This is a genomic window from Mycolicibacterium litorale (assembly GCF_010731695.1).
Classification (GTDB): Bacteria; Actinomycetota; Actinomycetes; order Mycobacteriales; family Mycobacteriaceae; genus Mycobacterium; species Mycobacterium litorale.
In genome coordinates, this window is sequence record NZ_AP022586.1 from 4,611,464 (window position 1) to 4,721,900 (window position 110,437).

At 69.2% G+C, this 110,437-nt stretch carries 116 protein-coding genes and 1 pseudogene (2 of these 117 cut by a window edge); 60 read left to right on the forward strand and 57 right to left on the reverse strand.

Annotation, left to right across the window (positions count from 1 at the left end; all coding sequences use genetic code 11):
* Positions 1–392: the 5' portion of an Rv1352/Rv1906c domain-containing protein gene (locus tag G6N30_RS21965; protein ID WP_134061055.1), read on the reverse strand. Its footprint begins 55 nt before the window's first position; only the first 392 of its 447 coding nucleotides appear in the window; it begins with the start codon at positions 390–392; its stop codon lies beyond the left edge, outside the window.
* 367 nt (positions 393–759) lie between these two features.
* On the opposite strand from G6N30_RS21965, the gene G6N30_RS21970 reads away from it, so the two are divergent.
* On the forward strand, positions 760–1,188 hold the full coding sequence (locus tag G6N30_RS21970) for an MmpS family transport accessory protein (RefSeq protein WP_134061054.1): 429 nt from the start codon (positions 760–762) through the stop codon (positions 1,186–1,188).
* Positions 1,185–4,088, forward strand: a complete 2,904-nt coding sequence (locus G6N30_RS21975; RefSeq protein ID WP_134061053.1) for an MMPL/RND family transporter — start codon at positions 1,185–1,187, stop codon at positions 4,086–4,088. Before G6N30_RS21970 ends, G6N30_RS21975 begins: the two co-directional genes overlap by 4 nt.
* A gap of 22 nt (positions 4,089–4,110) precedes the next feature.
* Here G6N30_RS21975 and G6N30_RS21980 read toward each other — a convergent pair whose 3' ends face one another.
* On the reverse strand, positions 4,111–4,767 hold the full coding sequence (locus tag G6N30_RS21980) for an SGNH/GDSL hydrolase family protein (protein WP_134061052.1): 657 nt from the start codon (positions 4,765–4,767) through the stop codon (positions 4,111–4,113).
* A gap of 85 nt (positions 4,768–4,852) precedes the next feature.
* Between G6N30_RS21980 and G6N30_RS21985 the strand changes: the two genes are divergently transcribed.
* Together G6N30_RS21985 and G6N30_RS21990 are read left to right on the forward strand one after the other, a co-directional pair.
* Complete coding sequence (locus tag G6N30_RS21985; RefSeq protein WP_134061051.1) at positions 4,853–5,689, forward strand: SDR family NAD(P)-dependent oxidoreductase; 837 nt, start codon at positions 4,853–4,855, stop codon at positions 5,687–5,689.
* Entirely contained in the window at positions 5,686–6,153 is a 468-nt protein-coding gene (locus G6N30_RS21990) for an SRPBCC family protein (protein ID WP_134061050.1), read from the forward strand. The genes G6N30_RS21985 and G6N30_RS21990 overlap by 4 nt, the downstream gene beginning before the upstream one ends.
* Position 6,154: 1 nt before the next feature.
* On the opposite strand, the gene G6N30_RS21995 is transcribed toward G6N30_RS21990, so the two are convergent.
* Both G6N30_RS21995 and G6N30_RS22000 read right to left on the reverse strand, forming a co-directional pair.
* Positions 6,155–6,763, reverse strand: coding sequence for a TetR/AcrR family transcriptional regulator (locus G6N30_RS21995; protein WP_134061049.1), 609 nt, complete (start codon positions 6,761–6,763; stop codon positions 6,155–6,157).
* A 114-nt stretch (positions 6,764–6,877) separates the two neighbouring features.
* The gene (locus G6N30_RS22000) at positions 6,878–7,723 is read right to left on the reverse strand and encodes an alpha/beta fold hydrolase (protein ID WP_134061048.1); all 846 of its coding nucleotides are present in this window, start codon (positions 7,721–7,723) and stop codon (positions 6,878–6,880) included.
* Positions 7,724–7,784: 61 nt separating this feature from the next.
* Between G6N30_RS22000 and G6N30_RS22005 the strand changes: the two genes are divergently transcribed.
* Together G6N30_RS22005 and G6N30_RS22010 are read left to right on the forward strand one after the other, a co-directional pair.
* Positions 7,785–8,441, forward strand: coding sequence for a TetR/AcrR family transcriptional regulator (locus G6N30_RS22005; RefSeq protein ID WP_134061047.1), 657 nt, complete (start codon positions 7,785–7,787; stop codon positions 8,439–8,441).
* Between the two features lie 178 nt (positions 8,442–8,619).
* Complete coding sequence (locus G6N30_RS22010) at positions 8,620–9,453, forward strand: hypothetical protein (RefSeq protein WP_234880380.1); 834 nt, start codon at positions 8,620–8,622, stop codon at positions 9,451–9,453.
* Here the strand turns inward: G6N30_RS22010 and G6N30_RS22015 are convergent, their stop codons facing one another.
* Positions 9,454–10,164 carry a dienelactone hydrolase family protein gene (locus G6N30_RS22015; RefSeq protein WP_134061046.1) on the reverse strand — a complete coding sequence of 237 codons (711 nt, stop codon included), beginning with the start codon at positions 10,162–10,164 and terminating at the stop codon, positions 9,454–9,456.
* A 112-nt stretch (positions 10,165–10,276) separates the two neighbouring features.
* On the opposite strand from G6N30_RS22015, the gene G6N30_RS22020 reads away from it, so the two are divergent.
* From G6N30_RS22020 to G6N30_RS22065, 10 genes are all read left to right on the forward strand, one after another.
* Complete coding sequence (locus tag G6N30_RS22020) at positions 10,277–11,278, forward strand: AAA family ATPase (protein ID WP_134061045.1); 1,002 nt, start codon at positions 10,277–10,279, stop codon at positions 11,276–11,278.
* A 4-nt stretch (positions 11,279–11,282) separates the two neighbouring features.
* Complete coding sequence (locus G6N30_RS22025) at positions 11,283–12,152, forward strand: DUF58 domain-containing protein (RefSeq protein ID WP_134061044.1); 870 nt, start codon at positions 11,283–11,285, stop codon at positions 12,150–12,152.
* Positions 12,142–12,615, forward strand: a complete 474-nt coding sequence (locus tag G6N30_RS22030; protein WP_134061043.1) for a hypothetical protein — start codon at positions 12,142–12,144, stop codon at positions 12,613–12,615. Before G6N30_RS22025 ends, G6N30_RS22030 begins: the two co-directional genes overlap by 11 nt.
* Positions 12,606–13,592 carry a vWA domain-containing protein gene (locus G6N30_RS22035; protein ID WP_134061042.1) on the forward strand — a complete coding sequence of 329 codons (987 nt, stop codon included), beginning with the start codon at positions 12,606–12,608 and terminating at the stop codon, positions 13,590–13,592. The genes G6N30_RS22030 and G6N30_RS22035 overlap by 10 nt, the downstream gene beginning before the upstream one ends.
* On the forward strand, positions 13,589–14,482 hold the full coding sequence (locus G6N30_RS22040) for a hypothetical protein (protein WP_134061041.1): 894 nt from the start codon (positions 13,589–13,591) through the stop codon (positions 14,480–14,482). Before G6N30_RS22035 ends, G6N30_RS22040 begins: the two co-directional genes overlap by 4 nt.
* Positions 14,482–15,216 carry a hypothetical protein gene (locus G6N30_RS22045; protein ID WP_163687956.1) on the forward strand — a complete coding sequence of 245 codons (735 nt, stop codon included), beginning with the start codon at positions 14,482–14,484 and terminating at the stop codon, positions 15,214–15,216. The genes G6N30_RS22040 and G6N30_RS22045 overlap by 1 nt, the downstream gene beginning before the upstream one ends.
* Before the next feature lie 43 nt (positions 15,217–15,259).
* On the forward strand, positions 15,260–17,476 hold the full coding sequence (locus tag G6N30_RS22050) for an MMPL family transporter (protein ID WP_134061038.1): 2,217 nt from the start codon (positions 15,260–15,262) through the stop codon (positions 17,474–17,476).
* Positions 17,477–17,646: 170 nt separating this feature from the next.
* Positions 17,647–17,994, forward strand: coding sequence for an STAS domain-containing protein (locus G6N30_RS22055; protein WP_134061135.1), 348 nt, complete (start codon positions 17,647–17,649; stop codon positions 17,992–17,994).
* Between the two features lie 32 nt (positions 17,995–18,026).
* Entirely contained in the window at positions 18,027–18,524 is a 498-nt protein-coding gene (locus G6N30_RS22060) for an ATP-binding protein (protein WP_134061037.1), read from the forward strand.
* Between the two features lie 53 nt (positions 18,525–18,577).
* The gene (locus G6N30_RS22065) at positions 18,578–18,985 is read left to right on the forward strand and encodes an STAS domain-containing protein (protein ID WP_234880379.1); all 408 of its coding nucleotides are present in this window, start codon (positions 18,578–18,580) and stop codon (positions 18,983–18,985) included.
* On the opposite strand, the gene G6N30_RS22070 is transcribed toward G6N30_RS22065, so the two are convergent.
* Positions 18,986–19,501, reverse strand: a complete 516-nt coding sequence (locus tag G6N30_RS22070; RefSeq protein WP_234880384.1) for a TetR/AcrR family transcriptional regulator — start codon at positions 19,499–19,501, stop codon at positions 18,986–18,988.
* 135 nt (positions 19,502–19,636) lie between these two features.
* On the opposite strand from G6N30_RS22070, the gene G6N30_RS22075 reads away from it, so the two are divergent.
* The 4 genes from G6N30_RS22075 to G6N30_RS22090 are packed head-to-tail and all read left to right on the forward strand — an operon-like array spanning position 19,637 to position 23,898.
* Positions 19,637–20,848: a cytochrome P450 gene (locus G6N30_RS22075; RefSeq protein WP_134061035.1), complete on the forward strand. Its 1,212-nt coding sequence runs from the start codon at positions 19,637–19,639 to the stop codon at positions 20,846–20,848.
* The gene (locus G6N30_RS22080; RefSeq protein WP_134061034.1) at positions 20,845–21,255 is read left to right on the forward strand and encodes a nuclear transport factor 2 family protein; all 411 of its coding nucleotides are present in this window, start codon (positions 20,845–20,847) and stop codon (positions 21,253–21,255) included. Before G6N30_RS22075 ends, G6N30_RS22080 begins: the two co-directional genes overlap by 4 nt.
* Positions 21,256–21,280: 25 nt before the next feature.
* On the forward strand, positions 21,281–22,990 hold the full coding sequence (locus G6N30_RS22085; protein WP_134061033.1) for an amidase: 1,710 nt from the start codon (positions 21,281–21,283) through the stop codon (positions 22,988–22,990).
* A gap of 35 nt (positions 22,991–23,025) precedes the next feature.
* A complete protein-coding gene (locus G6N30_RS22090; RefSeq protein WP_134061032.1) occupies positions 23,026–23,898 on the forward strand; it encodes a rhomboid family intramembrane serine protease in 873 nt (290 codons plus the stop codon).
* 4 nt (positions 23,899–23,902) lie between these two features.
* Here the strand turns inward: G6N30_RS22090 and G6N30_RS22095 are convergent, their stop codons facing one another.
* Genes G6N30_RS22095 through G6N30_RS22105 form a run of 3 tightly spaced genes read right to left on the reverse strand, consistent with a single transcriptional unit; the run spans position 23,903 to position 25,415 of the window.
* Positions 23,903–24,859: a TIGR03557 family F420-dependent LLM class oxidoreductase gene (locus G6N30_RS22095; RefSeq protein ID WP_134061031.1), complete on the reverse strand. Its 957-nt coding sequence runs from the start codon at positions 24,857–24,859 to the stop codon at positions 23,903–23,905.
* Between the two features lie 40 nt (positions 24,860–24,899).
* Positions 24,900–25,148 (reverse strand): hypothetical protein, encoded by a 249-nt coding sequence (locus G6N30_RS22100; protein WP_134061030.1) that lies wholly within the window; start codon positions 25,146–25,148, stop codon positions 24,900–24,902.
* 42 nt (positions 25,149–25,190) lie between these two features.
* Positions 25,191–25,415, reverse strand: a complete 225-nt coding sequence (locus G6N30_RS22105) for a hypothetical protein (RefSeq protein WP_134061029.1) — start codon at positions 25,413–25,415, stop codon at positions 25,191–25,193.
* Positions 25,416–25,556: 141 nt separating this feature from the next.
* Here G6N30_RS22105 and G6N30_RS22110 point away from each other — a divergent pair, with 141 nt between their 5' ends.
* The 6 genes from G6N30_RS22110 to G6N30_RS22135 all read left to right on the forward strand — a co-directional run bounded on the left by G6N30_RS22110 (position 25,557) and on the right by G6N30_RS22135 (position 31,153).
* Positions 25,557–26,468 (forward strand): oxygenase MpaB family protein, encoded by a 912-nt coding sequence (locus G6N30_RS22110; protein ID WP_134061028.1) that lies wholly within the window; start codon positions 25,557–25,559, stop codon positions 26,466–26,468.
* Positions 26,465–26,725, forward strand: coding sequence for a hypothetical protein (locus tag G6N30_RS22115; RefSeq protein WP_234880378.1), 261 nt, complete (start codon positions 26,465–26,467; stop codon positions 26,723–26,725). Before G6N30_RS22110 ends, G6N30_RS22115 begins: the two co-directional genes overlap by 4 nt.
* Before the next feature lie 18 nt (positions 26,726–26,743).
* Entirely contained in the window at positions 26,744–27,595 is an 852-nt protein-coding gene (locus tag G6N30_RS22120; protein ID WP_134061027.1) for a hypothetical protein, read from the forward strand.
* A 141-nt stretch (positions 27,596–27,736) separates the two neighbouring features.
* Positions 27,737–30,064 (forward strand): MMPL family transporter, encoded by a 2,328-nt coding sequence (locus G6N30_RS22125; RefSeq protein WP_134061026.1) that lies wholly within the window; start codon positions 27,737–27,739, stop codon positions 30,062–30,064.
* 25 nt (positions 30,065–30,089) lie between these two features.
* Entirely contained in the window at positions 30,090–30,779 is a 690-nt protein-coding gene (locus G6N30_RS22130; protein WP_134061025.1) for a histidine phosphatase family protein, read from the forward strand.
* 113 nt (positions 30,780–30,892) lie between these two features.
* Positions 30,893–31,153, forward strand: coding sequence for a hypothetical protein (locus G6N30_RS22135; protein ID WP_134061024.1), 261 nt, complete (start codon positions 30,893–30,895; stop codon positions 31,151–31,153).
* Here G6N30_RS22135 and G6N30_RS22140 read toward each other — a convergent pair.
* The gene (locus G6N30_RS22140; protein ID WP_134061023.1) at positions 31,150–31,872 is read right to left on the reverse strand and encodes an NAD-dependent epimerase/dehydratase family protein; all 723 of its coding nucleotides are present in this window, start codon (positions 31,870–31,872) and stop codon (positions 31,150–31,152) included. The genes G6N30_RS22135 and G6N30_RS22140 overlap by 4 nt on opposite strands.
* 118 nt (positions 31,873–31,990) lie before the next feature.
* Here G6N30_RS22140 and G6N30_RS22145 point away from each other — a divergent pair, with 118 nt between their 5' ends.
* The gene (locus G6N30_RS22145; protein WP_134061133.1) at positions 31,991–32,884 is read left to right on the forward strand and encodes a DMT family transporter; all 894 of its coding nucleotides are present in this window, start codon (positions 31,991–31,993) and stop codon (positions 32,882–32,884) included.
* Here G6N30_RS22145 and G6N30_RS22150 read toward each other — a convergent pair.
* Both G6N30_RS22150 and G6N30_RS22155 read right to left on the reverse strand, forming a co-directional pair.
* Positions 32,881–33,447 carry a sigma-70 family RNA polymerase sigma factor gene (locus G6N30_RS22150; RefSeq protein ID WP_134061022.1) on the reverse strand — a complete coding sequence of 189 codons (567 nt, stop codon included), beginning with the start codon at positions 33,445–33,447 and terminating at the stop codon, positions 32,881–32,883. The genes G6N30_RS22145 and G6N30_RS22150 overlap by 4 nt on opposite strands.
* 102 nt (positions 33,448–33,549) lie before the next feature.
* Positions 33,550–34,752, reverse strand: a complete 1,203-nt coding sequence (locus G6N30_RS22155) for an MCE family protein (protein WP_134061132.1) — start codon at positions 34,750–34,752, stop codon at positions 33,550–33,552.
* Between the two features lie 261 nt (positions 34,753–35,013).
* Between G6N30_RS22155 and G6N30_RS22160 the strand changes: the two genes are divergently transcribed.
* Positions 35,014–35,568: a carboxymuconolactone decarboxylase family protein gene (locus tag G6N30_RS22160; RefSeq protein ID WP_276026802.1), complete on the forward strand. Its 555-nt coding sequence runs from the start codon at positions 35,014–35,016 to the stop codon at positions 35,566–35,568.
* Between the two features lie 9 nt (positions 35,569–35,577).
* Here G6N30_RS22160 and G6N30_RS22165 read toward each other — a convergent pair whose 3' ends face one another.
* Positions 35,578–37,683 (reverse strand): elongation factor G-like protein EF-G2, encoded by a 2,106-nt coding sequence (locus G6N30_RS22165; RefSeq protein WP_134061021.1) that lies wholly within the window; start codon positions 37,681–37,683, stop codon positions 35,578–35,580.
* Between the two features lie 76 nt (positions 37,684–37,759).
* Here G6N30_RS22165 and G6N30_RS22170 point away from each other — a divergent pair, with 76 nt between their 5' ends.
* Complete coding sequence (locus G6N30_RS22170) at positions 37,760–39,391, forward strand: dihydroxyacetone kinase family protein (RefSeq protein ID WP_134061020.1); 1,632 nt, start codon at positions 37,760–37,762, stop codon at positions 39,389–39,391.
* An 11-nt stretch (positions 39,392–39,402) separates the two neighbouring features.
* Here G6N30_RS22170 and G6N30_RS22175 read toward each other — a convergent pair whose 3' ends face one another.
* The gene (locus G6N30_RS22175) at positions 39,403–39,906 is read right to left on the reverse strand and encodes a sugar O-acetyltransferase (RefSeq protein WP_134061019.1); all 504 of its coding nucleotides are present in this window, start codon (positions 39,904–39,906) and stop codon (positions 39,403–39,405) included.
* 126 nt (positions 39,907–40,032) lie between these two features.
* On the opposite strand from G6N30_RS22175, the pseudogene G6N30_RS22180 reads away from it, so the two are divergent.
* Positions 40,033–41,605: pseudogene (locus G6N30_RS22180) on the forward strand (DUF222 domain-containing protein).
* A 14-nt stretch (positions 41,606–41,619) separates the two neighbouring features.
* Here the strand turns inward: G6N30_RS22180 and G6N30_RS22185 are convergent.
* Genes G6N30_RS22185 through G6N30_RS22195 form a run of 3 tightly spaced genes read right to left on the reverse strand, consistent with a single transcriptional unit; the run spans position 41,620 to position 43,369 of the window.
* Positions 41,620–42,294 (reverse strand): cytochrome b/b6 domain-containing protein, encoded by a 675-nt coding sequence (locus G6N30_RS22185; protein ID WP_134057423.1) that lies wholly within the window; start codon positions 42,292–42,294, stop codon positions 41,620–41,622.
* A complete protein-coding gene (locus tag G6N30_RS22190; protein ID WP_134057421.1) occupies positions 42,273–42,680 on the reverse strand; it encodes a TIGR03668 family PPOX class F420-dependent oxidoreductase in 408 nt (135 codons plus the stop codon). The genes G6N30_RS22185 and G6N30_RS22190 overlap by 22 nt, the downstream gene beginning before the upstream one ends.
* 35 nt (positions 42,681–42,715) lie before the next feature.
* On the reverse strand, positions 42,716–43,369 hold the full coding sequence (locus G6N30_RS22195; RefSeq protein ID WP_134057419.1) for a hypothetical protein: 654 nt from the start codon (positions 43,367–43,369) through the stop codon (positions 42,716–42,718).
* Positions 43,370–43,564: 195 nt separating this feature from the next.
* Between G6N30_RS22195 and G6N30_RS22200 the strand changes: the two genes are divergently transcribed.
* From G6N30_RS22200 to G6N30_RS22215, 4 genes are read left to right on the forward strand one after another with little or no spacing between them, the layout of a single operon-like run.
* On the forward strand, positions 43,565–44,692 hold the full coding sequence (locus G6N30_RS22200) for an ABC transporter substrate-binding protein (protein ID WP_134057417.1): 1,128 nt from the start codon (positions 43,565–43,567) through the stop codon (positions 44,690–44,692).
* Positions 44,693–44,700: 8 nt separating this feature from the next.
* Positions 44,701–45,543: an ABC transporter permease gene (locus tag G6N30_RS22205; RefSeq protein WP_407664669.1), complete on the forward strand. Its 843-nt coding sequence runs from the start codon at positions 44,701–44,703 to the stop codon at positions 45,541–45,543.
* Positions 45,540–46,313 carry an ABC transporter permease gene (locus tag G6N30_RS22210; protein ID WP_134057413.1) on the forward strand — a complete coding sequence of 258 codons (774 nt, stop codon included), beginning with the start codon at positions 45,540–45,542 and terminating at the stop codon, positions 46,311–46,313. The genes G6N30_RS22205 and G6N30_RS22210 overlap by 4 nt, the downstream gene beginning before the upstream one ends.
* Positions 46,310–47,350 carry an ABC transporter ATP-binding protein gene (locus G6N30_RS22215; RefSeq protein ID WP_134057411.1) on the forward strand — a complete coding sequence of 347 codons (1,041 nt, stop codon included), beginning with the start codon at positions 46,310–46,312 and terminating at the stop codon, positions 47,348–47,350. The genes G6N30_RS22210 and G6N30_RS22215 overlap by 4 nt, the downstream gene beginning before the upstream one ends.
* Here G6N30_RS22215 and G6N30_RS22220 read toward each other — a convergent pair.
* Together G6N30_RS22220 and G6N30_RS22225 are read right to left on the reverse strand one after the other, a co-directional pair.
* Positions 47,337–47,915, reverse strand: a complete 579-nt coding sequence (locus tag G6N30_RS22220; protein ID WP_134057409.1) for an orotate phosphoribosyltransferase — start codon at positions 47,913–47,915, stop codon at positions 47,337–47,339. The two genes, G6N30_RS22215 and G6N30_RS22220, sit on opposite strands and share 14 nt — an antisense overlap.
* A gap of 12 nt (positions 47,916–47,927) precedes the next feature.
* On the reverse strand, positions 47,928–48,734 hold the full coding sequence (locus tag G6N30_RS22225; protein WP_134057407.1) for a HugZ family pyridoxamine 5'-phosphate oxidase: 807 nt from the start codon (positions 48,732–48,734) through the stop codon (positions 47,928–47,930).
* An 88-nt stretch (positions 48,735–48,822) separates the two neighbouring features.
* Here G6N30_RS22225 and treS point away from each other — a divergent pair, with 88 nt between their 5' ends.
* A complete protein-coding gene (gene treS / locus G6N30_RS22230; RefSeq protein WP_134057405.1) occupies positions 48,823–50,655 on the forward strand; it encodes a maltose alpha-D-glucosyltransferase in 1,833 nt (610 codons plus the stop codon).
* Entirely contained in the window at positions 50,652–51,989 is a 1,338-nt protein-coding gene (locus G6N30_RS22235; protein WP_134057403.1) for a maltokinase N-terminal cap-like domain-containing protein, read from the forward strand. Before treS ends, G6N30_RS22235 begins: the two co-directional genes overlap by 4 nt.
* A 1-nt stretch (position 51,990) precedes the next feature.
* Here G6N30_RS22235 and G6N30_RS22240 read toward each other — a convergent pair whose 3' ends face one another.
* The 3 genes from G6N30_RS22240 to G6N30_RS22250 all read right to left on the reverse strand — a co-directional run bounded on the left by G6N30_RS22240 (position 51,991) and on the right by G6N30_RS22250 (position 54,922).
* Positions 51,991–53,097 carry an acyl-CoA dehydrogenase family protein gene (locus G6N30_RS22240; protein ID WP_134057401.1) on the reverse strand — a complete coding sequence of 369 codons (1,107 nt, stop codon included), beginning with the start codon at positions 53,095–53,097 and terminating at the stop codon, positions 51,991–51,993.
* Between the two features lie 8 nt (positions 53,098–53,105).
* Complete coding sequence (locus G6N30_RS22245; RefSeq protein ID WP_134057399.1) at positions 53,106–54,266, reverse strand: acyl-CoA dehydrogenase family protein; 1,161 nt, start codon at positions 54,264–54,266, stop codon at positions 53,106–53,108.
* A 104-nt stretch (positions 54,267–54,370) separates the two neighbouring features.
* Complete coding sequence (locus G6N30_RS22250) at positions 54,371–54,922, reverse strand: TetR/AcrR family transcriptional regulator (RefSeq protein ID WP_234880242.1); 552 nt, start codon at positions 54,920–54,922, stop codon at positions 54,371–54,373.
* Between the two features lie 142 nt (positions 54,923–55,064).
* Here G6N30_RS22250 and G6N30_RS22255 point away from each other — a divergent pair, with 142 nt between their 5' ends.
* Entirely contained in the window at positions 55,065–55,463 is a 399-nt protein-coding gene (locus G6N30_RS22255) for a hypothetical protein (protein ID WP_134057397.1), read from the forward strand.
* A gap of 9 nt (positions 55,464–55,472) precedes the next feature.
* Here G6N30_RS22255 and glgX read toward each other — a convergent pair whose 3' ends face one another.
* The 11 genes from glgX to G6N30_RS22305 all read right to left on the reverse strand — a co-directional run bounded on the left by glgX (position 55,473) and on the right by G6N30_RS22305 (position 66,823).
* A complete protein-coding gene (gene glgX, locus G6N30_RS22260; protein ID WP_134057395.1) occupies positions 55,473–57,617 on the reverse strand; it encodes a glycogen debranching protein GlgX in 2,145 nt (714 codons plus the stop codon).
* A gap of 160 nt (positions 57,618–57,777) precedes the next feature.
* Positions 57,778–58,329: a pyrazinamidase PncA gene (pncA, locus tag G6N30_RS22265; RefSeq protein WP_134057393.1), complete on the reverse strand. Its 552-nt coding sequence runs from the start codon at positions 58,327–58,329 to the stop codon at positions 57,778–57,780.
* A gap of 27 nt (positions 58,330–58,356) precedes the next feature.
* Entirely contained in the window at positions 58,357–59,028 is a 672-nt protein-coding gene (locus tag G6N30_RS22270) for an ANTAR domain-containing protein (RefSeq protein ID WP_134057391.1), read from the reverse strand.
* Between the two features lie 29 nt (positions 59,029–59,057).
* A complete protein-coding gene (locus tag G6N30_RS22275; RefSeq protein WP_134057389.1) occupies positions 59,058–60,395 on the reverse strand; it encodes a hypothetical protein in 1,338 nt (445 codons plus the stop codon).
* Positions 60,392–60,823: a hypothetical protein gene (locus tag G6N30_RS22280; RefSeq protein WP_134057387.1), complete on the reverse strand. Its 432-nt coding sequence runs from the start codon at positions 60,821–60,823 to the stop codon at positions 60,392–60,394. Before G6N30_RS22280 ends, G6N30_RS22275 begins: the two co-directional genes overlap by 4 nt.
* A complete protein-coding gene (locus G6N30_RS26950; RefSeq protein ID WP_166674608.1) occupies positions 60,820–60,981 on the reverse strand; it encodes a hypothetical protein in 162 nt (53 codons plus the stop codon). The genes G6N30_RS22280 and G6N30_RS26950 overlap by 4 nt, the downstream gene beginning before the upstream one ends.
* Positions 60,978–62,822, reverse strand: a complete 1,845-nt coding sequence (locus G6N30_RS22285; protein ID WP_134057598.1) for a hypothetical protein — start codon at positions 62,820–62,822, stop codon at positions 60,978–60,980. Before G6N30_RS22285 ends, G6N30_RS26950 begins: the two co-directional genes overlap by 4 nt.
* Before the next feature lie 179 nt (positions 62,823–63,001).
* Complete coding sequence (locus G6N30_RS22290; protein ID WP_134057385.1) at positions 63,002–64,180, reverse strand: zinc-dependent alcohol dehydrogenase; 1,179 nt, start codon at positions 64,178–64,180, stop codon at positions 63,002–63,004.
* Positions 64,181–64,246: 66 nt separating this feature from the next.
* A complete protein-coding gene (locus G6N30_RS22295; RefSeq protein WP_134057383.1) occupies positions 64,247–65,074 on the reverse strand; it encodes a DUF427 domain-containing protein in 828 nt (275 codons plus the stop codon).
* A 12-nt stretch (positions 65,075–65,086) separates the two neighbouring features.
* Entirely contained in the window at positions 65,087–66,469 is a 1,383-nt protein-coding gene (locus G6N30_RS22300) for an acyl-CoA dehydrogenase family protein (RefSeq protein ID WP_134057381.1), read from the reverse strand.
* A gap of 105 nt (positions 66,470–66,574) precedes the next feature.
* Positions 66,575–66,823, reverse strand: coding sequence for a hypothetical protein (locus G6N30_RS22305; RefSeq protein ID WP_134057379.1), 249 nt, complete (start codon positions 66,821–66,823; stop codon positions 66,575–66,577).
* 284 nt (positions 66,824–67,107) lie between these two features.
* Between G6N30_RS22305 and G6N30_RS22310 the strand changes: the two genes are divergently transcribed.
* Positions 67,108–67,422, forward strand: a complete 315-nt coding sequence (locus G6N30_RS22310; RefSeq protein ID WP_134057377.1) for a hypothetical protein — start codon at positions 67,108–67,110, stop codon at positions 67,420–67,422.
* Here G6N30_RS22310 and G6N30_RS22315 read toward each other — a convergent pair.
* The gene (locus G6N30_RS22315) at positions 67,397–67,711 is read right to left on the reverse strand and encodes a DUF222 domain-containing protein (RefSeq protein ID WP_134057375.1); all 315 of its coding nucleotides are present in this window, start codon (positions 67,709–67,711) and stop codon (positions 67,397–67,399) included. The two genes, G6N30_RS22310 and G6N30_RS22315, sit on opposite strands and share 26 nt — an antisense overlap.
* A 53-nt stretch (positions 67,712–67,764) precedes the next feature.
* On the opposite strand from G6N30_RS22315, the gene G6N30_RS22320 reads away from it, so the two are divergent.
* The 4 genes from G6N30_RS22320 (at position 67,765) to G6N30_RS22335 (ending at position 71,409) form a co-directional block, all read left to right on the forward strand.
* Positions 67,765–68,265, forward strand: a complete 501-nt coding sequence (locus G6N30_RS22320) for a PPOX class F420-dependent oxidoreductase (RefSeq protein WP_134057373.1) — start codon at positions 67,765–67,767, stop codon at positions 68,263–68,265.
* A gap of 141 nt (positions 68,266–68,406) precedes the next feature.
* Entirely contained in the window at positions 68,407–69,633 is a 1,227-nt protein-coding gene (locus G6N30_RS22325) for an MMP alpha-(1->4)-mannosyltransferase (RefSeq protein WP_134057371.1), read from the forward strand.
* The gene (locus tag G6N30_RS22330) at positions 69,627–70,352 is read left to right on the forward strand and encodes a class I SAM-dependent methyltransferase (RefSeq protein WP_134057369.1); all 726 of its coding nucleotides are present in this window, start codon (positions 69,627–69,629) and stop codon (positions 70,350–70,352) included. Before G6N30_RS22325 ends, G6N30_RS22330 begins: the two co-directional genes overlap by 7 nt.
* A complete protein-coding gene (locus G6N30_RS22335) occupies positions 70,339–71,409 on the forward strand; it encodes an MMP endo-(1,4)-3-O-methyl-alpha-D-mannosidase (protein ID WP_163687739.1) in 1,071 nt (356 codons plus the stop codon). The genes G6N30_RS22330 and G6N30_RS22335 overlap by 14 nt, the downstream gene beginning before the upstream one ends.
* A 7-nt stretch (positions 71,410–71,416) precedes the next feature.
* On the opposite strand, the gene G6N30_RS22340 is transcribed toward G6N30_RS22335, so the two are convergent.
* The gene (locus tag G6N30_RS22340) at positions 71,417–72,088 is read right to left on the reverse strand and encodes a class I SAM-dependent methyltransferase (RefSeq protein ID WP_134057367.1); all 672 of its coding nucleotides are present in this window, start codon (positions 72,086–72,088) and stop codon (positions 71,417–71,419) included.
* A 55-nt stretch (positions 72,089–72,143) separates the two neighbouring features.
* Here G6N30_RS22340 and G6N30_RS22345 point away from each other — a divergent pair, with 55 nt between their 5' ends.
* Positions 72,144–72,713, forward strand: a complete 570-nt coding sequence (locus G6N30_RS22345) for a TetR/AcrR family transcriptional regulator (protein WP_134057365.1) — start codon at positions 72,144–72,146, stop codon at positions 72,711–72,713.
* On the opposite strand, the gene G6N30_RS22350 is transcribed toward G6N30_RS22345, so the two are convergent.
* On the reverse strand, positions 72,710–73,291 hold the full coding sequence (locus G6N30_RS22350) for a TetR/AcrR family transcriptional regulator (RefSeq protein WP_134057363.1): 582 nt from the start codon (positions 73,289–73,291) through the stop codon (positions 72,710–72,712). The genes G6N30_RS22345 and G6N30_RS22350 overlap by 4 nt on opposite strands.
* Before the next feature lie 96 nt (positions 73,292–73,387).
* Between G6N30_RS22350 and G6N30_RS22355 the strand changes: the two genes are divergently transcribed.
* Positions 73,388–74,737: a cytochrome P450 gene (locus G6N30_RS22355; RefSeq protein WP_134057361.1), complete on the forward strand. Its 1,350-nt coding sequence runs from the start codon at positions 73,388–73,390 to the stop codon at positions 74,735–74,737.
* Between the two features lie 2 nt (positions 74,738–74,739).
* Here the strand turns inward: G6N30_RS22355 and msrA are convergent, their stop codons facing one another.
* Both msrA and msrB read right to left on the reverse strand, forming a co-directional pair.
* Positions 74,740–75,267, reverse strand: a complete 528-nt coding sequence (gene msrA, locus G6N30_RS22360) for a peptide-methionine (S)-S-oxide reductase MsrA (RefSeq protein ID WP_134057359.1) — start codon at positions 75,265–75,267, stop codon at positions 74,740–74,742.
* A complete protein-coding gene (gene msrB / locus G6N30_RS22365; protein WP_134057357.1) occupies positions 75,264–75,746 on the reverse strand; it encodes a peptide-methionine (R)-S-oxide reductase MsrB in 483 nt (160 codons plus the stop codon). Before msrB ends, msrA begins: the two co-directional genes overlap by 4 nt.
* Positions 75,747–75,856: 110 nt before the next feature.
* Here msrB and G6N30_RS22370 point away from each other — a divergent pair, with 110 nt between their 5' ends.
* From G6N30_RS22370 to G6N30_RS22380, 4 genes are all read left to right on the forward strand, one after another.
* On the forward strand, positions 75,857–76,372 hold the full coding sequence (locus G6N30_RS22370; RefSeq protein WP_234880241.1) for a nuclear transport factor 2 family protein: 516 nt from the start codon (positions 75,857–75,859) through the stop codon (positions 76,370–76,372).
* Entirely contained in the window at positions 76,369–77,391 is a 1,023-nt protein-coding gene (locus G6N30_RS22375) for an NAD-dependent epimerase/dehydratase family protein (protein WP_134057355.1), read from the forward strand. Before G6N30_RS22370 ends, G6N30_RS22375 begins: the two co-directional genes overlap by 4 nt.
* A 13-nt stretch (positions 77,392–77,404) precedes the next feature.
* Positions 77,405–77,527, forward strand: a complete 123-nt coding sequence (locus G6N30_RS27370) for a hypothetical protein (RefSeq protein ID WP_264007064.1) — start codon at positions 77,405–77,407, stop codon at positions 77,525–77,527.
* Between the two features lie 213 nt (positions 77,528–77,740).
* The gene (locus tag G6N30_RS22380) at positions 77,741–77,989 is read left to right on the forward strand and encodes a hypothetical protein (protein ID WP_134057353.1); all 249 of its coding nucleotides are present in this window, start codon (positions 77,741–77,743) and stop codon (positions 77,987–77,989) included.
* A 54-nt stretch (positions 77,990–78,043) separates the two neighbouring features.
* On the opposite strand, the gene G6N30_RS22385 is transcribed toward G6N30_RS22380, so the two are convergent.
* A complete protein-coding gene (locus G6N30_RS22385; protein ID WP_179965657.1) occupies positions 78,044–78,547 on the reverse strand; it encodes a DUF4262 domain-containing protein in 504 nt (167 codons plus the stop codon).
* 205 nt (positions 78,548–78,752) lie between these two features.
* Between G6N30_RS22385 and G6N30_RS22390 the strand changes: the two genes are divergently transcribed.
* Positions 78,753–79,001 carry a hypothetical protein gene (locus G6N30_RS22390; RefSeq protein WP_134057351.1) on the forward strand — a complete coding sequence of 83 codons (249 nt, stop codon included), beginning with the start codon at positions 78,753–78,755 and terminating at the stop codon, positions 78,999–79,001.
* Between the two features lie 89 nt (positions 79,002–79,090).
* Here the strand turns inward: G6N30_RS22390 and G6N30_RS22395 are convergent, their stop codons facing one another.
* The gene (locus tag G6N30_RS22395; protein ID WP_134057349.1) at positions 79,091–79,558 is read right to left on the reverse strand and encodes an SRPBCC family protein; all 468 of its coding nucleotides are present in this window, start codon (positions 79,556–79,558) and stop codon (positions 79,091–79,093) included.
* Positions 79,559–79,641: 83 nt separating this feature from the next.
* On the opposite strand from G6N30_RS22395, the gene G6N30_RS22400 reads away from it, so the two are divergent.
* The 3 genes from G6N30_RS22400 (at position 79,642) to G6N30_RS22410 (ending at position 82,418) form a co-directional block, all read left to right on the forward strand.
* Positions 79,642–80,013: a DUF427 domain-containing protein gene (locus G6N30_RS22400; protein ID WP_134057347.1), complete on the forward strand. Its 372-nt coding sequence runs from the start codon at positions 79,642–79,644 to the stop codon at positions 80,011–80,013.
* A gap of 91 nt (positions 80,014–80,104) precedes the next feature.
* Positions 80,105–81,010, forward strand: coding sequence for an alpha/beta fold hydrolase (locus G6N30_RS22405; protein ID WP_134057346.1), 906 nt, complete (start codon positions 80,105–80,107; stop codon positions 81,008–81,010).
* Positions 81,011–81,023: 13 nt separating this feature from the next.
* On the forward strand, positions 81,024–82,418 hold the full coding sequence (locus G6N30_RS22410) for a WS/DGAT/MGAT family O-acyltransferase (RefSeq protein ID WP_134057344.1): 1,395 nt from the start codon (positions 81,024–81,026) through the stop codon (positions 82,416–82,418).
* Here the strand turns inward: G6N30_RS22410 and G6N30_RS22415 are convergent.
* From G6N30_RS22415 to G6N30_RS22450, 8 genes are read right to left on the reverse strand one after another with little or no spacing between them, the layout of a single operon-like run.
* Positions 82,397–83,401 (reverse strand): Rieske (2Fe-2S) protein, encoded by a 1,005-nt coding sequence (locus G6N30_RS22415; RefSeq protein WP_134057342.1) that lies wholly within the window; start codon positions 83,399–83,401, stop codon positions 82,397–82,399. The genes G6N30_RS22410 and G6N30_RS22415 overlap by 22 nt on opposite strands.
* A complete protein-coding gene (locus tag G6N30_RS22420) occupies positions 83,398–84,918 on the reverse strand; it encodes an FAD-dependent oxidoreductase (protein WP_134057340.1) in 1,521 nt (506 codons plus the stop codon). The genes G6N30_RS22415 and G6N30_RS22420 overlap by 4 nt, the downstream gene beginning before the upstream one ends.
* 28 nt (positions 84,919–84,946) lie before the next feature.
* Positions 84,947–85,663 carry a class I SAM-dependent methyltransferase gene (locus tag G6N30_RS22425; RefSeq protein WP_134057338.1) on the reverse strand — a complete coding sequence of 239 codons (717 nt, stop codon included), beginning with the start codon at positions 85,661–85,663 and terminating at the stop codon, positions 84,947–84,949.
* A complete protein-coding gene (locus tag G6N30_RS22430) occupies positions 85,660–86,001 on the reverse strand; it encodes a lycopene cyclase domain-containing protein (RefSeq protein WP_134057336.1) in 342 nt (113 codons plus the stop codon). The genes G6N30_RS22425 and G6N30_RS22430 overlap by 4 nt, the downstream gene beginning before the upstream one ends.
* A complete protein-coding gene (locus G6N30_RS22435) occupies positions 85,998–86,342 on the reverse strand; it encodes a lycopene cyclase domain-containing protein (protein WP_134057334.1) in 345 nt (114 codons plus the stop codon). The genes G6N30_RS22430 and G6N30_RS22435 overlap by 4 nt, the downstream gene beginning before the upstream one ends.
* 2 nt (positions 86,343–86,344) lie before the next feature.
* Complete coding sequence (locus G6N30_RS22440; protein ID WP_134057332.1) at positions 86,345–87,304, reverse strand: phytoene/squalene synthase family protein; 960 nt, start codon at positions 87,302–87,304, stop codon at positions 86,345–86,347.
* On the reverse strand, positions 87,301–88,827 hold the full coding sequence (gene crtI / locus G6N30_RS22445; protein ID WP_134057330.1) for a phytoene desaturase family protein: 1,527 nt from the start codon (positions 88,825–88,827) through the stop codon (positions 87,301–87,303). The genes G6N30_RS22440 and crtI overlap by 4 nt, the downstream gene beginning before the upstream one ends.
* A 28-nt stretch (positions 88,828–88,855) precedes the next feature.
* On the reverse strand, positions 88,856–89,983 hold the full coding sequence (locus G6N30_RS22450) for a polyprenyl synthetase family protein (protein WP_134057328.1): 1,128 nt from the start codon (positions 89,981–89,983) through the stop codon (positions 88,856–88,858).
* A gap of 136 nt (positions 89,984–90,119) precedes the next feature.
* Here G6N30_RS22450 and G6N30_RS22455 point away from each other — a divergent pair, with 136 nt between their 5' ends.
* Both G6N30_RS22455 and dps read left to right on the forward strand, forming a co-directional pair.
* Entirely contained in the window at positions 90,120–91,043 is a 924-nt protein-coding gene (locus tag G6N30_RS22455) for a DNA-3-methyladenine glycosylase family protein (RefSeq protein ID WP_234880240.1), read from the forward strand.
* An 88-nt stretch (positions 91,044–91,131) separates the two neighbouring features.
* Positions 91,132–91,671, forward strand: a complete 540-nt coding sequence (dps, locus tag G6N30_RS22460) for a DNA starvation/stationary phase protection protein Dps (RefSeq protein WP_234880239.1) — start codon at positions 91,132–91,134, stop codon at positions 91,669–91,671.
* 60 nt (positions 91,672–91,731) lie between these two features.
* Here dps and G6N30_RS22465 read toward each other — a convergent pair whose 3' ends face one another.
* The 6 genes from G6N30_RS22465 to G6N30_RS22490 form a co-directional block, all read right to left on the reverse strand.
* Complete coding sequence (locus tag G6N30_RS22465) at positions 91,732–92,010, reverse strand: hypothetical protein (protein WP_234880238.1); 279 nt, start codon at positions 92,008–92,010, stop codon at positions 91,732–91,734.
* A 14-nt stretch (positions 92,011–92,024) separates the two neighbouring features.
* Positions 92,025–92,498, reverse strand: a complete 474-nt coding sequence (locus G6N30_RS22470; RefSeq protein WP_134057324.1) for a DUF5078 domain-containing protein — start codon at positions 92,496–92,498, stop codon at positions 92,025–92,027.
* 38 nt (positions 92,499–92,536) lie between these two features.
* Positions 92,537–92,872, reverse strand: a complete 336-nt coding sequence (locus G6N30_RS22475; RefSeq protein ID WP_179965514.1) for a DUF732 domain-containing protein — start codon at positions 92,870–92,872, stop codon at positions 92,537–92,539.
* A gap of 78 nt (positions 92,873–92,950) precedes the next feature.
* Complete coding sequence (gene aqpZ / locus G6N30_RS22480; protein WP_134057320.1) at positions 92,951–93,778, reverse strand: aquaporin Z; 828 nt, start codon at positions 93,776–93,778, stop codon at positions 92,951–92,953.
* 74 nt (positions 93,779–93,852) lie between these two features.
* A complete protein-coding gene (locus G6N30_RS22485) occupies positions 93,853–95,256 on the reverse strand; it encodes a chloride channel protein (protein ID WP_134057318.1) in 1,404 nt (467 codons plus the stop codon).
* 26 nt (positions 95,257–95,282) lie between these two features.
* The gene (locus tag G6N30_RS22490) at positions 95,283–96,068 is read right to left on the reverse strand and encodes a PaaI family thioesterase (RefSeq protein WP_134057316.1); all 786 of its coding nucleotides are present in this window, start codon (positions 96,066–96,068) and stop codon (positions 95,283–95,285) included.
* A 642-nt stretch (positions 96,069–96,710) separates the two neighbouring features.
* Between G6N30_RS22490 and gltB the strand changes: the two genes are divergently transcribed.
* Both gltB and G6N30_RS22500 read left to right on the forward strand, forming a co-directional pair.
* Entirely contained in the window at positions 96,711–101,324 is a 4,614-nt protein-coding gene (gene gltB / locus G6N30_RS22495; RefSeq protein ID WP_134057314.1) for a glutamate synthase large subunit, read from the forward strand.
* Positions 101,317–102,783, forward strand: coding sequence for a glutamate synthase subunit beta (locus G6N30_RS22500; protein WP_134057312.1), 1,467 nt, complete (start codon positions 101,317–101,319; stop codon positions 102,781–102,783). The genes gltB and G6N30_RS22500 overlap by 8 nt, the downstream gene beginning before the upstream one ends.
* Positions 102,784–103,255: 472 nt before the next feature.
* On the opposite strand, the gene G6N30_RS22505 is transcribed toward G6N30_RS22500, so the two are convergent.
* Entirely contained in the window at positions 103,256–104,104 is an 849-nt protein-coding gene (locus tag G6N30_RS22505) for an LLM class F420-dependent oxidoreductase (protein WP_134057310.1), read from the reverse strand.
* Between the two features lie 72 nt (positions 104,105–104,176).
* Between G6N30_RS22505 and G6N30_RS22510 the strand changes: the two genes are divergently transcribed.
* From G6N30_RS22510 to G6N30_RS22520, 3 genes are all read left to right on the forward strand, one after another.
* A complete protein-coding gene (locus G6N30_RS22510) occupies positions 104,177–104,743 on the forward strand; it encodes a TIGR03086 family metal-binding protein (protein ID WP_134057587.1) in 567 nt (188 codons plus the stop codon).
* 15 nt (positions 104,744–104,758) lie between these two features.
* Entirely contained in the window at positions 104,759–105,763 is a 1,005-nt protein-coding gene (locus tag G6N30_RS22515) for a PHP domain-containing protein (protein WP_134057308.1), read from the forward strand.
* A gap of 113 nt (positions 105,764–105,876) precedes the next feature.
* The gene (locus G6N30_RS22520; RefSeq protein WP_134057306.1) at positions 105,877–108,111 is read left to right on the forward strand and encodes a catalase; all 2,235 of its coding nucleotides are present in this window, start codon (positions 105,877–105,879) and stop codon (positions 108,109–108,111) included.
* A gap of 3 nt (positions 108,112–108,114) precedes the next feature.
* On the opposite strand, the gene dinB is transcribed toward G6N30_RS22520, so the two are convergent.
* Together dinB and G6N30_RS22530 are read right to left on the reverse strand one after the other, a co-directional pair.
* Positions 108,115–109,350, reverse strand: coding sequence for a DNA polymerase IV (gene dinB / locus G6N30_RS22525; protein ID WP_134057304.1), 1,236 nt, complete (start codon positions 109,348–109,350; stop codon positions 108,115–108,117).
* Positions 109,351–109,374: 24 nt separating this feature from the next.
* Positions 109,375–110,004 carry a TetR/AcrR family transcriptional regulator gene (locus G6N30_RS22530; protein ID WP_134057303.1) on the reverse strand — a complete coding sequence of 210 codons (630 nt, stop codon included), beginning with the start codon at positions 110,002–110,004 and terminating at the stop codon, positions 109,375–109,377.
* A gap of 76 nt (positions 110,005–110,080) precedes the next feature.
* Between G6N30_RS22530 and G6N30_RS22535 the strand changes: the two genes are divergently transcribed.
* A protein-coding gene (locus tag G6N30_RS22535) for a flavin-containing monooxygenase (protein WP_134057301.1) crosses the window boundary here: on the forward strand, positions 110,081–110,437 show its start. Its footprint extends 1,113 nt past the window's final position; 357 of the gene's 1,470 nt are visible here — the first part of the coding sequence; it begins with the start codon at positions 110,081–110,083; its stop codon lies off the right edge, out of view.

The window sequence follows — 110,437 nt, forward strand, 5'->3', positions numbered from 1 at the left end:
TCCAGTGGACCGGGCGGCGGGGGCGGCGGCGGGCAGGCGGTGCCGCACGCACTCAACTGCCACGTCTGGCAGTCGTTGGTGGTGAAGCTCGCGTCGGTCGGTTCGATCCGCACCGACGCCGGCTTCTTGGTCAGCGCGTTGTCGAGCAGCTTGCCGTCCGCGCCGACCCGTTTCCAGTAGCACGCCGTCTCGGCGGGCGCCGCCGCCGTGTACGTGCCGGGCATGATGTCGACGCCCACCTTGTACGTGCCGTCCTTGTCGATCGTCGACGCGGGGGCGGGCGGCGCCGGGGGCGGCGGCGCCGGTTCCGGGTCCGCGAGGGCTGGGGCCGCCACGGCCACTGCCACCGCGGCGGAGGCCAGAGCGCCCGCAGCGAACCGGAGTGACTTCATGCCGGGCATCGTACCTCTAGCCAAGCTAAGCGTCGGCCTGCCGTGTGATTCAGATCACGATCGAGCCGCCGTGGTGATCGCCGTCTCGGCTCGCGGAGAGGCCGCTGCTATCAGCGTTTAAATCCCCTAAGGTTCCTGTTTATACTGGCTAAGTTTTTAGCGGAGCGGAGAAGGAGCGAGGTGCCCACAGTGGCCATGAGCTGCAGTGACGGGGTCGCAATCACGTCATGGCGGGTGCCCTCGACGGGTCGCGGTTTCGCACCCGGCACGCCTTTGAGAGAAGATGCGGCCATCAGGTGTGGCACGGCCGTGCTCCGCGTGGCCGGTTGACCGAGACGACGAGCCAGCGACTGTCGGGGAAATAGAAATGTTGAGTGTCGCCAAAAAGGCGTGGATACCCATCGTTGTACTGGTCGTGGTGCTGATCGCGGGCTTCACCGTGCACCGCATCCGCGGCTTCTTCGGATCCGACGGCATCACCGTCACCCCACGAGTCTTCGCCGACGATCCGGAGCCGTTCGACCCCAAGGTCGTCCGCTACGAGATCTCGGGATCCGGCAGCTACGCCAACATCAACTACCTCGATCTCGATGCGAAACCGCAGCGGCTCGACAACACAGCAATCCCCTGGGGGATCACGCTGGAGACCACTGAGGCCTCCGCTGCCCCCAACATCGTCGCCCAAGGCGACGGCGATTCGATCACGTGCCGAATCACCGTCGACGGCGAAGTGAAAGACGAGAGGACCGCGACCGGCGTGAACGCCCTGACCTACTGCTTCGTGAAGTCCGCATGAGCGCGCCCACGACCGACGCGCCCACCGACGCGTTCCCGCCGCAGAAGCCCCAGCGCCGTCCATTCATCCCCAGGACGATCCGCGCGCTCGCCGTGCCGATCATCCTCATCTGGATCGCGATCATCGCGGTCCTCAACGTGATCGTGCCGCAGCTCGAAGACGTCGGTCAGATGCGTGCGGTCTCGATGAGCCCGCACGACGCCCCGGCGATGATCTCCATGCAGCGCGTCGGTGAGGTCTTCGAAGAGGGCGACTCCGACAGCAACGTCATGATCGTGCTCGAGGGCGAAGAGCCGCTCGGCGACGCCGCGCACGCGTTCTACGACCAGATGATCGACAAGCTCGAAGCCGACCCGAAGCACGTGCAGTCGGTGCAGGACTTCTGGAGCGATCCGATGACCGCGTCGGGATCCCAGAGCAACGACGGCAAGGCCGCCTACGTTCAGGTGAAGCTGGCCGGTAACCAGGGCGAGTCGCTGGCCAACGAGTCGGTGGAAGCCGTCCAGACCATCGTTGGAAGCCTCGAGCCGCCGCCGGGCGTCAAGGCTTTCGTGACCGGTCCGGCCGCGCTGGCCGCCGACCAGCACATCGCAGGCGACCGCAGCATGCGGCTGATCGAGATGGTCACGTTCACGGTCATCATCGTGATGCTGCTGCTCGTCTACCGGTCGATCGTCACCGTGCTGCTGATGCTCGTCTCCGTCGTCCTGTCGCTGGCGGCGGCCCGCGGTGTGGTGTCGTTCCTCGGCTATCACGAGATCATCGGGCTCTCGACCTTCGCGACGAACCTCCTGGTCACCCTGGCGATCGCGGCCGCGACCGACTACGCGATCTTCCTGATCGGCCGATATCAGGAAGCGCGGGGTCTCGGCGAGGACAAAGAGACCGCGTTCTACACGATGTTCCACGGCACCGCGCACGTCGTGGTCGGTTCCGGTCTCACCATCGCCGGCGCCACGTTCTGCCTCAGCTTCACCCGGCTGCCGTACTTCCAGACCCTCGGTGTTCCGCTGGCGATCGGCATGGTCGTCGTGGTGCTCACCTCGCTGACGCTCGGTGCCGCGATCATCACCGTCGCCAGCAAGTTCGGCCTGCTCGAGCCCAAGCGTGCGATGCGGGTCCGCGGCTGGCGCAAGATCGGCGCCGCGACCGTGCGCTGGCCCGGGCCGATCCTGATCGCCACCATCGCGCTGTCGCTGGTCGGTCTGCTCACGCTGCCCGGGTACCGGACCAACTACAACGACCGCAACTACCTGCCCGCGGATCTGCCGGCCAACGAAGGCTACGCGGCGGCGGATCGCCACTTCTCCAATGCCCGGATGAATCCCGAGCTGCTGATGATCGAGACCGACCACGATCTGCGCAACTCGGCGGACTTCCTGGTCATCAACAAGATCTCGAAGGCGATCTTCGGGGTCGAGGGCATCTCCAGGGTGCAGTCCATCACCCGCCCGGACGGCAAGCCCATCTCGAATACGTCGATCCCGTTCCTGATCGGTATGCAGGGCACCCAGCAGAAGCTCACCGAGAAGTACAACGAGGGCCTCACGGCTCAGATGCTCAAACAGGCCGACGACATGCAGACGACCATCGACAACATGGAGACGATGCAGGGCATCACCGTCCAGATGGCCGCCACCACGCACAGCATGGTCACCAAGATGAAGGACATGACCGTCGACGTCGAGGAATTGCGCGACCACATCGCGAATTTCGACGACTTCTTCCGGCCGATCCGCAACTACTTCTACTGGGAACCCCACTGCTACAACATCCCGGTCTGCTTCGCGATCCGGTCGGTGTTCGACACCCTCGACGGCATCAACGTGATGACCGACGACATCAAGGCGATCATCCCGGACATGGAACGCCTCGACACGCTCATGCCGCAGATGGTTGCGCTGATGCCGAAGATGATCGAGACGATGAAGACCATGAAGGTCATGATGCTGAACATGTATTCCACCCAGAAGGGGATGCAGGATCAGGCGACCGCGATGCAGGGCGACACGACCGTCATGGGTGAGGCGTTCGACGCGTCGATGAACGACGACTCGTTCTATCTGCCGCCCGAGGTGTTCGACAACGCGGACTTCAAACGCGGTATGGAGCAGTTCATCTCGCCCGACGGCAAGTCCGTGCGCTTCATCATCAGCCATGACGGTGATCCGCTGACCCCCGAGGGCATCGCCAAGATCGACAAGATCGAGACCGCGGCCAAGGAGGCCATCAAGGGCACCCCACTGGAAGGGTCGACGATCTACCTCGGCGGTAGCGCCGCGATGTTCAAGGACATGAACGACGGCAACACCTACGACCTGCTGATCGCCGCAATCGCTTCGCTCGCACTGATTTTCATCATCATGCTGCTCATCACCCGAAGCGTGGTCGCCTCGGCGGTGATCGTCGGCACGGTGGTGTTGTCGCTGGGCGCCTCGTTCGGCTTGTCAGTCCTCATCTGGCAGCACATCATCGGCATCGAACTGCACTGGATGGTGATGGCGATGTCGGTCATCATCCTGCTGGCGGTCGGCGCGGACTACAACCTGCTCCTCGTCTCCCGACTCAAAGAGGAGATACACGCAGGCCTGCGGACCGGCATCATCCGGGCCATGGGTGGCAGCGGTTCGGTGGTGACCGCGGCGGGTCTGGTGTTCGCGTTCACGATGATCTCGATGGCGGTCAGTGAGCTGACGGTGATCGCCCAGGTGGGTACCACGATCGGCCTGGGTCTGCTGTTCGACACCCTGGTCATCCGCGCCTTCATGACGCCGTCGATCGCGGCGCTGCTGGGCAAGTGGTTCTGGTGGCCGCAGCGGGTGCGCAACCAGCCGGTGCCGTCGCCATGGCCGTCGGTGCCGCCGCCGCCGCGGGCGCCGGAACCGGTACCGGCACCCTGATGAGCTGACGGAGGTCGGCGCGCTACGACAGCAGCGCGCCGACCTTCTCTGCTATCGCGGCCCCGAGATCCCGGTTGTTCTGCTCGGTGAAGTGGATGCCGTCGACGCCGTCGGTGCTGACGACCGAACCGGCGTCGAAGAAGTCGACCTTCATGAACGACGCCAGCGCGGAGTACGCCTCCGGCAGTGCGGCGGTCTTGTCCCGGGCGCCGGCGAAGATCAGCGAGAACCACGGGTGGGGCATCGAAGCGAGCGGTGGCGGCGCGACGACGAGCACCCGCGGCGCGGGATAGATGGTGCCGACACCGCCCGCGCTCGTGAGCACCTGGGTCACCAGGACGCCCATGCCCATCGCGATGTCCAGCGGTTCGCGGTGGAAGTACGCCTTGGTGTCGTTGGTGCCGAGCATGATCACCACCAGGTCGAGCGGCAGGTGGCTGGCCAGGCAGGACGGAAGGTAGGCCGAAGCGTTCAGGCGCGGATCGCCGGGGTCGTCGGCGGTGGTGGTGCGGGCGCTGAGGCCCTCCTCGATGATCTCGTAGTCCGAACCGAGCTCGTCGGCGAGGATTCCGGTCCACCGCACGTCGCGCGGATAGCGCTCGGTGGGCACCCCGTCCTCGACCGGAACCCATCCCCAGGTCAGCGAGTCACCGAAGCACAGAACACGTTTGACGGCCATGCGACGACCGTAGCGCCGAGGCGGTGCACCGGACGGGATTATCGATGCGGGTTACCCTCGTGGAGTCGACGAGAGGGGCAGACCTGTGGCCGGGAGAACGATCGTCATCACCGGCGCCAGTGACGGTGTCGGCGCCGCGGCGGCCAAGCGGTTGACCCGCAGCGGTGAGAACGTCGTGGTGGTGGGGCGCTCACCGCAGAAGACCGCGGCCGTCGCGCAACCGTTGGGCGCGGATTCCTTCGTCGCCGATTTCGCCGATCTGGCGCAGGTGCGTGAGCTGGCACGGCGACTGCTCGAGACCTATCCGCGGATCGACGTACTGGCCAACAACGCCGGCGGGATGATGAACACCCGCGAGACCACGGTGGACGGATTCGAGAAGACCTTCCAGGTCAACCATCTGGCGCCGATGCTGCTGACGACGCTGCTGCTCGACCGGCTCGTGGAGTCCGGTGCGTCGGTGCTCAACACCTCGAGCATGGCCAACAAGTTCGCGCGGGTGGGCTTCGACGATCTCGACGCGGTGCAGAACCAGAACGGATCGCTGGCCTACGGCACGTCGAAGCTGGCGAACATCCTGTTCACCAAGGAACTGCACCGCCGCTATCACGGGGCCGGGATCTCCACGGCCGCATTCCATCCCGGGCCGGTGGCCTCGAACTTCAGCGCGGAGGTCGACAACCCGCTGTTCGGGGTGCTCTACCGCAGCCCGCTGCGCCACGTCGCGCTGATCGGGACCGAGCAGGGCAGCGACGAACTGGTGTGGCTGGCCTCGGCCGAGCCGGGCGTGGACTGGCAGTCGGGGGAGTACTACTACAAGCACAAAGTGGCCCGGGCGAACAAGATCGCCGACGATGCCCGCGCCGCCGAGCGGCTGTGGGACGGCAGCCTCGAACTGCTGGGTGCGAAGGCGATGTCATGACGGTTTCGGTGGTGGACAACGGACCCGGTCAGGTGAGCCGGGCTGTCGAGGTCGACGCGCCGGTGGGCGAGGTGTTCGCGCTCGTCGCCGACCCGCGGCGCCACCACGAGTTCGACGGGTCCGGCACGGTGGGCGCGAACATCGATGCACCGACGAATCTGGTTGCCGGGTCCCGATTCTCGACGAAGATGCGAATGTTCGGGGTTCCGTACCGGATCACGAGCACGGTCACCGCGCTCAATCCGGATCGGCTCGTCGAGTGGCGGCATCCCTTCGGGCACCACTGGCGGTTCGAGTTCGAGGAGATCTCGCCGACGCGGACACGGGTCACCGAGACCTTCGACTACCGGGACACCAGGGCGGTCAAGGACGCGCTGCACTACTACGAGCGGACCGGCTTCGCCAAGCGCAATGCCGACGGTATCGAGGAGACGCTGCGGCGGCTGCACGACCGGTTCGCCTGAGTCAGCGGGCGGACTGTTCTCTGCGGGTGCGGGGCGCTGGTTCTGGAAGAGGTTCGGTGGCAGCGGGATTCAGCGCGTCGAACATCAGGCTGAGGTAGCGGCGGCGCATCGCCCGGGGCTGGTTCATCGCGACCGAGGCGGTGGTGACCATCGCCACGAAGGTCGCGACGTCGTCGGAGGTGAGGTCGGGGCGGAGTTCGCCGGTCGCCTGCGCCTGCATGATCATGTCGTCGAACTGATCGCGGTCCCGGGTGAACAGTTGGGCGGTGAGTTCGGCGAGGTCGCCGATGGAGGCCAGTAGCGGACGCTGCCGGAACATCACCTCCTCGAGGTGGGCGAGCGCATCGATGAACGCGGCGCGCGGTGCGTCCCGGCCCAGCGCGAGGATGGCGGGTTTGATGTCGGTGACGACGATGTCCTCGTAGACGGCGGCGGCCAGGGCGCGGCGGTTCGGAAAATGCCGGTAGAGCGTGGCATTCGCGACACCGGCGGCCTCGGCCACCTGACTGAGGGTCGCGTTGTCGCCGTCGCGGCCGAACACCTCGCGCGCTGCGGCGACGATACGGTGGACGTTGGCGAATGCGTCCGAGCGCCGGGTGCGCGAAGTCACGCAAGAAATGATAGCGCGCTCCCAGATAGTTACCGTGTCGATGTGGGCGCGCGTTCGCGTAACGCCGGGGCGGAGATCCGGCCCGACAATCGCCGCAGCGTCACGTAAATCCGGCTATTGAGCGCCTGCGGTCTGGGCCGACACCGCCTCGACCGCATCGGCCACGGCGTCCGGGGCGTCGAGTGCCACGAAGGTGCTCGCGTGCGGCACCTCGACCATCGTCGCGTCCGGGAACGCCGCTGCCAGCCGGCGGCCGAGCGCCGGCGTGAAGCACCGATCCCGCATCCCCCACACCACCCGCACCGGTCCGGTGAACCCCGGCAGCTGACGTCCCACCTCCATGAGATCGGTTGTGGCGATGTGGCGTAGCAGCGAGGCGAGGTTCGCCCGGATGCGCGGATCGGTCTGGCACGGCCGCACCCACGACGCGGTCAACTCCGGTCGCGGCCGGCAGAGCAACCCGTATCCGAACGGGGAGTGCCGCAACGCGCGCACCCGCATCGACTCCATCAGCAGCTTGATCGACCACTGACCGCGCAGCATCGCGAACACCACGTTGAACGGGAACGGCGGGAACTTGTCGAACGCGTCGCAGTTGGTGAGCACCAAGCGGTCGACGAGCCCGGGATAGGCCGTCACCGCCAGCTGGCAGATGGCACCGCCCGTGTCGTTTCCGACGAGCGTGACCTCACGCAGATCGAGCGCGGTGATGACATCACGGACCATCTCCGCCACGGCCGCCGGCGACAGCTCGGCGTCGACCGGAATGCGGTGCGACCCGAGCGGCCAGTCGGGCAGGATGCAGCGAAAGCCTCTCGCCGCCAACATCGCTGCGGCGGGATCCCAGAGCCGGTGGTCGACCAGCGCGCCGTGGACGAACAACACGGGCGGCTGCGCGGAAGTCTCGGGCCCGACGGCGCGGTACGTCAAGGCCGCGGTCGGCAAGGTCAGCGTCGGCATGTCGGATACCCTTCGTCGGGAAACTTACGAACACCTCGTACGAAAGTTACGTGCAGACTGTATGAAAGTCAACGATCGGTCGGCGACGCAGCGCCCGGCCCGGCGCACGCAGGCCCAGCGCACCGCCGAGACCAGGTCCCGGCTCATGGCGGCCGGGCGCCGGTTGTTCGCGCAGCTGCCCTTCGCGGAGGTGTCCACCCAGGCGATCGTCGACGCGGCCGGCGTCACCCGAGGCGCGCTGTACCACCAATTCGCCGACAAGGCGGCGTTGTTCGAGGCCGTGTACGAGGAGGTCGAACAGCAACTGGTGGCCGAGCTGGCCGCCGACATCGCCGCGCAGGCGCCCTCGGATCCGTTGGCGGCGATGCGGGCGGGCGCCCGGTTGTTCCTGCAGCGGTGCGCGGCTCCCGACATCCACCGCATCGCACTGCTCAACGCGCCCGCGGTGCTCGGATGGCAACGCTGGCGCGAGATCGGTGTCGAGTACGGCCTCGGTGTCATCGAGGCGCTGCTGACTCAGGCCATCGACGAACAGGCGATCCCTCCGCAGCCGGTGCGGCCGACCGCGCACATGGTGTTGGGCGCACTCGACGAGGCCGCGCTGTACATCTCTCGCGCAGAAGACGCCGACCGGGCGCGCGAGGAGATGTACGCGGTGTGTGACCGACTGATCGACGGGATCGCCGGCCGGTTCACCGGTGGCGGATCACCGCAGTGACACTCGTTCGCATCGGTTCGGTAACTGCTCAGAATCCACGTTTGAGGAGCGGCGGGCGTTCATTAGGTTCCTCGTACAAGATCATTTCCCAGAGGTCGGAGATCCCTTCGTGCGGAACGAAAGTCGTTTTGCCACAACGGTGGTGGCGGCAGCCGCACTGATGTCGGTGGGTGGCCAGGTGACCGCGGGGCCCGTGGCGGCGCAGCCCAGCCCGGGCGTGCCGTGCCTGGCCATGGTGCAGGAGTTCGCGGCGTCCCCGCCCGACCTCGAGCAGTCGCTGAACAGTGCGGCCGCGGTGCTGGCGGAGCAGGCCGCACCGCCGTCAGAGAGCGTGCCCGCCGCTCCGGTCGAGGCGATGTCCGTGCCGGTCGAGGCACCGCCGGCGGCGCCCGCACCGGTTCCGGCGGCCGAGGCGCCCGCGGCGGTCCTCGTCGAGTCCGCAGGCGCCGCAGCGCCCGTCCCGCCGGTGCCCGCACCCGTCGCGCCCGCGGTGCCGCTCGCCGCAGGCCTACCGCCGATCGCGCCGCCGCCGGTCCCGGCGGTGGCGATCCCCGCACCGCCGGCCGCGCCGGTCGCGCCGTTGTCGGCGCCCGCCCCTCCGCCGGTGCCCGAGGCTCCGATTCCCGTTCCACCCCCGGCGCCCGAAGCGATCGCCCCGCCCGCCGCACCCGCCGCGCCGATCGCACAGCAGGCCGAGGAAGCGCCGACCCCGCCACCGATTGCGGACGCGCCGCCGCCACCGGAAACGCCGGCTCCGCCGCCACCGGCAGCAGAACCTCCGCCCGCACCGGTCGAGGCGCCGGTCGCAGCCCCCGTCGAGCAGGCGTCTGCGCCCTTGCCCCCGCCGGTCGACGCCGCACAGGCGGCCGGCGCGGCGGCTTCCGCCCTCACCGCACCGCCCGCCACCGCGCCGCCGGCGATCACGTTGCCGACGGTGCCCGGTCTTCCCGTGCAGCTACCCAGCGAGCTGTCGATGCCCCGCGACCTCGTCTGCGAAGGCACCGCCTTCTAGTCAGAACGTCTGGTCAAGGAAGTCGCCCAACGCTCGCCAGGCCCGTTCCGCCACCACCGGGTGGTACTGGATGCCGCGCTCGGGCTGATCGGCGAACGGCGCCATGAACGCATGCTTCGCGCCGCCGTACGCATGCAACTGCCAATCGGCTCCCCGTGCGGTGAGCTCCTGTCCGAGTGCCACCACGTCCTCCGGCGGCGCGAGCGGATCGTCCCACCCGTGATGCACCGCCACCCGCGCCGGGACCGGCCCGTCGGCGGCCCACTCCGGCGCGGTCAGCAAGCCGTGGAAACTCACCACCGCTCGCAGCGGATGACCCGCCCGCGCCACGTCGAGCACGCACAGGCCGCCGAAGCAGAACCCGATCGCCGCGACCGCGTCCCGGTCCACGTCGGGCACTGCGGTCAGTGCGGCGAGCACCGCCGACAGCCGTTCGGCCAATGCGGCGCGGTCGCCGAGGAACGCCGTCATCTCCTCGGCGCACCGCTGCGCACCACCGGCGCTGACCGCCTCACCGAACAGGTCGACGGCAATCGCCTGATAGCCCCACTGCGTGAGCCGCTCGGCGATCGCGAGCTGGGCGTCGCTGCGGCCCTCCATCCCGTGGAACACCAACACCGTTGCCGGCGACGGTTCCCGCTCCTCCGGCTGGATCAGCACGTGGTCGAAGGTGAGGTCGCCGATCGAGCGGCGCAGCGAAACCGTCGTCATGCCGCCGACGCTGCCAGATCGGCCGTGATCACGGCGGTTGTTCGCCTTCGGCGTAGCCGCCGCGGACCGGTGCAGGTGTGAGAAGCCGCGCTCGGGGTAATCCACGCCGGATATGACTGCCGCACGCACCCGACCTGATCAGCAATCCCTCGTCGAAACGCAGCGCGTCGTGCGCGCGGTCGGCGACGCCTTCGCCGCCAAGGTGGTCGGTCAGCTCAACCTGCGCGAATCGTTGCTGATCGGCCTCCTGACCGGTGGTCACGTGCTGATCGAAAGTGTGCCGGGCCTGGCGAAGACCACGGCCGCGCGGGTCATCGCCGCCGCGATCGACGGCGAGTTCCAGCGCATCCAGTGCACGCCGGACCTGTTGCCCAGCGACATCATCGGCACGCAGATCTACGAGTCCGCCACCAACCGGTTCGTCACCCAACTCGGGCCGGTGCACGCCAACATCGTGCTGCTCGACGAGATCAACAGGTCCAGCGCCAAGACCCAGAGCGCCATGCTCGAGGCGATGGAGGAACGCCAGACGACCATCGCCGGTCAGGTCTACCCGCTGCCCGAACCGTTTTTGGTCATCGCCACCCAGAACCCTGTCGACCAAGAGGGCACCTACCCGCTCTCCGAGGCGCAGACCGACCGCTTCATGATCAAGGACCTGCTGGAGTACCCGTCGGTGGACGAGGAAGTCGAGGTGATGGCGCGCATCGACGCCGGCATCTACGACGCCGACCATCACAGCGCCCCGGTCGTCGGTCTCGCGGACGTGCGGCGCGCGCAGCAGGTGGTGCGGCACGTCCACCTGGACCGCGTGCTCGTGCAGTACGCGAGTCGCCTGGTCGAGGTGACCCGTCGCCCCGACAAGTTCTTGCCGCAGCAGATCGCGCGGTTCGTCTCCTACGGCGCGAGCCCGCGTGCCACGATTGCGCTCTGCCAGGCCGCCCGCGCCCGTGCGGTGCTGGCCGGCCGCGGGCACGTGCTGCCCGAGGACGTCGCCGCGGTCACCCACCGGGTGCTGCGCCACCGGTTGATCCTCGGCTTCGAAGCCGCCAGCGCCGACGTCACCGCCGACCGTGTCGTCGATGCGGTACTGCAGGCTGTGCGGGTGCCCTGAGCCCGTGGGCACGCATCTCAACCGGGCCAGAGCCCACTTCGGCAAGGACACCCGAGGTCTGCTCGACGGCGGACGTTATGCGCTGTTGCACACGCGCAGTTTGGAATTCGACGATCTGCGCCCGTACGTTCCCGGCGACGACGTCCGCGACATCGACTGGAAAGCCTCCGCCCGCTCGGGCAGCGTGCTGATCAAACGGTTCGTCTCCGAGAAGCACCACAAGATCCTGCTGGTCGCCGACGCCGGCCGGAACATGTCCGCGCTGGCGGCGAGCGGTGAGTGCAAACGCGATGTCGCCGCCTATGCGATGGGCGCGATCGGCCTGATCACCATGAACCGCTCCGACGAGGTCGGCATGGTCCTCGGCGATGCGCGCGGGTGCGCGAACGTCCCCGCCCGCCGCGGGGAGAACCACATCGAGAGCCTGCTGCACCGGTGGTACACGCACAGCCTCGCCGATCCGGGCCCCAGTGACATCACTTCCCAACTCGAATACGTGGCAACGCATTACGGCCACAGCCGGCTGATCGTCGTGGTGTCCGACCAACCCGACACGACCCCGCGCCTCGACGAGATGCTGGGCCGGCTGGCCGCCCGCCACGACATCATGTGGCTCATGGTGTCAGACCTCTCGCCGATCGGCGGGCCCGAAGACGCCGACGGCTACGACGTCTCGACCGGCAAGGTCGTCCTCAACGGCGCCACGCTCGGCAGGCGCGTCGTCGCCGCGTATCGCCGCGCTGAGAAGGCCCGACTGCGCCGGCTCGACGCGCTGCTGACCCGGCACGCCGTTCCGTACGCGACCCTGTCCGGTAGCAGTGACATCCGCCGTGAACTGGTCGCGCTCACCGAGGTGCTCGCCCGTGCGGGATGAGCTGCTTCGGCATGTGATCGGTCCGACCCCGTACTCCGGCTGGTGGCTGTGGGTGGCGATCCTGCTGATCCTCCTCGTGATCGTCTGGTACGCCGTGGTTTTCGTGGCGACGCTGCCCTCCGACAAGCTTCGGGGGCGTCCGGTCGTGGGCACCCTGCACGCCCGGCTGCTGCAGCGTCGCTACGCCCGCCGGATCGCCGACATCACCGCCGACCACGAGGCGGGACGGTTGACCGCCGCCGAAGCCTGCGCGGGCATCAGCCGCACCCTGCGCAGCTTCCTGCACCAGTCGACCGGGGTGCGCGCGCAGTACATGCAGATCGATGCCCTGGCGGAGAGCAGGGTGGGTGCCGCCGTCCCCGTGCTGGCCGAGCTGGGTGACGTGCAGTTCAGCGACGCAACAGCCGGTGACGTCGGACGGCTGGGCGCGCGCGCACAGGAGCTGGTCCGCACATGGACCTGAGATGGTGGCCGATCGCGGTGATCGGATTGCTGGCGCTGCTGGGGTGTTTCGCCATGGCGGTTCTCCTGCCGCTGGCACCGGACCGGCGCAGGCTGCGGCCGCTGGCCAACATCGCCAGGCTGATCCGGCTCCCGGAATACGCCCGCGCCGCCCGGCTTCGGTCGGTGTCCACCGTCGCCACGCTGGTGCTGCTGGTCGTGCTGTTCGGTGCGGCCGCGGCCGCCGCCGCCCGGCCGACCGGTGCCGACGACGCGTTCGAACGCATCCATCCCGAAGACCTGATGCTGTGCGTCGCATCGCCGGTGACCGATCCCGCCACCGGCGCGCTGTTACGGCACTACGCCCAGCAGGCCGCGACCTATCAGACCCAGCGCATCGGGCTGACGTCGGTGAACTCCCGCGTCGTCCCGCTCACCCGCGACTACCAGTACGCCGCCGGACGGTTCGGCGACTTCGCCCGGGCGTCCGAGGTGGCCGACCCCGATCCCGGCCTGCTCGGCCAGTTCGCCGCACCGATCACCTACACCGACTACGCGGCCGGCGTCGACGACGTCTTGTCCCTCTGCCTCACCGGGTTCCCGGGCTTCGACCAGAAGAGTGCCCACCGGCGTTCGATGGTCTATCTCGGGCCGCCGGTGCTGCGCGCCGCGGACGAACAGCGCCCCGCCCTCTTCGACGCCCAGCAGGTCGCCGACCTCGCCGACGCCGCGGGCGCCCAGATCAACGTCGTCACCTCCGGTGAGGATGCGGCGCTGCGCACGCTGGCCGACCGGACCGGCGGGGAATTCACCATCGCCACAACCGAATCCGCGGTGCGGGACGCGCTGGCGGAGATCGACAGCCGACCCGTCCCTCTCGTGCTCGACGACGGGACCCGGGTGACCGGTCAGACACAGGACGCGCCCGTGCCGCTGCTGGCCGTCGTGCTGGTCGCGACCGCGCTGCTGAGTGTGACGCTGGTGGTGCTGCGACGATGACGTTCGAACCGATCATCCCGTTCGCGATCTTCGCCGTCGTCGCGGTCGCTCTGGTCGCCGCCCGGCTGGTGACGCTGCGGCAGGCCCTCGCGGCGACGGGCGCTCACCGTAGACGCGCGTTGGCCCGCTGGGCGGCAATGACACTCGTGGTCACGCTGCTGCTGCTGGCCTGCACCCGGCCGGCGTTCACCGCGACGGATGACGACACGGGCGACCGCGGCAGCGGTGCGAACACCAACGTGTTCGTGCTGCTCGACCGGACCGTCGATGCGCGCTCCGACATCGACGCGCTGCTCGAACGATATCCCCAGGCGCGCTTCGCGGTGATCACGTTCGCACCGGGGCCGGCGCTGACCTGGCCGCTCTCCCAGGACGTGTGGAGTCTGGCACCCGCGATCGACGCCATGGTCCCCCTGCCCCCCGGCGACCCGGACCGCTCGGACGCCGCCGCCCCCGGAAACATCCTGCGGTACCAGCTGATCCAGGCCACCCAGCAGTACCCCGGCTCCCAGAATCTGGTGGTGTACGCCGGCGCCGGAGCCCCGGGGGCACCGGACACCCGCTCGAGCATCGACGTGCCCGCCGATTCGGTCAGCGGGGGAGCGGTGCTCGGCCATCCCGCCGACGGTGCGATCGACGAGGCCACCCTGCGTCGCATCGCCGACGATCTCGGCGTGCCCTATCTCGACCGACGGGCCGGCGGTGACCTACCCGCCCTCGAGACGAGCCCGGACGCCGCCGAGGCCACCGAACCCGTCGCCGCCGGCGCGCGGACCGAACTGTACTGGCTGCTCTGCCTGATCGCCGCGATCCTGCTCCTCGGCGAGATCTGGCTCAGCGTGCGGGAATTGCGCCAGAGCCGGGTGGCCCGACGGGATGTGCTGTCGTGATGCGCCGCCGAAGCGGACCGGTGCCGTCGAGACTACGGATGCGGCGGCGCCTGCTGATCTGGAGCGCACCCCTGGCCCTGGTGGTCGGCCTGGTCGCGGTCAAACTGCTGTCGGTGGTGTTCGCCGGCGGCGCCGCGGTGCGCGACTACGCCGACGGGGATGCCGACGCGCTCGCGACCGATGCGGCCGTCCTCGGCATCGCCAACATCGTCGAACCTGCGAAAGCGTCGTTCATACAAGGCCTCTCGGCCGTGCTCGAACGCCGGCTCGACGACGCCGACGCGCTGTTCGCCGAATCGCTGGCCCGCACCCCGGACGATCTGTCCTGCCCCGTGCGGGTCAACCTCGCGCTGGTCCGGGAACGCCGCGCCGACGACGCGGCGTTCATCGGCAGGAATGCCGACGCCCGCGACCTCTACACCCAGGCACTGGACATCGTCGCGCGGGCACCGGCGAACTGCTTCGTGGGGAACACCGACCCCGATGAGCAACGCCGCGCCGTGCGGGCCGACACCGCGCCGCGGCTACAGGCGAAGATCGACGGGTTGCGGAACGCGCCGCCCATCGCGCCGCCGCCACCCCCGCCGCCGCCACCACCCCCGCCGCCGCCACCCCCGCCCGCCGGTGCGCCCGGTGACGCCGACGCCGAACCCGACGCCCCCCGCCAGCTCAATCCGCGCGGGGCCGACCCGCTCGACCGGTTACGGCAGATCCTGCGGGATTCCGCCGGCTGAGCGCAGTGTGTGAAGTCGCCCGAAGCGGGTAGTTAGCTCAGCTATGGCGACGTTCTTGTTCCGCATCGGGCAGTTCGCGTATCGGCGCAAGCTGTTGGTGATCGCACTGTGGCTGCTCGTCCTGCTGGCGGCACTGGCAGGCACCACCATGGCCAAACCGTTCCAGAACGACTTCTCGCTACCCGGGTCGCCGTCGCAGCGCGCCAGCGACCTGATGGCCGAGAAGTTCCCCGAGCAGGGCGACATGGACGAAATCGCCCAGGCCAAGGTGGTGGTCGAGGCGCCCCGCGGCACCACACTCGACCAGCCCGAGAACGTCGCGCGGATCGACGCCCTCGCCGACGGGCTGCGGCGGCTGCCGCACGTCCAGGCGCAGGCGGTGATCAATCCGCTGACCACGCCGGCGGCCGCGATGCAGGTCAGCAAGGACCGTACGATCGCCTACCTCGACGTCGTCTACGACCAGAAGTTCGTCGACATCACCAAAGACCAGGTCACCGAATTCGAGAAAGCGCTGCAGACCGGCCGCGACGGCGGGCTGGCCGCGGAGGCCACCGGCACGCTGTTCAACGCGCAGCAACCGGCGAGCGGGATGAGCGAGGCCATCGGCTTCGGAGTCGCGCTGGTGGTGATGGTCATCGCGTTCGCCTCGGTGGTCGCCGCCACGCTGCCGATCATCACCGCGCTGTTCGGTGTCGGCATCTCGGTCGCCCTCATCACCGGGGCCACCAGGTTCGTCGACATGGACAGCTCCGCGCTGCTGCTCGCCTCGATGATCGGTATCGCGGTGGCGATCGACTATTCGCTGTTCATCGTCTCCCGCTACCGCAACGAACTACGCGTCACCGACGACCGGTCCCTGGCGACGGGCCGCGCGGTCGGCACGGCAGGGTCCTCCGTGGTGTTCGCCGGGCTCACCGTGGTCATTGCGCTGGTCGGCCTCACCGTCGTGCGGATCCCGATGATCTCGATCATGGGCCTGACGGCCGCGGTGTCGGTGGTGTTCGCCGTGCTGGCCGCCGTCACCCTGCTGCCGGCCTTCCTCGGCCTGTTCGGGCGGCGCACCTTCGCGCTGCCGATCCGGCGGCTCCGTCAGGGCGACGAACCCGACACGGCGCCGACCAACGGTCTGCGCTGGGCGAAACTCGTTGCTGCTCATCCTGTTCCGGCGATTCTCGCGGTCATCGTCGGGCTCGGCGCCATCGCATGGCCGGTCACCGAACTCGAACTCGGCATGGACATGGCCACCGGGGACCAGAAGAAGGCGGTGGCTCTGCTGGACCGCGGATTCGGCGAAGGGCTGACCGGTCCGCTGATGGTCATCGCCGACGCCTCCTCCAACACCCCAGACACCCAGGACCCCCGGGCCGGATTCACTGCCACCGCCGACGCGCTGCGCGGGCTCGACGACGTGCAGATGGTGACGCCGCCGCAGCCCAACGCCGACGGCAGCGCCGCACTGATCACGGTCATCCCGGCCAGCGGGCCGAGCAGCCCGCAGACCCAGGCGCTCGTCGACTCGATCCGCGACCTACAGCCGGAACTGGCCGAGCGGGCCGGCGTCGACGTCGGCGTGACGGGGCAGACCGCGATCCTGTCGGATCTGTCCGAATCGCTGACCAAGGCGCTGGTGCCCTACCTGGCGCTCGTGGTGGGGCTGGCGTTCCTGGTGCTGATGCTGGTGTTCCGCTCGGTGCTGGTGCCGCTGACCGCCACCCTCGGCTTCGTGCTCTCCATCGGCGCGACGTTCGGGGCGACGGTCGCGATCTTTCAGCTCGGCTGGTTCGGCCTGGTGTCCGATCCGGGGCCGATCATCAGCTTCCTGCCGATCTTCCTGATCGGCATCGTGTTCGGGCTGGCGATGGACTACCAGGTGTTCCTGGTGACGCGGATGCGTGAGAAGTACGTCAAGCGCGACGACGGGGACCTCACCGCCCGCGCCGCGGTCATCACCGGCTTCCAGCGCAGCGCGCGGGTGGTGACCTCCGCGGCGGTGATCATGATCTCGGTGTTCGCGGCGTTCATCCTGTCCCCGGACAGCGTCGCCAAGTCGATGGGGTTCGCCCTCGCCGCGGCCGTCGTGTTCGACGCGTTCGTGGTGCGGATGGTGTTCATCCCGGCCGTGATGTCCCTGCTGGGGCAGCGGGCCTGGTACCTGCCGGATTGGCTGGACCGAATCCTGCCCAACGTCGATGTCGAGGGCGAGACGATGCGCGACAACGTCGACTCCGGCAGCGCTCCGGCGAAGGCGGCGGTCTAGCGGCGCCGACCGGAGTGGCCTTTGGCTGGACGGTCATCGCTGGCGGACGTGGGTTAGCCTGGGTGCCGTCGTGCTCCGATTTCGAGGACGTGGCGGGTTGAGACTGCAGCCTTCACAGTCGTGACTCGTTGCTCATCGGAGGTGGGTGCGAAGAATCACGAGGGTGAGTGTTGGACGGTCAGAACATCGATGCCGAGCAGTGGCACGGCCAGGTAGCCGTGGTTCGCGCCACCGGTGCGGTCGACATGCTGACGGCGCCGCGTCTGCAGGCAGCGATCCGCGCCGCTCACCGCAAACAGCCCACCGGCCTGATCGTGGACCTGAGCGATGCGCAGTTCCTGTCGTCGGCCGGGATGCACGTGTTGATCACCACTCACGACGAGGTCACACCGGCGACCCGGTTCGCCGTGGTGGCGGAGGGACCCGGCACCAGCCGACCGCTCAAGATCACCGGATTGACCGACTTCATCGAGCTGTTCTCGACCCTCGACACAGCGCTGAACACGTTCGCTGAATGACTTTGGCACGAATGGGGTAGCCATACCTCACTATGAGTTCGTCGAGTTACCAGTCAGACGGGGCCGACCTGCGTTTCCTGCGCATGGGCGCCGCGGACGCACACGCGGTCGCACGTCTGCGGGAAGAGTTCACCAAGTGGCTCTGTGACCACTTCGAGCTGGACGACGTCCGGTCGAGCGACATCGTGCTGGTGGTCAACGAAGCGCTGTCCAACGCCGCGGAGTTCGCCTATCCCGATCGCGAGATGGGCGACAACATCACCCTGCAGACCACCTACCTGGACAACGGCACGCTGGCCATCACGATTGCCGACCGCGGCCGGTGGCGTCAGAGCGACACATCGAACCAGAAGCGCTCCCGGGGCCGCGGCATCCCGCTGATGCGGGCGTTGTCCGACCGTCTCGACATCGACAGGACCCCGCAGGGGACGCAGGTCCACCTGTATTTCGACCGCTGCCAGCGCCGCGCGCCCGTCCGCTCCGGGGCGTCCGCTCAGGCGAGTGGTTTGGATCACGCGGCCACCGGGTAAGGGGACAGGGCTGGGCGGCCGAGGCCGCACCCGACGGCCATCGGAGCGCCACCGTGACCATCACCCCGCTGCACGGTCACTCCCGCCCGCACGCCCGCGCCACCCACTCCGACCGGCTCTCCGTCTCGACCCGGTCGTGGGGACCCCGTTCCGCCAGGCACATCTGCATCGCCGTGCGCGGTGAGGTGGACACCGTCAACGCCAAGGACTTCGCGGTCGCGGTGTGCGAGGCCGCCGACGGGCACGCGGTCGTCGAGGTCGACCTGCAGGCGCTGGGTTTCCTGGCGGTCGACGGCATCGCGGCCTTGCATGCGATCAACGCCCAGCTCCTGCGCCATGACGTCGCGTGGAGTGTGACCCCCAGCCGGGCGGTGTCGCGGCTGCTCACGCTGTGCGATCCGGAGGGCGTGATCCCGCGCGCGGACGCCCCGGCGGAACCGTCGGCGGCCGAACCCGCCTGATCAGTCCCGATCCGGCGCAGGTTCGAAGCGGGTCAGGTACCGCTCGACGAACTGCTCGACCTCGATGTGGCCCCTGCTGATCCCGAGTCCCTGCTCCAGCGCGACGATGCGGGCCAGGCTGGCCACGATCATCGACATCACCACCGGCGGGAATTCCGCGGTGTCCACCCCGTGCGCGCGCAGCGCATCGGCCATGGCGGCCTCTTCCAGCGCCCGGAACCGGTCCGCGTATGCGGCGATCTCGACGCGCAGCGCCTCGCGGTGGTTGGCGAGCGCCATGAACTCCATCCACAGCTGCGCGCCCGTCGCGGAGTTCAGCCGCCACATCTCGTGCAGCGGTCCGGACCCGCCCAGCGCCTCCTGCTGACGGGCCAGGTTCTGTTCGGCGCCGGCGCGCAGCACGGCCACGTACAGCTCGTCCATGCTCGGGAAGTAGTAGTGCACCAGCGCGGGTTTGACCCCGGCCCGCGCCGCCACCCGCCGCGACGTCGCCGCGGCGTAACCCTCCTCGAGCATGATCTGCGCGGTCGCCTGCAGCAGCGCCCGGCGGGCCCCCGAATCCGCCCTTGACCCACCGTCTCGGCGGCTGCTAGACATGGCCTCAGCTTAGGTGTTGGGCGATCGCCCAGGAACCGTGAGCGAGGGAGCCCGATGACCACCGCCACCGGCGTGTACTACGACCCTTACGACATCGGCATCGTCACCGATCCGTACCCCACCTACGCGCGGCTGCGGGAAGAGGCACCGCTCTACTACAACGAGCGCTACGACTTCTGGGCGTTGTCCCGCCACGCCGACGTCGAGAAGGCGCTGCTCGACTGGCAGACCTTCTCCAACCGCCGCAGCGACATCCTCGAACTCGTGCAGTCCGATTTCGACATGCCCGAGGGCGTGATGATGTTCGAGGACCCGCCGGTGCACACCATGCTGCGCGGGCTGATGTCGCGGGTGTTCACCCCGCGCCGGATGGCCGCGATCGAAGACCAGATCCGGCGGTACTGCATCGCCTGCCTCGACCCGCACGTCGGTTCCGGTGGCTTCGACATCATCGCCGAGCTCGCCGCGATGATGCCAATGCGTGTCATCGGCATGCTGCTGGGAATCCCTGAGTCCGAACAGGTTTCGGTCCGCGACGCCAACGACGCCAACCTGCGCACCAAACCCGGTGCGCCGATGAGAGTGGCCGACCCTGACCGGATCGCCGACGGCCGAATCTACGCCGACTACGTCCAGTGGCGGGCGAAGAACCCGTCCGACGATCTGATGACCGCGCTGCTCAACGTCGAGTTCACCGACTCCGAGGGTGTGACGCGCACACTGACCCGCAAGGAAGTTCTGCACTACACCCAGGTGGTGGCCGGTGCGGGCAACGAGACCACCGGACGGCTGATCGGCTGGCTCGCCAAGGTCCTCGCCGAGCACCCCGACCAGCGCAGGCAGGTGCGCGAGGACCGCAGCCTGCTGGGCCGGGTGGTCGACGAGACGTTGCGCTTCGAACCGACCGGGCCACACGTCGCGCGTTGGCTCACAACGGATTTCAAAGCGTACGGCACGACGGTGCCGGCGGGCAGCGCCGTGCTTCTACTGTTCGGCGCCGCCAACCGCGACCACCGCCGCTACCCCGACCCGGACACCTACGACATCCACCGCGACAACATCAGCCACGTCACGTTCGGCAAGGGCCTGCACTACTGCCTCGGCGCCAATCTCGCGCGGCTGGAGGGCCGCGTCGCGCTCGACGAACTGCTGAACCGCTTCCCCGAGTGGGACATCGACTACGACACCGCGCGCCTCGCACCGACGTCCACGGTGCGCGGCTGGGAGGAGCTCCGCCTCATCGTGCCGAACGGGAACCCCAGATGACCGACGCCTTCATCGAACTCACCCAGGCCAAGGCCAGGTACTGCTACACCCTCGACACCCGCGACTGGGACGGCTTCGGCGCCCTGATGACCGAGGACATCGAACTCGACGTGAGCGAGGGCACCGGTGTGCCGGTGGTGCACGGCCGCGACGCCGCGGTCGACATGATCCGGTCCTCGCTGACCAACGCGCGTTCGGCACACCAGGTGCACACCCCGCTGATCGACGTCGATGGCGACGAGGCGCGCGTGGTGTGGGCGATGCAGGACCGGGTGGTGTGGGAGAACGGGCCGTCGCTCACCGGCTACGGGCACTACCACGAGCGCTGGGTACGCCGCGACGACGGATGGAGGCTGGCGGCCCTGCGGCTGACCCGGCTGATCATGGAGTTCGAGTCCACCGGCTGAACCGCGCGCCAGTACGCTCGCGGCCGTGTTCGCCGATGTTGACGTAGTGGAAGCTCCGATCGCCGACCTGCGATCCGCACTCGCCGCCGGACGCGTCTCGGCGGTCGGGCTGCTCGAGGCGTACCTGGCCCGCATCGCGGGCTACGACCACGACGGCATCCGGCTCAACTCGGTGGTGGTGCTCGACCCGCAGGCACACGCCGCGGCGGCGGCGGCCGACGCCAGGCGCGCCCGCGGCGAAACGCTCGGACCGCTCGACGGGATCCCGTACACCGCCAAGGACAGCTACCTCGCCCGCGGGCTGACCGCGGCCGCGGGCAGCCCCGCCTTCGCCGACCTGGTCGCCCAGCGCGACGCGTTCGCGATCGAACGGCTGCGCGCCGCGGGTGCGGTGCTCATCGGCCTGACCAACATGCCACCGATGGCCAACGGGGGTATGCAGCGCGGACTCTACGGCCGGGCCGAAAGTCCTTACAACGCTGACTATCTCACCGCGGCATTCGGATCGGGTTCGTCGAACGGATCGGGCACCGCGACGGCGGCGTCGTTCTGCGCGTTCGGCCTCGCCGAGGAGACCTGGTCCTCGGGGCGAGCGCCCGCGTCGAACAACGCACTGTGCGCCTACACCCCGTCGCGGGGCGTGATCTCGGTCCGTGGAAACTGGCCGCTGGTGCCGACGATGGACGTGGTCGTGCCGCACACCCGCACCATGGCCGATCTGCTGGAGGTGCTCGACGTCGTCGTCGCCGACGACCCGGAGACGCGCGGCGACTTCTGGCGGACGCAGCCGTGGGTGCCGGTACCGAGGGTCCGCGATGTCCGGCCGCCGTCCTATCGCGCCCTGGCCGACGTTCCGAAGACGTTGCAGGGCAGGCGCTTCGGTGTCCCGCGCATGTACATCAACGCCGATCCCGACGCCGGGACCGCGGCCTCACCCGGCATCGGCGGGCCGACCGGGCGGCGGATCGACACCCGGCCCTCGGTGCTGGCTCTGTTCGACGCCGCGCGCCGCGATCTCGAGGCGGCAGGCGCGCACGTCGTCGAGGTCGACTTCCCCGCGGTCACCAACTACGAGGGCGACCGGCCCGGCGCGCCGACGATCTTCACCCGTGGCCTGGTCAGCCCGTCCTACCTGCGCCGCGAACTGCTCGACCTGTCGGCGTGGGCGTGGGAGGACTTCCTGGCCGCCAACGGCGATCCAGCGCTGCGCACGTTGCGCGACGTCGACGGCACGCAGATCTTCCCGCCGCCGCCGGGTGCGCTGCCCGACCGCTACGACGGATTCGAGGACGACATCGCCGCCTACCCGCAGTGGGTGCGCGACCATCCCGTCGCGTCGATGCTCGACATCCCCGAACTCGCCGACGGGTTGCGCGGGCTGGAGGAGACCCGGCGCATCGACCTCGAACAGTGGATGGACGACCACGGCCTGGACGCGGTGATCTTCCCGGCCGCCGCCGACGTCGGACCCGCCGACATGGACGTCAACCCCACGTCGGCCGAATCGGGTTGGCGCAACGGGGTCTGGGTGTCGAACGGCAACCTGGTGCCGCGCCACCTCGGCATTCCCACCGTCACCGTCCCGATGGGCACGATGGCCGACATCGGCATGCCGGTCGGCCTCACCTTCGCCGGCCGCGCCTACAGCGACACCGCGCTGCTGCGGTGGGCGTGTGCTTTCGAATCCACCGGGGCCCGACGCACGGTGCCTGCGCGTACGCCGCCGTTGGCATGATGGTCGCGAAGAGTTGACCGAGCGGAAGCGGTGCCATGAGTTATCCCCAGTACCCGCAGTCTCCGGCGCAGGCGCCGAGCTGCTACCGGCACCCTGACCGTCAGACCTACGTGCAGTGCACCCGGTGCGGGCGTTTCATCTGCCCGGAGTGCATGCGCTCGGCCGCCGTCGGGCATCAGTGCCCGGACTGTGTGGGCGAGGCCAACCGGGCGACGCCGCAGGCCCGCGCACCGTTCGGCGGCCGGCTGTCGGACTCCCACAAGCCGGTGGTCACCTACGCGCTGATCGCGGTCAACGTGGTGATGTTCCTGCTGCAGCTGGCCGCACCCGGGCTCGAACCCGAGCTCGTGCTGTGGTCGCCAGGGGTGGCCGACGGCGAGTGGTACCGCCTCGTCACCTCGGCCTTCCTGCACTACGGCGCGATGCACCTGCTGTTCAACATGTGGGCGCTCTACGTGGTGGGTCCGCCGCTCGAGATGTGGCTGGGCCGACTGCGTTTCGGCGCGCTCTACGCGCTCAGCGCGCTGGGCGGCTCGGTGCTGGTGTACCTGCTCTCACCCCTCAACGCCGGAACGGCCGGGGCGTCGGGGGCGGTGTTCGGCCTGTTCGGCGCCATGTTCGTGGTGGCCCGCCGGCTGAACCTCGACATCCGCGGGATCGCCGCGATCATCATCCTGAACCTGGTCTTCACGTTCGTCTTCCCCCTGATCAGCTCGCAGGGCATCAGCTGGCAGGGGCACGTCGGCGGCCTGGTGACCGGTGCGGCGATCGCCGGGGTGTACGCGTACGCGCCTGCCGCGCGCCGCAATCTTGTGCAGGGCGGTGTGACGGCGGCGGTGCTGGTGCTGTTCGTCGCACTCGTCCTGTGGCGGACCCAGGAGATCCTGACGCTGTTCGGCGTGCGCTGAGCCGCTAGGACCGCAGTTGCGGCAACACGTCGCGCTGCCAGGAGGCGAAGAAGCCCTCCACGTCGGGGCCGATCTGCTGGACGTACACCTCGTCGACGCCGGCGTCGAAGAATTCGCGCACCTGGGCGGCGTGCTTGTCGGGGTCCGGGCCGCACGTCACCGCGTCGGCGATCGCGTCCCTCGACACCAGCGTGCCGACGTCGGCGAAGTCACCCGGCCGGGGCAGCGTCTGCGCCAGCTGGCCGGGCAGCACCTCGTTGGGCCACAGCCGGTGTGCCGCGTCGAGCGCCTTGTCGGGGTCGCGGTCCCAGCTGACCTTGGTGCCGGCCTGCACGGGTTTGTCACCGCCGCCGGCGTCGCGGAACGCCTTGATGATGTCCGCGTCCGGCATCGTCGTGGCCAGGCCGTCACCGATGCGGCCGGCCAACTCGGCGGCCTGCGGTCCGAACGCCGAGACGTAGATCGGCACCGGCTGCTCGGGCAGCGTGTAGATCCGCGCCTCCTGCACCTCGTAGTGGGTGCCGTGGTGGCTGATCTGACTGCCCCTGTGCAGCAGGCGGATCACGTCGACGGCCTCCTCGAGCATCTCCAGCCGCACGCCCACCGACGGCCAGGGGTCGCCCAGGACGTGTTCGTTGAGCGCCTCGCCGCTGCCCACCCCGAGCACGAAGCGCCCCTCGAGTTGAACCGCGGCGGTGGCGGCCGCCTGGGCGATGATCGCCGGGTGGATGCGCATCGTCGGGCACGTGACGCCGGTGGTGACCGGCAGTGACGTCACCTGCGACAGCGCGCCGATGACACCCCACACGAACGCGCTCTGACCCTGCTCGTCGTTCCACGGGTGGAAGTGGTCGGAGATCCACAGCGACTCGAAGCCTGCGGCTTCGGCGCGTTTGGCCTGGTCGACGAGTTCCGCGGGGGTGTACTGCTCACACGATAGGAAGTATCCGAGCTTGGGCATGACGCGCGGGGTACCCGCCCGCCGCCGGGTCAACCGGCCGTCAGGTGTGCGGGGTCGGGCTCTGCGAGGACTCCCACTTCGACTCCAACGCACGCGTCACCGTGGTGCCCGCTGCGAACTCCTGCTCGAAGGTCTCCCCGTTGACGCCCTCGAGCGTCAGTAGGAAGGAACCCTCACCGTCGTTCTTGTGCACCACCTTGTAGGGCTGCGGTCCCGATCCTCGGTCCACGGCGATGCTGTCGCCCGGGGCGACGACGTCGATCGACTCGTCGGCGAACTCATTGCTCATGGCGAGCGGCGTACCCCGCCCAGCCGACCGGCCAAACGCGAGTCAGGTCATGCACACATCGCTGAACAGCAGCACCGGCCACGACGCGATCGACCCGAGGAACGAGATCGCGAGGTCGACACCGTGCATGTCGCTGAGGTGGTCGGTGTGCGTACTGGACCAGATGACGCCGACGATCAGGTACGGCGTGCCGAGGAGCAGCGCGATCCCGATCAGCTCGGCAATGGTCAGCTTGTAGCTGAGGAACCGGCGAAGCTTCGTCTCCATGCGTTGACCCTCCCGCTCGAATGTTAACGATCATTCGGGACGGTGGGAGTGCGAATCGTCCGTTTGGTGACCGCCACGTACCGCCTATGTTCATCGCCGATCGTCTCCCTTGCCCGCAGTCGATGTGCCATGCTCGCACGCATGGCACTGCCTGAGCGCAGCGGACGGGTCTCGGCGGCCGGACGCACCCTCACCCTCGCCGACACCCGCATCACCGTCGGCCGGCGGACCGCGCGGTGGTCGGACGATCCGGTGACCGCCACCGAGGCGATGGACTTCTGGTCGTTCGCCGCCGGCGCGGCCAACGTGATCATGCAGCTGTCGTGGCCCGAGGTCGGCTATGGCGTGGTCGAGAGCAAGGTCGATTCGGGCAACCTGCTCAAACACCCGTGGAAGCGGGCCAGGACAACGTTCTCCTACCTCGCTGTCGCCCTGCTCGGCACCGACGCCGACCGCGCCGCCTACCGCGCGGCGGTCGACGGCGCGCACCGCCACGTGAAGTCGACCGAGACCAGCCCGGTGCGCTACAACGCCTTCGACCGCGACCAGCAGATGTGGGTCGCGGCCTGCCTGTTCGTCGGGCTCGAGGACGCCTATCAGATGCTGCGCGGCGAGATGACGCCCGAACAGGCCGAGCAGTTCTACCGGTCGGCGTGGCCGCTGGGCACCACCCTGCAGGTCACCGAGGACCAGTGGCCACCCACCCGCGCCGACTTCGACACCTACTGGAACACCGCGTGCGGACGGGTGTCGGTCGACGACACCGTGCGGGCCTACCTCAGCGACCTGATCGACCTGCGGATGATCCCCGCGCCGCTGCGCTTGTCGTCGCGGCACCTGCTGCAGTTCCTGACCGCCGGGTTCCTCGCCCCGATCTTCCGCGAGGCGCTCGGGCTGAGGTGGAGCGAGCGCGAACAGCGGTGGTTCGAACGGCTCTTCCTGTTCGTCGCGTTCGTCAACCGCTTCCTACCGGCGTTCATCCGGCAGGGCGGCAGCCACCTGCTGCTCGCCGACGTGCGCCGGCGGGTGCGACGAGGGCGGCGCCTGGTGTGAACGGCGTGCTCAGCAGGCTGCGCCGCGTCCTGTCCACCGAGGTGAGCGTCGCGGACCTGCTCGAAGCGGCGATGTGGCTGGCCATCCCGTACCTGGTGGTCGGCATGGTCTTCACCTTCGCCCATCCGGAGTACCCGGCGTTCTTCGAGGGCCGGCTGGCGACGCGGCTCCCCGCCGGCGCCGACCTCGCGGGGTTCGGGCAGACGATGCTGCTGTGGCCGGTCCTGCTGATCGCCGACCACATCTGCGTCGCCTGACAACGGATCCGCGCCATCATGGGCGGTATGGCCGACGACCCGCTGGACCAGCTGTACGCGGTGGCACCCGAGGAATTCACCGCACTGCGCACCCGGCTGGCGTCGGAGGCCAAGAAGCGCGGGGACACGGCCGAGGCGAAACGCATCTCCGCCGCGCGCAAGCCCACGGTGTCCGCGGCGGTGGTGAACCGGCTCGTCCACCACGAGCCCGATGTCCGCGAGCGGCTGGCCGAACTCGGCGAGGAGTTGCGGGCGGCGCACACGTCGATGGACGGGGAGCGCATCCGGGAGCTGTCCTCGCGGCAGCGCAAACTGATCGAGCAGCTGACCAAGGCGGCGCTGGAGACCTCCGAGGTGGCGGCGCCGACGGCCGCCCTGCGCGACGACGTGACCGGCACGCTGCAGGCGGCGATCGCCGACCCGGAGGTGACCGCCCGCCTCGGCCGGTTGGCCAAGCCCGAGCAGTGGTCGGGGTTCGGTGGCTTCGGCGATGACGAGATCGTGTTCGCCGAACCGGCCCCCAAGAAGACACCCGAGAAAAAATCTGAGAAGAAGCCACCGGAGAAGAAGCCACCGGAGAAGAAGCCGTCGGACGCCGAGGACCGGGAGCGCCGGCGCAAACGCGAACAGGCCCGCGCCGTACTGGCCGCCGCCGAACGCGCGAAGACCGAGGCCGACGACACCATGGCGGACCGGCAGAGCGATCTGGCGACCGCCCGGCTGCGTCACGACGACGCCAGGGAACGCCTCGCCAAGGCCGAGAAAGCGCTGGCCGAGGCCGAGGACGCCTACCAGGACGCCAAACGCGCCAGCCGGGAGGCGGGAGAAGTCGTCAAGGCGGCGAAGACCGCCCTGCGCGACGGCGGCTGACTGGATATCCTCTGGCGGCCTGCGCCAAACGAGATTTGCCGGATTGTTCCCAAAAGTGGCGAGCATCATGCACTTTGGGTTGAGGTGGCGTTCACTACAAGTGATAGCCGACTCTCGTACTGCGAGCCTACTCTCAGTTTCATGGCGACCTTTCTGCACCGCATCGGCCGGTTCGCGTTCCACCGGCCCTGGCACGTCATCGCAGCGTGGTTCGCGCTCGTCGCCGTTGTGGCGGGCATCCTCGCCCTGAACCCGCCGAAGATCTCCAACGAGATGCGGATCAACGGCACCCCGGCGCAGGAGGTCATCGACCACCTCGCACAGACGATGCCGCAGTCGTCCGGCGGGCAGGGCAGCATCGCGTTCGCCGCCCCTGACGGCCAGCGCATCGACGACGGCGCCAACCGCGATGCGGTGATGGCCGCGGTCGATGCGGTCTCGCGCACCGACCACGTGCTCGACCCGCGCCGGTTGGCGCAAGAGGAACTCGCCAAGGGCCCCGCCAGCCCGACGCTGGCGGCGTCCGCGGCGGTGGCCCGCGCCCAGGTCAACGCTGCGCCGTCACCCGAAGCCCCGCGGCCGCTCACGGTCAACGGCCAGCCCGTGCCCGGCGTGACGGTCTCCGCCGACGGCGCCGCCGCGCTCTACCAGTTCCAGTTCGACAAGCAGACCGCCGAACTGCCCACCGGTGCCGTCGAGAACACCATCGACGCCGCCCGCGAGGCCGTCACGGACCGCGGCATCGAGGTGCTGCCGTCGGCGAGCATGGCGCAGATGCCCGAGATCGCCGGAGCGGCTGAGGTCATCGGCCTCATGGTCGCGGCCGTCGTGCTGATCGTCACCCTCGGCTCGCTGGTCGCTGCGGGTCTGCCGCTGGTCACCGCGCTGATCTCGGTCGCCGTCGGCGTCGGCGGCACCTTCCTGTTCTCCCACCTGTTCGACATCCAGTCGATGACGGTGGTGCTCGCGCTGATGCTCGGCCTCGCGGTCGGCATCGACTACGCAATGTTCATCGTCAACCGGCAGCGCCGGCTCATCCTCGACCGCGGGCTGAGCGCCGCCGACGCCGCCGCCCGGGCGGTCGGCACCGCGGGCAGCGCGGTGGTCTTCGCCGGCACGACGGTGGTGATCGCGCTCGTCGCGCTCACGGTCGTCGGCATCTCGCTGCTCACCCCGATGGCGCTCTCGGCTGCCGCGACCGTCGTCGTCGCGGTCGTCGCCGCCATCACCCTGCTGCCCGCACTGCTCGGGCTGGTCGGTGAGCGGATCGCCTCGCCCGAGGGCAGGCACAGTGCCGCGACCGAGGAGAGCAACCACCGTTTCGCCTCGGCGTGGGTGGGTGCCGTGCTGCGCAACCGGGTGCCCGCCGCACTGGCCGGCGTCGCCGTCACCGCGGTGATCGCGCTGCCCGCGCTGTCGATGACGCTCGGCATGCCCGACGGCGCCAGCTACAACGAGGGCACCCCGCAGCGCGAGAGCTACGACGTGATCGCCGAGCACTACGGCAACGGGTACAACGGGCCGCTGGTCGTGGTCGCCGAACCCAGCCAAGATGCACCGGGTGGGCAGCTCACCACCGCCGACATCGCCGGCACCTACAACGACCTGCGCCGCGTGCCGGGTGTGGCCGAGGTGACCCTCGGCGGCGTCAACGACGCATCGGACACCGCGGTGTTCTCCGTCGTGCCCGAGAACGGCCCGACCGAAGAGGCCACCGCCCAGCTCGTGCGCGACATCCGCGCACAGAGCGGCCCGCTCGCCGGCCTGCACAACGTGAAGCTCGGCGTCACCGGCATCACCGCGATGGGCATCGACATGTCCGACCGGCTCGGTGCGGCGATCCCGGTGTACGTGGGCATCGTGATGGGTTTGTCGATCCTGGTGCTCATGGTGGTCTTCCGCTCGGTCGCGGTGCCGCTCAAGGCGACCGCCGGCTTCCTGCTCACCGTGTTCGCGACGTTCGGCGCCACCACCGCGCTGTTCCAGTGGGGCTGGTTCCAGCAGCTGATCGGACTCTCGGCGACCGGGCCGATCCTGTCCATGCTGCCGATCATGGTGATCGGTGTGCTGTACGGCCTGGCGATGGACTACGAGGTGTTCCTCGTGTCGTCGATGAAGGAGGCCCACGTCCACGGCCACCGCGGCGACGCGGCGGTGGCGCACGGCTTCACCCAGGCCAGCCGTGTCGTGGTGGCCGCCGCGCTGATCATGATGGCGGTGTTCGCGGGCTTCGTGTTCAACGCCGACCCGATGATCAAGCAGATGGGCTTCGCGCTGGCGTTCGGTGTGCTCATCGACGCGTTCCTGGTCCGGATGACCGTCGTGCCCGCGGTGATGTCCATGCTCGGCGACCGGGCGTGGTGGCTGCCGCGGCGGCTGGCGCGGTTCCTGCCCGACCTCGACATCGAAGGCGAGAAGCTCAACCGCCGGCTCGAGCGCGAGGAGGCCGGGCAGTCCGTCCCGGCGTGACCGGTGGCTCTGCGACGATGACCCGGTGATCAGGATGCGACGGCTGCTGGCCGCACTGTTGATCGGCACCGCCGTGATCGCCGCGCCGCCGGCGGGCGCGGGCGGTCCCACGCAGATCACGCTGACGTTCGTGCGCCACGCGCAGTCCGAGGGCAACGCCTCGGGGCTGATCGACACCTCGACACCCGGACCGTCGATCACCGAGCTGGGCCGCCGCCAGGCCGCCGACAGCGCCGCCGTCCTGGCGGGCAACGACTACGACGGCGTCTACGCCTCGACGATGGTGCGCACGCAGCAGACCGCGGCACCGATGGCCGCCGCGCTGGCCGAGCCGGTCGTGGTGCTGCCCGGGCTGCGCGAGATCGAGGCGGGACAGTCCGAGGGGCGCCCGGAGGCGTCGGCCGCCGACTATTTCGCGGCGCCGACGCAATGGCTGAGCGGTGACCGTGCCGCGCGCATCCCCGGTTCGATCGACGGCAACGAATTCGACGCCCGGTTCGACGCCGCGGTCCAGCAGATCTACGACAGCGGTGACGTCAACCCGGTCGCCTACTCACACGCCGCCGCGATCATGCTCTGGGTGACCATGAACGTCGACAATCCCCATCCGGAGCTGCTGCGGGCGCACCCGCTGCCCAACACCGGCCGCGTCGTGATCACCGGAAACCCCGTCGAGGGCTGGACGCTGGCACAGTGGGACGGCGAACCCGTGTGAGGCACATCACATCCTGACGTGATCTGCGACACAGCTCAACTTCCCGGCCGGCGGCTTCGCCGTTAGTGTTGGTCAAGCGCTGGCGCGAGATTCAGCGGGTGGGGAGCAGGCCTATGAGGTACCGACTGATGCCGTACGTCACTCTCGAGGTCGACGACCGCCTACGGCGCCGCGTCCGGTCCGTCGGCGAACACCTGCGGGTCACCGTGCGCGCCTATCTGCTGAGCGCGGCCGACGACGTCGACTCGGCGGGCGACCGGGTCCGCGGCATGTGCGACAAGGCCGTGCACCGCGTCGACACCGTGGTGGCGTCGGTGAACGACAAGATCGCGCCGTCGACTCCCGAACCGCAGTCCAGCCGCGAGGCCAGCTAGCCCCGGGACCGCGGTGTCCAGCCATACGCGTTGGACACGTCGTGGAACCGGCGCGGATTGTCCGAGACCGCGTACACCGCGTCGAAACCCGGTGCGCTGCGCGTCCGGACGACCGCCGATACCAGCTCGCCCAGATCGTCGTGGGCGAGCCACACCCGCCGTTCGTGATCCAGCACGGCCGGACCGTCGCCCGTGGACAGCGGCGCGTCGTCCGGTGTGACTCCGCCGAACCGCATGCTCACCGCCCCGCGCCCGAACCGGTGTCCGACGGCCTGCAGCCGCGCCTCCTGTGCGCGTTTCGACCGGCCGTAGCCGCTGGGCGTCTCGGTCGCGAACACCCCGGGGCGCGCGGTCAACAGGGGTGCGTCGCCACGCTGCGCCCAGGCCATCGTGTCCTCGACGTGAATGCTGCTGGCGTGCAGGAACAATCCCACCCCCGCGGTCAGCGCCGCCCCGAGCACCGCATCGAAGAGCGCCGTGTTGGCCGGATTGCGGGTCGGCCGCCGCCAGTGCTCGGTCGGCGCGCCGTCGCCGCCCGGGTCGAACGCCAGGTGCACCACCACCTCGCAGTCCCGCAGAATGGCGGGCAGTCCTTCGGGCCGGGCGAGGATGTCGAATTCCGGGCGGTCGATGCCCACCACGGTGTGGTGTGTACGCAGCCGGGGCGTCAACGCCCGGCCGATCGTGCCCCCGGCGCCGGTGACTGCCACGGTGACCATGCGCGCCGAGTACCTCCGTTGACCGGCCGATAAGGCCGAATTCGCGCACTGCCTCTACGGTGGTGGGTGCTGTCTGCCGACAGCGTCGTTCCCGGTGTGCAGAAGGGGTGTGTCCGGCTTGGTCGGCCATGGGCTTGCGGTGTTCTTCGCCTTACTTGCGGCGATCTTCATGGCGATCGGCATCGTGGTCCGGCAGCGCGCCACCCTCGACGTCCCGCCCGAGAAGGGCGTGAGCACCGTGATGATCCGTACGCTGCTGCGCCGCCCGGTGTGGTGGGCGGGCACCGGCGCCGCCGTGGCGGGCTTCCTGTTCCAGGCGCTGGCACTGGGCTACGGGTCGCTGCTGCTGGTACAGCCCGTACTGGTGTCCGCGCTGCTGTTCGCGCTCCCGTTGAGCGCACGGATGGCCGGGCGCCGCGTCACCCGCGGCGAGTGGGTCTGGGCGCTGTTGCTGACCGCGGCGCTGACGGTGTTCGTCGCGCTGGCCAAGGCCAGCGCCGGTGACTACGACATCCCGGTCGCGCTGACGGTGGTCGTCGTGGCCGTGTGCGTGGGCGTGGTGCTGGCGTGCGTGCTGATCGCGGTGCGCGCCACCAACTGGCGGCGGGCGGTGCTGCTCGCGGTGGCGGTCGGCGTGCTGTTCGGGCTGGTCGCCGTGCTGACCAAGATCGTCATGCACATGCTCACCGCGGGGCGCGTGCAGACCGCGTTCACCACGCCTGCCCTCTATCTCGTGGTCGCGCTCGGCGTCGGCGCGACGCTGCTGCAGCAGTCGGCGTTCCACGCCGGCTCACTGCAGACCTCGGTGCCGACGATGCTGGTGCTCGAACCCGTCATCGCCGTCGTCCTCGGCGCCATCGTGCTCAACGAGCACATGTCGATCAGCGGTCTGGAACCCATCGCGCTGGCCGCCGCCGCGGCCGCCATGGTCGCGGCGACCGTCGCGCTCGGCCGCGACGAGGGCGCCTACGAGGAGAGGCTGGAAGCCTCGCTGGCCGAGCGGGTGTCCTAGGCGGCTCGGAGTTCGTCGGACCGGTTGGCCTCGGTCATCATCAGGCTGCGCAGCTTCGCGCGCCCCCGGTGCAGCCGCGACATGACGGTGCCCAGCGGCACCCCGGTCAGCTCGGCGATCTCCTTGAACGCGTATCCGGCGACGTCGGCGTAGTAGACCGCGGTGCGGAACTGTTCGGGCAGCGCCTGGAACGCCGCGCGCAGTTCACCGTCCGGCAACCGGTCCAGCGCGTCGTCCTCGGCCGACCGCCAGCCCGGCCCTCCGCGCTGCCCGGCCGCGGTCACTTCGTTGTCCGGGAAGTCGGGCGTGAGCTGTTGTGCGGGCCGGCGGCGGTCCTTGCGGTATTCGCTGATGAACGTGTTCAGCTCGATCCGGTACAGCCAGGCGCGCAGGTTCGTGCCCGCGGTGTAGCCGCGATAGCCCCGGAACGCGTTGACCATGGTCTCCTGCACCAGGTCCTCGGCGTCGTGGTGGTTGCGGGTGAGCCGCAGCGCGCGCTGATGCAGTTCGGGCAGCAGCGGTGCGGTGGCCTGGGCGAAGTCCTGGTTCGTTGCGGTCGGCATGGCGAGTTCCCTTCGTGACGTTGCACAAAAGACTCCTCGCCACGCGGACCGATGTCGTCCACGCGAGCGCCCAAAACCGATACCGGCTAGCCGGTAGACGCGTCAGGGGTTGATGGTGTTCTCGCCGATCTGGCGGCCCCACACGTACTCGATGGCCAGCGGCTGGCCCAGTTCGAGGTGGTTGTAGGGGGCGATGGAGGCGCCGGTGTCCAGCACCAGATACGGCGCCGGCCACAGGTCGCGGGTGACCTTCTGCCAGCACCCGGGTCGGCCCTCGGGCCCGCCCGTGGCGTTCACGCGCGGCAGGTTGTCGGGGTACACCCACGGGTTCGACGCGCCCTGCACCGTGTTGTGCAAGTTCACCGAATAACCGTTGCCGCCGTTGAACTTGGTGAACGCGGGTTCGGCGTCGTGCCAGTTGCGGATCATGCAGAACAGCGACGGGCTGTTGCGGTCCAGCGTCTCGGAGACGGTGACGAGGTCGTTGGTGCCGCGCACGAAGTAGGGTCCGCCGCGTTCGAGGACGTCGGCGCCGGTGTTGCCGAAGCCGACCGCAGACATCAGCGCCTGGTCGAGGTTGCCGCGTTGCTCGTTGAGAGTGCGTGCCGTGGTGACAGCGTTGCTCAGCCCGTCGAACAGGTCCGGGGCGGCGTCGCCGTAGACGTCGGCGAGGTCGGCGAGCAGCTGGGTGTCGCGCCGGATCTGCGGCATCTGCGGGTTCAGGTCGGCCAGGATCGCGTTGCCGTTGACGACGGACTCGCCGAACCGGTCGCCGAGTCCGTCCAGGGCTTCGGCGGTGGCGGTCAGCGTCTGGTTGAGCTTGATCGGGTCGACCTGCTGGGCCACCGACACCACGGTCTCGAACAGCGTGTTGAACTCCGTGGACACCGATTCGACACGGATCACGTCTTTGCTCGTGATGCGTTGAGGCACAGGATTTTCCGGGGCGGAGAACGATACATACTTGTTGCCGAACACGGTGGTGGCGCGGATCGCCACCTCGACGTTGGCCGGGATCAGGTCGACATACTCCGGGTGGACGGCGAGCGCGAGTTCAGCGGCGGGTGTCCCGTTGTCGTCGACCGCGGAGACGGTGTCGACGCGGCCGATCTGCACGCCGTTGTAGGTGACCTTGGCGCCCGGGTCCATCGAGAGACCGGACCGCGCGGCGATCATCGTCAGCTTCACCTCGGGGGTGAACGCGCCGCGGAACTGCAGCCAGACCAGCGTCAGCACCAGTGCGATCACCAGGACGGTGACCAGGAAGGCCACCTTCAGCGGCGGATCGAACCGCCACCGAGTCATCCGACGTTGCCACGCCGACCCCGACCCCGACGAAGCCACCGCGAACCACCTTTCCCCGACCGCGGTCGCCCGTGGCCTACGCCGGCCGGCGAGGTACTTCCCCGGCCAAAAAGTAAAAGTCGTCTAACTTTTTCAACTGGCGCCACCCGACGCAAGGCCGGGCCCATCAGCTGCGGCGAAGATCACCTTGCCAGCAAAGTGGCGAATATGTCATGTATTGCCGTGCGCGTTGACCTTGATTTGCTGGTGAGAGGATCTGTGATGCTGGGGCCGCTGCCCGCCGAGGAATGGGACGACCGGGCGCGCGCGGCGCTCGAAAGTGCGGTGCCGCCGGAACGGCGCGATCCCGCATCGGTGGGAAACGCGCTGGCCACCCTGGCCCGCCACCCCGAACTGGCCGGGAAGTTCCTGCCGTTCAGTACCTATCTGATGACCCAGTCGACCCTGCCGGCCCGGTTGCGGGAGTTGGTGATCCTGCGCGTCTCGCATCATCACGGCTGCGCCTACGAGTGGGTGCACCACGGCGCGCTGGGGAGGGCGGTCGGCCTGTCGGAGGCCGACATCGAGGCCGCGCGGACCGGTGCGGCCGCCGACCCGGTCGACCGGCTGGTGCTCACCGCCGTCGACGAGTTGCACCAGGGATCGCAGATCAGCTCGCAGACGTGGAGGGCGCTCGGTGAGTGGCTCGACGAGCGGGCGCGAATGGACCTCATCTTCACCGCCGGCGGGTACGGGGTGCTGGCGACCGCGCTCAACACGTTCGGGGTCGAACCCGAGCCGTGGGCGGGCCGGCCGGAGTTCTATCACGCCGACTGAGCCGAGCCGTCAGCTGGCGGCGCGCACTTTCGCGGCGGCGTTCTCCGGCATCGGTTCGTAGCGGGCGAAGGAACGGCGGAAGACGCCGGCGCCGTGGGCCAGCGAGCGCAGATCCACGGCGTAGCGGGTCAGTTCGACCTGTGGGACCTCGGCGTTGACGACGGTGCGGTCGGCGCCGGCCCGCTCGGTGCCGAGGACCCGGCCCCGCCGGCTGGACAGGTCGCCCATCACCGCGCCCACCAGATCGTCGGGCACGGTGATCGCGACGGTGTCGACGGGCTCGAGCAGGTCGATGGTGGTGGCCGCGGCGGCCTCCCGCAGCGCCAGCGCGCCGGCCATCTGGAACGCGAAGTCCGACGAGTCCACGCTGTGCGCCTTGCCGTCCACCAGCGTCACCCGGATGTCGACCACCGGATAGCCCGGGCCGACACCCTTCTCCATCTGCGCGCGCACACCCTTCTCGACACTCGGGATGAACTGACGCGGAACCGCTCCGCCGACGACCTTGTCCACGAACTCGAAGCCGCCGCCTTCTGCGAGCGGTTCGACCTCGATGTCGCACACCGCGTACTGGCCGTGCCCGCCGGACTGTTTGACGTGCCGGCCGTGGCCTTTCGCACTGCCGCCGAACGTCTCTCGCAGGGGGATGCGGAGATCGATTACGTCGACGGTCACGCCGTAGCGTCGCGACAGCGCGTCGAGGACGACGGCGCTGTGCGCCTCGCCCATGCACCACAGCACGATCTGGTGGGTCTGCGGGTTCTGTTCGATGCGCAACGTCGGATCCTCGGCGGCCAGCCGGGTCAACCCGACCGACAGCTTGTCCTCGTCGGTCTTGGCGCGCGGCGCCACCGCGACCGGCAGCAGCGGTTCGGGCATGGTCCACGGTTTCAGGACGAATGGATCGCCCTTGTCGGACAACGTGTCTCCGGTCTCGGCGCGGGTCAGCCTGCCGATCGCGCAGATGTCCCCGGCCACCACCGACGGCGCAGGCCGCTGCTGCCTGCCCAGCGGGAAGGACAGGGTGCCGATGCGTTCGTCCTCGTCGTGGTCGGGATGGCCCGAGCCCGTCACCGAATCCCCGGACGCACCGAAGAACGACGAGAAATGGCCCGACACGTGCACGGTCATGTCGGGCCTGATCGTCCCCGAGAACACCCGGGTGAGGCTCACTCTGCCGACGTAGGGATCCGACGTCGTCTTGACCACTTCGGCCAGCAGCGGCCCGGCCGGATCGCAGCCGGGGCTCGGCCGAGGGGCGCCCTGCGGGGTGAACACCTCCGGCAGAGGATGTTCCAGCGGCGACGGGAAGCCGCGGGTGGCCACCTCGAGGAGTTCGCGGGTGCCGACTCCGCTGCTGCTGCACACCGGGATCACCGGGAAGAACGACCCGCGCGCCACCGCCTTCTCCAGGTCGGCGATCAGCAAGCCCTGGTCGAGGTCTTCCCCGCCGAGGTAACGCTCCATCAGCGATTCGTCCTCGGACTCCTCGATGATCCCCTCGATCAGGGTGCCGCGCAGTTCGGTGTACTCGTCGAGGTGCGGGTCGCCGGGAGGCTCGCCCGTCAGCAGGCCGATCAGGTGCCCGCCGGTCGGGAAGTAGAGCGGAATCACCTTGTCGCCGAACGCGTCCCGCGCAGCAGCGAGCGCACCGCTGTAGTCGGCCCGGGCATGGTCGAGTTTGGTGATGACCACCGCGCGCGGCATCGCGACCTCGTCGCATTCCTGCCACAGCAGCTTCGTGGGCTCGTCAACGCCCTCGTTGGCGGCGATCACGAACAGTGCGCAGTCGGCGGCACGCAGACCGGCGCGCAACTCTCCGACGAAGTCGGCGTATCCCGGGGTGTCGATCAGGTTGATCTTGACGTCGCCGTGGCGGAGCGGAGCGAGCGCGAGACCGACCGACCGCTGCTGGGCGACCTCGACCTCGTCGCAGTCGCAGACCGTATTGCCCTCGGTGACGGCGCCCGCGCGGGTGAGGACGCCTGCGGCGACGAGCAGGGCTTCGACCAGGGTGGTCTTCCCTCCGCCCGACGGACCGACGAGCGCGATGTTGCGGATGGCGTCGGGGCGGTCCGCGGTGGGCACTGGTTGCGACGTCGTCTTGTCCGCCATGGCATCCCTCCTGACCTCTCCACCCTGCTCCGATGTGACGCACAGCACAAGGGCCGGTGCGCCCTACAGTCGGGGCATGGCGCACCGGTACTTCTTCGACTCGGTCGAGTCCTTCCTGCCCGACGCGTTGCGCGGATTCGTCGCGGCGAACCCGGAGATCACCTGGCACCGCGATCCCGGTTTCCTCGCACGCCGCACCCAGACGCCGTCGGGGCGGGTAGCGGTGTTGTCCGGCGGCGGGTCGGGGCATGAACCGATGCATTCCGGGCTGATCGGGGCCGGACTTCTGGACGCGGTGTGTCCTGGCCCGATCTTCACCTCGCCGAATGCGCTGCAGATCGCGGGCGCCACGCGCCATGTGCACTCCGACGCCGGGGTGCTGCACGTCGTGAAGAACTACACCGGCGACATGATGAACTTCCGCATCGCGCGGGACATCGTGCGCGACGAGGGGATCGAGACCGACGTGGTGGTGGTCGCCGACGACGTGGCCACCGAATCAGACGGCGACGGTCCGGGCCGACGCGGCACCGGCGCCACGATCGTGGTCGAGAAGGTCTGCGGTGCCGCCGCGGCCGCCGGTGCGACGCTGGCCGAGGTGACGGCGCTCGGGCGCCGCGTCGCGGAGAATGCGCGCAGCATGTCGGTGGCGCTCGACCCGTGCACCGTGCCCGGATCCGATCAGCCCTCCTTCGATCTCGGACCGGACGAGATGGAGATGGGCATCGGTATCCACGGCGAGTCGGGTACCGAACGCACACAGTGGCGTCCGGCCGGGCAGATCGTCCAGGCCTTGCTGGAGCGGATCCTCGGCTCGCTCGGCGTGGCGGCGGGGGAGCAGGTGATCGTGGTGGTCAACGGTCTCGGCAGCACGCACCCGTTGGAGCTGAGCCTGGTGTTCGGCCAGGTTCTCGAGCAGTTGCGGGCCGCGCAGGTGCGGGTGGTCCGCAGCCTCGTGGGCACGATGATCACGGCGCTCGACATGCGCGGAGCGTCGGTGACGGTGGTGCGGGCGGACGACGAGATCGTCGGGCTGTGGGATGCGCCGACTGATGCGCCGGCATGGCCTCGGCTGGCGGCGACCGAGCCGGGTGAGCTGATGGACACCACGGTGGCCGAGCCCGACGACGCCGCGGATTCGGGGCCGGAATGTGGTTGGCTGACCGCGTTCGTGTCGCGGGTGCAGGGTGCGATCGACGAGTTGACCGCGCTGGACCGGCAGGTCGGGGACGGTGACTTCGGCGTGAACATGGCTGCCGCACTTGGTCATTTCGAGCTTCCGCTGCGAGGTTCGGACGCCGCGGTGCTCGACGCGGTCTCGCGCTCGTACTTCGTCAGGTCAGGCGGCACGTCGGGTGCGGTGTTCGGCACGTTGTTCCGGGAGCTGTCGAAGGCGTTCACCGAGAGTGACGATTTCCGGACGGCCTTGGCGGCGGGTACGCGTGCGGGTCTGCAGTCAGTGGTCGAACTCGGGGGCGCGCGCGTGGGGGACAACACCGTCGTCGATGCGTTGGACCCCGCGAATCAGACGCTGCAGCAGAATGATTCGCTCGCCGCGGTGGCGCACGCGGCCGCCGAGGGTGCGGAATCAACGCGGGACCGGGTGGCGCGCAAGGGCCGCGCGAGCTACGTCGGGGAGGCGTCGCGCGGTGCGGTCGACCCCGGCGCGCTGGTGATCTCGTGGTTGTTCGAGGCGGCGGCGGGCTAGAACGCGACTGGCTAGTCGATCATCTTCAGCACCGTGGCCGGCACTCCGCCAACCAGCGTTCGTGCGGGTACGTCACGGCTGACGACCGCGCCGGCGGCGACGATGGCGTCCGCGCCCACGGTCACGCCCTGCAAGATCAGCGCGGAGGCTCCAATCCAGGCGTTTCGCTCGATGCGGATCGGCGCTGACGTGATGCCGCTCCGTCGCTGTGCCGGATCGACGGGGTGGCCCGAGGTGATCAAGCTGACCCCCGGACCGATCATCACATCGTCGCCGATCTCGATCCCGCCGATGTCGTTGAAGCGGCACCCTTGGTTTACGAAGACATTGCGGCCGATCCGAATGTTGATCCCGTGGTCGGAGTAGACCGGTGGGATGAGATGGAACGTCTCATCGACGGTCCGACCCGTGAGTTCACTCCATCCCGCCCGGATCGCCTCCTGCTCGCCATACCGCAGAGTGTTCAACTCCTCCGTCAGGCGAATCGCGCGCCGAACCCTCTCCGTGAATTCCATTGATTCCTCTCGTAGATCAGTCATCGGGTGAGTGGGACGAGCAAACCAACGGTCAGCACCACGTGACAAACGAGCACGTGGTTGCGCGGACCCGACGTGTCGGTGGGTGCGATTACACTCGCACGTATGTTCGAACAGTCCGCAACCGGCGAGTTGACGGCGATGATCGCCGACACCTACCGCCAGGAATCTGCGCTGATCGGGCGGCGGATGGCCGCGGTAGCGGAGTTGTTGGGGCGGCGCACCTGGGAGGCCGAGGCCGGAGGACCCGGATTGCGGGTACATGATCGTGACCGGGTTGCAGCGCACCAGCGCCGAGGTGGCGTCGGCGATGAACCTGCCGCCGGGCGCCGCGAGCACGCTGGTCGCCCATGCGCACGCGTTGGACAGCCGGTTCCCGAAGGTCATGGCCGTGCTGTGCGCGGGGGACACTGATTGGCGCACCGTGCAGATCATCCTCACCCGCACCGGGTTGGTCGGTGATCTGTCGATCTTGGCCGCCCTGGACACCCGGTTGTCGGCGCAGGTGGCGCGGTGGCCGTCGTGGTCCCGTAAACGGGTCATCAACGCCGTGGACGCCGCGGTACGCACCCTGGATCCCGATGCCATCCGCGAACGCGAAACCGCCGAGGACAAGCGGCATTTCGATGTCATCCCGGCCGGAGACGGCACCGCGAAGGTCGACGGGGTCCTCGACGCCGAAGCTGCGGTCATCGTGGACGAGAAGATCGCCGCGCTGGCCGACGGGGTGTGCTCGCAGGATCCGCGCACACTCGATCAGCGCCGCGCCGATGCGGTGGCGGCCATGGCCCAGGGCACGGTGCTGGCCTGCCGGTGCCCGGCCTGCACCAGCGCCGGCGCACCCACGCCGGCGGTGGACGAGGGACGTGGCGTCCAGGGGGTGATCAACGTGATCGCCGAGCGGTCCACCGTGCTCGGTGTCGGCGACAAACCCGGTTATCTGGCCGGGTTCGGCGTCGTCGACGCCGAGGTGGTGCGGCGGATGGCTGAGCGGGCCACGCTGCGGGTGCTGACCCCACCAAGCGTCACGCCCGAACAGATGAAGCGCTATCAGCCGACGGCGGCGGTGGAACGGTTTGTGCGGATGCGGGATCTGACCTGCCGCTTCCCTGGATGTGACCGGCCCGCGCAGCGCTGCGATCTCGACCATACGATCCCGTTCAACCACCTCGACCCGTCGGCGGGTGGGTACACCACAGCGAGTAATCTGAAATGTCTGTGCCGGCAACATCATCGGCTCAAAACTTTCCACGACGGCTGGCGGGATCTGCAACTTCCTGACGGCACCATCGTGTGGACCTCACCCACGGGGCGGGTGTATTGCACCGCGCCTGGTGGGGTGGAGTTGTTCCCGCGCCTGGGGTCACCGGCGTGTGTGGAGCCCACACCGCGGCGGCGCAACCCGGCTCGGGAACGTGACCGCCGGATCGCGCGCCGACGGGAGAACAACCGCACGCTGCGCCCGGTCAACGCCGCGCGCCGCCGGCTCCACGCCGCCCGCACCCATGAGATCGCCACCCGCCAAGACCGCAACCGCCGACGCCGCACCGCACTGCTGATGGCCCGACACCGCAGAACCACCAACCCCTACACGCGCTGGCTCAACGAACCCCACCAACCCGAAACCCTCCCACCCCACTGGCGACCACCCCACCAACCCGACACCCCACCCTTCTGAAGTGCGCTGTGCGGCTACAACATCCGCGCCAGATGGCGGTTTCGCCGGACCGCCGTGTGCTTGAGGACCAAGCCGACGTGGACAGCAATGACCGCGAGGAAGACCACCTGCGCGGCGATGTGCAGCGGCAGCCAGCGCTCACCGGCGGCAATCAGAATCAGGCCGGTCGCCGGAACGACGAACAGCATCGTCAACAGCGCTTTCTCCAGCCTCGCTTCGAGCCGCCGCTCGCCGGCGCCGAGGTGCTCGGCCCAGGGCGGCAGCCCGCCGACCCGACGCCAGACCACCCGCGCCAGGGCCAGCGCGACGAGCGAAAGGCCCAGCAGCACATGCACTTCGGCGCGCGACAGGCCGTCGGTGAAACCGTCGCCGCTGATTAGGCCCGATGCCGCGTCCGCCACGTAGTTGTCCTCGCGGGCGTCCAACTCGTCCTCGAGCCGGTCGATGTGAGCCTCGAAGCGGTCCTCGGCGGCCTCGCCCTGCTGCTCGGCGCGGTCCTCACCGACGTCCTCCAGCGCGTCGATGCGGTCGTCCTCGCGATCGAACGCCGCGTCGTCCGCCTCCATCGACCACCCGACCGCGAACTGCGCCACGATGACGATCACGGTCAGCCAGTGCAGCACCTTCGTGGCGACACCGTAGCCGTGCGCACCGTTCCGCAGCGGCGTCACGCCTGCCACGACGACCATCGCCGCACCGCAACGGTGACGACGGGCCCATCGAGCGCGATGCGCTGATACTGCGTGTACTTCTGCCGCAGCAGCGCGTACCCGACGGCCATCTCGTCCCCGCTGTGGTGCACGGCGGCCTCCCCGTCGGCCCGCACCCACCACAGTTGGCTCCAGTCGTCGGCGTAGTGGTCGACGATCAGGCAGACGCGCGGATCGGCCTCGATGTTGGCCAGCCGACGCAACCGCTGCGTCGACTTCCGTTTGGCGTCCACCGCCGTGTACACGGTCTCGCGGTGCACGGCGAACACCACCGGCACGAGATGCGGTGTGCCGTCAGGGTTGATCGTGGCCAGCGCCGCCGCCGGGGCGGTGGAGAACCTGTCGACCGCGTCGAAGTCGGTCATCCCGTCAGCCTATTCCGCGGCGCCCGGCTCGTGGGTCAATCCGGTTCGCGCGGATTGTTCGGTTTCCGGATGGCGGGGTTCTTCGTCACGCCGATCTCGGGCTTCTTCGTCTGGCTCGGCCGCTGCGTGGGCCGGTACACCGGCCCGCTGTTCGCCGGCGCCTGCGACTCCGGCGGCGGTGGTGGCGGCGGGGGCGGAGGAGGCGGCGGTGGGGGAGGCTGGCTGGTGCGCGTCGGCGTCGGCATCACCGACGACGACGGCGTCGGCGCGACCGTCGACTCATCGGTGCCTTCGCCACTCGACCCACCGCCGAAGAGCAGCAGCACCGCGGACACCACCAGCGCCACGGCGGCCAGCGCGACGACCACGAACGCCGCGATCGCCTGCCGGGTGCGGTACCACGGCGGTGGCGGCGGCCGGAACGTCCACGTGTTCGCGTTGAACGCATCGAAGTGGTCGTCGTGCACGGGCAGCGGCGCCACCGGCTCGTCCCACCTGTCGGGCCCGGCGTACTCGGGCCCCGCGTACTCCGGTTCGGCGTAATCGGGTTCCGCGTACTGCGACTGGTCGTACTCCGCGACCGTCGGCTGGTGCACCTCGTCGTAACCCTGCTCGGCGCGCGCACCACCGCGATGGGGCGGTTCGTCCCAGCGGTAGTCGAACTCCCCCGGGGCTTCGCGTTCGGCCACGCCCCGATGCTATCCCCGCGACCAGCACAAATGCGCGGCCACCGGGGGTACCGACCGTGTCTTTGCCAACGTCCTGCCCGAATCAACCGGTCACGGTAGTGTTCTCACGCCTCGTTCGGATCCATTCACTGCGGTGACCGCACGTCGTAACCACCGCGTCACCGCGACGCTTCCTCACCATCGGAAGGTTCGGCAATGACCACTTCACGGCTGCTGGCAGCCTGCACATCCGCGCTTCTCATCTCCGGTCTGGTGGCCTGCGCCCCGCCGGAGAAGGACTCGGGCGGCGGCCAGACCGACTCTGGGGTCAACGTCGCCGAGGCCACCTCCGCGGCCGACTTCGGCGGTATGGACAAGCTCGTCGAGGCGGCCAAAGGCGAAGGTGAACTCAACGTCATCGCGCTGCCGCCGGACTGGGCCAACTACGGCGCGATCATCGACACGTTCTCCAAGAAGTACGGCATCAAGGTGAACTCGGCCCAGCCCGACGCGGCCAGCCAGGACGAGATCAACGCCGCCAACCAGCAGCGCGGGAAGTCCACCGCCCCCGACGTGTTCGACCTCGGCCAGTCCGTGGCCCTGGCCAACACCGGCATGTTCGCGCCCTACAAGGTCGAGACGTTCGACGACATCCCGGCCGAATTCAAGGATCCCGACGGCACCTGGGTCAACGACTACGGCGGCTACATGTCCATCGGCTACGACTCCGCCAAGGTGCCGCCGATCGCGAGCGTCGACGATCTGCTCAAGCCGGAGTACCGCGGCAAGGTCGCGCTCAACGGCGACCCCACGCAGGCCGGCGCGGCCTTCTCCGGCGTGATGATGGTGGCGCTCAGCCAGGGCGGCTCCGCCGACGACATCGCCCCCGGCGTCGAGTTCTTCCGCAAGCTGAAAGAGGCGGGCAACTTCCTTCCCGTCGACCCCACCCCGGCCACCATCGAGTCCGGCCAGACCCCGGTGGTCATCGACTGGGACTACCTCAACGCCGCCGAGACGAAGAAGCTGCCGTCCTGGAAGGTCGTCGTGCCGCCCGGGCCTGCCGTCGCCGGCTACTACTACCAGGCCGTCAACAAGGAAGCGCCGCATCCCGCCGCCGCCCGGCTCTGGCAGGAGTTCTTGTACAGCGACGAGGGCCAGAACCTGTACCTCGGCGGCGGCGCCCGACCGGTGCGCGCCGAACCCATGCAGAAGGCGGGGACGCTCGACAAGGCGGCGTGGGACGCGCTGCCGCCCGTCGAGGGTGAGCCGGTGATCGTGTCGGTGGACCAGAACAAGAAGGCCACCGAGTATCTCGCCGGCAACTGGGCCAGCGCGATCGGCTGACGGCCACCGTGAGACGCCTGCGCGACGGGGTGCCGCTGCTGCCGTTCTTCGCCGTTCTGACGATCTTCCTGATCATCCCGACGGTCACGGTCGTGGTGAGCGCGTTCTTCGCCGACGGCTCCTTCTCGCTCGACCGGATCGAGGCGCTGTTCTCGGCGACCGCGCTGTCCGCACTGTGGAAGAGCGTGCTGCTCTCCGGCAGCACCGCGCTCATCGGCGCGGTCCTCGGCGCGCTGCTGTCGTGGCTGATCGTCAGCAGCCCGCCGGAGTCGATGGTGCGCCGCGGCGTGCTCGCGCTGTGCAGCGTGCTCGCCCAATTCGGCGGCGTCGCATTGGCGTTCGCGTTCCTGGCCACCGTCGGTCTCAACGGTGTGCTGACGCTGTGGGTGCAGCAGGCCGTGGGTTGGAACCTCGCCGGATCGGGCTGGCTCTACAGCCTGCCCGGCCTGATCCTCGTCTACACCTACTTCCAGATCCCGCTCATGGTCATCGTCTTCGTCCCCGCGCTGGAAGGGCTGCGCGAACAGTGGCGGGAAGCGGCGGTCAACCTCGGCGCTTCGACCTGGCAGTACTGGCGCGAGGTCGGCTTCCCGCTGCTGACACCGGCGTTCCTCGGATCGCTGCTGCTGTTGTTCGCCAACGCCTTCGCCGCGTACGCGACGGCCGCCGCACTGGTCAGCCAGGGCAGCCCGATCGTGCCGCTGCTGATCCGCTCCGCGCTGACCAGTGAGGTGGTGCTCGGCCAGTCCGGGTTCGCCTACGCGCTCGCCCTGGAGATGATCGTCGTCGTCGCGGTCGTCATGGTCGCCTACAACGCGCTGGTGCGTCGCACCGCGAGGTGGTTGCAGTGAAACGGGCTGTGCGCGCCGCTCTTTGGGTGCTGTTCGGGTTGTTCTTCCTGTTCCCGCTCTACGCGATGGCCGACTTCTCGACACGCGACCTGATCAACGGCGGCCGCACGCTGCAGGCGTGGCAGAACCTCGTCGCCGACGAGGCGCTCTACCAGGCGATCATCGTGTCGCTGCTGCTGGCGGTGCTCACCGTGGTCGCGATGCTGCTCGTGCTGGTGCCGACCATGATCTGGGTTCGGCTGCGGGCGCCATGGGCGCGGCGGCCCGTCGAATTCCTGTGCCTGCTGCCGCTGACCATTCCCGCACTGGTCATCGTCGTCGGGTTGAAGAACGTCTACCTGTGGGTGACCTACTTCCTCGGGGAGTCCGCTCTCACACTGACATTCGTGTACGTCGTGCTGGTGCTGCCGTTCGCGTACCGGTCGATCGACGCCGCGCTGTCGGCCATCGACCTGCAGACGCTGTCGGAGGCGGCCCGCTCCCTGGGCGCGGGATGGACCGCAACGATCCTGCGGGTGGTGGTGCCCAACATCTGGTCGGGCATCCTGTCGGCGGCGTTCATCTCGATCGCCGTCGTGCTCGGTGAATACACCATCGCCTCGCTGAGCGGATACCAGACACTGCAGGTGCAGATCGTGGCCCTCGGCAAGACCGACGGGCCTACCTCGGTCGCGGCGTCGCTGGCCGTGCTGCTGCTCGGCTTCGCTCTGCTGCTTGCCCTTTCGCTCGTCACCCGCGGGCGCCGGACCACCCCGCTAGGAGCTGCATGACCGCCGGAGTCGCCGTTGAACTCAACGACCTGACGCGGGTGTACGGGTCCGTGCACGCCCTCGACGGGCTGACCCTGCACATGCGGCCCGGTGAACTGGTCGCGCTGCTCGGCCCGTCGGGTTGCGGTAAGACCACCGCGCTGCGCATCCTCGCCGGCCTCGACGAGGCGACATCCGGCTCGGTGTCGGTCGACGGTCGCGACGTCAGCCGGGTGCCCGCCAACAAACGTGATATGGGCATGGTCTTCCAGGCCTACAGCCTGTTCCCGCACCTGACCGTGCTCGACAACGTGGCGTTCGGCCTCAAGATGCGAGGAAAGGCCAAGGCCGAGCGGCTGACTCGCGCCGCAGACATGCTCGACCTGGTCGGGCTGTCCGCGCACAAGGCCAAGTACGCCAGCGAGCTTTCGGGCGGTCAGCAACAGCGCGTCGCGTTGGCGCGCGCCCTGGCCATCCAGCCGCGGGTGCTGCTGCTCGACGAACCGCTGTCCGCGCTCGACGCGAAGGTCCGCGCCCAGCTGCGCGACGAGATCCGCCGCGTGCAACTCGACGTCGGCACCACCACGCTGTTCGTCACCCACGACCAGGAGGAGGCCCTGGCCGTGGCCGACCGGGTCGGCGTGATGAGCCAGGGCCGCCTCGAACAACTCGCGCCGCCCGCCGAGCTGTACGCGCATCCGGCGACACCGTTCGTCGCCGAATTCGTCGGGCTCAACAACAAAGTCGCCGCGACGGTGTCGTCGGGGCGTGCCCAGGTGCTCGGCGCCGAGGTGCCCGCGCTGGACGGATCGATCACAGGCGGTGACGGCATCGCGCTGGTGCGACCGGAATCGGTCACCGTCGCCGCGCACGGGACCCCGAATGCGACCGTCAGCTCGGTGGCGTTCCTCGGTTCGATCTCCCGGGTGTACTGCACGCTGGCCGACGGGACCGTCCTATCCGCTCAGCTGCCCAGCGCGGCGGCCGCGCCGTTCTCCGCCGGGGACGCCGTCACCGTCGGCGTCGAACCCAACCCGGTGCTCGTCACACCGCCTTGATCGGTTCGATCCCCAGATCCCGGTAGGTGACCAGCGCGGCGAACGGCACACCGCGCTCGGCGAAAAGCGTCGCCGCGACGTCGCCGCGGTCGACCATGGGGATCACCCCGGTCACCACCGCCCCCGCCGCGACGACCCGGTCGAACGCCAACGCCGTCGACCCGCCGGTGCTGATCACGTCGTCGACCAGCAGCACCCGCATGCCGGGTTCGATCCGGGTGCCCTCGATCCACTGTTCACGGCCGCGCTGCTTCTGCTCCTTGCGCACCGAGAACCAGGCCGCGCCGGTCACCATCGCCACGCCGTGCGCCAACGGGTCCGCGCCCATGGTCAGCCCGCCGACGGCGTCGAACTCGATGCCGGTGCGGGCGGCCAGGTCGGCGACCGCGCGGCTCACGATCGTCAGCCGCTCACCGTTGTCGACGGCGTACTTGCCGTCGATGTAGTCGTGGCTGAGCTGACCGCTGGCCAGGCGGAAGGGCTCCGCGCGGTGTTCGTAGCCGCGGGTGCGGATCAACTCGAACGCCGCGTGCCAGGATTCCGGACGTTCGGTCGCAGCAGACATACGGCGATCGTATTAGACGTCCGTGCGCCGGGCCCGCCGCGTCAACTCCACGGCCGCAGAGCGCAGTTCACCGGGGCCGCTGATGGGCGCGGCGTAGCTCACGCGGGTGTAGGCGATCCCGCGTTCGGTGTCGAGCCGGAGGTCCAGCCCGTAGCGGTCGGCCACCGTGCACGTGGCGGCGGTGGCGTCCGGGTAGCCCCCGAGCACCCGCGCCATCGCCAGCAGCGAATCGGCGTGGTCGGCGTTGAGGTGCGCGATCGCCCCGGCGGCGTGCGGCGCCACCGGATCCGGTTCGGCCGCGGCGTAGTCGGTACCGCTGCACGAGTCCATCCGCCCGTACCCGCCGACCCACCGCACCCGGTGCACCCGCAGCACCCACAGTGTGAAGTCGTTGTAGTCGATGTAGTACTTCGCCGCCGAGACGGCCGCCAGATGCGCCTCCCGCGCGGCCTGCGCCTCGTCACCGGTGGGCCGCTCGGCGACACCGGCCAGCGTCACCCGGCCGCTGGCCAGCGGATCGGATTCCGACGCCGGCGCCACGATCGCGATGCTCGCCCGCGGATAACCGGCCAGGTTGCGACCGTGTTCGGCGAGGTTCGACACGCACAGCACCGGGGCGCCGCCCAGCAGGCCGTAGGTGACGAACGACGCCCACGGGTCGCCGCCGGCGGTCAGGGTCGCCAGGGTGGCGGTGTTGGTCGAGGCGGCGATGGTGCGGGCTTCTTCGGCGGCCGACGGCCGGACGGCGCCGGCGGCCGGACGCAGCGGCGGAGGAACCGACGGCGCGTCGCCGGGGTCGCCGTGATCGCGGTTGGCCACCCCGGCACCTTACCGCTGCGCTGGGGTCGCGCGGCGGTCCGCACTGGGCCACGATTCAGGGACCGCCACGATGGGTAGGACAGGATCGATGGACCACAGCAGCGGCTCCCCGGCCCACGCCGAGCACAATCCGGCAGAGGGCAGCCACGTCGAACACGGCGTGGTCGAGCACCCGACCGCCGACGACTTCGGCCACGCGCGAATGGTGCCCGAGGACCGGACGTGGTTCAAGCGCGCGGTGTTCTACGAGGTGCTGGTGCGGGCGTTCCACGATTCGGACGCCGACGGTTCCGGTGACCTGCGCGGGCTGACCGAACGGCTGGACTACCTGCAGTGGCTCGGCGTCGACTGCCTGTGGCTGCCGCCGTTCTACGACTCCCCGCTGCGCGACGGCGGCTACGACATCCGCGACTTCTACAAGGTCCTCCCCGAATTCGGCACCGTCGAGGACTTCGTCGCACTGCTGGATGCCGCCCACCGCCGCGGGATCCGCGTCATCACCGACCTGGTGATGAATCACACCTCCGATTCGCACCCCTGGTTCCAGGAGTCCCGCCGCGACCCCGACGGCCCCTACGGCGACTTCTACGTCTGGAGCGACACCAGCGACAAGTACGCCGACGCGCGGATCATCTTCGTCGACACCGAGGAGTCGAACTGGACGTTCGACCCGGTGCGTCGCCAGTTCTACTGGCACCGCTTCTTCTCCCACCAGCCGGATCTGAACTACGACAACCCGGCCGTGCAGGAAGCGATGCTCGACGTGCTGCGCTTCTGGCTCGACATCGGCATCGACGGATTCCGGCTCGACGCCGTCCCGTACCTGTTCGAACGCGAAGGCACCAACTGCGAGAACCTGCCCGAGACCCACGCGTTCCTCAAGCACTGCCGCAAGGTGATCGACGACGAGTATCCGGGCCGGGTGCTGCTCGCCGAGGCCAACCAATGGCCCGCCGACGTGGTCGAGTACTTCGGCGACCCCGCCACCGGTGGGGACGAATGTCATATGGCGTTCCACTTCCCTTTGATGCCACGCATTTTCATGGCGGTCCGCCGCGAGTCGCGGTTCCCGATCTCCGAGATCCTCGCGCAGACACCGCAGATCCCGGATATGGCGCAGTGGGGCATCTTCCTGCGCAACCACGACGAGCTGACACTCGAGATGGTCACCGACGAAGAGCGTGACTACATGTACGCCGAATACGCCAAAGACCCTCGGATGAAAGCGAATGTCGGCATCCGGCGCCGCCTGGCCCCGCTGCTGGAGAACGACCGCAACCAGATCGAGTTGTTCACCGCGCTGCTGCTGTCCCTGCCGGGGTCGCCGGTGCTCTACTACGGTGACGAGATCGGTATGGGCGACATCATCTGGCTGGGCGACCGTGACGGCGTCCGCACCCCGATGCAGTGGACACCCGACCGCAACGCCGGCTTCTCGAAGGCCACCCCGGGCCGCCTGTATCTGCCGCCCAACCAGGACGCGATCTACGGGTATCAGGCCGTCAACGTCGAAGCCCAGCGGGACAGTTCGAATTCGCTGCTGAACTGGACGAGGACCATGCTCGCCGTCCGCAGACGCCACGACGCGTTCGCGATCGGCGACTTCCGCGAACTCGGCGGGTCCAATCCGTCGGTGCTCGCGTTCGTGCGGGAGATGAGCGGTGCGGGCGCAAAACCCCACGGCGACAACGTCACCGGAACTGGCGACGTCGTGCTGTGTGTCAACAATCTGTCCCGTTTCCCGCAGCCGATCGAGCTGAACCTGCAGCAGTGGAACGGCTACACTCCGGTCGAGATGACGGGGTACGTCGACTTCCCGAGTATCGGCGCGTTGCCCTACCTGCTGACCCTGCCGGGCCACGGGTTCTACTGGTTCCAGCTTCGCGCCCCCGACCCCGAACCGGCAGGAGTGCAGCCATGAATCTCCCCTTCGACGACTGGCTACCGCACCAGAGGTGGTACGGCGGCCGCAGTCGTGAATTGAGTGCCGCCACAGCCGATGTGGTGGCGCCCCTGCGGGACGATCTCGACCTGGTACTGCTCACCGTCACCTACACCGACGGCAAATCGGAGCGCTATCAGATCCTGGTGCGCTGGGATTCCGCCCCGATCGACGAGTACAGCGCCGTGGCGAAGATCGGCACCGACACCGCAGCCGGCGGGGACCGCACCGGCTACGACGCGCTCTACGAACCGGCGGCGGCGGCCTTCCTGATGACGCTGATCGACTCGTCGGCGCAGATCGGCGACATCCACTTCGTCAAGGAGCCGGAGGCGACGCTGCCGCTGCAGGCCACGCCGCGCGTGTCGAGCGCCGAGCAGAGCAACACCAGCGTGATCTTCGACCAGGACGCCATCCTCAAGGTGTTCCGGCGCATCACCCCCGGGATCAACCCCGACATCGAATTGAACCGGGTGCTCGCCCGTGCGGGCAACCCGCACGTGGCGCGGCTGCTCGGCTCGTTCGAGACCACGCTCGACGGTGAGCCGTACGCGCTGGGCATGGTCACCGAGTTCGCGGCCAACTCGGCCGAGGGCTGGGACATGGCGCTCACCAGCACCCGCGACCTGTTCGCCGAAGGCGACCTGTACGCCGACGAGGTGGGCGGTGACTTCGCGGGAGAGTCGCACCGGCTCGGCGAGGCCGTCGCCTCGGTACACGCGACGCTGGCCGCCGAGCTGGGCACCTCGACCGTCCCGTTCCCGCTCGAGACGGTGCTGGAGCGGTTGCGGTCGATCGCCGACGCCGTCCCCGAACTGCAGCCGCACGTGCCGCTGATCGAGGAGCGCTACCACAAACTCGCCGGCCAGGACATCATCGTGCACCGCGTGCACGGCGACCTCCACCTCGGCCAGGTGCTGCGCACCACCGAGGGGTGGCTGCTGATCGACTTCGAAGGCGAACCAGGCCAGCCCCTCGAGGAACGGCGCCGTCCGGACTCCCCGATGCGCGACGTCGCGGGGGTGCTGCGGTCCTACGAGTACGCGGCGTACCAGCGGTTGATCGAACGCGGCGGCGACGCCGCCCATGACAAACAGCTCGCCGCCCGCGCCCGGGAGTGGGTCGACCGCAACGTCAGCTCGTTCTGCGACGGCTACGCCGCCGCGTCGGGCACCGATCCGCGCGACCACGCCGAACTGCTGGCCGCCTATGAACTCGACAAGGCGGTCTACGAGGTCGGCTACGAGGCGCGCTACCGGCCCAGCTGGCTGCCGATCCCGATGAAGTCGATTCTCCGGCTCGTCGGGGCGTGACCTAGACGGTGACGACCTCGTAGTCGCCCAGCCCGTCGATCAGCACGTGCAGCTGGTCGAGCGCCGAACCCAGCGTGTTGTCGATCGCGGTCAGCCGGGCGGCGTAATGCCCGACCGGATACTCGGCGGTGACACCGATACCGCCGTGCAGCTGGATGGCCTCCTGCGCGATGTGCCTGCCGGAGCGGCCGATCTGCAGCTTCGCCCGCGCCGCGATGGCCGGGTCGAAGTTGCCGTCGGCCACCGACATCGCCGCGTAGTACGTCATGCTGCGCGCCAGCTCCAGCGACACGTACATGTCCGCCGCACGCTGCGTCAGCGTCTGGAACTTGCTCAGCGTGACACCGAACTGCTTGCGGCTGGTGAGGTACTCCGTCGTCAGCCGCAGCGCCTCCTCCATCGCGCCGAGCGCCTCGGCGCACAGCGCCGACTGCAGGCGCACCAGCGTCCGCGAGATCGCGTCGGTGGCGTCGCCCCCGGCGCCGAGCGGCTGGGCGGCCACACCGTCGAGGTCGAGTTGCGCACCGCGCTGACCGTCGAACGTGCGGTACGGCGTACGGGTGACGGCCGAGCCCTCGACCAGGAACAGACCTGTGCCGCCGTCGGGCAGAGCCGCGCTGACCACGATCAGGTCGGCGCTGTCACCGGCGATGACGGGGTTCTTGCGGCCGGTCAGCGACCACGAATCTCCTTGCTGCGCAGCTGTTGTCGACACAGCGGACCCCGCGGAGCGCATCCCGGGTTCGGTGTGGGCGAAGGCCAGTAGCCGTTCACCGGAGGCGACCTCGTCGAGTACCTGCTTCTGCTCGTCGCTGCCGACCTCGGCGATCAGCGCGCCGGGACCCAGGGCCGCGGAGATCACCGGTTCGGGCGCCAGCCGGCGGCCGATCTCGGTGGCGACCACCATGATCTCGAGCTGACCACCGGCGTCCTCCTCGAACCCGAGGCCGAGGATGCCGATCTCGGCGAGCTGGTTCCACACGTCGCGGCTCCAGCCGAGCTCGGAGTCGACGACCTTCAGACGGGTCTCGATGTCGTAGGTGCGGGTGAGCACCTCGCGGCTGGTGTCGCGGAGCAGCACCTGCTCATCGCTGAGCTGAAAATCCATCTCCTACCTCACAATCCGAGAATGGTCGACGCGATGATGGTGCGCTGGACCTCGTTGCTGCCGCCGTAGATCGATGTCTTGCGGTAGTTGAGGTACGTCGGTGCGCTGCGCTGCGCCCACGCGGGGGAGGCGAGCTCGTCCCCGGCGTCGTAGGGCAGCGCGTCGGGGCCGGCCACCTCGACCAGCAGTTCGGTGGCGACCTGCTGCAGCTGGCTGCCGCGCAGCTTGAGCACCGAGGACGCGGGATTGGGCTTGCCGCCCACCGACGTCGACGCCACCCGCATCTGGGTCAGTTCGAGCGCGAGCACGTCGTTCTCCGCCTCGGCGAGGCGCGCGGCGAACAGCGGATCGTCGAGCAGACCGGACTCCTTGGCGCGGGCCTTGACGTCGGCCAGCTTGACCTTGGTGCGGCCGACCTGGGCGATGCCGGTGCGCTCGTTGCCGAGCAGGAACTTCGCGTAGGTCCAGCCCTGGTTCTCCTCGCCGACGAGCTGGTCGGCGGGCACCCGGACGTCCTCGAAGAAGACCTCGTTGACCTCGAAGCTGCCGTCGACCAACTTGATCGGGCGCAGCGTGATGCCCGGGGTGTTCATGTCGATGAGCAGGAACGAGATACCGGCCTGCTTCTTCGGGGCGTTGGGATCGGTGCGCACCAGGCAGAAGATCCAGTCGGCGTACTGGCCGAGCGTCGTCCACGTCTTCTGGCCGTTGACCACGTAGGTGTCGCCGTCGCGGATCGCGGTGGTGCGCAGCGATGCCAGGTCGGATCCCGCCTCGGGTTCGGAGAAGCCCTGGCACCACCAGATGTCCAGCGCCGCCGTCGGCGGCAGGAACCGCTGCTTGATCTCCTGGGATCCGAACTCCGCGATCACCGGGCCGACCATCTTGGCGTTGAACGTCAGCGGTTCGGGGACACACGCCAGCTGCATTTCGTCGAGCCAGATCTGGTGCTGGGTGGGCGTCCAGTCCTTCCCGCCCCACTCGACCGGCCAGTTCGGCACGGCCAGTCCGTGGTCGTTGAGGATCTTGTGGGTGGTGATGATGTCCTCACTGGACACCTCACCGCCGTGCCGGGACCGTTCGCGGATGTCGGCCGGAATCTCGGTCCGGTAGAAGGTACGAAGCTCGTCGCGGAAGGCGGCTTCCTCTTCGGTCAGCGCCAGCTGCATATGGGACTCCCTGATCGGTGACTGAGGGCCTGCCTGCACACTAACTCACCGGTTGGTCGGGATGGCTACCGGTCAGTAGTTATCGCGTCCACGGCGCCCGCGAGCTACCGCAGCATGAAGTCGAGAAACAGTTCGCGCACCTCGGGCGGCGCGGTCTGACCGGGGTCGGAGGCGTGCAGCAGGCCGATGCCTGCGGCGAACATGACCGTCGAGCGCAACGCCGCCTCGGCCGAGGAGAACCCGTCGTCGACGAACGCCTCCCGCAGAGCGGACAGGACCCGGCGGTCACTCTGGCGCACCTTGTCCGCCACCTGCTCGTCGGCGATCGCCCAGGTCCGCATCACCCGTTCGACCGCCCAGTGCGACGGGTTCACGAGGGCTTCCATCATCACCCTCATCCGCTGGCGGGGGGCCACATCCTGCATGCGGGTGAACCGCTGCCGCTCGCGATCGCGGATATCACCCCATGCCTCGACCAGCGCCGCGCGGTAGGCCTGGATGTCGGTGAAATGCCAGTAGAAACTGCCCTTGGTGACGTGCAGGCGGTCGCAGAGATTGCCGATGCGCAGCGCATTGGTGCCGCCTTCGGCCAGCAGCGCGAACCCGGCCTCGATCCAGTCGTCGAGTGAAGTCGGGCGGTCACGCTCCGGCGCCATGAACCGCAGCCTACGGTGGCCGGCGACGCGACGGAGGCGCTTCCAGCAAACGTACCGTACCTGCTGGTACGGGCCGTGCGGCACGATGTAGCGGCCGTCGCATCAGGTTTAGTGCCCAGGCCCGCGGGGCAACCGCCGGGACATGAGCGACAACACCGACTTCGAGTCCGCCAACGACGCCGAGGGCCCCGGCGACACCCTGAGCCCGATGGAGGCACTCGACTCCGACGAGATCCGCAACGACGACGGCGACAACGTCGTCGACCCGCCCGATCACTGGAGCGAGGCGAACCGGACCGACCAGTTGCCGCGCGGTGAGGTCGGCGGCGGCGAATCGCTCGACGAGAAGCTGGCCGCCGAGGTGCCCGACGCGGCCGCAGGCGCCGGTGACCCCGCCGCCGACGACGCACCGGCCGGCGACATCGACCCGCGGCCCGAGGACGAGATCGACAACCTCGACCCCGCCCACCACGGCACCGACGCCGGTCAGATCAGCGGCACACCCGAGGACGGTGACTCGTTGTTCACCGTCGTCGAGTGAGCCTCGCCGCTACGGCTCGTTGACCGCCTGCAACACCAGCACCGACCGGTCCGCGACCTCGACCTTGGCGCCCGCAGTCACCGACTCGCGGGCGTCATCGTCGTTCGCGGTGTTGATCACCGGCAGCCACGCCCGCCCGAATTCCGCTGCCGGCGTGACGAATTCGAGCGGCTCATGGTGGGCGTTGAAGCACAGCAGGAACGAGTCGTCGGTGACCCGCTGTCCGCGCACGTCCAGGTCGGGGATGCCCTGGCCGTTGAGGTAGACCGCGATCGACTTCGCGAAGCCGCTCTCCCAGTCCTCGTCGGTCATCTCGGAGCCGTCCGGGGCGAACCAGGCGATGTCGGGCAGCCCGGGCGCACCGCGCTGGCGCACCGGACGGCCGGAGAAGAACCGGCGGCGACGGAACACCGGGTGCGCGGCGCGCAGTGCGGAGACCTTCTGGGTGAACGCCATCAGCTCGGTGTCGGCGGCCGACCAGTCGATCCAGGTGATCTCGTTGTCCTGGCAGTACCCGTTGTTGTTGCCGCCCTGCGAGCGGCCCAGCTCGTCGCCGTGACAGATCATCGGCACGCCCTGCGACAGCATCAGGGTGGTCAGGAAGTTGCGCTGCTGACGGGCCCGCAACGCATTGATCCCGGGGTCGTCGGTCGGGCCCTCCACCCCGCAGTTCCACGACCGGTTGTGGCTCTCGCCGTCGTTGTTGTCCTCGCCGTTGGCCTCATTGTGTTTCTCGTTGTAGGACACCAGATCCCGCAACGTGAACCCGTCATGGGCGATGACGAAGTTGATCGAGGCGACCGGCCGGCGCGAGGTGTGCTCGTAGAGATCGGACGACCCGGTCAGCCGGGACGCGAACTCGTCGAGGGTGGCCGACTCACCGCGCCAGTAGTCCCGCACGGTGTCGCGGTACTTGCCGTTCCACTCCGTCCACTGCGGCGGGAAATTGCCCACCTGATAGCCGCCGGGGCCGACGTCCCATGGTTCGGCGATCAGCTTGACCTGGCTGACCGTCGGATCCTGCTGCACGAGTTCGAAGAACGTCGCGAGCCGGTCGACGTCGTAGAACTCACGGGCCAGGGTCGAGGCGAGGTCGAACCGGAAGCCGTCGACGTGCATCTCGGTCACCCAGTAGCGGAGTGAATCCATGATCAGCTGGAGAGCGTGCGGGTGGCCGACATTGAGGCTGTTCCCGGTGCCGGTGTAGTCCATGTAGTACCGCTTGTCGTCCTCGACGAGCCGGTAGTAGGCGGCGTTGTCGATTCCGCGGAAGGACAGCGTCGGGCCCATGTGGTTGCCCTCGGCGGTGTGGTTGTAGACCACGTCGAGGATCACCTCGATACCCGCCTCGTGCAGGGCGCGCACCATCGCCTTGAACTCCTGCACCTGCCCGCCGGGCGTGGCGCTCGAGCTGTACTTCGGGTCAGGGGCGAAGAAGCCGATCGTGTTGTAGCCCCAGTAGTTGCTCAAACCCTTCTCGACCAGCGTGGAGTCGTTGGCGAAGTGGTGCACCGGCATCAGCTCGACGGCGTTGACGCCGAGGGACTTGAGGTGGTCGATGACCACCGGGTGGCCCATCGCGGAGTACGTGCCGCGGATCTGCTCGGGAATGTCGGGGTGGGTCTGCGTCAGCCCCTTGATGTGGGCCTCGTAGATCACCGTGTCGGCGTACTCGTGGTTCGGCGGGCGGTCCATCCCCCAGTCGAAGAACGGGCTGATCACCACCGACTTGGGCATGTTGGCCGCCGAGTCTTCGTCGTTGCGGCTGTCGGGGTCACCGAAGTTGTAGCTGAACAGCGGCTGACCCCACTCGAAGGTGCCGTCGATGGCCTTCGCGTACGGATCGAGCAGCAGCTTGTTGGGGTTGCACCGCTGGCCGTTGGCCGGATCATAGGGGCCGTGCACGCGGTAGCCGTAGCGCTGTCCGGGCTCGATGTTCGGGATGAATCCGTGCCACACGAACCCGTCGACCTCGGGCAGCACATAGCGGGTCTCGTTCCCTTCGGCGTCGAACAGGCACAGTTCGACCCGCTCGGCGGCCTCGCTGAACAATGCGAAGTTGGTGCCGAAGCCGTCATACGTCGCCCCGAGCGGATAGGCCTTTCCGGGCCAGACCTCGTAGACGGTGTCGTTCGGGCGGGCGGGTGCGGCCAAAGTGCACACTCCTGAGCTTTCGAGTTACGGACGGGGGCGACAATACGTGCGGACCGGTGTGCGGGCAGCACGGCCCGGTCCGCCCGCACCGGCGTCCACGAGCTATACCCACTTGGCGGCGTCTCACGACGTGCCGGGCCACTTTGGCCGAAATCGGTCCTCAGACGACAGCGACGCCCGCGGTGCGCAGCGCGGTGACCGCCTCCGCGGTCGAGTCCTCCGCGACGCCCGCGGTGAAGTCGAGCAACACGCGGGTGGTGAACCCGGCCGCGGCCGCGTCGGCGGCGGTGGCGCGCACGCAGTAGTCGGTGGCGATCCCCACCACGTCGACCTCGTCGACGCCGCGCTGCCGCAGCCAGTCACCCAGCGGTGTCCCGGACGCATCGCTGCCCTCGAACCCGCTGTACGCCGCCGAGTACTCGCCCTTGGTGAACACCGCCTCGACCGGCGTCGGGTCGAGGTCTGGGTGGAATTCGGCGCCATCGGTCCCCGCGACACAGTGGCGCGGCCACGACAGCCGGTAGTCAGGGGTGTCGGAGAAGTGGTCGCCGGGGTCGATGTGGAAATCCTTGGTCGCCACGATGTGGGCGTAGCCGGTGCCTTCGCGCAGCAGTGCGCTGATCCGCCGCGCGACGGCGGCGCCGCCGGTCACAGCCAGCGAGCCGCCTTCGCAGAAGTCGTTCTGGACGTCGACGACGATGAGCGCGCGCATGACGTCACCGTAGCGCCGCGCCGCCGGTCACACACCTGCCGCGCGGACCCGGTGGTGCACGGTCAGCAGCAGGTGGTCGAACGCGGACCGGGGCGGCAGCGTGTCCTCGTAGTACAGCGCGGTGAAGTCGGCGAGGAGCCGTTCGGCGAAGGTGCGCAGCTTCACCCCCGCTTCGGCGGCGCGCCACTTGAGCAGCTCGAACGCCGCGACCGCGTCGACGCGGTAGACCAGCATCAGCATGCCCTTGGCACGTTCGATCGAGGCGCGGTGCTCCACCATGGCCGCCGCGGTGGCGGCCGCCATCTCGCGGGTCGACTCCTCGATGCGGCTCGGCGTCACGTCGACGTAGAAGCCCTGGGTGCCGACGATGTCGCCGGTCTCGTCGACCATGCGGTCGGCGATCACGACGACGTCGTGGATGCGTTTGTGGACGTCGATGATCCGGTGCCGGGTGCTGAAGGTGCGCCGGGTGCGCCGGATGTCGTCGAGCGTCGCGGCGACCGAGACGTAGTCGTCCGGGTGCTTGTGTGCGAGCACCAGTTCGGTGGTGGGAGTGACGGTTCCCGGCTGGTACCCGTGCATCAGGTGCACCTGGTCGGACCACTCCCAGCGGCCATCGGCGAAGTGGTAGCTGAACCATCCGACGTTTTGGGGCGACCCACCGGCCAATGCCCGCTCCAGTGACTCTTCGGGGGGCACCTTGCCACAGTAACCCCGACAGTGTGACCTCAGCCACCGAATAGCAGATACAGCCCCATGAACGTGTAGCCGACCATCACCAGCATCATCGCGAGCTGCCCGGTGATCTGGTGCGCCGACGGCAGCAACCGCAGCGCGCGGTCGTGCGCGGCAACCACCCCGGCCATGTGACCGGCGACCACGAACGCCACCTTGAGGGTGGCGAGCACGGACGGATGTAGCGACAGCAGATAGCTCACCTCCGCGTCGCCCAGACCGAACAGGTTCCAGCCCCGCTGCAGTGGATCGGCCAGCAGAATCACCGTCTGCTGACCACGTTCGATCAGGTACGACAGGTAGTGGGCGAAGACGTAGCCGATCACGATCGGGATCAGCGAGTGCGCCATCAACCCGGGCAGCTCGCGCCGGCGCTGCCGGTCCACGCCGCCGGTGGCCCTCGCGGCCGCGGTGAACGTGGCGGCCACGATCAGCGCGAACGTGGCCAGGCCCGCCGTCTTCAGCAGCGTCGCGGTCAACGCCGAGCCGGCGGTTGAGTCGACGAAGTTGCGCCACGCCGGCATCGCCGAGAAGCTGTCGAACGCCGTGGACCCGAGCAGTATCGAGAGCACCGCGACGGTGCCCGGCCGCACCGGCAGGGTCGGGAGGTGGTCGAACGGGTTGCCGATCGCGATCCGGCCGGTATCGCGCTGCCGCCGGAACATCGACAGCCGCGAGGCGACGACGCCGTACACCTGGAACGGGTCGGCCCGCGCGCACCACCGCTCGCCGAACCACAGCGCACCGGCGAACGTCACCGCGAGATAGACGAGCAGCCAGGTGCGGATCGCGGCGACCGACCCCGGGTCGGGGCTCGCCAGTTCCAGCCACACGAACGCGAACAACCCGAACGCCGCGGGCCAGTACCCGAGGCGGGCCGGATACGGCGGACGCTGCCGACGGCGGTGCAGCTGCAGCAGCCGGTAGAGACCGCGCACCGGGGAGATCGCCCGCCACACCGGCCCGATCGCCCACGACACCGCGACCAGCCCGACCCAGATGAGCACGTAGAACACGCCGGGCAGCGGGTTCTCCGCGTTCTGCGGGCCGAAGAACGCGGCCATCGCCACCCACAGCGTGAACACCAGCCCGGCCAGCGCGAGGACCCAACGGGTCACGGGCGCATCGACGACGGTCGTGACCCAGGGCGGCAGCGCGCGGCCGGGGCGCTCCTCGTCGAACCGGGGTTTGCGCCACGCGAGCGCCACCACGGCGAACGTCGCCGTCAGCGCCCAGGCCGCGCCGAGCAGTGCGTAGGTGTAGGGAATCGGCAGATCGGTAGAACCGCCGAGACCGTGGGCCAGCACCGTCACGTGCGCCCCGGGGGTCACGGCTGGACTTGCACGCTGGCGATCACGCGGTGGAGGTCGTGTAACTCGATCTCGACGTTGCCCGGCACGTCCACGGTGAACTGGAACTGCTGGCCGGGCTTGGGCTCGACGGTGAAGGTGTGGTCCGGCACGGAGTGCACGTGCAGCTCGTCGGCGGCGTCACTGTTGACCCGCAGCACGATCGGCTGGCCGACCTTGCCCTCGAGCCGCGCGTTGGTCGGCGTGACGTTGCCGCCCTCGATGCTGACGTCGATCGTCAGCCGGTCGGTCGGCCGCTGCTGGTCGGTCATCTGCGACGGGCTGACGGTCGACGCGGACGGGCTCGGACTCGCCTGCCCGCTGTCCTGCGAGCCGCCACACGCAGCGGCCACCAACGCCGCCGCGGTCACGATCAGGATCGATCCGGAGCGTCGTGCGGTGCGTGTCACGGGTTCCCTTCTCCGTCGGGGCTGCCGCCGTCCTTACGGCGGTTCTTCGCGGCAATGTAGACGACGACCCCGGCGACCACGAACGCAGGCGCGAACGCCGGGACCGCGATCCAGATCGGGTGGTCGGCCAGATACGAGACGTCAGGCGGCACCGTCATGACTGGGCGGACGGCTGCAGCTCCGCTTCGCTGCCGCTGGGCTCGCTGTTGTTGATGCGACCGCCACCCCAGGTGATCCCGGCGACCATCGCCAGCGTGCAGCCCAGCACCACCAGGCACCCGATCAGCCACAGCGATTGCGGGATGTCGGGGCTGCGCTCCCGCTGCAGGATGGTGATCTCGGAAACGAACGGACGGGTGAACTGGGGTTCGGCGGGCACCTCCTGGGCGCCGATTCCGGGATCGCCGGCCAGGAAGATCGGCACGGCCGTGAAAGTGTCGCCGTCATGCACCCGCAGCAGCGTCTTCCACGTACCGGACACCGGCATCGGTTGGGTGGAGACGTAGTGCCCCGGACCGACCTTCTCGAGGTGGTCGACGAACTGGCCGCGTTCGTTGGCCAGACCGCCCTGCCAGCCCAGCACGGACACCCAGTTCGGATCGTCGCTCACCACGTCCGGCGGGTTGAAGCGGACGTCTGCGGTCACGAAGCGCTGACCGTCGACGGAGGGGGCTTCGGTCAACGTGAAAGCGGCCGTGGCCGTCTCGGGCACGTTGTACCGCAGCCCGTTGGCCGCGGCACCGCCGATCGCCAGCACGGTCAGCGCCACGAGTCCCACGCTGATCGCGCGCCGCGGCAGGCGCTGCCCGGTCAGCACCATGCCGACCATCGCGCCGCAGGCACCGGTCAGGACGGCCACCGGCACCGACATCGCCAGGGCCTCGGGCCAGATGCTCGTCGGCCACGGGTAGTGGTAGACCGCGTTGATCCACAGCGACTCCAGCCACAGGCCGACCGTGCCGATGGCCAGCCCGGCGACGAGGCCGAACAGGACCGGTCGCTTGATCAGCGGGGTCAGTGCGAGGAGTTCGACGAGGACCGCCGCCCCGAGGTAGAGGGCGAACCAGTTGATCGGTGCCGCGAGCACGGGCCCGACAATCAGCGCCACCAGACCGCGCAACCCGATCGCCAGCAGCGCGGCGATGACCGCACCGCCGCGGCCCATGAACATGCGGGCGCCCACGAGGGCGAGCGCGGCAGCCGCCCCGATCAGCATGGGCTGGAACACCTGCCGGAACTGCGGGACGCCGAAGTCGAACTCGATCTGGTAGACCGACGCGCCGATCAGCACACCCGCGAACGCGAGGTACTGCACGAACTTCAGCCCGATACCGTCCGGCGCCGCGTCGGCGGGCCGGTCCTTGCGGCCTTCGTGCTCCAGGTACAGCGCCGCCAGCGTGGAGAAGCCGGCGCCGCCGATCATCATCAGGTGGGTGGGGCCCCACAGGGTGACGTCCTGGCCGAAGATGCGGTGCCAGATGTCGTCGAGCGGGAAGCCCATCAGTGCGTAGAGGCCGCAGCCGGCCATCACGAGGCCCCCGACCGGCGCATGCCAGTGGTCGGTGATCCGAACCGCCGCCGGTCCCGGCTTGTCGAAGGGCAGCACGACCGCCGTGCAGCCCGCGACGAAGATGCCGAAGAGGCCGATGAGGATGAAGTAGTGGGCGGGGTTCGCCAGCGCGCCGTCGTCACGTCCGTTACCGATGTGCAGGCTGACGTCCCAGATGAACCCGAAGAGCGCGCAGATGATCGAGGCGATGAACATCGCGATCGGCAGCGCCACCCAGGGCGGCCGTTTGAACCGGCGACCGGACCAGTCGGCGAGCTTCGTCAGCCAGCTGATCTTGTGGTTCCGGTGCAGGTAGCCGATCCACAGCAGGATCGCCGTGATGACGGCGGCGGCTGCGGAGAGCCCGATGATCTCGTTGAGCGCGGCGCCACCGCCCTCGCTGCCCTGCGCGAGAAGCGATACGCCGGAAACCTCGCCGAAGAACTCCACTGTCACTCCCGGGTTTGGACGGACCGAAAACTTACCGCTCAGTAATGTTGCCAGACTACCCAAGGTGAAACCAGGGGTACCGGGTACTTTTCTCCAACGGTTCGATCACCGGTCGGGCGGCACGACAAGATCACGCGGGTGAGGTACCCCACCGCGCCGTCGCTCAACCCTGGGCGCCGCTACGGCGTCAGCACCACCTTGACCATGCCGTCCTGCTTCTTCTGGAAGGTCTCGTACGCGCCCGGCGCATCGGCCAGGGGCAGCCGGTGGGTGGCGAAGTTTTCCACACCGAGCGGGTCCTCGGCGGTCAGCAGGGGCATGATGTCGGGCACCCAGCGCTTGACGTTGGCCTGGCCCATCCGCAGCGTGACCTGCTTGTCGAACAGCGTCATCATGTTGATCGGATCCGCGGCGCCGCCGTACACCCCGGACAGCGAGATGGTCCCGCCGCGGCGGACCAGCGAGATCGCGGAGTTCAGCGCGGCCAGCCGGTCGATGCCGGCGTTCTTCATCACGACGCGCCCGATGGCCGAGGGCAGGAAACCCGCCGCGGTGTGCGCGGCCTCGGCGACCGGTGACCCGTGCGCCTCCATCCCGACGGCGTCGATCACCGAATCGGCGCCGCGGCCCTGGGTGAGATCGGCGACGACGGCGTCGACGTCCTGGTTGCGCAGGTCGATGACCTCGGCGCAGTAGGGGCGGGCGCGGTCGAGGCGTTCGTCGACCAGGTCCACACCGACGACCCGGCACTTGTTGTGGTGAGCGGCGATCCGGCAGGCCATCGACCCGATCGGTCCCAGGCCGAGCACCACGAGCGTGCCGCCGTCGGGGATCCCGGCATACTCGACGGCCTGCCAGGCGGTGGGCAGTACGTCGGAGAGGTAGACGTAGCGCTCGTCGGGCCCGTCGTCGGGAACCTTGATGTGGGTGTACTGAGCCTGCGGCACCCGCAGGTACTCGGCCTGCCCGCCGGCCACCTCGCCGTAGAGCGTCGAGTAGCCGAACAGCGCGGCGCCCGTGCCCTGATCGCGGTTCTGGGTGGTCTCGCACTGGCTCTGCAGCCCGTGGTCGCACATGAAGCAGCTGCCGCAGGAGATGTTGAACGGGATCACCACCCGGTCGCCGACCTTCAGGTCACCGGTCTGCGCGCCGACGTCCTCCACCACCCCCATCGCCTCGTGGCCGATGATGTCGCCGGGGTTCATGAATGCGGTCAGCACTTCGTACAGGTGCAGGTCCGACCCGCAGATGTTGGTGCTGGTGACCCGGACGATCGCATCCGTCGGCTCCTTGATCACCGGGTCGGGCACGGTGTCCACGGAGACCTTCCGACGTCCCTGCCAGGTGACTGCGCGCATGCGTGCTCCTTCGACTCGGTGTCCGATCAGCGTGCCCGCACAGATGGGGGTCAAACCCGGTGTCGGTCAGACGCCGCGTTCGCTCCACTGGGTGACGGGCCGCTCGCGCTTGGCTCCGTCGACGATCACGTCGACGCGTTCGTCGAAGAAGCAGACGTGGTCACGCACCGGTTCGCCGTCGTGCAGGGGTGCGCGGTAGGTCCACGCGATGTCGCGCGGACCGCCGGGTACCGAGAAATACGAGGCACGGCCCTTGTACGCGCAGTACGTCACGGTGTCGCTGGGCTCGAGGTCCGCGACGTCGGCGGCCGGCAGATAGCAGCGCATCGGCAGGTTCGTCTCGAACAACAGCAGCGGCCGTGACGATTCCGCGAGCAGCCTGCCCTCGTGCTCGACCCGCACGTGGCGGTCGCTGCGCAGCACGTCGATGCGGTGGAACGGATCACGGGGGTGGCTGACCACCGGTTCGTTCTCCTCGTGCCACCCGAACGCCGCGAAGTCCAGCACCGCGTAGTCGGCGAGGTCGGGATCGGCCGGCCGGAACGCCGCGGCGGCGCCGGTCTCCTCGCCGGCCACCACGTCGAACTCGGTCCCGTCGCAGGAGTGGGTGGTGAACGGCACGGTGGGATCGAGGGTGCGCCGGGTGCCGTCGGGCGGCGGCGGGGCGTTCTCCTCGGAGCCGGACTCCGCGCCGGCCGGGACGAGCTGGCCGGTGAGCGCATCGAGCGGCACGGCGTAGGTCGGCACGATGCGTCGCGGCTCCCAGACCAGCAGGGCGCGGTCGGTCTCGGCGACCGGTTCGCCCGCGAGCGTGACGCGGATCCGTTTGGCCGTCGGCTCGTACCGCAACGCGTCGAAGTGGGCGGCCAGGACGCCGCTCATCTGCTGGGCCATCCGGCCTCCCAGTCACTTACGCGGTGGCTGAAGCACTTTCATGGCCAACCGCATGACGGATTCGGGCACCCGGTCCTTGGCCGACAGCGCCCTGTCGGCGGCACGGCCGCGCAGCGGGGTGCCGCGCCCGAAGTACCGGTTGAGCGGCCCGCCGGAGGGTTCGAGGTCGACGTGCAGTGGCGGGGCGCCGTCGGCGGCCCCCAGTGCGCGGGAGATGACCATGCGCTGGATCTCGCTGGTGCCCTCGAAGATCGTGTACAGCTTGGCGTCGCGGTACCACTTCTCGACCGGGTGGTCCTTGATGTAGCCCCATCCACCCATGGTCTGGATGGCCCGTTCGGTCGCCTTGACCGCGACCTCGCTGGCCGCCAGTTTCGACATCGATCCCTCGCCCCGGTCGAACGGCACTCCGGTGGCCGCCATCCACGAGGCCCGCCACGTCAGCAGGCGCGCGGCGTCGATCTGGGTGGCCAGGTCGGCGATGGGGAACGAGATGCCCTGGTTGTCGATGATCGGTGCGCCGAACGCCTCGCGGCGGTTGGCGTACTCGGTCATGTACTCCAGCGCGGCGCGGGCGATCCCGAGCGCCTGGGCCGCGACCATGGGCCGGGTCTGCTCGAAGGTGCCCAGCGCGGCCGACCCCGAGCGACGGGCGCCCTCGACCGCTTCGCGCGCCTTGGCGAGTTTGTGTTCGAGCTTCTCCTCGCCGCCGAGCAGGTGGTCGCCGGGGACGCGGACGCCGTCGAACTTCAGCTCGGCGGTGTGTGACGCGCGGCAGCCCATCTTGTCGAGTTTGCGCACGAGCTCCAGACCCGGCGTGCCGCCGGGAACGATGAACAGCGCCTGCCCTTTGTGGCCGAGTTCCTGGTCGACGACGGCGTTGACGACGTGGACGTGGGCGATACCGCCGTTGCCGATCCACATCTTGTGGCCGTCGATCACCCAGTCGTCGCCGTCGCGGCGGGCCGTGGTGCGCAGATTGCGCACATCGCTGCCGCCCTCGGGTTCGGAGATCGCCAGTGCGGCGAGTTTGAGGTCACCCGGGGTGCCGAAGCACTCGGGCGCCCACTGCAGCATCTGTTCGGGGGAGGCGGCCTGTCCGATCGCCGACAGGGCGAGTGCGGGCATGACGATCGCCAGGCCGATGCCGGCGCACCCCCAGAACAACTCCTCCATGAACATCGGCAGCGACAGCCCGGTGGGGTCACCGATCAGGTCGCGGTAGAACAGCGGACTGTAGAAACCCCGGCTAGCCGCTTCTTCGAGGATCGGCCACGGGAACTCCTGGCGCTGGTCGTACTCCAGCGCCACCGGGCGGATGCACTGCTCGGCGAACTCGTGGGTGCGACGCGCCAGATCGTGCTGGGCGATGGTGGGGGTGAGGTCGAAGCTCACGAGCGGTCGGATAACCGGTCGTGCCCGAGGTGAAACCACCGGTTTGCCGGAAATACGAAACGAGGGGCACCCGGTGTGTGGGTGCCCCTCGCTCGTGGCCTGGTGTCAGCGGACGGTGACGTAGACGACGCGGTCGTCGTTGTCGTAGCGGACCGAGACGATGCTGGACTGGTCGAGCGGCTTCACCATGCCCTGGTGCTGGACCCGCACGGCGTACCCGCGGTCGTCCAGGGAGCTGATGGCGTCCTGGGCGTTGCCGGGTCCGGCCGGGGCTGCCTGCGCGGGGGTGGCCAGTCCGAGGAAGGCGGTGGCCAGTCCGCCGGCGACGATGGTGGCGAATCCGAACTTGTTCATATCCCTGCTTCTTTCTATCCCTCTGTGGTGTGTACGAGCCGTGGCCGTCGTCGCGGTTCGAACGTTTTCTTCGACTGGACCGGAGGATGTCCGTTCCTGTCTGAACTGGTAAACCTGCTGGTCATCGTTTTAATTCCACTGGCAGTAATTGCTTGACAGTTGGCAGGATCTGGCGGTTGCACCGGATAACGCAGCTTCGTCTGGCGGACATTTCGTGATCTGCACGGGCAAACTTCGGCCAGCCGGGCATTCGCGGCCACTGCGTTCGAACGTATGATCGAACAGTGGGCGACATGCAGTCGATCGGCTACAACGGGCAGCCGGTGCCGCCGGCGTTCCGTCGGGTCGATCCGCCGGTGGCGGTGCTCGTCGACCTCGCGGCGCTGTTCCCGCGTGAGCCGCACCGGAACGGGGGATACAACCCGGCCGGACTGCAGATGCATTCCGTCGTCGAGGGCCGGCTGACGTGCTGGGGGATGTGCGAACAGGGCTACTGGTGGGGCCTGGTCACCTACGACATCGTCTACGGCGCGCAACGCAGAGCGGTCACCCACTGGGTGCCCGCCTGGTTGCTCAAGCGGCAGACGGATCCCCGCTGACCGCCTCGGCGATGCGGCGTTGCGCTTCGCCGGGCGAGATGCGCAGCCGCTGAGACAGCACCTCCGCCCACGTCCGCGCCCCGAACTGGGACGGGGTGCCCGAGGCGACGAGCCGCCCGGTCAACCGCCGTTCCACGTCCTGAACCTGCCCGCGCAGCCGGCTCAACCGGGTCAGCGCGGCCTGCGCGTCTGCGCGGCTCATCCCGGCCACCGGCAGTGCCGCGAGTCGCGCGGACAGGGCGTCGGCGGCATCCATCGCATCCATGATCTGCTCACGTGTCGAACTCATGTTCGACAAGTTAGCGCGGGGGTACGACAAGTCGGCGCCGCTAGGGTGGCCCCATGTCTCCGAGATACGCGACCGCGGACGACGTCGGGCTCGCGGAGTTGCTCGACTTCGTGCGGCCGCGGCACAAGATGGTGCTGACCACCTTCCGCGCCGACGGCTCGCTGCAGAGCTCGCCGGTGACCGGAGGGCTGGACGACCGGGGCCGCATCGTCATCGCCAGCTATCCGCAGCGCGCCAAGTCCGCGAACATCCGCAGGGCAGGCCGGGCCAGCGTCACCGTGCTCTCCGACGAATTCAACGGCCCGTACGTGCAGGTGGACGGCGACGCCGAGGTCGTGGACCTGCCCGATGCCGTCGAGGCGCTGGTCGACTACTACCGGGCGATCGCCGGGGAGCACCCCGACTGGGCCGAGTACCGGCAGGCGATGGTCGATCAGGGCAAGTGCCTGATCCGGCTGGTCCCGACCCGCTGGGGTCCGGTGGCGACCGGCGGTTTCCCGCCGCCGAAGGACCACGGGCGGTCCGGTGGGCAGGACACGGCCGCACCGCTGTGATAGTCAGGCACGTGCGGACGCGTTGCGTCTCCTAGCACGTCAAACTATAGTCTGGACACATGTCCAGAAGGTTCGGAGTCTCTGCGTGACACGATTCGACCAGGCCAGCGCGACGCAGCCCAGCCTCGGATTCATCTGAGTATGCGCATCGCTTTGTTGTCATACCGCAGCAAAACGCACTGCGGAGGTCAGGGCGTCTACGTCCGGCACCTCAGCCGCGGGCTGGCCGACCTCGGCCACGACGTCGAGGTGTTCTCCGGCCAGCCGTATCCGGAGGGGCTCGACCCACGGGTCCGCCTGACCAAGGTGCCGAGTCTGGACCTGTACCGCGAACCCGATCCGTTCCGCGTGCCCCGGCCGAGCGAGATCCGCGACCGCATCGACCTGCAGGAGCTGCTGACGACGTGGACCGCCGGGTTCCCCGAACCCAAGACGTTCACGCTGCGCGTCGCCCGCATCCTGGCCGAACGCCGCGATGACTTCGACGTCGTCCACGACAACCAGAGCCTCGGCACCGGCCTGCTGAAGATCGCGGCGGCGGGGCTGCCGGTGGTGGCCACCGTCCACCACCCGATCACGCGGGACAAGGTGGTGGACGTGGCGGCCGCCCGGTGGTGGCGTAAACCGCTGGTGCGGCGCTGGTACGGCTTCGCCGAGATGCAGAAGCAGGTCGCGCGCCAGATCCCCGAACTGCTGACCGTCTCGACCTCGTCGGCCACCGACATCGCCGACGACTTCGGGGTGTCCCCCGACCAGCTGCACGTGGTGCCGCTCGGCGTGGACACCGAGCTGTTCCGGCCGGCCGAGCACCGGGTCGGCGGCCGCATCATCGCGATCGCCAGCGCCGACGTCCCGCTCAAGGGCATCAGCCATCTGCTGCACGCGGTCGCCCGGTTGCGGGTGGAACGCAACCTGGACGTCCAGCTGGTCAGCAAGCTGGAACCCAACGGACCGACGGAGAAGCTCATCGCCGAACTCGGGATCTCCGACATCGTGCACAGTTCCAGCGGTCTGTCCGACGAGGAACTCGCCGCGCTGCTCGCCTCGGCGGAGGTCGCCTGCATCCCGTCGCTGTACGAGGGGTTCTCGCTGCCTGCGGTGGAGGCGATGGCCAGCGGAACGCCGATCGTGGCCAGCCGCGCCGGCGCCCTGCCCGAGGTGGTGGGCGCCGACGGCGAATGTGCCCGCCTGGTCGCACCGGGCGACGTCGACGACCTGACCAGGGCGCTGGGCGAACTGCTCGACTCGCCGGCGCAGCGACACCGCCTCGGTGCGGCGGGCCGTCGTCGCGCACTCGACGTGTTCAGCTGGGAATCGGTTGCGGCACAGACTGTCTCGGTCTACGAGCGGGCGATGGCGACATGCTGACCGTCGACTTCGACCGGCTGGGGATCGGGCCGGGCTCCAAGGTGATCGACGTCGGCTGCGGTGCCGGCCGGCACACCTTCGAGGCGTACCGGCGCGGTGCCGACGTGATCGGCTTCGACCAGAACGCACAGGACCTCAACGACGTCGACGAGATCCTGCAGGCGATGAAGGCGCAGGGCGAAGTGCCTGCGTCGGCGAAAGGCGAAGCGGTCAAAGGCGATGCGCTCGACCTTCCGTACGCCGACGGCACCTTCGACTGCGTGATCGCCTCGGAGATCCTCGAGCACGTCCCGCAGGACGAACAGGCCATCGCCGAACTCGTTCGGGTCCTCAAACCCGGTGGCTCACTGGCGATCACCGTGCCGCGCTGGCTGCCCGAGCGGATCTGCTGGCTGCTGTCCGACGAGTACCACGCCAACGAGGGCGGCCACATCCGCATCTACAAGGCCGACGAACTGCGCGACAAGGTCACCGCACACGGACTGCGGCTCACCCACACCCACCACGCCCACGCGCTGCACTCGCCGTTCTGGTGGCTCAAGTGCGCGGTGGGCACGTCGAAGAACGACCATCCCGCGGTCGCGGCGTACCACAAGTTGCTGGTGTGGGACATGATGTCGGCGCCCTGGCTGACCCGACGCGGTGAGGAACTGCTCAACCCGCTGATCGGCAAGAGTGTCGCGCTGTACTTCGAGAAGCCGGCGGATGTTCGCCGCTGAGCTCCCTGGGATCCCGGGCGTCTTCACCCCGGCCCAGTGCCGCCAGACCGCGGAATCCATTGCAGCCGAACAGGAATCCTCCGGTGCGATTCCGTGGTTCAGCGGCGGGCACACCGATCCGTGGGACCACGTCGAATCGGCGATGGCGCTGACGGTCGCGGGGTTGATCGAACCGGCACGGGCGGCCTACGAGTGGAGTCGCGCCACGCAGCGTCCCGACGGTTCGTGGCCGATCCAGTTCCGCAACGGCGTGATCGAGGATGCCAACAGCGACAGCAACTTCTGCGCCTACATCGCGACGGGCGTGTGGCACCACCTGCTGATCACGGGGGACCGCGCGTTCGCCGAGACGATGTGGCCGGTGGTCGCCAAGGCGATCGACTTCGTGCTGGACCTGCAGCGGCCCAACGGTGAGATCTCCTGGGCGCAGAGCGAAGCCGGGCCCATCCCGGAGGCGCTGCTGACCGGCTGCGCGAGCATCCACCACAGCATCCGGTGCGCGCTCGCGCTCGCCGACTACTTCGACGACCCGCAGCCCGAGTGGGAGGTGGCCGTCGGCCGGTTGGGCCATGCGATCGTCGCGCATCCGGGGTCGTTCGTGCCCAAGGACCGGCACGCGATGGAGTGGTACTACCCGGTGCTGTGCGGTGCGCTGCGCGGACCGGAGGCCCATACCCGGATCGACGACCGCTGGGACGATTTCGTGGTGCCGGGTCTGGGCATTCGATGCGTCGACGATCGGCCCTGGGTGACCGGCGCCGAGACGTGCGAGCTGGTGATGGCGCTCGACGCGATCGGCGACTCGGCCCGCGCACACCAGCAGTTCGCCGCCATGCACCATCTGCGTGAGGCCGACGGATCCTATTGGACCGGACTGGTTTTCGCTGACGGGAAGCGCTGGCCCGAGGAGCGGACCACGTGGACCGGCGCGGCCGTCATCCTGGCCGCCGACGCGCTGACCGGCACCACCGCGGGCAGCGGGATCTTCCGCGCCGAGGACCTGCCGCGCGGCCTCGAGGACGAGTTCGACTGCGCCTGCGCCGTCAGCGACCGCTAGAACCCCGTCACCCCAGCGAACCGGGCTGTCCCGCAGTGCGTTCCAGTACGCGCATCGAGCCTTTGACGCCCATCTCGCGGAACGCGCCGGTGTCCAGCGCCCTGCGGTAGATGTGGAACGGTGCCTGGCCGCCGTCGGCGGGATCCGGGAACACGTCGTGAATGATCAGCGCGCCACCGGGCTCGACCCACTTCGCCCAGCCGTCGAAGTCGCGCTGGGCGGCCTCCTCGGTGTGCCCCCCGTCGATGAACAACAGCCGCAACGGGGTTCGCCAGCCGCGCGCCACCACCGGGGAGCGCCCGACCACCGCGACCACATGGTCGTCGAGGTCGGCGGCGTCGAGGGTGTGCCGCATGGTCGGCAGGGTGTCGAACCGCCCCGTGACGGGGTCGACCATGGTGGTGTCGTGGTACTCCCAGCCCGGCTGGTGCTCCTCGGAGCCGTGGTGGTGGTCGACGGTGAACACCACGCCGCCGGTCTCCTGGGCCGCGGCGCCCAGCATCAGCGTGGACTTGCCGCAGTAGGTACCGATTTCGACGCCGACGCCGTCGCCGAGGTAGCGCAGGGCGGTGTCGTAGAGCGTGCGGCCCTCGTCGGCGGGCATGAAGCCGACGGCCTCGTCGGCGAGCGCGAACAACCGCGCTGCGCGGGGCGGGAGATCAGTGTCGATGGGGCTCATGGCTATCCAACCTAGCCGTTGCTGGCCCTGCAGCGTTGTAGTAGCGTCCGGACATGTGTCCGATCCGACTCTGGAGTCGACTCGGCGCCGTCTGACCGCCAAGCAAGCCGACACCGTCGACCGGCTGGGGCGCGCCGCGGTCGAGATCCTCAACCGCGACGGCTTCGCCGTTCTGACCGTTCGGCGCGTCGCCGCCGAAGCCGGCGTCGGGGCGGCGACCGCCTACACCTACTTCTCCTCCAAGGAGCACCTCGTCGCGGAGGTGTTCTGGCGCAGGCTGTCCGCCGCGCCGCCGGCCGCGCACGAGTCCGCCGACCCCGCCACCCGGGTCGTCGAGGTGCTGCGCGACATCGCGCTGCTGGTGGCCGACGAGCCCGAGTTCGCCGGTGCGGTGACCAATGCGCTGCTGGGCAAGGACCCCGACGTCGAGGTGCTGCGCCAGCGCATCGGTCGCGACGTGCGCGACCGGCTGGTCGAGGCGCTCGGGTCCCCGGTCGACTTCGACGTCATCGAGGCACTCGAACTCCTCTACGTCGGTGCGCTGGTGTGGGCGGGGATGGGTTACTCGTCGTATGACGACATGACGCAGCGGTTGGAGCGTTCGGCGCGCCTGCTGCTGGGCTAACCGCCGAGCAGTGCCGTCGACGCGACGACCGCTGGTTCGAGGATTCCGCGCACGTCGCTGCCGTCCTCGAAGAACAGTGCGGTCAGCTCCCGCAACCCGCCGAGGAGTAGGACGGCAAGCGGCCGGGTCAACGGCTTCTTGCCCGCGCGCCGGAACCCGGGGCTGGACGTGAGGTCGATCAGCATGTCGGTGAGGCGGTCGATCGCCCAGCGGTGCAGCGGATTCGCCTGCGCGCCGAGGCCGGGCAGTTCACGGATCCAGCTCAGCGTGATCGCCGGCCGCGCCGCGATGTGGTCGACGTAGGCCCCGACGGCCTGTCGGATCTGCTCGTCCCATTCGGCGTCCGGATCGACTGCTGCGTGGATGCGGGCGATCAGCGCGTCGTTGTTGGTGCGCAGCAGTTCGACGAAACAGTCTTCTTTGGTGTCGAACCGGCCGTAGAAGGTGCGCTTCGAGGTGTGCGCGTGGCGGACGATGTCGGCGACGGTGGTGTCGCGGTATCCGCGCTCGGCGATCGACGACGCCAGCCCGTCCAGCAACCGGGTGCGGAACAGGTCTTCGTGCACCGCCGTCGTCATGGCACCTCCCCGGCACCCTTGCATCACGTGGTACCAGGCGGTACCGTACCCCACAAATCCGCGGTACAGCGCAGTACCACAACCGGCTGGAGTGCCATGAGCGAAGCAACCGTTGCCGAAGTTCCCGCCCCGAGCCCCCGCGCGGTGCGTCTGCCGCCCGCATTGCCCGCTCCGATGGCGCTGCAGGGCATTCCCTTCGCCTTCGCCCGCCGCCAACTCGTCGCGTGGCTGTCCCGGCGGTATGGCACCGCCTTCACCCTGAACGTTCCGATGTTCGGACGCACCGTGATCGTCGCCGACCCGCAACTGGCCAAACAGCTCTTCATGGCCCCCACCGAGGACGTCGGGAACATCCAGCCCAACCTGAGCCGGATCCTGGGCTCGGGCTCGGTGTTCGCGCTCGACGGCACCGAGCACCGTCGTCGCCGCAAGTTGCTCACCCCGCCCTTCCACGGCAAGAGCATCAAGAACTACGAGAAGGTCTTCGAGGAGGAGACGCTGCGCGAATCGGCCACCTGGCCCGAGGGGCGACCGTTCGAGACGCTCGAACCGATGATGCGCATCACGCTCAACGCGATCCTGCGGGCGGTGTTCGGCGCCGAGGGCGAGAAACTCGACGAGCTGCGCCGCATCATCCCGCCGTGGGTGACGCTGGGCTCGCGGTTGGCGACCATTCCCAGTCCGCCGCGCACCTTCGGCCGGTGGACGCCGTGGGGCCGGATCGCCGAGTACCGCAGGCGATACGACGAAGTGATCGACCGGCTGATCGACGAGGTGAGGGCCGACCCGCGCTTCGACGAACGCGACGACGTGCTGGCTCTGCTGCTGCGCAGTGCCTACGAAGACGGCACCGAGATGACGCGTCAGGAGATCGCCGACGAACTGCTGACCCTGCTTGCCGCCGGGCACGAGACGACCGCGTCGACCATGGGCTGGGTGTTCGAGCGCATCAGCCGCCACCCCCAGGTGCTGGCCAGGCTCGTCGACGAGGCCGCCACCGACGACAACACCTACCGGCAGGCGACGATCCTCGAAGTGCAGCGCCACCGCACCGTCATCGACTTCGCGGGCCGCCACGTCTACGCGCCGACGTTCCAACTCGGCGAATGGGTGATCCCGCGCGGCTACTCGATCGTGGTCGCGATCGCGCGCATCCACGAGACGTCCGACGACTTCGTGGATCCGCAGCGGTTCGACCCGGAACGGTTCGTCGGCACCCGGCCGCCGACGTTCTCACACCTGCCCTTCGGCGGAGGCACCCGCCGTTGTGTCGGGGCGGTGTTCGCCAACGTGGAGATGGACATCGTCCTGCGAACGGTGTTGCGGCACTTCGACATCGAGACGACCACGGCGCCCGCGGAGAAGGTGCACTCCCGAGGGGTCGCGTTCACGCCGAAGGCCGGCGGGCAGGTCACCCTGCGCCGCCGGCCCCAACCGCTGGCCTGAGTTCAGGCTCTGGCGTCCGCTTTCGTCTCCGAGCGCTTGGGCAGCTTCCAGTCCGGCCGCGGGAAGTGGCAGGTGTACCCCCACGGCATCCGCTCCAGGTAATCCTGGTGCTCCGGTTCGGCCTCCCAGAACTCACTGGCCGGCGTCACCTCGGTGACCACCTTGCCCGGCCACAGGCCGGAGGCGTCCACGTCGGCGATGGTGTCGAGCGCGACCCGCTTCTGCTCGTCGTCGGTGTAGAAGATCGCCGAGCGGTAGCTGGTGCCGACATCGTTGCCCTGCCGGTTCTTCGTCGTCGGATCGTGGATCTGGAAGAAGAACTCGAGCAGCGCCCGGTAGTCGGTCTGCGCCGGGTCGTAGGTGATCTCGATCGACTCGGCGTGGCCCGGGTGGTTGCGGTAGGTGGGGTGGTCGTTCTGCCCGCCGGTGTAGCCGACCCGCGTCGACACCACACCCGGCTGCTTACGGATCAGATCCTGCATACCCCAGAAGCAGCCGCCCGCCAGGATGGCCTTCTTGTATTCGGTCATCGCGCTTCCTCCTTGTCGGCCGCTTCGAACAGCGTCCGGTATTCGCCATATCCTTGCGCCTCGAGCTCGTCGAGGTGGACGAACCGCAGCGCCGCCGAGTTGATGCAGTACCGCAGCCCGCCCTGCGCGCGGGGCCCGTCGGTGAAGACGTGGCCGAGGTGGCTGTCCCCGTGCGCCGAACGCACCTCCGTGCGGATCATCAGGTGGCTGAAGTCCCGCTTCTCCGCCACGTTCGCCGCTTCCAACGGCCGGGTGAAGCTCGGCCAGCCGCTTCCGCTCTCGAACTTGTCGACCGAGGCGAACAACGGCTCACCCGAGACCACGTCGACGTAGATGCCCGGCTCGTGGTTGTCCCAGTACTCACCGGTGAACGGCCGCTCGGTGCCGCCCTCCTGCGTGACGTGGTATTGCTCGGGGGACAGCGCGTCCACCGCGGCGGGATTCCTGTTGTAGCGATCGTTGTCATGACCCTGTGCCACATGACCTCCTCGTGTGCACCCTCTACAACCGTATGCCGGGCCACGATCATCCCTGTTCGGCGGCGCCGCACCCTCGACAAAAGCGCGTAGAACGTGTTCTAGTTCTGGATGTGACGAGCACGGATTCCGCCCGGTTCACCCGCTCGGAGCTGATCTCGGCGTTCGCGACGTTCGAGGAGACGGTCGCCCACGCCGCAGAGACCCGCGACTGGGATCCCTGGGTCGAGCAGTACAGCCCCGACGTCCTCTACATCGAGCACGCGGCGGGCACCATGCGTGGCCGTGAAGCGGTCAGGACGTGGATCTGGAAGACGATGACGAGCTTCCCCGGCAGCTACATGACGGCGTTCCCGGCACTGTGGTCGGTCGCCGACGAGGCCACCGGCCGGATCATCTGCGAACTCGACAACCCGATGCGCGATCCCGGCGACGGCTCGATCATCAGCGCCACGAACATCTCGATCATCACCTACGCGGGCGACGGTCTGTGGTGCCGTCAGGAGGATGTCTACAACCCGCTGCGGTTCGTCTCGGCGACGATGAAATGGTGCCGCAAGGCCGCCGAGCTGGGCACGCTCACCGACGAGGCGGCGGCGTGGATGACGCAGTACGGAGGCGGCCGGTGAGCACCGCGCTGGTCATCGGGGCCAACGGGTTCCTCGGCTCCCACGTCACCCGCCGACTCGTCGCCGACGGCCACGACGTGCGGGTGATGGTGCGTCCGACCGCCAGGACCGTCGGCATCGACGGCCTGTCGGTGAAGCGGTTCATCGGCGACATCTGGGACGACGAGACCCTGCGCGAGGCGATGACCGGGTGCGACGACGTGTACTACTGCGTGGTCGACGCCCGTGGCTGGCTGCGCGATCCCGCACCGCTGTTCCGCACCAACGTCCACGGCACCCGCAACGTGCTCGACGTGGCCGTCGACGTGACCCGGGACATCCCCTTGCGCCGCTTCGTGTTCACCAGCAGCTACGTCACCGTCGGCCGCCGCCGCGGGCGCCGGGCCACCGAGGAGGACGTGGTGGACGTGCGGCGCGTGACGCCCTATGTGCGGTCCCGGGTGCAGGGTGAGGAATTGGTGCTGCGGTACGCCCGGGAGCGAGGCCTCCCCGCTGTGGCGATGTGCGTGTCGACGACGTACGGCAGCGGCGACTGGGGCCGCACCCCGCACGGCGCGATCATCGCCGGCGCCGCGTTCGGCAAGTTGCCGTTCGTGATGAGCGGTATCGAACTCGAAGCGGTCGGCGTCGACGACGCGGCGCGCGCCATTCTGCTGGCCGCCGAGCACGGCAGGCCGGGGGAGCGGTACCTGATCTCGGAGAAGATGATCAGCAACGCCGAGGTCGCGCGGATCGCGGCGGAGGCGGCCGGGGTGGCGCCGCCGAAGCGGTCGATGCCGCTGCCGGTGTCGTATGCGCTCGCCGCGCTGGGCAGCGCCAAGTCGCGGGTGCGGGGCACCGACGAGCGGATGTCGCTGGAATCGCTGCGGTTGATGCGCGCCGAGGCGCCGTTGGACCACTCCAAGGCCGTGCGGGAGCTCGGGTGGCAGCCGCGGCCGGTCGAGGAGTCGATCGCCGAGGCCGCGCGCTTCTGGGTGAGCCTGCGGAAGGCCAAGCGGGAGAGCACGACGACGACGTAGCAGGAGGTGTTCGATGCCGGCTCCCAGGTGGCTCGCCCGAGCCGACCGCACCGACATGCCGAGGTTCCCGCCGGTCCGTTACCTCCTTGCGCTGACGCGTGTTTGGGAATTCCTCTACCTGCGGATCGCCGCGTGACCCGCGTCGACCTGATCATGGCGGCGGCGATGAATCGGGTGCCTGCCCTGCGCACGATGGCGCAGTTTCACCGCTACGCGTTCTGACGCGCGATTCCTGCCACCCGCCGGTCAATCTCTGCCAGCCGGAATCAGTGCCCTGAGCTGCTGGTTTGAACGATCAGACCGGCCGGGAGATCGCTTTCGGACCGCTAGCCGAGGAAGAGGTAGGGAAATGAACAAGTTCGGATTCGCCGCCGTCGCCGCAAGTGGTCTGGCCGCCGCGTTCCTGGGTCTGGCCGCTCCCGCGCAGGCCGCCCCGGCCGGGCCGGACAACGCCCAGGATGCGATCAGCTCGCTGGACGACCGTGGCTACTCGGTGCGGGTGAACCATCAGGGCATGGTCAAGCCGCTGGACCAGTCGAGCGTGGTCTCGGTGCGCTATGACAACGACGACCGCGTGGTGTACGTCAACGTCCGCTGAGGCCGACCCGCGTGTGACGAGGGGCATCCCGATCGGGGTGCCCCTCTTTCGTGGTCACGTATTCTGTTTCCGGCCCGCCGGATTCGACCGGTGACACCGGGTCTGCCGCTTCCCGAGTACGGGCTGGCGCGTGCCACCGGGATTGAACCGCGACGACCACGGCCACTCCCACTGCTCGTCGGCCCACACCAACTGCAAGGCACGCACATCGGGTCCGTAGATGCCGATGGCGATGCCCATGTGTGCGTCGGGGTGGGAGACCTCGACGAACTCGAGCAGCATGTCGGGCAGCGTCATGACGTCTCCCGCCAGGACCGGCCCGTCGTGCGTGATGCAGTACTCCGCCACCGTGTTCAGGATCAGCAGCGCGCGTTTTGGGTCGACGGCGGTGATGAGGAGTTCCGGGAGCCCGCACTCGTGGAGGCCGACCGTGTAGGCGAACGGCCTGCGCTCGCTTTCGACGTACTGGACCGCCCAGCCGTTCCGCAGGATCTCGTCGTAGACCACGTCGAGGTAGTCGTTCCGAGTGGCTTCCGGGTGATCGCACTGCCAGCACATGGCCACACCTTTCGTCGTCGTTGCGGTCAGCATGCGCCGGGGGTCTGACATCCCCGCCGGGTGGCAGCACTGGTGGCAAGCGATAGATCCTGCCATGGGTCGGTCAATCACTGCCACCCGGAATCACCGCCTTGACCTGCTGGTTTGAACGATCAGACCGGCCAGGAAATCCCTCCCGACCGATAGCCGAGAAAGAGGCAGGGACATGAAGAAGTTCGGATTCGCCACCATCGTCGCCGGCGGACTGGCCGCCGGATTCCTCGGACTGGCCGCCCCGGCGCAGGCCGCCCCGGCCGGGCCGGGCAACGCCGCCGACACCATCAGCTCGCTGGACGACCGCGGCTATTCGGTGCGGGTGAACCACCAGGGCATGGTCAAGCCGCTCGATCAGTCCAGCATCGTGGCGGTGCGCTACGACAACGACGACCGCGTCGTCTACGTCACCGTCCGCTGACCACACACCACCGGCAAGGGGCGCCCCACCCGGGGCGCCCCTTCTTTCTGCCGACGGCCAAGGCGCGACGACCGGATCACCGGCCGGCCCTAGTCCTCGGCCCGGGCCTTGAGCCGCTGCAGCGTCGCCGCGATGTGCGCGGCGTTGGCGGTGGCGCGATCGCTGACCCCGGTCGCCCACCCCGCCGGTTTACGGAACCACCCGGGCCTACGGTCCCACGTGCTCTCGGTGACCCGGCAACCCGTGGCCGTCGGCGCGATCTCGTAGCGCCAGTGCGCGACCGGGATGCGCATGCTGTGCACGTCGAATGCGAACACCCGCCCCGGCGCCGCGTCGGTGACGGTGCAGGTGGTGTTCCAGGAGCGCGACCCGTTGCGGTTGCGGCCGACGAACACCGCACCCGGCCGCGCCTCCCCGCCCTTCTTCCACCGCATCTCCGAAGTCTCCTCGGCGAGTTCGGCGAAGGTGGGAAGATCGGTGATGAGGCGGTACACCGCACTCGGGTCGGCGGCGATGTCGACGGTGGCCTGCGCTGACGCGGCGTCCGGGTTCGTCATGACGGTCGATCGTAACGGTCGGAAGAACGGCGGTAGGCGCCTTGTTGGGCAGGATGAAGCGACTCAACGTCAGGAGGTCCGTCATGGCCGGCCGCCCCGTCCTCGAACCCACCGCGCAGCACCCGATCACCGTCACGCCCACCGGACGCCACGTCACGGTGAGCGTCAACGGCGTGGTGATCGCCGAGACCGACGATGCGCTCACCCTGCAGGAAGCCGATTACCCTGCGGTGCAGTACATCCCGATGCGCGATGTCAGCGAATCGGCATTGGTGTGCAGCGACACCGCCACGTACTGCCCATACAAGGGTGACGCCGCCTACTACCACGTCAACGCCGCCGATCAGACGGTCGAGGACGTGATCTGGACCTACGGCACGCCCTATCCGGCGGTCGCCGCCATCGCCGGGCACGTCGCCTTCTATCCGGACAAGGCCGACATCACCGTCGGCTGAGTCGCCGGCCGCCCGGCGAAACGGCATATGGTCTTGATCCGCGTGCTCTAATGGCGACACGACGACCATCGGCGCCGATGGGGGGCTGACCATGCCGAGACTCTCCTCGCCGAGACTTCCCTCGCTGCCCGCTCTCGCCGCCCTGGGCGAGATCCCGCCCGGGCGGACCGTGGACCTGCCCGGCCGGGGCAGCACGTACGTCATCGACTCCGGCCCTCAGGACGGCCCCACCTACCTGCTGCTGCACTCGCTGGCGTGTACCGGGCTGATGACCTGGTATCCGGCGTTGGACGTCGTCAAGCAGTTCGGCCGGGTGGTGGTGTTCGATCAGCGGTGTCACGGGCACGGCATCAGTTCGTCCCGCTTCCTGCTCGAGGACTGCGCGGACGACGTCGCCGCGCTGGCCGACGCACTCGGCATCCGCACGTTCGTACCCGTCGGCTACTCGATGGGCTCGCTGATCGCCCAGTTGGTGTGGCGGCGCCACCCGCAACGCGTCGACGGGCTGGTGTTGTGCGCAGCGGCCGCGGCGGTCTCCCGCGCGAGCTACGAGCGGCTGGCCACCGGCGTCTTCGCGGCGTTCATCGACGCGTTCAGCCCGCCGCTGCGGGGACCCGCGCTCACGCCGGCGTCCTCGGTGGCCGACGGTGTGTTCGGGGTGCCCCAGTGGTTGCTCGGCCAGTTCCGCTCCACGAGCCCGGGGGCGATCACCCGCGCCGTCGCCGAGGTCACCCGGTTCGACTCACGGCCGTGGGTCGGCGACATCGACGTCCCGACATCGGTGGTGGTCACCCTCCGTGACCGCGCGTTCGGGACGGCGCGCCAGCGCTGGCTGGCCGGCCGGATACCGGGTGCGCACGAGGTGCCGGTCGATGCCGGGCACGCCAGCTGCACGCTGCAGTCCGCCAAATTCGTCCCAGCGCTGCGCGAGGCGATCGCTTCGGTGCACGACCGCATGCTCGCCGAGGCCGGACGCTTCCCCGAAGTGTCCGGCTGACCCGGGCCGCATCGTGAAACGGCTCAGCGGCTGGGACGCGCTGCTGCTGAACAGCGAAACCCCGAACGTCCACCAGCACACTCTGAAGGTGGCCGTCGTCGACACCTCCGAGTTCGAAGGTGAGCCGGGTTTCGAGGTCTTCTGCGAGACGCTGCGCAGCCGGATGCATCTTCTGGAGCCCCTGCGCTACGAACTCGTCGACATCCCGCTGCGTCTGCACCGCCCGATGTGGCGCGAGAACACCGACATCGATTTCGGCTACCACGTGCGGCGGACCCGGGTGGCCGCTCCCGGCGGACGGCGGGAACTCGACGGCCTCATCGGCGAGATCGCAGGCACCCCACTGGATCGCACCCGCCCGCTGTGGGAGCTGTACTACGCCGAGGGGCTCGCCGACGGCCGGATCGCGGTGATCGGCAAGGTGCATCACGCGCTCGCCGACGGGGTGGCCTCGGCCAACCTGATGGCGCGGGCGATGGAATGGCCGGATGCCGGACCCGGCGACAGCGAGACGGGACAGGTTGCGCACGCCCGGCCGTCGACGCTCGAGCTGGTCGGGGGTGCGGCCCGCGACCACGTGCGCAAGCTGGGGGAGCTGCCCGGCGTCGTCCGGGACAGCGCGCAGGGGATCTACCGGGTGCGGCGCGGGTCGCGCCGGCGCGGCGACCACCCCGACCTGGCCCGCCAGTTCAACCCGCCCCCCACCTTCCTGAACCACAAGTTGTCGCCCGTCCGGAGCTTCGCGAGCGCGACCCTGTCACTGGCCGAGGCCAAGGAGACGAGCAGATACCTCGGCGTGACGCTCAACGATCTCGTGTTGGCGACGGCGGCGGGCGGGCTGCGTGAACTCCTGCTGACCTACGACGGCCACGCCGACGAGCCGCTCATCGCCTCGGTGCCTGCAGCCACCGACGTTTCGCGGGACCGGATCACCGGAAACGCGCTGAGCACCATGCTGGTATCCCTGCCGGTGCACGTCGACGACCCGCTCGAGCAGGTTCGGCTGACGGGTCTGGCCGCCGGGATCGCGAAGGAGAACCACGAACTGCTGGGCGCCCGCACGGTCGGACGCTGGCTGGAGTACGTACCGCCGACCGCGATGCGCGCGGTCTTCGGGTGGACGTCTCGGCGCAGGGCGCCCAATCAGCTGTTCAACGTGATCGTCTCGAACGTCCCGGGACCGCGGCACCGCGGCAGCATCGCAGGGGCGGTGGTGAGCGAGATCTACTCGGTGGGACCCCTTGCCGCGGGCAGCGCGATGAACGTCACGGTGTGGAGCTATGTCGACCAGCTCAACATCTCCGTGCTCACCGACGGCGACACGCTCGCGGACACCCACGAGGCGACCGACGCGATGGTCCGCGCCTTCGGCCGGATCCGCGACGGCTATCGGGTGCGGACGGTGTAGCGCCGCTCCGCGTAGGCGAGATCGTCGCGCCACAGCCGTTCCGCCGCATGGCGCATCAGCGGGGTGATCAAGGGCGCCACCTTCTGCCCATAGCCGAACCGCGGCCGGTCCGAGTGCGCGACAACGGCTTCGATCACCGCCGTGCGCGGCCGGCCGTCCGGGCCCGGGCCCACGGGCGTCGCGTGGGTCTCCACGACGCTGCCCGCCCCCTCGCCGTCGATGATGCGCATGACGATCGTGCGCGGTTCCGGCGCGACGAACTCGGCCACCACCGGCACGCCCAGGCGCCCGATGCGGAACGTGACCGCGACGAGGAACCGGTCCTCGGCTTCGGGCACCTCACCGGCAGGGGGAGCGCTGAGCACCTCCAGCCGGGTGAACGAGTACGGATGGAACCATGCGCCGTGCCACGGATCGAGCCGGTTGGCGATCACGTCCGCCGGCTCGCAGACGCCGACCAGTCGGGTCACCGCCGACAGCACCGGTCCGTCCGGGCGCGCCGGGACGATCGGGCGCTCCGTCGGCTCCTCACCGCCCGCGCGGTCCAGCCGCACCCAGGCCAGCACCCCGTCGTCGAAGGCGGGCAACGGTTTCCAGCCGAACTCACGCCGTTCCCCGGACAGCCGCAGCCCGTGCCACGGGCAGATCAGCGCCCCGCAGTCGATGGTCCCGGTGGACAGGTCGGCGCCCAGATGCGGGCAGGCGGCCGGACCCACGTGCAGTTCGCCGCCGGTGCCCCGCCACGCCACCAGTTCGACTCCCGCCACGGTGGCGCCCAGCGGTTTGCGCCGGATGCCGTCACTGGCCGCGAACGGGTACCAGTTGCCGCTCGGCCGGGACTGCGCGCGGGCCAGCGCAGCGTTTATCAGCGCCGGCTGCGCATCCTGGTAGGTGGGTTTCTGCTCGGCCCAGTCGATGCGCGGAAGCACCTGGAACGGATTCGATTTCGCCCAAGCGGCTTTGATGTCGGCGAGCACGCTCATGACTGCAGTTGCCCTCCCCGCTGGGCGAGTCGCCGCAGCGTCGCGGATCGGCCGGTGGTCGGCACCGTGGTGACGGCGTGCCCGGCGACACCGAAGTGCGCCAGCAGGCGGTTGGCGGCCGTCCACCCGGTGGTGGCGGCCCGTTCCATCAGCGCCACCGGCAGGTCGATGCGAATTCCGTCACCGGCCAACGCCATCCCGTCGACGGGTGTCGCCACCGTGGGCCGCGCCGCGAAGTCGCCCGGCGCGAACCGCGGGCAGTCACCGCGCAGCAGTCGCAACTCGCCGACGATGTTCGCCTCCGCCGTCTCGGGGAAGATCGCGTGCAACCGGGCGAGCAGCCGGCGCGGCAACTCGTCGGATGTGTCGGTCACCGCGTAGGAGTGCAGTTCGACGACCGAACCGCAGGTACGTCGGGCCCAGTCGGCGGCCTGGCGTTCGTAGCGTTCGAGCACGCTGACGTTGTCCAGTGGCGTCAGCCCGCCGGTGCCCAGGAATGCCGGCCGGTCAGGGGCGACCGGGCGGTCCAGCCAGAGGCGGTGCACGAGGAACGGCGGTGCGGTGCCGAGCCCGCCGACGGCCGCGCGCCACTGCTCGTCACCCAAACCGGCTGAAGAGTCGACGATTCGGCGAAGACCCGAGACGTCGGTCGCCAGGACCACGCCGTCGGCCTGCAGCGGCGACCCGGTATCGCAGTGCACGGTGAACCCCGGCTCCACCGACGTCACCGACACCCCGGTGTGGAACCGGACGCCGAGACCTTCGAGGTGGCGCCGCAACGGTTCCCACAGCGCCACATCGAAGTTGTCGTCGGCGACGTCGAACACCAGCCCCTCGCTGGAGCCGAGGAAGTAGATGTGGAACATCGTCGCCAGCTCCGCCGCGGACAGGTCCGGCGGCTGTGCGAAGAAGCTGCGGGAGAACACCTCGAACGCCAGATGCCGCGCGGCCTCGGGGAAGTTGATGTCCCGCAGGAACACATCGGCGTCGACGTGGTCGAGCCGGTCGTAGATGTCGGGCACCGACACCGTCGCCAGCGGTGCGGCCGCCCGCGCGTTGAGCCGGGCCAGATCCCGCAGCCGGAAGGTGGGGCTGCGCAACGCGAACGCGACGGCGTTGAACGGCGGGGTCTGCGGCAGTCCGCGGAAGGTGTCGCGCCGGCCCTGACCGTCGATGAGCGGATAGTCCTCGACCGGGATCAGCATCGACAGTTGTGGATCGACGCGACGCAACAGGCTGCGCAGGTTGTAGTACTGGCGGAAGAATGCGTGGAACCCGCGGTTCATCGCGGCCGCACCGACACCGTCGACCTCGTCGGTCCAGCCGCCGACCCGGCCGCCCAGATACGGCTCACGCTCGACGAGGTCGACCGCGACGCCGCGCTCGGCCAGACCGGTCGCCGCGGTCAGCCCGGCGATCCCACCGCCGACCACCACCGCACGCGGGCGACGGCCAAGGGCGGCGGCGTCGGGCTGACCCGGGGGTGCCGGGTGAACGACGCGTCGGGGATCGCTCATCGGGTACCTCTGCTCTTCACGCAAGCGCTCATCGGGGGGCCCTCGCGGTGAACGTGTGCACGACGTTGCGCTGCCAACCGGGCATCGTCTCGCTGTGGACGTCGGTGAACCCGTTGCGCTGCAACCGCTCCCGGAACGCCGAGGCGCCGTCGAAGTCGAGCACGCTGCGCCGCAGATAGGTGTACAGCGAGGCGTCGCCGGTGCGCAGCCGGCCGGCCGGGATGATGATCGCCCAGCACACCGCGTTCCACACCGCGGTCGCCACCGCGGAGTCCCGCACGGAGTACTCGTGCACGGTCAGCGGCGCACCCGGGCGCAGCATGTCGCAGAACGTGCGCAGTTGGGTATCGGGGTCGGCGAGGTTGCGCAGCAGGTACGCCGCGAAGATCCCGTCGAACGGGCCGCTCACCCCGGCCGCCGCGACGTCTTCGATGCGGCTGTGGACGAATCGGACCGAGCCCGGCCAGGGTTTGGCCTCCGCCTCCGCGAGCATCCCGGCCGACGCGTCGACGGCCACGATCTCGGCGTGCGGGGCGGCGGCGAGCAGTGCGGCCGTGGACGCACCGGTGCCGCATCCGGCGTCGAGCAGGCGCATGCCGCGTCCCCCGTCGGGCAGCGCCATCCGCTGCGCGGACAGCCGAAGATGGTCGTGATAACCGGGATTCGCGCCGACCAGCTTGTCGTAGGCGGGCGCCCCGGCGTCGAACGCGGCGGGCACCGCGGCGTGCGGCAGGGCGTCGCTCATCGCGCCCCCTCTTCGCGCCGGTCCTTCGCGCCGCGCACCCGCTGGCGTTCCCACAGCAGCAGCACGCCGGTCACGAGCGCGAACCCGAACAGGAAGTCCTCGACCGGGATGTCCCAGGGGAACCGGATGCCACTGGTGTGCTCCTCGTTGTAGATGACGATCGGGGCGCTGAGCTTGGTCAACCAGCCGTCGACAGGGATCTGGAAGCCGATCACGATCACCATCGAGATCCAGTAGGCCGGCCGCCGGAAGAGCCCGGTGCGCAGCCACCGCACCTCCCACGCCACCACCACGATCACCGCCAGGATCGCGGGCAGCGTGTAGCCGAGGCCGATCACGTCGACTGCGCCGATCGCTCGCGCAGCCGCCGTTTGAGGTAGGTCAGGATCGTGTCGACGGCGTTGTAGGTCAGCAGACCGCACAGCGGGATCACGACGAAGAACATCAACTCCTCGAACGGCACCTGGGGGAATCCGATGCCGGTGACGAAGTCCGGGTTGTATCCCCAGACGTCGGCGAAGATCGCGATCAGGTCCCACACGACGAACACCGCCGCCACCGGCAGGATCGCCGCCGCGGTGCGCCGGGCCTGCCGGTACACACCCTTGCCGAAGACCTCCAGCGGCAGCGTGATCAGCAGGCAGCCGCCCAGGACGAGCAGGTACTGGAACCGATCCATACCTACACCTTCGCGGGGTGGGTGAGGCGCGTGCGCCAGGCCCGGAGCAGCCCGGCGCCCGCCACCCGGAGCCGGCGTCCGTTCCCCACGGTGGCGCGCTGGTTGAAGATGTCGAAATCGATGGCTTCGATGCAGTCCAGTATCTCCGAATAGAGCACCGCCGCGGCGCCGACACAGGCGCGTGAGCGAGGATGCAGCAGCTCGACTCCGTGGCGGGCGTAGTCGTAGATGCGGCGGGTCACCGCGTGCTGTTCGGCCAGTGCCCGACGCACCCGGGTGTCCGTGCGCTTGGTGGTGTGACACCACATCAGCAGCTCACGGTCCACGCCGTGGGCGGCCAGCTCGTCGGCGGGCAGGTACACCCGCCCGCGGTCGAGGTCCTCGTCGACGTCGCGCAGGAAATTGGTCAGCTGGAAGGCCTTGCCCAGCGCCGCCGCGTACGGTGCGGCCTCCTCGCGCGGGACGACGGTGCCCAGCACCGGGAGCAGCTGCAGCCCGATGACCTCCGCCGAGCCGTACATGTACTGGTCGACCGCCGCCCGGTCCGGATAGTCGGTGACGGTCAGGTCCATCCGCATCGAGGCCAGGAAGTCGTCGAACAGCTCCCACGGGATGCCGTACCGGTGCGCGGTGTGCGCGACGGCTCGCAGCGCCGGGTCGTCGCCGTCGGTCTCGCCGTTGCCGTCGTTGACCAGGCGGTCGAACAGCTGCGTGGCCAGCCGCTGCAGCCGGTCGGCCCGCTCGCCGGTCGTGGCGGTGGACTCCAGGTCGTCGAGGATGTCGTCGGCGCGGCGGGCGAAGCCGTACAGCGCGTGCACCGCCGGCCGTTGTTCGGGGGCAAGCAGCCGGGTGGCCAGGAAGAACGTGCGCCCGTGTTCGGCGTTGAGGACCCGGCAGCAGCGGTAGGCGTTGCGCAGCGCCGGGTCGCGTACCCCGGCCGCGTCGAGTTCGGATCCGATCACAGCCCGCTCCTCGCTCTGCTCGAAGCCGTCGTGGCGATGGACGAGGTGACGGCCCCGGTGATTCGGTCTGCGGCCAACCGGCCGGACAGCAGTGCGGTCGGCACCCCGACACCGGGCACCGTGGACGAACCCGCCAGCACCACGTTGTCCGCACCGCGAACGGTGTTGGCGGGGCGGAACGGTCCGGTCTGGCCGAAGGTGTGCGCGAGTGCGAACGGGGTACCCGCCGCCATGTCCTGCTGCGCCCAGCCGTCGGGGTCCACGACGTGCAGCAGTTCGAGGTCGTCACCCACCCCGGGCATCCGGCGGCGCACCGTGGCCAGCATGTCCTCGACGTAGGCGGTGCCGGTCGTCGACCAATCGACCTGTCCCACGGCGTTGTTGGGCGCCGGGGCCAGGACGTAGAGCAGGTCGCGGCCGGCGGGGGCGAGGCTGGGGTCGCCTGCGCTGGGGCGGGTCACCAGCAGCGACGGATCGCTCATCACCCGCCCCTCGTCGATGATGTCGACGAACGTCTGCTCCCAGGCGTCGCCGAACAGGATGGTGTGGTGCGCGGTCCCCGGCTCTACCGCGGCACATCCCACGTGGGCCACCACCGCCGACGGCGCCGGGCGCAGCGGCAGCAGGCGACGGGGCGTGCGGCCCAGGAGGCGGTAGGTGGTCGGCAGCTCGGTGGTGAGGACGACGGCGTCGGCGGGGATCCGCTCGCCGGCGTTGGTCCGCACCGCGGTGACCCGGCCATCGGCACTGCGCTCGAGCACCGAAACAACTGAGCCGTAATGGAATTCGACGCCCGCATCGGCGGCGGCCGCCGCCATCGCGTCGGGCACCGCCCGCATACCGCCGCGTGGGAAGTACACCCCGGCCACGGTGTCCATGTAGGCGATCACCGCGTAGGCCGCCAGCGCCTTGTGCGGTGGCACGCCCGCGTAGAGCGCCTGGAAGGTGAAGATGCGCCGTAGCCGCTCGTCGGGAATGTACTTGCGCACCACGCGATCCCAGCGCCGGAAACCGCCCATCGCGGCCAGGCGGGCCAGCTGCGGCGTCAGCAGTGACAGCGGCGAGTCGAAGTTGGAGGCGATGAAACCGTTGAACTCGGCCTGGTAGAGCCGGGTCAGCCAGGTGCGCAGGCGCAGGTAACCGTCCGCGGCGTCGGAGCCGGCGAACCGTTCGATCTCGGTGGCCATCGCCGTGGCGTCGGTGTGCACGTGCAGGCCGCTGCCGTCGGAGAACGACGCCCGGTAGGCCGGGTCCACCCGATGGAGTTCGAGGCGGTCGGTCATCGAATCGCCGACGGCGGCGAACGCGTCCTCGATGATGTCGGGCATCGTCAGCACGGTCGGACCGGTGTCGAGCCGGTAGCCGTTGACGTCCATCCGGCCCATCCGGCCGCCCGGGAAGGTCTCCCGCTCCACCACGGTGACGGTGCGGCCGCGGCCGGCCAACTGGAGAGCGGCCGACAGGCCGGACAATCCGGCGCCGACGACCACTACGCGATCTGTTCGCCCCCCGACGGTGCGCATCAGTTCAAGTCTCCTGTCTGTGTCCCGGTCATGCAGCCCGTTGCGTGCAGACCGCCGCCATGTTGACCAGTGCGGTCCGCACGGCGTCGTCCAGCGGGCTGGTGTGGAGGCGTTCCATCGCATGGGAGAGCCGCCGGTCGATGAGCTGCTCGATCCACTGCACGGCGCCGGTCGCGGCGATCAGGTTCCGCCAGCGGGCGAGGTCACCGGCGCTCAGGTCGCGCCGCGACATCAGCTCGGTGAGCTGGTTGCGCACCGCGGGTTCGGCCAGTCGGTGCGCGGCCATCACCACGCTGGTGGCCTTGTGTTCGGACAGGTCGCCCCCGGTGGGCTTGCCGGTGACCGTGGGTGCGCCGAAGATGCCGAGCAGATCGTCGCGCAACTGGAAGGCCTCGCCCACGGCTGCGCCGTACCGGCCGAGCAACCGCAGCGTCGGCTCCGGGCAGCCGGCCAGCGCGCCGCCGATCTCCAGGGGGCGGCGCACCGTGTAGTTCCCCGATTTGCGACGTGCAACGTCGAGCACGTCCTCCAGTGTCGGCCGTCCGCCCGCGTCGTTGACCAGATCGGCGAACTGGCCCACGGCCAATTCCGTGCGCATCGCGTCGTAGCGGGGCCAGGCGCGGCCGAGCGCGGCGGCGCCCAGACCGCTCTCCCGCATCATCTGTCCCGCCCACACCAGGCAGAGGTCGCCGAGCAGGACCGCCGCCGATGCGCCGAACCGCTCCGCGGACCCGTTGAGGCCGTTTCGGCGGTGCCATTCGGCGAACCGCACGTGGGCCGAGGGCCGGCCCCGCCGCAGCGGCGAATCGTCCATCACGTCGTCCTGCAGCAGCGCGAAGATGTGCAGCAGGTCGAAACTGGCAGCGGCGCGCAGAGCGGCGTCATCCGGGCCGGCCCCGGCCAGCCAGCCCAGGTAGGCGAACGTCGACCGCAGGCACTTGCCGTCACCGACGAAGTCGGCGAGCACGTCGACGGTGATGTCGACACCGGTCAGCCGCAGATCCGACGCGCAGCGGTCGGTCACGAACTCCGTCACCGCGCCGATCGCGTGGCGGCGCACCTCGGCGCGCCAGGCGTCGAAGGAATCCTCGGTCAACCGCGCGTCCGGGGCCGGCCGCAATGCAGCGGCGAGCAGCCGATCATCGACACCGCTCACCCCGACCCCTTCGCGACTAACCCAGCTGCGGTTACCAAACTAGGGTTCTTGGTGTCCGTACCCGCAGTCGTGGAAACCAATCCGGATTCGATGTCACGATTGCGTCATCAGTCACTCATCCGTCGGGAGGCTCCGAGTGCCCGTTGACCTGGCGTTATGCCGTCGCGTGGTGTTCGGCGGTCCGGTCAGCCCGGCGCTGACTCTGACCCCGCTGCGGCGCGGTGGCGGCGACCCCTGTTTCGTCATCGCCGCCGACGGCGCGATTTGGCGAACCAGCCTGCCGCCCAGCGGTCCGGTGACCGCGCGCATCACCCGTGCCGCGACGAACGCCGTCGACGTCGAGGCGTGGGGTGCCGGCGCCGAGGAGTTCCTCGACGGTGCGCCCGCGTTGCTCGGCGCCGACGACGACGCGACGGGATTCGCGCCGCAGGAGCCGACGCTCGCCGCGGCGCACCGGCGCATCCCGCACCTGCGACTGGGCCGCACCGGCCGGGTGCTCGAAGCGCTGATCCCGGCGATCCTCGAGCAGCGGGTGTCGGGGATCGACGCATTCCGGGCCTGGCGGCTGCTCGTCACCAAGTACGGCACCCCCGCGCCCGGTCCGGCGCCGGCGACGATGCGGGTGCCGCCGAGCGCGCAGGTGTGGCGGCGGATCCCGTCGTGGGAGTTCCACCGCGCCAACGTCGATCCCGGCCGGGCGCGCACGGTGGTGCTGTGCGCGCAGCGCGCCGACTCGCTCGAGCGGCTGTCCGCCCGGCCGCCGGAACAAGCGCGGGCGGCGATGATGTCGCTGCCCGGCGTCGGCATCTGGACGGCCGCGGAGACCGCGCAGCGCGCGTGGGGTGACCCCGACGCACTGTCGGTCGGCGACTACCACCTCGCCAAGACTGTCGGTTGGAGTCTGCTGGGCCACCCGATCGACGACCCCGCGATGCTCGACCTGCTCGAGCCGCTGCGCCCGCACCGCCACCGCGCGGTCCGGGTGCTGCTGGCCAGCGGATTGGCCCACAACCCACGCTTCGGCGCCCGTCAGGCGATCCCGAAACTTGCCGAACTGTGACGTGGATCGGGGCGCTGATTACGTCAGGATGGGGGAGGGTAGTCGAGGAGTCGAAGACTTTGATCACGCGCGGAAGAAGGAGATGTTCATGGCATACACCGTTCCCGGCATGACGGACAAAGAGGGCGCGCAGGTCGCGGAGTTGCTGCAGAAGCAGCTCAGCCGGTACAACGACCTGCACCTGACGCTCAAGCACGTCCACTGGAACGTGGTCGGACCGAACTTCATCGGTGTGCACGAGATGATCGACCCGCAAGTCGAGCTCGTCCGCGGTTACGCCGACGAAGTGGCCGAACGCATTGCGACACTGGGTGGTTCGCCGAAGGGCACCCCCGGCGCGATCATCAACGACCGTACCTGGGACGACTACTCGCTGGAGCGCGACACCGTGGCGGCGCACCTTGCGGCGCTCGATCTGGTCTACGACGGCATCATCGAGGACACCCGCAAGAACATCGAGGAGACCGAGGAAGCCGACCCGGTCACCAACGACATGCTCGTCAGCCATTCGGCGGAGCTGGAGAAGTTCCAGTGGTTCGTCCGGGCCCACCTGGAGAACGCCGGTGGCGACCTCAAGCACGAGGGCAAGTCGACCGAGAAGTCCGCGGCCAAGGCGACCAAGAGCTAGTTCTGCCAATCACACGAGAAAGGCCCGCGTCGCACGACGCGGGCCTTTCTCGTGTTCGGGTCAGCCGCCGTTGGTGACGGGGTTCTTCGACAGCGGGATGAAACCGCCGTTGATCCACACGCCCCAGCGACCACCCCAGGCCGACGTCCACACGACCGGCTGCCCGGCCCAGTTCTCGGCCGGCTTGCGCGGTGCCCACGTCGGTACCGGCTCGCCGAGACCCGGCGCGGGCGGCGGCGGAGGAGGCTGCGCGATCGCGGTGGCGGCGCCGAAGCCGAGAGCGCCTGCGGTCAGTGCGGCCGCTGCCGCGACGGCGGACAGAGTCGATTTCAGGTTCATCAGAGGTGGTCCCCTCAGCGCCGCTCGTTCGGTCCCCAGTGCCACACCGACGGGTCTGACGGCGGATAGCTCATGCAGACGTCGGTGGCGTGGGCGACCACGCCCTTGTTGTTGAAGAACAGCTTCGCCCAGTTACCCCACCGGGTGGCGACCTGTTCGTAGTAGACGTTGGTGGCGGTGTTCTCGGAGTACTGCCGGCGGCCGGTGTAGTCCAGCGAGAAGAACCAGTAGATCCGGTCGCGGGCCATGTTCTGGATGTCGATGGGCCGGTTGTTGTAGTCGATCATGTACCGCTGGTAGTAGACGGGCGAAGTGTCGCGCGCCGCGGCCATGTACTGCTCGACCGTGCAGGTGGTCCTCATGATCCGGTTCGGGATCGGATAGTCGTCGGTGGCATCGGCCGAGGCGACCGCCGGAGCGGCCATCACTCCGATCGCCGCAGCCGCGCCGAGCGCACCCGCCCACAGCACTTTCAGACGGTCGGCCATGCCACTCCCTCGGTCTTCGGTCGGTCGCGTACGGGCGCTCACGCGGGCTTCTCCGCAGCCATCTGCAGCAGCGCCTGATGGGCGGGGCAGTACGCCGGGTACGCCAGGCCCAGGAACTTCCACGCCTGCTCGGTGGTGCTGCCCTTGGGCAGCTGCCTCCCGACGAACGTCGCCGACGCGAAGGCGTCGCGGTCGACACCGCGATCGATCCGCTCGCAGGCGATCTTGGCGATCCAGGCGTTGTAGTCCTTCTGCCCGTAGACGCCGATGGTCTGCAGCGAATTCGAGAAATCGGTGTCGACATCGGCGTGTGCGACGGCCGGCGTGGCGAGCGCCAGGCCGGCGACGGCCACCGCCAGGATCGCTTTCTTCATAGCGAGGATGTTAGCCCGCCTAATTCTGCTTGTCACAGCGACCCTTGAGCCCTTTCGAACCGGCGGCGGCCCGAAAAGCTACCGGACCTCCGGGTCGGTCCTGCGTCCCGCGTGCCGGCCCGTCTCGTCGGCGATGAGCGCCTCGGCGTCGAGCGCGTCGTCGCGCACCGGGCGATCGGCCAGTTCCTCGTGGCGGCCGAACAGGTACGGGTAGGCGGCGCCCGCGATCGCGGCGCCGAGCAGCGGCGCCAGCCAGAACAGCCACAGCTGGGCCGGCGCGTCGTTGCCGTTGAAGAACGCCACCCCGGTGGAGCGGGCGGGGTTCACCGACGTGTTCGAGATCGGGATCGAGATCAAGTGGATCAGCGTCAGGGTCAGCCCGATCGCCAGCCCCGCGAATCCCTTGGGCGCGCGGGTGTCGGTCGACCCGAGGATGACCAGCAGGAAGATCGCGGTCAATACCACTTCGGCGATGAGCACCGACAGCAGCGAGTAGCCGCCGGGGGAGTGGTTACCGAATCCGTTCGCCGCCATGTTCCCGGTGGCGGTCCAGCCGTCCTGCCCCTTGGCGACGACGTAGATGACGAGTCCGGCCACCAGTCCGCCGGCCACCTGGGTGATCCAGTAGATCGGCAGCACCCGCCACTCCACGCGCCGGGCCAGCGCCGCGCCCAGGGTGACCGCGGGGTTGAAATGCCCGCCGGAGATTGTGCCGAACGCGTACACGCCGGTCAGCACGGTGAGCCCGAAAGCCAGCGCGACGCCGAGGAATCCGATGCCGAACGCGTAACCGTCCGCCGAGGTGAACTTCGCGGCGAACACCGCGCTGCCGCACCCGCCGAACACCAGCCAGAAGGTTCCGATGAACTCGGCGGCCACTCGGTGGGTCATCGTCGGTTCCCGCACGCCCGCTCCCTCCGTCGTCAGGGCATCCCATCGAGGGTGACACACATCACAGCCCAGCAAAACCCTTCAGTCGGCTATGAGTCCTCGGCGCGCGCCCGGCGCTCGGCGTCGGCCGTCTCGCGGTTCCGTCGCTGAGCCCGATAGATCGACACGTCGGTGCGGGTGATCAGCAGGTACGCCACCCCCACCGCGACCATCGCGCACGGGACGACGGAGAACGACCCGGTCATCTCGGCCACCATGATCATGACCGCCAGCGGCGCGTGGGCGACGCTGCCGAAGCAGGCCACCATCCCGACGACCACGAACACCGCCGGGCCGTCGGGAAGCCCTGGCGCACCGGCCAATTCGCCGAGCCGCCACACCGCCGCACCCACGAATGCGCCGATCACCACGCCGGGCCCGAAGATGCCGCCCGAGCCGCCGGTGCCGATCGACAGCGAGGTGGCGAGGATCTTCGCGAACGGCAGCAGCAGCACGATCCACAGCGGGATCGCCATCAGCGTGTCGGTGGCCGCGGCCTTCTGCGCCCAGCCGTAGCCGCTGGCGAGGATCTGCGGGATGGCCAGGCCCAGCAGGCCGACGGCCAGACCGCCGAGCGCCGGTTTGATCACCGTGCCGCCCGGGAGCTTCGCGGTGAGCGCGACGGTGCCGTAGAAGACGCGGGCGTAGAGCCATCCGACCCCGGCGGCGACGACGCCGAGCACCACGAACCAGCCGAGGTCGAGGGGATGGTCGAACCGGAAGTCGGCGGCGACGTAGCCGAACAGCGGCTCGAAGCCGAGGATCGATCCGAACACCGCATACGCCGTCGCCGAGGTGATGAAGCCGGGGATCAGCGCCCGGTAGTCGAAATCCTCGCGGTAGACGATCGACGCGGCGAGCACGGCCCCGCCCAGCGGGGCGCCGAAGATCGACCCGATCCCCGCGCCGATCCCCAGCGACACCGCGACGCGGCCGTCCTCGTACGACAGGTCCAGGCGGCGGGCGAGGATCGACCCGAAGCCGGCCGAGATCTGCGCGGCCGGGCCCTCACGTCCGGCCGATCCGCCCGAGCCGATGGTCAGCGCGCTGGTGATGGTCTTGACGACGATGGCCCGGGCGCGGATCGCCCTCGGGTCGGTGTGGACGGCCTCGATCGCGCTGTCGGTTCCGTGGCCCTCGGCCTCCGGGGCGAACCGCGCGACCAGCCACGCCGAGACCAGCGCCCCGCCGCAGGCGATCAGCGGGATGGCCCACGGCCGCTCGAAACCCGGGGAGCCGGGGTCACCTCCGTCGCCGGCCGGCTTCGGGATGTCGTACCCGCCGAGGTAACCGAGCAGGAACCGTCCGGAGTAGTCGAGCGCGAGGTAGAACACCACCGCGCCGAGACCGGCGATGACGCCGATCGTGACGCCCAGGATCAGCCACTTGCGCAGGTAACCCGACCGTCGGATGAACACGCCGATTCCGCGGTCGGCGGCGCGGCCCCTGGGCATGCCCGGATGCTAGCCGAGCGGTCGGCTCAGCGATAGGCGGTGAAACGGGCGGTCAGGGCGAGCTGACCGTCGGCGCCGACCGCCTGGGCGTCGGCCACCCCGGTGGACCTCCCGACGCGCAAGGCCGTTGCGCTGTAACGGCATTCGCCGCCGGCGACGAGGCGGCGCAGGAAGTTCACCCGCAGGGATCCGGTCCGCAGCGGGGCGTCGGTGCGGCCCTCGTTGACCGCGGCGGACGCGACGAGTTCCAGACCCGTGGCCGCCACCCCGCCGTGCACCACGCCGAGCATGTTGTTGATCACCGGGTCGGCATCCTGGCGCAGGGCGGCGGCGCCGTCCGGTGCGACGGCCATCATCGCGGCCAGTCCGGCCTTGCGGGTGTGGTGTTCTTCGTTCTCCGGCCATTCGGTGAACTGGGCGCCGGTGATGTAGAACGACCGCACGCTGCCGGTACCGATGACGGTGTCGCGGTGGCTGAACTCGCAGACGGCGAGCGCGGTGGCGCCTTTGGCGGCGACCGGCCTGGCCCTGGCGAGCACGCCCGCGTCGTCGGTGGTGATCAGGTCGGCGGCCTCGGGAATGAGTTCGAGGGACAGTTCGGTGGACACGGTCCATTCGTCGTCGCCGCGCCGCAGGTGGTTGGCCAGTCCGCCGACGTGGTCGAGCAGCATCGCCAGCGCGGCCGCCGACGGCAGCCCGGTGAGCGGGTTGACCAGACCGTGGGTGGGCATGGACGCGATGCTGTGGTCACCGGTGCCCTCGAACGTCTCGACGCCGAACCGGCCGATCGGGGTGTTGAGGGGGTGCGACATCGCGTTTCAGCATGGCCGGAGAGGCCGCGACGGGATACCACTGGGGGGTATCCGCGCGGCGCGGGGTACCGGGTCGCGGGTCGCGCCTGGCGCCGAAACTGTTGCTGCGCAGAGGGATACGCCCGAATGCGTGGTGGCGCGCCCCCGGCGCGCAACATCGGCCAGGCGTCCGATCCGCCCTCGGAGGTGGTCAGAACACCTTTTCATGTGTGACCCAGCAATCTCTAAGAATCTGACTAGGCTCTGTGCAAACGTCACACCGCCAACAATGCCAGCAAAACGGCCGCAAGATTCAACGCCAGCAAACTCATCATCGGCGACAGCAATTGACGGGCCCGTGGGGCTGCGTCCGGCGGTGCGTCGGGGGTGCGGCGAAAATGCCACGGAGGCAACGACATCCGCGCTGAGGCGCCGCTTGGCGCCCGCCGGTCGGCAACGTGCCGGGCGAGTATAGTTAGGTCTGACTAAGTTGGCATGTCAGGCAGTGTTTGTCTTATCGTTTTCTCCACTTGTGGCGAGTGGAAAAAAGGCCGCTGTTCAGTGCTGCACATCGGACCGCCTCCGCCCCGTCGGCTCACGCCGTCGCAGACGGCAGCGGTGCTGAAGCTTCGCCGAAGGTTCGAGAGTAAGGGTCAGGTGGGAATGGCGCCCAGGATTCAAGGGCTGTACAACCCCGCGTACGAGCACGACTCGTGTGGCGTGGCGATGGTGGCGGACATGCACGGCCGTCGCAGCCGCGACATCGTCGACAAGGCCATCACGGCCCTGCTCAACCTGGAGCACCGCGGTGCCCAGGGCGCCGAACCGAACACCGGCGACGGTGCGGGCATCCTGCTGCAGGTCCCCGACGACTTCTTCCGCGCCGTGGTCGACTTCGACCTGCCCGAGGCGGGCAGCTACGCCACCGGCATCGCGTTCCTGCCGCAGTCGTCGAAGGACGCCGCGACCGCCTGCGAGCAGGTCGAGAAGATCGCCGAGGCCGAGGGGCTCACGGTGCTCGGCTGGCGCGACGTGCCGACCGACGATTCGTCGCTCGGCGCACTGGCGCGCGACGCGATGCCGACGTTCCGGCAGGTCTTCCTCGGCCTGGGCGAGCGGAGCGACGGGAAGATGCTGGGCGCGTCGGACATGGAGCTCGAACGCCGTGCCTACGTGGTCCGCAAGCGCGCCGAACACGAGTTGGGCACTAAGGGGCCCGGCCAGGACGGCCCGGGCCGCGAGACGGTCTACTTCCCGAGCCTGAGCGGGCAGACCTTCGTCTACAAGGGCATGCTGACCACCCCGCAGCTGCGGGCTTTCTATTTGGATCTGCAGGACGAGCGGATGACCAGCGCGCTGGGCATCGTGCACTCCCGCTTCTCCACGAACACGTTCCCGTCGTGGCCGCTGGCGCATCCGTTCCGGCGCGTCGCGCACAACGGCGAGATCAACACCGTCACCGGCAACGAGAACTGGATGCGCGCCCGCGAGGCGCTGATCCGCACCGACGTGTTCGGCACCCGCGCCGACCTCGACAAGATCGTGCCCGTCTGTACGCCCGGCGCGTCGGACACCGCGCGGTTCGACGAGGTGCTCGAACTGCTGCATCTCGGCGGCCGCAGCCTGCCCCACGCCGTGCTGATGATGATCCCCGAGGCCTGGGAGCGCCACGAGTCGATGGACCCGGCGCGGCGCGACTTCTACCGCTACCACGCCTCGCTGATGGAACCGTGGGACGGCCCGGCTGCGGTGTGCTTCACCGACGGCACCGTGATCGGCGCCGTGCTCGACCGCAACGGTCTGCGCCCGTCGCGGATCTGGGTCACCGACGACGGTCTGGTCGTGATGGCGTCCGAGGCCGGCGTGCTCGACCTCGACCCGTCGACCGTCGTGCAGAAGATGCGCCTGCAGCCGGGCCGGATGTTCCTCGTCGACACCGCTCAGGGCCGCATCGTCTCCGACGAGGAGATCAAGACCGAACTGGCCGCGGAGCACCCCTACGGCGACTGGCTCGAGGCTGGGCTGTTCCAGCTCGAGGAGCTGCCGCCGGGCGATTACGTCCGCATGCCGCACCACCGGGTGGTGCTGCGCCAGCAGGCTTTCGGCTACACCTACGAGGAGCTCAACCTGCTCGTCGCGCCGATGGCGCGCACCGGCGCCGAGCCGATCGGCTCGATGGGCACCGACACACCGGTCGCCGTGCTCTCGCAGCGGCCGCGGATGCTGTTCGACTACTTCCAGCAGCTGTTCGCCCAGGTGACGAACCCGCCGCTGGACGCGATCCGCGAAGAGGTGGTGACCAGCCTGCAGGGCGTCATCGGCCCCGAGGGCGATCTGCTCAACCCGACGGCCGAATCCTGCCGCCAGATCGTGCTGCCGCAGCCGATCCTGCGCAACGCCGAACTGTCGAAGCTGATCTGCGTCGACCCCGACCACGAGATCCGCGGCCACAAGCACGGCATGCGCGCCGCGGTGATCCGCTGCCTGTACCCGGTCAACCGCGGTGGCCAGGGCCTCAAGGAGGCGCTGAACAACGTCCGCGCCAAGGTCTCGGCGGCCATCCGCGAAGGCGCGCGCATCATCGTGCTGTCCGACCGCGAATCCGACGAGCAGATGGCGCCGATCCCGTCGCTGCTGAGCGTGTCCGCCGTGCACCACCACCTCGTGCGCGAACGCACCCGCACCCAGGTCGGGCTGGTCGTCGAGGCCGGCGACGCCCGCGAGGTGCACCACATGGCCGCACTGTGCGGCTTCGGTGCCGCCGCCATCAACCCGTACATGGCGTTCGAGTCGATCGAGGACATGGTCGACCGCGGGGTCATCACCGGAATCAGCAGCGACCAGGCCAAGGCCAACTACGTCAAGGCGGCGGGCAAGGGCGTGCTGAAGGTGATGTCCAAGATGGGCATCTCGACGCTGGCGTCCTACACCGGCGCCCAGCTGTTCCAGGCCATCGGCATCAACCAGCAGGTGCTCGACGAGTACTTCACCGGGCTGAGCTGCCCGACCGGCGGTATCGACCTCGACGACATCGCCGCCGAGGTCGCCGCCCGCCACGCGCTGGCCTACCTCGACCGGCCCGACGAGCGGGCGCACCGCGAACTCGAGGTCGGTGGCGAATACCAGTGGCGCCGTGAGGGTGAGTACCACCTGTTCAACCCCGACACGGTGTTCAAGCTGCAGCACTCCACCCGCACCGGGCAGTACTCGATCTTCAAGGAGTACACCAAGCTCATCGACGACCAGTCCGAGCGGATGGCGTCGCTGCGCGGGCTGCTGACCTTCAAAGACGGTGTGCGCCAGCCCATCCCGATCGACGAGGTGGAGCCGGCCAGTGAGATCGTCAAGCGGTTCTCCACCGGTGCGATGAGCTACGGCTCGATCTCGGCCGAGGCGCACGAAACGCTGGCCATCGCGATGAACCGGCTCGGCGGCCGGTCGAACTCCGGTGAGGGCGGCGAGAACGTCAGCCGGTTCGACCGCGACGAGAACGGCGACTGGCGGCGCAGCGCGATCAAGCAGGTGGCGTCCGGCCGCTTCGGGGTGACCAGCCACTACCTGTCGAACTGCACGGACATCCAGATCAAGATGGCCCAGGGTGCGAAACCCGGTGAGGGCGGCCAACTCCCGGGCCACAAGGTGTACCCGTGGGTGGCCGAGGTGCGGCACTCCACGCCGGGCGTCGGGTTGATCTCGCCGCCGCCGCACCACGACATCTACTCGATCGAGGATCTCGCGCAGCTGATCCACGACCTGAAGAACGCCAACCCGCAGGCCCGCGTGCACGTCAAGCTGGTCAGCGAAAACGGAGTGGGAACGGTGGCCGCGGGCGTGTCGAAGGCACACGCCGACGTGGTGCTGATCTCCGGGCACGACGGCGGCACCGGCGCCACCCCGCTGACGTCGATGAAGCACGCGGGTGCGCCGTGGGAGCTGGGCCTGGCCGAGACGCAGCAAACGTTGCTGCTCAACGGTCTTCGCGACCGCATCGTGGTGCAGGTCGACGGTCAGCTCAAGACCGGCCGTGACGTGGTGATCGCCGCGCTGCTCGGCGCCGAGGAGTTCGGCTTCGCGACCGCGCCGCTGGTGGTGTCCGGCTGCATCATGATGCGCGTCTGCCACCTCGACACCTGCCCGGTCGGTGTGGCCACCCAGAACCCGGTGCTGCGCGAGCGGTTCAACGGCAAGCCGGAATTCGTCGAGAACTTCTTCATGTTCATCGCCGAGGAAGTCCGCGAGACCATGGCGCAGCTGGGGTTCCGCACGGTCAACGAGATGGTCGGCCAGGTCGGTGTGCTCGACACGACGAAGGCGGCCGAGCACTGGAAGGCCCACAAGCTGGACCTGTCGCCGGTGCTGCACGAGCCCGAGTCGGCGTTCATGAACCAGGACCTGTACTGCAGTTCGCGCCAGGACCACGGCCTGGACAAGGCGCTCGACCAGCAGCTCATCGTGATGTGCCGCGAGGCGCTCGACTCCGGCACGCCGGTCAAGTTCTCGACCACCATCGCCAACGTCAACCGCACGGTCGGCACCATGCTCGGCCACGAGGTGACCAAAGCCTATGGCGGACAGGGACTCCCGGACGGCACCATCGACATCACGTTCGACGGATCGGCCGGCAACAGCTTCGGCGCGTTCGTGCCCAAGGGCATCACGCTGCGGGTCTACGGCGACGCGAACGACTATGTGGGCAAGGGACTCTCGGGCGGTCGCGTCGTGGTCCGTCCCGCCGAGAACGCCCCCGTCGACTACGTCGCCGAGGACAACATCATCGCGGGCAACGTGGTGCTCTTCGGCGCGACGAGCGGTGAGATGTTCCTGCGCGGTCAAGTCGGCGAGCGCTTCGCCGTCCGCAACTCCGGCGCCGTCGCCGTCGTCGAAGGCGTCGGTGACCACGGCTGCGAGTACATGACCGGCGGCAAGGTGGTCATCCTCGGCCCGACCGGCCGCAACTTCGCGGCGGGCATGTCCGGCGGCATGGCCTATGTCTACGATCCCGCCGGCGCGCTGGCCGAAAGCGTCAACGCCGAGATGGTGGAGCTGGACGTCCTCGACGAGGAGGACGCCACCTGGCTGCGGGGCATGCTGCAGGCCCACGTCGACGCCACCGATTCCGCGGTCGGCGCAAGGGTCCTGAACAACTGGGAAGAAGAGTTGAAGCTATTCGTCAAGGTCATGCCGCGCGACTTCAAGCGCGTGCTGGCCGCCATCGCCGAGGCGGAACGCACCGGCGCCGACAAGAACGAGGCAATCATGGCGGCCGCAAGTGGCTGATCCCCGCGGTTTTCTCAAGTACACCCATCGTGAACTCCCGCAGCGCCGGCCGGTGCCCCTGCGGCTGCGCGACTGGAAAGAGGTCTACGAGGACTTCTCCCACGAGACGCTGCAGACCCAGGCCGCCCGCTGCATGGACTGCGGGATCCCGTTCTGCCACAACGGCTGTCCGCTCGGGAACCTGATCCCCGAGTGGAACGACCTGGTCTTCAAGGACCGGTGGCGCGACGCGATCGAGCGGCTGCACGCGACCAACAACTTCCCGGAGTTCACCGGGCGGCTGTGCCCGGCGCCGTGCGAGGCCGCATGCGTGCTCGGCATCAACCAGGATCCGGTGACCATCAAGCAGGTCGAGGTCGAGATCATCGACAACGCCTTCGACGAGGGCTGGGTCGTCCCGCTGCCGCCGGACCGGCTGACCGGTAAGAAGGTCGCCGTCGTGGGCTCCGGGCCCGCCGGCCTGGCCGCCGCGCAACAGCTGACGCGCGCCGGCCACACCGTCACGGTGTTCGAGCGGGCCGACCGCATCGGCGGCCTGCTGCGCTATGGCATCCCCGAGTTCAAGATGGAGAAGCACCACATCGACCGCCGGCTGGAACAGATGGAGGCCGAAGGCACCCAGTTCCGCACCGGTGTCAACGTCGGCGTCGACATCTCCGTCGCCCAGCTGCGTTCGGAGTTCGACGCGGTGGTGTTGGCGGGCGGTGCCACCGCATGGCGCGACCTGCCGATCCCGGGCCGTGAGCTCGACGGCATCCACCAGGCGATGGAGTTCCTGCCGTGGGCCAACCGCGTGCAGCTGGGTGACCCGGTCGTCGGTGACGACGGCGAGCCCCCGATCACCGCGAAGGGCAAGCGCGTCGTCATCATCGGCGGCGGCGACACCGGCGCGGACTGCCTGGGCACCTCGCACCGGCAGGGCGCGGTCAGCGTGCACCAGTTCGAGATCATGCCGCGGCCGCCGGAGACGCGTGCCGACAGCACCCCGTGGCCGACCTATCCGCTGATGTACCGGGTCGCCTCGGCGCACGAAGAGGGCGGCGAGCGCGTCTTCTCGGTCAACACCGAGGAGTTCTGCGGCAAGGACGGCCACGTGACGTCGCTCAAGGTGCACGAGGTCGAGATGAAGGCCGGGAAGTTCGAGAAGATCGAGGGCTCCGACTTCGAACTCGAGGCCGACCTGGTGCTGCTCGCGATGGGCTTCGTCGGCCCCGAGAAGGAAGGTCTGCTGACCGACCTCAAGGTGGAGTTCACCGACCGCGGCAACGTCGCGCGCGACGGCAACTTCGCCACCTCGGTGCCCGGCGTCTTCGTGGCCGGCGACATGGGCCGCGGGCAGTCGCTGATCGTGTGGGCGATCGCCGAGGGCCGGGCCGCGGCCGCCGGCGTCGACCGATACCTGATGGGCAAGAGCGCGCTGCCGGCCCCGATCAAGCCGACGGCGGCTCCCCAGCGCTGAGTCGCGCGTCCTAGCGCGTCGTAGCGCGATTGTGCGGTTTCATACGGTCACCTCGGCGTGTCGCGTATGGCGTCGCACAATCGCGGCGGCCTGGGGAGGGCGAAAAGTCACACCAGTCGCAGCAGAAACAGGCGCCCCACACACGGCGCGCCTGTCGGCCTTTGCCGCGGCTGCGGTCTCTAATGACTTGATGTGGGTATTGCGATAAGGTGGCCCACGGTCAGCTATTGGTATATCGCAGGAGTGATCACCGTGTACATCAACCCGATAACCCGGTCCCGGGTGGGTCGAATCGCCTGGTCATTGTTCCGACACCCCGTCAAGAGCCGCGAGTTCCCCGCCAAGCAGGAGCGGCTCATCACCGCTGCAGAGCTGATGCGCTACGGCGTCTAGCTAAGCGGAACCCGGAGGAGGCGCGGACGCGCCGCGCCGCCACCCGAGATTTGCCCAATCGTGACCTATTCGTGACCAGCTATGTCGCGAGCCCGGAATCCCTGATCGCCTCCGCGAGCGGCTCCAGCACGGCCGGGTCATACGGCGGCGGCAGATAGACGATCGCGAGGTCGAGACCCTCGGCGCCCAGCGCCGCCGCCTCGTCGACCACCTTCGCGTAATCCCGGTCCTCGCCCAGCCGGACGTGGGCCGACAGCATGATCTCCTTCGGATCGCGCCCGATGTCCGCGCAGTGCGACGCCAGCACGTCGCGTTTGCGCGCGAACTCCTCCGGCGGGCCGCCGACGAAGTTCCAGTGCTGGGCCCAGCGCGCGGTGATGCGCAGAGTCCGCTTCTCGCCACTGCCGCCGATGCATATCGGCGGGTGGGGCTGCTGCGGGCCCTTCGGCTCGTTGCGGGCGTCCTTGAGCTGGTAGTACTTGCCGTCGAAGGTCGTCGTCTCCTGCGAGAGCAGCCCGGTCAGCACCTCGCAGGCCTCCTCGAAGCGGTCGAACCGCTCCTTGATGGAACCCAGCTCGATGCCGTAGGCGCCCGACTCCTCCTCGTTCCAGCCCGCGCCGATGCCCAGCTCGAGCCGGCCGTTGCTGACGATGTCGAGCGCGGAGGCCATGTTGGCGAGCACCGCGGGGTGGCGGTAGTGGATGCCGGTGACGAGGACACCGACGCGCAGCCGCGTCGTCGCCTGCGCCAGCGCGGTCAGCGTGATCCAGCCCTCCAGGCATGGGCCCGTCGAGTCGGAGAAGATCGGATAGAAGTGGTCGAACGTCCAGCCGGACTCGAAGACGTCGATTCCGTCGGCGGTCTGCCAGATCGGCAGCATCTCGGCCCAGGTGGTGTTCTGCGGTGAGGTCTTGAAAGCGAATCGCACGTCGTCCAACGGTAGTCCGGATCCCTGGCAGTCGCGCGATGAGTTCTGAGGAGGACACGAGTCGGTATGGGCATGAACGACCTCAGCCCTGCCTGTCGGCGCACCGCCGATGCCGTCATGAACGTGCCCGACGAACTGCTCGACAGGGCGACACCATGCGACGGAATGCGGTTGAGTGAACTCCTTGCGCACGTCGGCGACCTGGCAAGAGCGTTCACCGCGGCCGCACGCAAGGACTTCGGCGAGTGGACCGACACCCCGCCCCAGCCCGGGCCGCCCGAGGACGACTGGCGCAGCGCCTATCCGCGACACCTCACCGAACTCGCGGACGCGTGGCGCTCCGCCGAGGCGTGGACGGGAATGACGCGCGCCGGCGGGATCGACCTGCCGGGCGAGGTCGCCGGCCTCGTCGCCCTCACCGAGGTCGTCGTCCACGGCTGGGATGTCGCCGCGGCGAGCGGTCAGCCCTACGACTGCGATGCGACCACTGCGCAGGTCTGCCTCGCATACCTCGGCCAGTTCGATCCTGCAGGGACGGAGGGGATGTTCGGTCGAGCCGTGCCGGTCCCCGACGACGCGCCGGCGATCGACCGCATCGTGGGGCTCAGCGGCCGCGACCCTCGGTGGCGCCCGCACTGAGGGCACACTGGGAGCATGGATCCCGTCACCGCGCTCCGTCAGATCGCGTACTACAAGGACCGCGCCCGTGAGGACTCCCGGCGGGTGATGGCCTACCGCAACGCCGCCGACGTGGTCGAGCGGCTCACCGACGCCGAACGGGAACGCCACGGCACCGCCAACACCTGGCAGTCGCTGCCCGGAATCGGCCCCAAGACGGCCAAGGTGATCGCCCAGGCCTGGGCCGGGCGCGAACCCGACGTGCTCGTCGAATTGCGGGAGAACGCAACCGATCTCGGCGGCGGGGAGATCCGCGCGGCACTCAAGGGGGATCTGCACGTCCACTCCAACTGGTCCGACGGCTCGGCGCCCATCGAGGAGATGATGCTGGCCGCCCGCGACCTCGGCCACGAGTACTGCGCGCTCACCGACCACTCGCCGCGGCTGACCATCGCCAACGGACTGTCGCCGGACCGGCTGCGCAAACAGCTCGACGTGATCGACGAGCTTCGCGAAACCGTTGCGCCGCTTCGTATCCTGACCGGCATCGAGGTCGACATCCTCGAAGACGGCTCGCTGGACCAGGAGGACGAACTGCTCGAGCGTCTCGACGTGGTGGTGGCCAGTGTGCATTCGAAGCTGTCGATGGAGGCCACGGCGATGACGCGGCGCATGCTCAAGGCCGTCGCGAACCCGCACACCGACGTGCTCGGACACTGCACCGGCCGGCTGGTCACCGGCAACCGGGGGGTCCGTCCGGAGTCGAAGTTCGACGCCGAGAAGGTCTTCACCGCGTGCCGCGACCACGGCACCGCGGTGGAGATCAACTCCCGGCCCGAGCGGCGCGACCCGCCGACCAGGCTGCTCGAACTCGCCCTGCAGATCGGCTGTGTGTTCTCGATCGACACCGACTCCCACGCCCCGGGACAGCTCGACTTCCTCGGCTACGGCGCGCAGCGCGCACTCGACGCCGGGGTGCCGGTCGACCGGATCGTCAACACCTGGCCGGCCGAGCGGCTGCTGCAGTGGACCGGGGCCTGACCGCGGGCGGCGTTTAGTCCGGACGGCTTGGGGGAAGTCGCCGGGGGCTGGGTGACGACGGGTTCGTGAAGCGTGCCCGGGTCTCACCCCGTCAGCCGATCGAAGGGGACGAAATGGCGGAAGACCGCGGGGCGAAAGAGACCATCAAGAGCGTCGTCAAAGACGCCAAGGACAAAGTCAAAGAAGCCGCTGAGCGGCTGCAGCAGCACAGCCCGAGCTATATCCCGGGTGCGCCGGGCTCGCAGCCGCCGTCACTGCAGGAACCCACCACCCCGCGAGAACCGCTGCCTCCCAAGCCCGACCAGGGCGGACCCGATTTACGTACGGCCACCGGCCTTTCCGTCGGTGGTGGGCACACCGCGCGCGGCCAGCAGGGGGAATACCTCACCACCGCCCAGGGTGCCCGCCTCTACGACACCGACCACTCCCTCAAGGCCGGCGAACGCGGGCCGACGCTCCTGCAGGACCACCACCTGCGGGAGAAGATCATGCATTTCGACCACGAGCGCATCCCGGAGCGCGCGGTGCACGCCCGCGGCGCCGCGGCGCACGGCGTGTTCCGCGGTAACGGTGCCGCCGAGAAGATCTGCAAGGCGGGATTCCTGAGGTCCGGCGCGGAAACCGATGTGTTCGTTCGGTTTTCGACGGTGCTGGGTTCGCGCGGATCGGCCGACACCGTCCGCGACACCCGGGGGTTCGCCACCAAGTTCTACACCGACGAAGGCACGTTCGACCTTGTCGGCAACAACATCCCGGTGTTCTTCATCCAAGACGGCATCAAGTTCCCGGACGTCGTCCACGCCGCCAAACCGCACCCAGACCGGGAGATCCCGCAGGCCCAGAGCGCGCACGACACCTTCTGGGATTTCGTGTCGCTGCACACCGAGGCCCAGGCGCACACGATGTGGAACATGTCCGACCGTGGCATCCCGCGGTCCTACCGGATGATGGAGGGCTTCGGCGTCCACACCTTCCGGCTGACCGGTCCGGACGGGACGACATCTCTGGTGAAGTTCCACTGGAAGCCGCGCCTCGGCGTGCATTCGCTGGTCTGGGAGGAGGCCCAGATCGCCGCAGGCGTCGACCCCGACCTGCACCGCCGCGACCTGGCCGACGCGATCGAGAAGGGCGCCTACCCGGAGTGGGATCTCGGCGTGCAGGTGATGCCCGATAGCCCGGACCACATGTTCGAGGGCATCGATCTGCTCGACCCGACCAAGATCGTGCCCGAGGAACTGGCGCCGGTGCAACTGATCGGGACCATGCAGCTCAACCGCAACCCCACCAACTTCTTCGCCGAGACCGAACAGGTGGCGTTCCACCCAGGCCATCTGGTGCCGGGCATCGACGTCACCGACGATCCGCTGCTGCAGGCGCGGTTGTTCTCCTACCTCGACACCCAGCTCACCCGGCTGGGTGGACCGAACTTCGGTCAGATCCCGATCAACCGTCCGCACGCCCCGGTCAACGACATGTTCCGCGACGGCTTCCACCAGCACGGGGTGCATCCCGGCGTCGCGCCGTACCGGCCCAATTCACTCGATGGCGGCTGCCCGTTCCTCGCCGGCGCCGACACCGGCGCGTTCATCGAGGTGCCCGCCGTCGTCGCCGAATCGACGAAGGTGCGGGCCGCACCGGCGTCGTACGACGACCACTTCTCGCAGGTCGCGATGTTCTACCGCAGCCTGAGTCCGGTGGAGCAGCGCCACGTCGCCGAGGCCTACACCTTCGAGCTCGGCAAGTGTTACGAGAAGGCGATCAAGGAGCGCCAACTGGCCGCGCTGGCCAACATCGACGCCGACCTGTGCGCGACGGTGGCCGCCGGCCTGGGTCTGGAGCCACCCGCACCCACCGCCGCGCCGGTCGAGCCGTCGGTGCTCAGCCCGGCGGTGTCCCAGATCGGTGAGCGCTGGCCGGTGGAAGGCCGGATGATCGGCGTCCTCGTCGGGCCGGACTCAGACACCGGTGACGTCGCGGCGGTGGTCGAGGCGCTGGGAGCGGCCAAGTTGGTGCCCCTGGTGATCGCGCCGCACGGCGGCACCCTCGACCACGACGGCGGCAGAGTGCCGATCTCGCGAACCTACGCGACCGCGCGGTCGATCGAGTTCGACGGACTCGTCCTCGCCGGATCACCCGCCACCGTGCAGGCCAAGATCCTCGTCGACGAGGCGTTCCGGCACTACAAAGCGCTGGCCGTGCTCCCGCACGGAGCGGATCTGCTCGCCTCGTCCGGAGTGGGCGCCGATTCCGAAGGCGTGCTCAGCGCGTCGGATCCGGCGGGACTGGTGGCGTCGCTGATCGAAGGCCTCGGTGAGCACCGGGTCTGGAGCCGCGTCGTCCCCGCCTGACGGTCAGTCCGGCAGCATCGGCATCTCCAACCCGGGATCACGGCCGAGCAGCACGCCGCGCGTGACGGCCAGATTGCCGTAGCGAGTGCGCACCTCGTCGACGGCGGCGTCGAGCGCTCCGGCGTCAGGCGGCAGGCGCGCGCCGTCACCGAACGGCAGCTCGAGCTGCTGGGCGCCGTCGCGGTCGATGTTGGACACCGCGAACCCGATCAGGGTGAGCCCGCGCTCGGCGATGACCGGCGCCGCCGCGGCGACCAGTTCGCGCGCCGCGGCGAGGATCGCCTCGGTCGACGCGGTGGCCCGCGGCATGGTGTGACTTCGGGTGACGCGGCTGAAATCGTCGAACCGCAACCGCAGGACGACGGTGCGGCCGGTGCGGCCCGCTTTGCGCATCCGCCGGGTGATGCGGTCGACGAGGTTGACCACCACGGCGTCCACCTCGGCGGCCGACATCGAATTGCCGCGCCGGCCGAGTGCCCGCTGCGCGCCGACCGAGCGGCGCCGGACCCCCGTCACCACCCGGCGGCGATCGATGTTGCGCGACAACGCATACAGCTGATGTCCCGTCGCGCCGCCGACCATCGACGCCAGCGTCGACTCCCCGAGCTCGGCGACGTCGGCGACGGTCTCGATGCCGTGCGCACGCAGCTTCTCGGCCGTCTTCGCGCCCACGCCCCACAGCCGGCGCACCGGCAACGGGTGCAGGAACGCCAGCTCGCGGTCGGGCGGCACCAGCAGCAGTCCGTCCGGTTTGCCCTCCTGGCTGGCAACCTTGGCCAGGAACTTCGTCCGCGCGATCCCCACGGTGATCGGCAGCCCGACCTCCTCGCGGACGCGGGCGCGCAGCCGTGCGCCGATCTCCACCGGCGTGCCCGACACCCGGCCCAGCCCGGACACGTCGAGGAACGCCTCGTCGACCGACAGTGGCTCGACCAGGGGAGTGGTGTCACGGAAGACCTCGAACACATCGGCGCTGGCCCGGGAGTAGGCGGCCATCCGCGGTGGGACCACGATGGCCTGCGGGCACAGCCGGCGGGCCTGATGGCCGCCCATCGCGGTGCGCACGCCGAACGCCTTCGCCTCGTAGGAGGCCGCCAGCACCACCCCGGCGCCCACGATCACCGGCTTGCCCCGCAGCGAGGGATCGTCGCGCTGCTCTACCGAGGCGTAGAACGAGTCGAGATCAGCGTGCAGGATGCTCGCCTGATCACGACCGCGCGTTGAAGCCGACACGAACATATGTTCGCATGACGGGCCGACGCGTCAGCGGCATTCTCCGTACACCGCGCACGTCCACACGTGCACCAGCGAGTCGAGTACCCGCTCGGCGGGGATGCCCGGGTTCTCGGCGGCGAACGCCGCGAGCAGCGTGCGCTCGTTCATCAGGTTGAGCGCGGTGGCGAGGTCGTGGGCGGGCAGCGTCTCGGGAGCGGCGCCGCGGCGGCGTTCGGCCTCGATGGTCGCCGCGGTGAAGTCGATCCACTTCTGCATGAACTTCGCGAAGACGTCGCGGATTTCGGCGTTGTCCGAGCTCGACGCCGCGACGGTGACGCCGCGGTGGGCGCCGAACGTGTCGAAGAACACCGTGATGCCCGGACGCCACACGTCCTCCGAGGTGGTGGTCGAAGCGGCGGCCTCGAGCGCGGCGTCCGCCTCGCGGATCACCCGCTCCCACAGCGTCAACAGGACGGCTTCTTTGGAGCCGAAGTAGAAGTAGAAGGTCGGGCGCGAGATGCCGGCGCCCTTCGCCAGATCGTCGACCGAGATCTCGGCGAACGGACGCCGCTCGAGCAGCCGCTCGGCGGTCGCCAGGATGGCCTGTTCGCGGTCGTCACCCGACGGGCGGGCGGACCGGCGGCTGCGCAGTGCGCGGGTCTCGCTGGCGGTGGACACGACCGTTACTTTACACCGCGTCGAAATTATCGACACACCGTTGACGCACTCGACACTGTGTTGATAGCTTGACAGCATGACCGAATTTGTCGACGTAGTGATCATCGGAGCCGGGATCTCCGGCATCAGCGCCGCCTGGCACCTACAGGGGCAGTGCCCCGACAAGAACTACGCGATCCTCGAGCGTCGCGAGAACCTCGGCGGCACCTGGGACCTGTTCAAGTACCCGGGCATCCGGTCGGACTCCGACATGTACACCCTCGGCTTCCACTTCAAGCCGTGGGCCACCGACCAGAGCATCGCCGACGGCCCCTCGATCTGGAAGTACCTCAACGAGGCCGCCACCGAGAACGGCATCGACAAGCACATCCGCTACGGCCACCGGCTCGTCGCCGCCAACTGGTCTGACGACGACAACCTCTGGGAACTGACT

Excerpts from the sequence above, each read along its gene's own strand:
- G6N30_RS22100 (WP_134061030.1), bottom strand. The coding sequence starts at position 25,148 with ATGAGCAATGAGTTCGCCGACGAGTCGATCGACGTCGTCGCCCCGGGC.
- G6N30_RS22155 (WP_134061132.1), bottom strand. The coding sequence starts at position 34,752 with ATGACTCGGTGGCGGTTCGATCCGCCGCTGAAGGTGGCCTTCCTGGTC.
- G6N30_RS22490 (WP_134057316.1), bottom strand. The coding sequence starts at position 96,068 with ATGTCGCACCCCCTCAACACCCCGATCGGCCGGTTCGGCGTCGAGACG.
- crtI (WP_134057330.1), bottom strand. The coding sequence starts at position 88,827 with ATGCGCACCGTCGGGGGGCGAACAGATCGCGTAGTGGTCGTCGGCGCC.
- G6N30_RS22355 (WP_134057361.1), top strand. The coding sequence starts at position 73,388 with ATGAGCGAAGCAACCGTTGCCGAAGTTCCCGCCCCGAGCCCCCGCGCG.
- G6N30_RS22075 (WP_134061035.1), top strand. The coding sequence starts at position 19,637 with ATGACCACCGCCACCGGCGTGTACTACGACCCTTACGACATCGGCATC.
- G6N30_RS22255 (WP_134057397.1), top strand. The coding sequence starts at position 55,065 with ATGAGCGACAACACCGACTTCGAGTCCGCCAACGACGCCGAGGGCCCC.
- G6N30_RS22140 (WP_134061023.1), bottom strand. The coding sequence starts at position 31,872 with ATGGTCACCGTGGCAGTCACCGGCGCCGGGGGCACGATCGGCCGGGCG.
- G6N30_RS22000 (WP_134061048.1), bottom strand. The coding sequence starts at position 7,723 with ATGCCGACGCTGACCTTGCCGACCGCGGCCTTGACGTACCGCGCCGTC.
- G6N30_RS22420 (WP_134057340.1), bottom strand. The coding sequence starts at position 84,918 with ATGAGCGATCCCCGACGCGTCGTTCACCCGGCACCCCCGGGTCAGCCC.
- G6N30_RS22320 (WP_134057373.1), top strand. The coding sequence starts at position 67,765 with ATGTCTCCGAGATACGCGACCGCGGACGACGTCGGGCTCGCGGAGTTG.
- pncA (WP_134057393.1), bottom strand. The coding sequence starts at position 58,329 with ATGCGCGCGCTCATCGTCGTCGACGTCCAGAACGACTTCTGCGAAGGC.
- G6N30_RS22425 (WP_134057338.1), bottom strand. The coding sequence starts at position 85,663 with ATGAGCGACGCCCTGCCGCACGCCGCGGTGCCCGCCGCGTTCGACGCC.
- G6N30_RS22175 (WP_134061019.1), bottom strand. The coding sequence starts at position 39,906 with ATGGAATTCACGGAGAGGGTTCGGCGCGCGATTCGCCTGACGGAGGAG.
- G6N30_RS22245 (WP_134057399.1), bottom strand. The coding sequence starts at position 54,266 with ATGCAGCTGGCGCTGACCGAAGAGGAAGCCGCCTTCCGCGACGAGCTT.
- G6N30_RS22390 (WP_134057351.1), top strand. The coding sequence starts at position 78,753 with ATGAAGAAGTTCGGATTCGCCACCATCGTCGCCGGCGGACTGGCCGCC.
- G6N30_RS22330 (WP_134057369.1), top strand. The coding sequence starts at position 69,627 with ATGCTGACCGTCGACTTCGACCGGCTGGGGATCGGGCCGGGCTCCAAG.
- G6N30_RS22470 (WP_134057324.1), bottom strand. The coding sequence starts at position 92,498 with ATGGCCGACCGTCTGAAAGTGCTGTGGGCGGGTGCGCTCGGCGCGGCT.
- G6N30_RS21980 (WP_134061052.1), bottom strand. The coding sequence starts at position 4,767 with ATGGCCGTCAAACGTGTTCTGTGCTTCGGTGACTCGCTGACCTGGGGA.
- G6N30_RS22295 (WP_134057383.1), bottom strand. The coding sequence starts at position 65,074 with ATGGCCCAGCAGATGAGCGGCGTCCTGGCCGCCCACTTCGACGCGTTG.
- G6N30_RS22315 (WP_134057375.1), bottom strand. The coding sequence starts at position 67,711 with ATGAGTTCGACACGTGAGCAGATCATGGATGCGATGGATGCCGCCGAC.
- G6N30_RS22475 (WP_179965514.1), bottom strand. The coding sequence starts at position 92,872 with ATGAAGAAAGCGATCCTGGCGGTGGCCGTCGCCGGCCTGGCGCTCGCC.
- G6N30_RS22070 (WP_234880384.1), bottom strand. The coding sequence starts at position 19,501 with ATGCTCGAGGAGGGTTACGCCGCGGCGACGTCGCGGCGGGTGGCGGCG.
- G6N30_RS22380 (WP_134057353.1), top strand. The coding sequence starts at position 77,741 with ATGAACAAGTTCGGATTCGCCGCCGTCGCCGCAAGTGGTCTGGCCGCC.
- G6N30_RS22350 (WP_134057363.1), bottom strand. The coding sequence starts at position 73,291 with ATGACGACGGCGGTGCACGAAGACCTGTTCCGCACCCGGTTGCTGGAC.
- G6N30_RS22520 (WP_134057306.1), top strand. The coding sequence starts at position 105,877 with ATGGCGGAAGACCGCGGGGCGAAAGAGACCATCAAGAGCGTCGTCAAA.
- msrA (WP_134057359.1), bottom strand. The coding sequence starts at position 75,267 with ATGACCGAATACAAGAAGGCCATCCTGGCGGGCGGCTGCTTCTGGGGT.
- G6N30_RS22095 (WP_134061031.1), bottom strand. The coding sequence starts at position 24,859 with ATGCCCAAGCTCGGATACTTCCTATCGTGTGAGCAGTACACCCCCGCG.
- G6N30_RS22465 (WP_234880238.1), bottom strand. The coding sequence starts at position 92,010 with ATGAACCTGAAATCGACTCTGTCCGCCGTCGCGGCAGCGGCCGCACTG.
- G6N30_RS22045 (WP_163687956.1), top strand. The coding sequence starts at position 14,482 with ATGCGCCGCCGAAGCGGACCGGTGCCGTCGAGACTACGGATGCGGCGG.
- G6N30_RS22190 (WP_134057421.1), bottom strand. The coding sequence starts at position 42,680 with ATGACCGACTTCGACGCGGTCGACAGGTTCTCCACCGCCCCGGCGGCG.
- G6N30_RS22435 (WP_134057334.1), bottom strand. The coding sequence starts at position 86,342 with ATGGATCGGTTCCAGTACCTGCTCGTCCTGGGCGGCTGCCTGCTGATC.
- G6N30_RS22015 (WP_134061046.1), bottom strand. The coding sequence starts at position 10,164 with ATGACGACGGTTTCGCTGCGCCGCTCGATCGGCGACCTCACCTTCGAC.
- G6N30_RS22165 (WP_134061021.1), bottom strand. The coding sequence starts at position 37,683 with ATGGCGGACAAGACGACGTCGCAACCAGTGCCCACCGCGGACCGCCCC.
- G6N30_RS22485 (WP_134057318.1), bottom strand. The coding sequence starts at position 95,256 with ATGCCCAGGGGCCGCGCCGCCGACCGCGGAATCGGCGTGTTCATCCGA.
- G6N30_RS21975 (WP_134061053.1), top strand. The coding sequence starts at position 1,185 with ATGAGCGCGCCCACGACCGACGCGCCCACCGACGCGTTCCCGCCGCAG.
- G6N30_RS22415 (WP_134057342.1), bottom strand. The coding sequence starts at position 83,401 with ATGAGCGTGCTCGCCGACATCAAAGCCGCTTGGGCGAAATCGAATCCG.
- G6N30_RS22200 (WP_134057417.1), top strand. The coding sequence starts at position 43,565 with ATGACCACTTCACGGCTGCTGGCAGCCTGCACATCCGCGCTTCTCATC.
- G6N30_RS26950 (WP_166674608.1), bottom strand. The coding sequence starts at position 60,981 with ATGACGGTGCCGCCTGACGTCTCGTATCTGGCCGACCACCCGATCTGG.
- G6N30_RS22220 (WP_134057409.1), bottom strand. The coding sequence starts at position 47,915 with ATGTCTGCTGCGACCGAACGTCCGGAATCCTGGCACGCGGCGTTCGAG.
- G6N30_RS22215 (WP_134057411.1), top strand. The coding sequence starts at position 46,310 with ATGACCGCCGGAGTCGCCGTTGAACTCAACGACCTGACGCGGGTGTAC.
- G6N30_RS22160 (WP_276026802.1), top strand. The coding sequence starts at position 35,014 with ATGCTGGGGCCGCTGCCCGCCGAGGAATGGGACGACCGGGCGCGCGCG.
- G6N30_RS22515 (WP_134057308.1), top strand. The coding sequence starts at position 104,759 with ATGGATCCCGTCACCGCGCTCCGTCAGATCGCGTACTACAAGGACCGC.
- G6N30_RS22050 (WP_134061038.1), top strand. The coding sequence starts at position 15,260 with ATGGCGACGTTCTTGTTCCGCATCGGGCAGTTCGCGTATCGGCGCAAG.
- G6N30_RS22150 (WP_134061022.1), bottom strand. The coding sequence starts at position 33,447 with ATGCCGACCGCAACGAACCAGGACTTCGCCCAGGCCACCGCACCGCTG.
- treS (WP_134057405.1), top strand. The coding sequence starts at position 48,823 with ATGGACCACAGCAGCGGCTCCCCGGCCCACGCCGAGCACAATCCGGCA.
- G6N30_RS22040 (WP_134061041.1), top strand. The coding sequence starts at position 13,589 with ATGACGTTCGAACCGATCATCCCGTTCGCGATCTTCGCCGTCGTCGCG.
- G6N30_RS22335 (WP_163687739.1), top strand. The coding sequence starts at position 70,339 with ATGTTCGCCGCTGAGCTCCCTGGGATCCCGGGCGTCTTCACCCCGGCC.
- G6N30_RS22135 (WP_134061024.1), top strand. The coding sequence starts at position 30,893 with ATGAGGTACCGACTGATGCCGTACGTCACTCTCGAGGTCGACGACCGC.
- G6N30_RS22170 (WP_134061020.1), top strand. The coding sequence starts at position 37,760 with ATGGCGCACCGGTACTTCTTCGACTCGGTCGAGTCCTTCCTGCCCGAC.
- G6N30_RS22400 (WP_134057347.1), top strand. The coding sequence starts at position 79,642 with ATGGCCGGCCGCCCCGTCCTCGAACCCACCGCGCAGCACCCGATCACC.
- G6N30_RS22235 (WP_134057403.1), top strand. The coding sequence starts at position 50,652 with ATGAATCTCCCCTTCGACGACTGGCTACCGCACCAGAGGTGGTACGGC.
- G6N30_RS22110 (WP_134061028.1), top strand. The coding sequence starts at position 25,557 with ATGGCACTGCCTGAGCGCAGCGGACGGGTCTCGGCGGCCGGACGCACC.
- G6N30_RS22120 (WP_134061027.1), top strand. The coding sequence starts at position 26,744 with ATGGGCGGTATGGCCGACGACCCGCTGGACCAGCTGTACGCGGTGGCA.
- G6N30_RS22510 (WP_134057587.1), top strand. The coding sequence starts at position 104,177 with ATGAACGACCTCAGCCCTGCCTGTCGGCGCACCGCCGATGCCGTCATG.
- G6N30_RS22290 (WP_134057385.1), bottom strand. The coding sequence starts at position 64,180 with ATGCGCGCAGTCACCTGGCAGGGACGTCGGAAGGTCTCCGTGGACACC.
- G6N30_RS22060 (WP_134061037.1), top strand. The coding sequence starts at position 18,027 with ATGAGTTCGTCGAGTTACCAGTCAGACGGGGCCGACCTGCGTTTCCTG.
- G6N30_RS22105 (WP_134061029.1), bottom strand. The coding sequence starts at position 25,415 with ATGGAGACGAAGCTTCGCCGGTTCCTCAGCTACAAGCTGACCATTGCC.
- G6N30_RS27370 (WP_264007064.1), top strand. The coding sequence starts at position 77,405 with ATGCCGGCTCCCAGGTGGCTCGCCCGAGCCGACCGCACCGACATGCCG.
- G6N30_RS22035 (WP_134061042.1), top strand. The coding sequence starts at position 12,606 with ATGGACCTGAGATGGTGGCCGATCGCGGTGATCGGATTGCTGGCGCTG.
- G6N30_RS22385 (WP_179965657.1), bottom strand. The coding sequence starts at position 78,547 with ATGTGCTGGCAGTGCGATCACCCGGAAGCCACTCGGAACGACTACCTC.
- G6N30_RS22395 (WP_134057349.1), bottom strand. The coding sequence starts at position 79,558 with ATGACGAACCCGGACGCCGCGTCAGCGCAGGCCACCGTCGACATCGCC.
- G6N30_RS22325 (WP_134057371.1), top strand. The coding sequence starts at position 68,407 with ATGCGCATCGCTTTGTTGTCATACCGCAGCAAAACGCACTGCGGAGGT.
- G6N30_RS22090 (WP_134061032.1), top strand. The coding sequence starts at position 23,026 with ATGAGTTATCCCCAGTACCCGCAGTCTCCGGCGCAGGCGCCGAGCTGC.
- G6N30_RS22005 (WP_134061047.1), top strand. The coding sequence starts at position 7,785 with ATGAAAGTCAACGATCGGTCGGCGACGCAGCGCCCGGCCCGGCGCACG.
- G6N30_RS22240 (WP_134057401.1), bottom strand. The coding sequence starts at position 53,097 with ATGGATTTTCAGCTCAGCGATGAGCAGGTGCTGCTCCGCGACACCAGC.
- gltB (WP_134057314.1), top strand. The coding sequence starts at position 96,711 with ATGGCGCCCAGGATTCAAGGGCTGTACAACCCCGCGTACGAGCACGAC.
- G6N30_RS22340 (WP_134057367.1), bottom strand. The coding sequence starts at position 72,088 with ATGAGCCCCATCGACACTGATCTCCCGCCCCGCGCAGCGCGGTTGTTC.
- G6N30_RS22405 (WP_134057346.1), top strand. The coding sequence starts at position 80,105 with ATGCCGAGACTCTCCTCGCCGAGACTTCCCTCGCTGCCCGCTCTCGCC.
- dinB (WP_134057304.1), bottom strand. The coding sequence starts at position 109,350 with ATGTTCGTGTCGGCTTCAACGCGCGGTCGTGATCAGGCGAGCATCCTG.
- G6N30_RS21990 (WP_134061050.1), top strand. The coding sequence starts at position 5,686 with ATGACGGTTTCGGTGGTGGACAACGGACCCGGTCAGGTGAGCCGGGCT.
- G6N30_RS22185 (WP_134057423.1), bottom strand. The coding sequence starts at position 42,294 with ATGGTCGTCGTGGCAGGCGTGACGCCGCTGCGGAACGGTGCGCACGGC.
- G6N30_RS22250 (WP_234880242.1), bottom strand. The coding sequence starts at position 54,922 with ATGGCGCCGGAGCGTGACCGCCCGACTTCACTCGACGACTGGATCGAG.
- G6N30_RS22125 (WP_134061026.1), top strand. The coding sequence starts at position 27,737 with ATGGCGACCTTTCTGCACCGCATCGGCCGGTTCGCGTTCCACCGGCCC.
- G6N30_RS21970 (WP_134061054.1), top strand. The coding sequence starts at position 760 with ATGTTGAGTGTCGCCAAAAAGGCGTGGATACCCATCGTTGTACTGGTC.
- G6N30_RS22305 (WP_134057379.1), bottom strand. The coding sequence starts at position 66,823 with ATGAACAAGTTCGGATTCGCCACCATCGTCGCCGGCGGACTGGCCACC.
- G6N30_RS22080 (WP_134061034.1), top strand. The coding sequence starts at position 20,845 with ATGACCGACGCCTTCATCGAACTCACCCAGGCCAAGGCCAGGTACTGC.
- G6N30_RS22020 (WP_134061045.1), top strand. The coding sequence starts at position 10,277 with ATGACTGCCGCACGCACCCGACCTGATCAGCAATCCCTCGTCGAAACG.
- dps (WP_234880239.1), top strand. The coding sequence starts at position 91,132 with ATGGCATACACCGTTCCCGGCATGACGGACAAAGAGGGCGCGCAGGTC.